Origin of the sequence: Actinoplanes sp. NPDC023801 (assembly GCF_040639655.1) — a bacterium.
GTDB lineage: Bacteria > Actinomycetota > Actinomycetes > Mycobacteriales > Micromonosporaceae > Actinoplanes.
Genome location: NZ_JBFAAI010000029.1, coordinates 1 through 111326 on the forward strand (window position 1 = coordinate 1; position 111326 = coordinate 111326).

Consider the following 111326-nt stretch of genomic DNA (forward strand, 5'->3'; position numbering starts at 1 on the left):
AACGTCAGCAGTGGCAAGTGCATCGACGTGCCGTCCGCGTCGGCGGTCTCGGGTCAGCGGTTGCAGCAGTACACCTGTGCCGGTTCGCAGACCAACCAGCTGTGGAAGGTCGCGGCGTCCGGCACCGACACGTTCCAGATCATCAACGTGGGTAACGGGCTGTGCATCTCCGACCAGGGCGCCTCGACGGCGAACGGCGCGGCGATCATCCAGGAGACCTGCACCGCCAACTCCAACAAGCAGTGGTCGTTCACCCCGGTCACCGCGAGCTCGGAGCGGACCTGGCCGTCCACCCCGGACGGTTTCGCCTCCACCGGCGGCGGCACCACGGGCGGCGCGGCCGGCACCACGGTCACCGTGACGAACCTGGCCGACCTGACGAAGTACGTCACCGCGACCGAGCCGTACGTCATCAAGGTGGGTGGTCCGATCACGATCACCCCGAAGGGCACCGAGCTCAAGGTCAAGTCGAACAAGACCATCGTGGGCGTCGGCACCAAGGGTGAGATCGTCGGCGGCGGCTTCTTCCTCGGCACCGGGGTGCGGAACGTCATCATCCGGAACCTGACCATCCGCGACACGCAGATGACCGACGACGACCCCGACGACAAGACCTACGACTACGACGGCATCCAGATGGACACCGCCGACCACATCTGGATCGACCACAACCGGATCACCCGGATGAACGACGGCATGATCGACAGCCGGAAGGACACCACGTACCTGACGGTGTCGTGGAACGTCCTGGAGACCGGCAACAAGGCGTTCGGCATCGGCTGGACCGAGAACGTGACCGCGCGCATGACGATCCACCACAACCTGATCAAGGGCACGAACCAGCGGAACCCCAGCACGGACAACGTCGCCTACGCGCACCTCTACAACAACCACCTGCAGAACATCACGTCGTACGGGAACCTGTCGCGCGGCGGCACGAAGATGGTTCTGGAGAACAGCTACTTCGACAACGTCGCGAACCCGTACTACAACGACACGTCGGCCGCCCAGCTCCGGCAGAGCGGCAGCATCGTCAAGAACTCGTCGGGCAAGCAGCAGACCAACGGCTCCGCCTTCGACCCGAAGAGCTTCTACCCGTACACGCTGGACGCGGCCGCCGACGTCCCCGCACTGCTGGCGAAGTACGCCGGCCCGCAGGCCGGCATCGGCATCTGACCGTCTTCGCGGCTGGCACTCACCGCTGTCTCGGTGCGTCCGAGGCAGCGGTGCTGCCCAGCCGGGGATAACCTTCTCCGGTGATGGGGAAGGGTGGCACGGCCCACCGCGTGTACAGCGTGGTGGTCTTCGTCGTTCTCGCCGCCCTCGACAACATCGCCATCGGCATCGTCCCGCCGCTCTACGGCAACATCGGCGCCGAACTCCGGGTCACCGAGGCGCACATCGCGCTGGCCACCACGATCATGTTCCTGATCAGTGCGGTGGCCGCGATCGGTTTCGCGTACCTGGGTGACCGCACCAACCGGAAGCCGGTCCTGGTGGCCGGCACGGTGATCTGGGTGATCGGCACCGCCTGGTCGGGACTGGCCGGCGGGTACGGCACGTTCCTCGCCGGGCAGGTGCTTGCGGCGTTCGGGCTCGGTGGTGTCGCGTCGGTCAGCTTCGCGGTGGTCAGCGACCTGATCTCCCCGCGGCGGCGCGGCCTGGTGATGAGCTTCTGGGGGCTGTCCCAGGGCGTCGGCACACTGGCCGGCACGCTGGCCGGGGGCATCCTGGGCCACGACGACTGGCGGCGGCCGTTCCTGGTCACCGCGGCGGCCGGCGTGCTCGCGACGGCGGCCTACCTGTTCACCTACGACGTGCCGCGCGGTGACAGCCAGCCGGAGCTGGCCGGGATCGACTACGACGAGCGGATCCACCACGAGGACCTGCCGGTCATCCTGAAACGGCGCACCAACGTGTGGCTGATCCTGCAGGGCGGCACCGCGCAGATCGCCTTCGGGTCACTGGTGTGGCTGCCGGTGCTGTTCCGTGCCCGTGCCGAGGATCAGGGCTACACCACCGGCACGGCGGTGCTGATCGGCAGCGTCTTCGCCACGATGTTCCAGCTCGGGGCGGCACTGTCGATCCTCGGCGGCCTCGCCGGGGACCGGCTGCAACGCCGCACCCCGCGCGGCCGGGCACTGGTGGCGTCGATCGGGGTGCTCTCGGCCGTACCGTTCTATGTGGCGTTGTTCTTCGTCCCGATGAAGATCACGGTGCCGGACGGCTCCGGGACCGGCGCGGTCATCAGGGGGGTCCTGGCCAACGTGGTGACCGAGCCGACCGTCGGGATCTGCCTGGTCGTGGCGGTGTTCGCGCTGATGCTGACGTCCGCCAACTCGCCGAACTGGTTCGCCATGATCGCCGACGTGAACCCGCCGCAGCATCGCGGCACCGTCTACAGCCTCGGCAATCTGGTCAACGGGGTGGGCCGGGCCGGCGGCAACGTGCTGGTGGCGGTCGCCTTCCGCGGACTGGCCGGCGCCTTCCCGCCCCCGTTGAACTATGCGGTCGGGCTGGCCGCCTTCCAGGTCTTCTTCATACCGACCGGAATCATGTACTGGCTGGCCAGCAGGACGGTGGCGGCGGACATGGCCGACACGCACGCCGCCCTGCTGGCGGTCGCCTCAGAACACCGCCCAGACCGTGACGTCGGTGGGAACCCGCCCGTCGGCGTCGAAGGGCTCGCTGCTCAGCAGGACCCGGGCACCGGGCGGTAACGTCACCGGCTCGGCGCCGAAGTTGGTCACCACCGTCACGTCGCCATTGCGGAACGCCAGTGCGCCCTCGTCGGTCGCCAGCCAGGTCAGCTCCCCGGAACCCAGCTCGTGCTCGCGCCGGGCGGCCAGCGCCGTCCGGTACAACTCCCAGGTCGAGCCGGGCACGTCGACCTGGCGGTCCAGTGCGTACTCGGACCAGATCGCCGGCTGGGGCAGCCAGCTCGCGTCGGTCGGCCCGAACCCGTAGGACGGCGCGTCGGCCTCCCACGGGATCGGCACCCGGCAGCCGTCGCGACCCCGCTCGGCGTGTCCGGACCGTTCCCAGGCCGGATCCTGCCGGTACTCGTCCGGCAGAGTGGTGTGCTCGGGCAGCCCCAGCTCCTCGCCCTGGTAGAGGTAGGCCGAACCGGGCAGGGCGAGCATCAGCAGCGTTGCCGCCCGGGCCCGCCGCAGGCCCAGGGCGGTGTCCGGCTGCGGGTCGCCGGCACCGATGCCCGGCTTACGGCCCTCACCGGGCGGGAAACCGAGCCGGGACGCGTGCCGGACCACGTCGTGGTTGGAAAGCACCCAGGTGGTGGTGGCACCGACCGCGTCGTTGGCGGCCAGTGACGAGTCGATGATCTCCCGCAGTTTCTCCGGCGACCAGGGCGCCTCCAGGTACGGGAAGTTGAACGCCTGGTGCATCTCGTCCGGCCGCACATAGCGGGCCAGCCGCTCCTCCGGCTGCACCCAGGCCTCGGCGACCAGGATCCGGCCGCCCGGGTACTCGTCCAGCACGGCCCGCCACTGCCGGTAGATCTCGTGCACACCCTCCTGGTCCCACATGGGCGGCGGCGGACCGACCGAATCGAGCCCGCCCAGGATCACCGACGGGGCCGTCCAGTCGGTCAGGTCGGCGTCCTTGATGAGGCCGTGCGCCACGTCCACCCGGAAACCGTCGACCCCGCGATCCAGCCAGAACCGCAGGATGTCGAGGAACTCGGCCCGGACATCGGGGTGGTCCCAGTTGAGGTCGGGCTGGGAGACGTCGAACAGGTGCAGGTACCACTGACCGTCCGGCAGCCGCTCCCAGGCGGAGCCGCCGAAGACGCTCTGCCACGAGTTGGGCGGCTCGTCACCGTCGCGGAAGATGTAGCGCTCCCGCTCGGGGCTGCCCGGCCCGGCCTCGATCGCGGCCCGGAACCACGCGTGCTCGCTCGACGTGTGGTTCGGCACCAGATCCACGATGACCTTCAGCCCGAGCTCGTGGGCCGTGGCGATCAGCTTGTCCGCGTCGCCGAGCGACCCGAACCGCGGGTCGACGCCCCGGTAGTCGGCGACGTCGTAGCCGGCGTCGTGCTGCGGGCTCGGATAGAACGGGGACAGCCAGACCGCGTCGACCCCGAGCCGTCGCAGTTGCGGCAGCCGCGCCGTGATGCCGGGCAGGTCGCCCATGCCGTCGCCGTCCGCGTCGGCGAACGATCGTGGGTAGATCTGGTAGATGACCGCGTCGCGCCACCAGGCGTCAGTAGGCATGGCCCCACGGTAGTTCGGCGAGCACGGTCATTCGTCGAGGATGGCGGCGAATCGCTCCTCGGCAAGGTCGAGCTGGTCCAGGATGTGCTCCTTGGCCTGCGTGGACAGCGGGGTGTCCGGCCGGCCGACCAGTTCCCGCAGTGTGGGCACCAGCGGCCGGTATTTGCGGGCCGAGCTGTACGCCTTGTCGAGCGTCGTGTGGATCACGCCGACCCCGTTGTCGGTGAAATCGGAGATCTTGATGATCCGGGCCCACGGATCGCGTTCCAGGTTCTCCGTGACGTGCATGCGGTACTGCTCGTGCTTGTCGCGGGCCGGGTCGTACTCCGGGTTCGTGACCGACCGGACCAGCTCGGCGGCCCGCGGGTTGAACCGGCGGGCCAGCTCGGCCACGGCCGCATCGGTCGCCGTCGTGTACGACGAGTCCGGCTCCACCCCGCCCAGCTCGGCCGGATGGTCCTCGACCGCGTCGTGCAGCAGCGCCGCCACGAGCACGTCGATGTCGCGTATCCCGTAGTAGCGGATGATCCGGATCGCGACCCGGAGCAGGTGGTTGATGTAGGGCTCGCGCACCCGGCGGTCGGCGGCGTGCAGATCGGAGGCGAGGTCGAGGGCTTCGACGAGCTGTTTGCGCTCGTCGGCGGGGAACGACTCCAGTTCGAGGGCGAACCGGTCACGCAGGCCGGCTTCCCCGTACACCTCGGTGATGGCGTGCAGTGGCATCGAGAGCAGCATCCTTGGCGCCATGTCGATCAGGTATACCGGATCCCGGGCGGGGATGGGCTTCGATCAGCTCCCCGATGTGGCCGGGGGTACGGCCTGCGCGGGTGGGGGTGACGGCCGGGGGGACGGACGTGGCCCGGGAGAGGGACGCCCCGCAGCGGCTCGTCCGGCGGCGACCGCCCGTGCGGCCGGGGTGAGCCGTATGGCGCCCATCGACGCCGGTTTCAGCGCCCAGGGCTGCGGGTTCTCGGCGTGCACGCCTCGTTTCGGGTTGCCGGCCCCGTCGGTGAACTCCTCCTCGGTCATCGCCTGCAGGGCGCTCAGCGCGACCGCGACGATGGTGGCCGTGGTGATCAGGATGATCGGTACGAGCATGGTGAGCGGCCGGATGCCACCCGCCGGCTCCACGTTCGGGTCGAGCTCGATCGACATGGCCGCCATGCCGGTGTAATGCATGCCGCAGACCGCGATCGCCATCACCGCGGCCGCGCCGGTCACCTTGACCCAGCCGCGCACCGAGATCGCGAACCACAGCGCGATCGTGCTGGCGGCGACCGCGATCAGGGCGGAGGCGACGACAAGCGTGGGGGAGTAGCGGATGGTCGCCGAGATCCGGATGCCCTCCATGCCGGTGTAGTGCATGGCGATGACACCGGTGCCGGTCAGCAGCCCGGCCGCCAGGGTCTTGCCGACGCTCCGGTCGCCGTGCCCGACGACCATCAGCCCGATGCCCACGGTCACCACGGCGAAGGCCAGGCTCAGCAGGGTGAGGGCCAGGTCGTACCGGACCGGGCTGACCGGGATGTCGAAACCGAGCATCGCGGAGAAGTGCATCAGCCAGATGCCGCCGCCACCGATGGCGAACGCGGCGATCGCCAGCCACCGGTTGCGCCGGCCGCGGTTGGGCGCGTCCCGTGCGCGGCCGGTACAGAGGAGTCCGAGAAAGGAGCCGAGGAAAGCCAGCAGGTACGCGGCTATCGGGTTATAGGCGCCGTACGTGAAGTGATGGACGTCAGCCACGCCGGGATTGAGTCAGATATCGGCGGCCGCGCATCGCACCTTGTGTGCGGCAGCGCACCAAAGAGGCGGACGAAAAGGAAGAACCGGAGTCACCGAGGCTGTGTCCGTATCGGACCTGGCCGCGGCGACCCCGGTTCGCGGTCGCTACTCGGGGGGAGAAGGGGGATCAGGTGAAGATGCTGACGCCGCCGGGACCCACCAGCAGGCCGACGACGATCAGCACAACACCCCAGAGGATCTGCCGCCGGAACAGGGCGAGTACACCGGCGACCACGAGGATTACGGCGAGAATCCAAAGCACAAGGTCCATGTCATCTCAGGTACCCGGACCCTCGAAATCGGAAACCTGGGCTCAGGCCGGCACGAGGTCCGCATCCACCGATTCGGAGAGCAACTGATACACGTTGTACGCCTGCTTGATGACCGGGTGTGCCACATTGCGCACGGGCACCCCACCGGGCGTACGGCCACGCTCCGACCCGTGGTGCGCGTGCCCGTGCAGCGCCAGCGCCGTCGGGGCCGAGTCGACCGCGTTGCCGAGCTGGTAGCAGCCGAGGAACGGGTAGATCTCCAGCGGCTCACCGACCAGGGTGTCCGGCACGGGGGAGTAGTGGGTGAGGGCCACCAGCGCATCGCACTCGACCGACCGCAGGGCCTCGCCCAGCCGTGCCGAGATGTCCTCGGTCACGCCGACGAACGTCTTCATCTCGCGTTCGCCGAAGTTGCTGGCACAGGCCCCGGCGAACCCGCCGCCGAACCCCTTGGCGCCGGCGATGCCGAGCCGGTGCCCGCGGATCTCCAGGACCGTCGTCGAGCACTCCAGCACGATGATGCCGGTGTCGGTGAGCACCTCGGCGACCTGTTGCTCCTGGTCGCTCTGGTGGTCGTGGTTGCCGAGCACCGCCACGACCGGCACTCCCAGCCCGCCGAACTCCTCGGCGAAGCACTTCGCCTCCTCGACGGTGCCGTGCCGGGTCAGGTCGCCGGCGACCAGCAGCGCGTCGGCCCGGCCGGGCAGCTGCTCGAGGGCGGGCCGGTAGCGGCCCACCACGTCCTTGTCGACGTGGACGTCACCCACGGCGGCGATCCGGATCATGAAATCTCCTCCACCTCGCTGGGGGCCTGAGCCCGCGTGATGCCGATGTCACAGGTGAGCTCGATCTCCGGAAAGTGCCCGGTGATCTGCCGGCAGATCTCGTCACGGCGCTGGGTGCTCTCCACCTCCCCGCTGAGAACGACCACGTTGTCCCGGCGGTGCACGGTGATGCCCTGCTCGGCGATCTTGTCGTGCTCGGTGAGCAGGCGCTGGATCTCCGCCTCGAGATCGATCTGTTTCGTCATCTCATCCCCCAACCTTGAGTTCCCGTTCGCCGGGGAAGGGCACGACGTCAAGCCGGTCCAGCAGCACCATGAACGCCTCGGCGTACGGCGAACTGGTGGTCTCCCGGCGGACCCGTTCCCAGTCGATCTGCTCCCGCAACGATCGGGCGACCGGCAGCCCGGTCGCGAAGTCGCAGTAATGCTGGCTGTAACTGAGCAGCTTGTGGACCATCAGCCGGGTCGCGGAGAGCACCGGCATGTAGATCGCCTCGACCGAGATCTGCTCGGTGTCCCGCAGCGTCTCCTCGTCGACCGGCGACTCGACCGGGCGGTAGATCAGATCCGCCATCCGGCCCTCGTCGTAGACCTTCACCAGCCAGTCCTCCGGCGGCTGCTCGGTCTCGAATCCGACCGCGGCGAGTTCCTGCAGGGCTCGATCCTTGTCCTGCTCGCGGATGAGGAAATCGACGTCATGATCGCTGGAGTAGCCGCCGCGGGCATAAACCGCGAAGCTTCCCCCCAGCGCAAAGGGGATGTCCGCGCTCTTCAGCGTCGAGGCGACCCGCTTCAAGGTGATGGCCAAGCCTTCGTCCACACGGTGTGGCATGCCGACCTCCTGTCCGGTGTCCGGTTCGTGAACGACTACCCGGAGTTGCGGCACCTTGAACCCCTGTGAACATTCTGGAGGACGGTCCCGGCCCTCCGGTGCGGAACAGAAGGTGCCGCAGGGGACTACCGTCACTTGGTATGGCTCTCCTCGCGCAGTCCGACCCGGCCCCCGCCCCCTCCGGCGGGCCCCGCCGGACGCCGCGCACCATCGCCCTCGTCGGCATCGACGGTTCTGGAAAGACCACCCAGGCACGGGTCGTCGCGGCCGAACTCGCGGCGACCGGGATCCGGGCGGTGTACCGGCAGAACGCCGGTGGACGGCACTGGTTCGGCCGGATGGCGACGCTGGTCGGCCGTACCGATGCCGAGGACCTGTTCGGCCGCCGGGGCGCCCTGATCGTCGAGTCGGTGCTCCGCTGGCTCGCGATCGCCCGGAACCTGGTGCGCCGCCTCGCCCACCGGGAGGCCGCGGTGATGGACCGGTATGCGGTCTGCCAGTACGCCAGCCTGCGCGCGCACGGCGCCCGGCCGTCGGCGGAGCGGTTCGCCCGCCTGGCCTACCGGTTGTTCCCGCGCCCGGACGTGACGTTCTTCCTCGCGGTCGACCCCGAGATCGCGCAGGAGCGGATCGAGCGCCGTGGTTACGACACCGAGACCATGGAGTACCTGCGCACCGCGGATGCCGCGTACCGCTCGCTGCCGGAGTACCCCACATTCGTGGTGATCGACGCCAACGGCACCCCGGAACAGGTGACCAAGGCGATCCTCGCCGAGATCGGTCAGGCCTGACCGTAAACCGGGATCTGGGCGCCGCTGGTCGGGGCCGAGGCGTCCGAGGCCAGGAAGAGCACCACCTCGGCGATCTCGGCCGGGCTCACCCAGCGCTCGTGGTCGGCGTCCGGCATGGCGGCCCGGTTCGCTCGCGTGTCGATCACACTGGGCAGCACCGTGTTGCAGCGCACGTTGCGTTTGCGGTACTCGACGTCGACCGCTGCGGCGAACGCCAGCACCGCCGCCTTGGCGGTGACGTATCCGGCCGCGCCCGGGAACGGGGCCACCGCGGCACGCGACGAGACACAGACCACCGAACCCCCACCCCCTTCGATCAGGTACGGCAGAGCCGCGGCCGTCGTCAGATAGGTGGGCCGCAGGTTGGCGGTGAGCATCGCCTCGAAGTCGTCGACCGGGGTGTCGGCGATCAGGCCGGCTCCCGCGTACCCGCCGACCAGGTTGACCACCGCCCGCAGCGGCGCTTGCGGATCGTCCGCGGCGGCACGGGCCGCTGCCCGTACGTCTGCCTCGACGGTCAGATCCGCGTCCACAGCGGTAGCGCCCGCGGGCAGGCGATCGGCCGTCCCGGGCCGCACCGGGGCGACCACGCGCCAGCCCGCGGCCAGGAACGCACTGATGGTCGCCGGGCCGAGTCCGCCGGTGCCGCCGGTCACCAGAGCCGTACGCGTCGAGATCATGGGAGCAGCTTGTCACACCGTCGTGGGTGTGCTTTTCCTCACTGCATCGCCGACCCCGGCCGCCACCTGGGAATGTCCGCCGCCCGCCGGACGTCACCCGTGTGGGCGAGTGAAGTGTGGGGCGGCGTGGCGCAGTGTGACCGATGGTCCCGTTCGGTCTCCGGACTTGCCGATCTTTCGCGGAGGCGTTTGTTTCAGGGTCCTCGAAGCCCGGCCGATGCTGCACATGAACCCCAGGAGCGCGAAACCCGTACTCCGGGGTGACGAGTATCGCGTAGCTCAGGGTGATGCCCGTCGCTGTGACGATGAGAGGCCGATGGTGTTATGAAGCGCGTAGAGGGTATCCGCTCGTCTGCACGACGATCGCGAAGATGCCGCATTCAGCTACCGCGCACTGGGCTCTCAGGTGACACCCAGGCATTCGTGACACTTTCGATCCACCAGCCGGAATCAGTGCGGCCAGCAATTTGTTGTGTAGATGTCAGCAACCGCAATGCACGAGCTGCGGACGTTACGGGAGAGGGCTGATGAACGCAGGTAATGCCCGTAACAGGGTTAGTGACGGCAATGAGGGGACCGTGGGCAACGTGGAGAAGAGCACCGTGATGCGTACCGATCAGGTCGCCGAAGAGCGCGACCTCGTCGGAGTCTACCTGCACGAGATCTCCCGGACGCCGTTGTTGGACGCCGCACGGGAGGTCGAGCTCTCGAAGGCAATCGAGGCGGGCCTCTACGCCGAGCACCTGCTCGAGACGGGCGAGGAACGCCGCGGCGTCAGCCGGGAAGAGCTGGAACGTCTGGTAACCGAGGGCCAGCGCGCGAAGGACCTGTTCATCCGGGCCAACCTTCGCCTGGTCGTTTCCATCGCACGCCGCTATGTGCGGTCGGGTATGCCGATGCTGGATCTGATCCAGGAAGGCAACACCGGCCTGGTCCGCGCGGTCGAGAAATTCGACTACGAGCGCGGTTACAAATTCTCCACCTACGCCACCTGGTGGGTGCGCCAGGCGATCAGCCGGGCCATCGCCCAGCAGGAGCGCACCGTCCGGCTCCCCGTCCACCTGGTCGAGGACGTCAACCGGATGCGCAACGTCACCCGGCAGCTCGTCCGCGAGCTCGGTGCCGACCCCGAGCCCGACCAGGTCGCGGCCGCGCTGGGCGTCACCGTCGAGCGGGTCAACGAGCTCACCCGGTGGGCTCAGGACACCGTCTCCCTCGACACCCCCGTCGGTGACGACGGCGACACCAACCTCGGCGACCTGGTCGCCGACAGCGACGCGCCGAGCCCCGAGGAGATCGTGCTCAACGCGCTGGAGCGGCAGCGCATCGAGGGCCTGCTCAACCACCTGGACGACCGGTCGGCCGGCATCATGCGGGCGCGGTACGGCCTGGAGGACGGCCGGGAGCACTCCCTGACCGAGGTGGCGTCGCGCTTCTCGCTGAGCCGGGAGCGGATCCGCCAGCTGGAGATCCAGGCACTCGGCCGGCTGCGTGAGCTGGCTCGGGCGGAAGGCCTGGCAGCCGCCTGACCAGCGGGCAACTGAAACGATCAAGGCCGGTGCCCCCTCCCGAGAGGGGGCACCGGCCTTTTCGTGTCTCCGGCCGACTCCGTCCGCCGGCCCGCAGTGCTGCGGGCCGGGCGGACCGCGACTACTTGACCCGCCCGTAGCCGTTCGGGGTCATGATGCTGATCGTGCGATGGAGCACGTCCCGGCCGGCCGACGGGGCGTCGATGATCTTGCCGCCGCCCACGTAGATCCCGACGTGCTGGTTGTTCCGGTAGAACACCAGGTCACCCGGTTGCAGATCGGACTTGCTGATCCGGGCGGTGGCCCGATACTGCGCGGCGGCATTGTGCGGCAGGGACTTGCCCGCCTTCGCCCAGGCCGCCGAGGTCAGACCCGAGCAGTCGTACGAGTTCGGGCCGGCGTCGCCGAAGCCGTACGGCTTGCCGATCTGGTTGAACGCGAACGTGACCGCAGCGCCGGCCGAACCGGGGATGTCCGGGATCTCGCCGGTGTAGGAGCCGGTGTCCTCGGTGGCGCTGCCGTAGGCGGCCTCGCGCATGTCGTACAGCTTCTCGAGGTCGCCCTCGATGCTCTTCTTCCGCTTCGCCAGCTCGCCGACCTGAGCGGTCTGCTTGTCCTGGGTCAGCTTCAGGGCCGCCTTGCGCTCGGCGAAGGTCGTGGTGGTCTCGGTGAACGACTTGATGTCCCGCTGGTTGGACTTGGCGATCTGGTCCAGCACCGCGAGGCGCTCCAGCATGGTTTCCGAGTCACCGCTCACCAGCACGGTCATCGCACCGGTCCGGCCCTGCATGTAGCTGGTCGTGGCGATGGTCTGCACCTTGGCCGTGGCGGTGGCGAGCGCGTCCTGGGCAGGCTTGAGCGAGGCCTCCAGCTTGGCGGCTTCGGCCTTGGTGCCCTTGAGGTCGAGGCGCAGCTTGTTGTACTGCTCGGTGACGTCCTCGAGCTTCTCCGAGGCCGCGTCGATCTTCTTCTTGAGCTCGCTCGCGGACGGGGCCGCGTGCGCGGCCGTCGCTCCCGACGTCGTGATCACGAACGCTGTCAGCGCGACCACGAGCGCCCGGAACCGGGTTCGGGGGTGTGGCACTGGTAAGGGGCCTTTCTTCCGCTTGGCCGCCCACCGGGCCGGCGGAAGCTGCAGAGCTGGAAGAGAGGCCCTGTCCGCGGGTTGTTCCGGTCCGGTTCGCGACGACCGGCGTCCCTGGGGGGTGGATGCCGGAGTGTCGCGCGTGATTCGGCGGCGTTGGCCGGCGCCACCGGAGGGTTTGTGGCTGCGGACCGGACCAACCGCATTAACCTATCGACGGAAGAAAAGAAATCAAGGCCTGGCCGAGTGATCTCTACCAATTGCCGGTCTTGCGAGAATAGTCCCGATAACGGGCTGTTATACGTTCGCCGCTGAGCGTGAATTCGACGCGGCAAACGCCACTATTCGCTCAGTGCCGGGGCGGGCCGCGGAACCCAGTGACGGGTCACGTGACGCTCGGCCCAGAACGACAGGAACGGCACCGTGCCGGCCAGCATGACCAGGATCATCCGCTTGAACGGCCACGGCACGCGCCGGGACAGGTCGAACGTCGCGACCAGGTACACCATGTACAGGAAGCCGTGGTAGAAGCCGACCGTCTCGACCAGGGTCGCGTCGTCGGCCGGGCCGTATTTGAGCACCATGCCGAGGGTCAGGGCGAGCAGAACCATGCCGACGATCCAGGCGATGATCCGATAACGGGTGAGGGCTCCCTGCACGGCGGGTGACTCCTTGATTCTCTGCTGCTTTATTTGACGATACGACGGGCGTAGTCGGACGGGCGTGCGCCGGGATTGGCGGCGAGCCAGGCCAGATAGTCGTTGTAGGCGTCCAGCTCCGGATCGGTCGCCGCGCCGGTGGCCGGCTGCACGGCGACCCGGACCGGCCGGCCCAGGGTGACCGGAGAATCGGGGCCGGCGGGAGCGGCCGGCGCGGGCTGCTCCGGTGCGGTCACCGGCTCACCGGCGGCCCGGCGGCGGGCCAGCTGGACCTCGCGCCACCAGATGAAGACGACGAAACCGCCGAAGACCGGCCACTGGAACATGTAGCCCCAGCTGATCGAGTTGCCGTCGGCGGCACGGCTGAACTGCCACCAGCCCAGGACGAGACAGCCCGCGGTCAGCACCAGCGCAAGGAGATGACGGGCCATCCACGCCGGAGTCCACAGCCCTTTCATGCCCCGAGCGTACCGGCGGGTTTGGTGGCGCCTGGCATGGGCAACCGTGCTGGCGAGCCAGTCCGACAGCTAACGGAGGCGCACCACGATGAACACGCGTACCGAGGAGGGGGCAGCGGTGAACTTCGACACCGGCATCGACCCCGCGGGCCTCACCGATGACGACCTCTTCCGGGAACTCGCCAGTCTCTACCGGACCCGGCTGCACACGCTGCGGCACGGCCCGGACGCCGCGCTGGAGAATCATTTCAAGCGGACCGCCGAGCTGGAGACCGAGTACATGGCGCGCTATCCGGGACGTGAGGTCGACCCCGAGCGGCTCACGCAGGCCTTCTGATGGCACTGCTCTCCAGGGTCGCGGAGGCGTACGCGCCGCACGAGCACCGGCCACTCGACGGTTACGTGGTCGCGATGGGTGCCTTCGGGGCGATGGCAGGTGCCCTGGCGGCGGCCGCGAAGCTCAGCGGCCGGCCGATTCCGGAGCGCCCGGCCGTGGCCGACGTGGTGCTGCTGTCGATCGCCACGCACAAGCTCAGCCGGCTCGTCGCCAAGGAGGCCGTGACGAGCCCGCTGCGTGCCCCGTTCACCCGGTACAACGAACCGGCCGGCGCGGCGGAGCTGAACGAGGAGGTCCGCGACGAGGGCAGCGCCGTGCGGCACAGCATCGGCGAGCTGCTCACCTGCCCGTTCTGCCTGGCGGTCTGGGTGTCCACCGCGCTCACCGGCGGACTGGTCCTGGTACCCCGGCTGACCCGCCTGGTCGCGACCGGCCTGACCGCCACGGCCGCCTCGGACTTCCTGCAGATGGCGTACTCGATCGCCAAGCGGAAGGCCGAAGGCTGACGGCGGTCAGGTCTCGAGGGTGCGGAGTGCCTCGGCGGCCTCGTCCTGGGCGTACTCGCCCTCGGGCAGCGCGTCGATGCGGGTCAGGGCCGCCGCCGGCAGGTCCGCGGCGATGGCCCGGCGGCGTAGGTCTCCGCTGGTCAGGCGCTCCTGCGCGTCGTAAACGGTGTCCAGGAAGCTGTCCAGTTCACGGATGTCGTCAGTCACGGCGAGGGGTCTACCCGTGGACTGCCGGACCAAACTCCGCCGGAGTGATTCAGGTCACAGAAGCTCATGGAATTAGGTGACCGCGCCGACGGTTGTGTACGGATGCCGGTGTGCCCAGTGTCCCCGGGCCTCACCCATCGCCTGCACGGAATACCGCTCGGCTGGAGCCGTGTTGAGCCACTCGCCGCGAGGCGACCTGCACACCGGCATTCGCGCCGCCTCTCGGGCAACCGAGGGGCGGCGCAATGGTTTCCCGGCCCGGGACGCGGGTACCGATCGGGTATGACCGACGACCGTACCGCGCGGCGTGCCGCCGACCTTCTCCCGGAGGAACGGGCCGTCGGCAGCGCCGATCCGGAGGCCCAGGCCGAAGCCATCCTCGCCGACTCCGACGAGCGGGAGGACGACCGCGGGGCCGCCCCGGACACGGTTCTTGAGCACCGCACATCCGACGAGACGGTTTAAAGCGGCAACACCCCCCGTTAGGGGCACCTCGTCGCGCGCGATTGCGGATAGACGTGGCAATATCCGTCGAGTGTCTGCCCCGAAACGTCGTGTCCCGGCCGCGCAGCGTGGCGCCCGGCTGGCCCGGCGCACCCCCAAGAACGGCACGCCTCCGCTCACCACGTCGCGTCGTCCCGGCAGTGGGAACGCGCGGCACTCGGCCGTACTCACGGCAGGTGGCCCGCACCCGGTCGAACTCGCCGGGCTGCTTCACGAACTCACCGTCCGGCTGCTGTCGGCGGATTCCCTCAACCAGGCTCTCGACCGGCTCGCCGCGCTGGTGACGGGTGCCCTGCCGGGCGTCGTGCGCTGCGCGGTCGTCCTGATCGGCGAGGGCGGTCCGCTCACCGCGGCCGGTTCCGGCACGACAGGCGAGAGCTTCGACCATCTGCAGTACGCCGGAAGCACCGGCCCGGGACTGGAGGCGGCCCGCACGCGCACCGTGGTGACCTCCGACGACCTGATGGACGACGAGCGCTGGCCGGAACTGCGGGACGCGGCCCGCGCCGGCGGCCTGCGGGCGGTCGCGGCGATCCCGATGGACGTACGGCGCACCGCGGTCGGCGCGGTCAGCATCTACCTCGACCGGGCCGGCGACGTGTGCCCCGAGGTGCTGGTGACGGTGATGGCGCTGGCCGGCCACGCCCAGGTCCTGCTCGGTGAACTCCATCGCAGGGAGGCCCTGACCGAGGGGGCCGAGGTGGACCGGGCAGCCGGCGTGATCATCGCCCAGCGCGGCTGCGGGGTGCAGGAGGCATACGCCATCCTGCACGAGAGCGCCCAGCGCCTGGGCCTGCCGCAGTCGACCGTGGCCGAGCGCCTGGTGGCCGCCGCCGCCCGGAACGCCGGATAGCCCCCGCCCGCACCGAGCCGATCGGACCGCCGACCCGTCGCTCACGCTCTTCCGCAGCGTGCGTGAGCGACGGGTCGCGGGTCAGCTCTGCTTCTCGACGGACTGGACCACCTCGAACTCCAGAAGGCTCGCGCCGCTGGCGACCGGCTTGGCCCGCTCGCCGGCGTGAGCCTCCTTGGCGCTGCCGTTGGCCCAGTTCTGGAAGTCCTCCTCGGTCTCCCACCGGGTGTACACGAAGTAGCGGGTGTCGCCGGCCACCGGGCGCAGCAACTCGAAGCCGAGGAACCCGGGCGAGTTCTCCACGGCGCCGTGCCGGGCCGCGAACCGCTTCTCGAGTTCGGGACCGGCGCCTTCGGGGACCTCAATCGCGTTGATCTTCACAACAGCCATGCGGTCACGCTACTGCGCGTCGCTGACAACTTTGCCCCCGGCGGGGCCGCCGGGTTCCGTGGCGTCCGTGCCTGTGGCCTCGGGACCGCCGGAATTCGCGGCCTTCTCCTGTGCGGCCTCCTCCTGGGCGGCCTCGGCCCGGGCCTGCTGGGCGGAGCGCTGGGAGAGCGGCAGTTCCGGCAGGAAGAAGACCACGATGAGGCCGAGGATCATCACGAAGAACGCGATCAGGTAGACCACGTGCACGCTGTCGGCGAAACCGACCTTGAACGGGTGCGAGAGCGGGCCGGCGAGTTTGTCGAGGAACGACGTGTCGCTGAGGCCGGCGCCGCTCATGGCGACCTTCACGCTCTCCGCCTGCGACGGGTCGGCGGCGATCGCCTGCTGGAACTCCGCGGTGGGCCGCGCCGCGGTGTACGCCTTCTCGATGTTGCCGGGAAGCACGTTGAACAGCACCGACAGGAAGACGGCGGTACCGAGGGTGCCGCCCATCGAGCGGAAGAACGTGACCGCCCCGGTGGCGGTGCCGATCTCCCGCGGCGACACGGCGTTCTGCACGGCGGTGATCATCGGTTGCATGTTGCTGCCGAGGCCGAGGCCCATCAGCACCATGACGAGCATGACCCGCCACAGCGGGGTGTCCGCGCCGACCAGGGAGAACAGGAAGAGCGCGACGACCATGAAGACGCTGCCGACGATCGGGAAGATCCGATAGCGGCCGGTACGGGAGATCAGCTGACCGGAGACGATCGAGCCGGCCATGATGCCGACCACGAACGGGATCATCTGCAGGCCGGCCTCGGTGGCCGAGGAGCCCTTCACGATCTGCAGGTACAGCGGGACGGTCATCAGGCCGCCGAACATCGCCATGCCCAGGATGGTGCTGGCGGTGACGCCGACCGCGACGGTGCGCTTGCCGAGCAGGGCGAGCGGCAGCAGTGCCTCGTCCTTGTAGGCGCGCTCGGCCAGGACGAAGCCGATCAGGCCGATGCCGCCGATCACGTAACAGGCGATCGAGCGGCCGGAGTCCCAGCCCCACTCACGGCCCTGCTCGGCGACGGTCAGCAGCGGCACGAGGGCGAGGACCAGGGTGACCGCGCCGGGCCAGTCGATGCGGTGGTCGACGCGATGATGCGGCAGGTGCAGGACGCGGGCGACGACGGCCATGGCGGCCAGGCCGATCGGCACGTTGATGTAGAACACCCAGCGCCAGCCGTCGGTGAAGAGCAGTTCGTCGGCGCCGGCGAAGAATCCGCCCATGATCGGGCCGAGGACGCTGGCGGTCCCGAAGACAGCCAGGAAGAAACCCTGGTACTTGGCGCGCTCACGGGGCGGGACGATGTCACCGATGATCGCCAGCGCGAGCGACATGAGCCCGCCGGCGCCGAGGCCCTGGATGGCCCGGAACGCGGCGAGCTGCCACATGCTGTCGGAGAGGCCGCAGAGGAACGATCCGACGATGAAAATGCCGATGGCCAGCAGGAAGAACGGGCGCCGGCCGTAGATGTCGGACAGCTTGCCGTACAGCGGAGTGGAGATCGTCGAGGTGATCAGGAACGCCGTGGTGGCCCAGGCCTGCAGGTCGAAGCCCTGCAGGTCGTCGGCGATGGTCCGGGTCGCCGTTGCCATGATCGTCTGATCTAGGGCGGCGAGGAACATGCCCATCATCAGGCCGCCGAGAATCGTCAGGATCTGGCGGTGGGTGAATTCCACCGGCGCGGTCGCCGATGGGGCGGGGTGGCTCACGCAGTCTCCCGTGGGGGTGATCCCGGGCCGGAGCGCAGATGCGCCTCGACCGCGTCGTTGAACTCTTCGAAAAGATCCGTGAAGGCGGCCACCCGGTCGGCGGGCCAGTCGGTGAGCACCCGGGTCAGCATGTCGACCCGGGCCTGACAGACCCGCTCGCAGGCGGCCACCCCGGCCTCGGTCACGGCGAGGCGTGACGCCCGGCCGTCGGCCGGGTCGGCCTCACGGCGGGCCAGACCGGCCTTGACCAGCTGGGCGGCCTGGCGGCTGACCGTCGACGGATCGGCCCCCTTGACCTCGGCAAGGTCGGTGACCCGCATCGGACCCATCGCGCGCAACGGTGGCAGCAGCATCAGCGCGGAGAGCTCGGCACCGAGGTCTCCGGTCTTGAGCATGCCCCGGAATCGCGCGCCCATCCGGACCAGCCGCGTGATCTCGTCGGCCAGGCGGGCGGATTCGTGTTCGTGCACGGGTGTGGTTCCTCCGGATCGAAATATGCGTGTAGCGTACATCTAGTTGCGCGATGAACGCATGCGCCATACACCCGTGACGAGAGTCTCGGTCTCCTCCAGGGCGGCCGGCACCGGCACGACGTACTCGGTGACCAGATCGAAGAGGCGCTCCGGAAAGAATCCGCGCCCCGGATCACCGACCAGCACCTGGGCACCTCGGTTCCGGGCGGCGCGCAGCAGGGCGACCATCTTCGGCGCCACGATGGGGCTGTAGAAGACGTCGCCGGCGAGCAGCACCTCCGGCGCGTCGACGTGGCCCGCCAGGGACAACCCGTTCGCACCGGCATTGCGGTGGGCCGCCTCGACCGCGGCCGGATCGATGTCGGTACAGGCCACGGCGGCGGCCCCGGCGTGGGCGGCGGCGATCGCGGCGACCCCGGACCCGGTTGCGACGTCCAGCACCCGGCGGCCGGCCACCTCGTGCGGATGATCCAGCAGGAAGCGGGCCAGCGCCTGACCGCCCGCCCAGGCGAACGCCCAGAACGGCGGCGGCCGGTCGCTGTGGAACTCGCCACCGGTCAGGTCGAAGAGCCCGACCGGCTGGGTGACGAGATACAGGGAGAGTTCCGGGGCCAGCGGCACCGGCGACAGGATGGTGGGCAGCACCCCGTCATCTTCCGGCAGCTACATGATCGGCTGCGGGGCGCTCGCCATGATCAGTTTTGCGCGGTACTCGGCGCGGGCCTCCGCCGCCCACGGCGCGTCCTCGTCCTCCAGCAGCGGGCGCGACGCCAGGAAGGCGGCGGCTGCAAGCGGCCGGGCGGCGCGGGCCGGCGTGCGCTCGGCGGCGATCGCGATCAGCTCGTCGAAGGTGGCGGTGTCCACGTGCGTCCGATCGGCGGCCAGGCGCACCCGGCCCCGGTGGGTCGCGATCACCGAGTCCCGCGGGCGGGCACCCGGCTCCAGGCGGTCACGCAGCATCGCCAGATCATCCTTGAGCGTGGCGGTGGAGACACCAAGCGTGTCGGCCAGCTCCACAAGCGACCACTCACCCCGCAGCGCGAGCAGGGCGAGCAGGTGACGTGGCCGGGCGCCGCCGAAGTCGTCCCCGGTCAGGCAGATGCCACGGGTACGGACCTCGAGACGGCCGAAGAGCTGGATGTCGTGCATGATCCAGAACTCTGCGGGCCGGGCCGTATCAGCGGCAAGCCCCAAAGCGAGGGGGTCGGGTTGACCGAAAGACGGGCCATCAGGTCCGCTCGGAGGCAACCGGCCGTCAGGCGTACCACTGGGAAGGCTGTTGGTAGGGAACGCAGTCCGTCGGGTAATCCTTAGACTGCGCGGAGCCCGCCGGGGGCACATCGAGGAAGGTGACGTATGGACAGCGGCGAGACGATCACTGTGCTCGTCGTCGACGGTCACCAGACCTTCGCCGAGCTTCTGGGACACGCCCTCGCAGGTCAGGCTGATCTGCAGTGGGTCGGGCACGCCCGTACCGGGGCGGAGGCGTTGCAGCTCGCCGCCGAACTGCGCCCCGACGTGATCGTGATGGATCCGGAACTGTCCGATGCCGACGGGATCGCGATCGCCGAGCTGATCCGGGTACGCCAGCCGAACTCACGTGTGGTGATCCTCACTGCCAGCGAGGACCAGACGCTCGTGCGGAGGGCGACCACCGCCGGGGCGGCCGGTTTTCTGTCCAAGAACGGTGCGCTCGGTGACGTCCTGAACGCGCTGCGCACCGCACACCGCGGCAGCATGACGGTCTCCACCGACATCCTCGCCCGGCTGCTGCGCAGCACCACCCCGGCGGTTGCCGGGCAGCGCGCCAACAGTCTCACCGCGGGCGGCCTCACCCAGCGCGAGGACGAGGTGTTGCAGCTGATGGCGGCCGGTCTCGACGCCCGCGCGGTGGCCCGGCGACTCGGTATCAGCGTGCACACCTGCCGCGGATATCAGAAGGCCGTGCTCGCCAAACTGGGTGCTCACAGTCAGCTCGAGGCCGTCGCGATCGCCACCCGGCGCGGACTCGTACGACCTGACCCGCGGTAAACCGTCCGGTCACTCATCCGGAAGAGCGGTTCCTTACGTACTTCCATCGGGGGACACACCGTGGGTGCGCTGCAGGGAGGAATCGTGGACCGTTCCGCTTCGGCCGGAGCCGAGCCGGGGGAGGAAAGCCCGGCCGGCCGGCTGCCGTTCCGGCGGCCATCGGCTCGGGAGGTCGCGGGCGAGGGGGACGACAAGCCGCTCGGATGGTTCGGGGACCCGAAACCGTCGGAGAGCGGGTCGATCTCCTCGCCGGCCGTCGCGCCGGGCTCGCCCGTCGTCGCATCCGGGAGTGGCGCGGATCCCGCGCCACCGGAGTTCGGGCCGGCCTCACCGGGCGGACCCGGGCGGGTCTCGTTCGGATTCAGTGACGGGCCGATCGGCGGCGTCCGGGCCGCCCGCGGTCGCGGTGCCGACGACACCGGCGCGATACGGCGGGTCTCCGCCGACGACACGGGCGGGATGCGTCGGGTGTCTGCCGATGACACGGGCGGGTTGCGGCGGATCTCTGCGGATGACACCGGTGGGATGCGCCGCGTCTCTGCGGACGACACCGGTGGGGTGCGCCGGACGGACACCGGGAACCTGCCGAGGGTGGGCCGGGAGGACAGTGCCGAGCTACCCCGGCGCTACCGGGGGGAAGCTCCCGACGACCTGCCGATCGTGCGTAAAGCGGGCAACGGCACCGAGGGGCCGTCCCGGCCGGCGGATGCCGACCCGTTCAGCGTCGGCATCGGTGCGATGCCGGCCGACGCGGCCGCGACCAGCTCCTGGCCTGAGCCGTTCGACGCGGCCTCGCCCGGCGCCTCTTCCTTCGACACGGGCTCGGCACGGTCCTCCTCCGGTTTCGAGGCGGTCTCTTCGCGGGCCCCGGCGGCCTTCGAGGCGGGCCCGGCGCGGGTCGGCGCCGGTGTGCCGAACACATCCATTTTCGAGGCGGGTTCGTCGCGAACCGGTGCGGGTGCCGGTGCGGGTGTGCCGGGCGGGCCTGTGGCGCCCTCCTGGCCCGACGACGGCGCGATGGCCACGGCCGGTGCGTCCACCGGATCCGCTGCAGATTGGGGCCGCCGCAACGAACCGGTCGTGTGGGCCGACACCCTGCCGCCGTCCGTCACGTCACCGACGGGCCCGCACGCTCCGGCGGGTCCGGCGGGTCCGGCGGGTCCGGCGGGTCTGGCGGGCCCGGCCGGACCGCCGCCGCGCCGGCAGTCCCGGCTCGTCACGGCCGGGATGGCGGTGCTCGGCGTGGTCGCTCTGGCGGTCGTCGCACTCACCGGGGTCGTCTACTACTCCGGCGACGACAACCAGATCACCGACGTGCTCGGCGGCGGGGACCAGCGGGTCGTCACCGGACCGCTCGAGGACCGGACGCTCGCGACGTTCGAGCTGCTGGCCGCCACCGACCGGGTCAACCTGCGGATCGCCGACCTCGGTGAGGACCTGTACCGGATCAGCTCACCCGAGGGCGCCGGGATCCGGCCCAGCGCCGAGGTACGCGAGGACCGGCTGCGCGTCGACGTCACCCGCGACGACGCCGGCACCGGCGGGGAGGTGGAGGTCGTGCTCGCCGCGAAGGTGCGGTGGACCATCCGCTTCTCCGGGTACTCGGCCGAACGGAACGTCGATCTGAGCCAGGGAAGCATCAAGGGGATCGAGATGGTCGGCGGCACCCGGCGGGCCGAGCTGACGCTGGCACAGGCGTCCGGGACCGTACCCATGAAGATCACCGGTGGGGTGGAGGAACTGATCCTGCGGGCGCCGAGCGGAAGCCCGGTGCGGATCAAGGTCGGCGGTGGCGCGGGAACGGTGACCGCCGGGTCGAAGACGCTGCGCGACGTCGCACCCGGCTCGACGCTGACGCCGAAGGACTGGACCACCGGCAACCGTTACGACGTGGACGCGGTTGCCCCGATCACTCTCCTGACGGTCGAGACCGCCTGACCCGAACAGGTCAGGCGGTCCCGGCTCCGCTCAGTTCAGGACGCGCAGGCGGACCGTCTGCTCCATGGCCCGCAGCTGGTCCAGCACCCCGTCGGGGTATCCGCGGGCGATGTCGGTGATCAGGTAGCCGTACTCCCCGCGGGTGCTCAGCATCTGGCCCTCGACGTTCACGTTGTGCTCGGCGAGGATCCGGTTGACCTGCGCCAGCACGCCGGGGGTGTTCTTGTGCATGTGCACGATGCGGTGCATGCCGGGCAGCTCGGGCAGCGTCACACCGGGCAGGTTCACGCTGAGCGAGGTGTTGCCCTCAGTCACGAACTTGGCGAGCTTGTTCGCCACGAATCCGCCGATGTCGGACTGTGCCTCCTCGGTCGAACCACCGATGTGCGGGGTGAGGATCACGTTCGGCAGGCCGCGCAGCTCGGACAGGAACTCGTCGCCGCGGCCCTTCGGCTCGGCCGGGAACACGTCGACGGCGGCACCGGCCAGGTGGCCGCTCCTCAGCGCGTCCCGCAGGGCCAGGTGGTCGACGACGATGCCGCGGGACAGGTTGAGGAACAGGCTGCCGGGACGCATCTTGGCGAACTGCTCGGCGCCGAAGAAACCGGCGTTGCCGGGCCGCCCGTCGACGTGCAGCGTCACGATGTCGCTGGACTCCAGCAGTTCGTCGAGGCTCGCGCAGCGGTGCGCGTTGCTCAGCGCCAGCTTGTCGGCGGTGTCGTAGAACGACACCGACATGCCCAGATTCTCGGCGAGGACCGACAGCTGGGTGCCGATGTTGCCGTAGCCGACGATGCCGAGGCGGCGGCCGCGGATCTCGTGCGCGCCGTCGGCCGACTTGTCCCACACACCGGCGTGCATCAGCGTGTTCTTCTCGGTGAGCCGGCGGGTCAGCGAGATGATCTCGGCGATCGCCAGCTCCACCACCGAGCGGGTGTTGGAGAAGGGGGCGTTGAACACGGCGACACCACCGGCCGACGCGGCCGCCAGGTCGATCTGGTCGGTGCCGATGCAGAAGGCACCGATGGCGACGAGCTTGTCGGCGGCCTCCAGGACCTTCGCCGTCACCTGGGTCTTGGAGCGGATACCGAGCAGGTTGACTCCGGAGATGCGCTCGATCAGCTCGACCTCGTCGAGAGCGTTGCGCAGGGACTCGACCTGGAAGCCGTCCTCCTCGAGGCGGGAAACCGCGTCGGGGTGGATGCTCTCCAGAAGCAGGACTCGCACCTTGGGCTGGTCGGTCATCATCTTCCGTTCCATGATTCGGTTGGGCACCCGGGCCGCCACGCCGAAGCCCAGTTCACGGGCGTCAAGCCTAGTCCCCCGGCGAACCCGGGCCCGGTGTGGTGTGCTCGAGGTCCCACCTACCGGTCGACCCCGTAACTGTTACGGGACGGCAGCGGGTGTGGTTCAGTGCTGTTTCGGTGCCTTCACCCGTCGAGGGCCGCGCGCAGCCACGGCAGCAGGGACTCACCCTGGAACCGCTGGAACGCCCGGACCGTCGGCAGGCCGGGCGGCGGTGGCAGCCGGGCCATGTGGTGGAAGTAGGCGGCGGCGCCGGACACGATCCCCACCGTGATCGCCGGGTCGATGCCGTCGAGCAGCGGGCCGGGGTCACCGCCGTGCACGATCACGTTGATCGCGAGCAGCACCGAGTCGAGCCAGTCCGGGCCGGTGCAGCCCCAGGGCCAGTCGACGAAGACGAACCGCCCGTCCGGGCGGATCAGGATGTTGTCGGCGCGCAGGTCGGCGTGCACGACGGTCCGCCCGGCCGAGAGCGCGGCGATGCCCCGGTCTGCGGTTTCCCGCAGCGCGTCCAGACGTCGTGCCGCCCAGGGGTCGAGGTCGCCCGGCGGAGCGCCGGCCAGGTCCCGCCAGCGGCCGAAGGCGGGAGCGAGCCGCTCGGCCGCCGCGGGCAGATCGGGGATCGGCGACGGCGTGAGCACGGTGGCGAGGTCGCGCAGCGCGGCGGCGGCTCCGCGGATCTCACCCTCCACCCAGGGCGTACGCGGATGCGCGCCGGCCACGTCCTCCAGGACCAGCACCACCCATTCGCCGTCGTCGAAGCCGCCCAGCACGCGGGGCACCGGCGCGGCCGGCGGCATGGCGGAGCTGATCCGCAGCTCGTTGCGGGCCATCGCGGCCGAGTCGGCGTTGAGGGCGGGGGTGACCGCTTTCACGAACGCCCGTCTGCCGCCGGCGGTGCGAACCCGGTCGGCGGTGCCCGGGGAGAAGCCGCCGGCCTGGGTCTCCGCCGCCACCACCGGGCCGCCGCCGACGATCCGCTCGATGTCGTCGCGGACCCGGCCGGGCAGGTCGGCCCAGCCGATCCGTACTCCGCTCGCTACCACCATGCCGGCGATAGTGGCAGGACCGGCCGCGGATCCCCAGCGAATTCGGGTCGCCTGTGGACGGCGGGCCGGGTTGTCACACCCCCGGGTGAGGATGCGGGCATGACGACGGAAGCATCGTCCGGCGGTGCCGGACACGACTGGCAGGCGGCCCTGCGTGAGCGGGTCGAGCGGGTGGCACGGCGTCGCGGGCAGCGCGACGGTCTGCGCCGCGACGCCGCACGCCGCCGGGCTCACGGACTGATCGACCGCAACGCCGCCCGGCTGGCCCGGGTACGCGCCACAGCGGTTACGGATGGTGGTACGGGGTAGTTCATGCCGGTTCGGCGGGAGCTCTGCTTCGGTATCGTCGGATATGCCGAGGCAGCGAGGTGAAGCCGATGGGATCGCTGGGGTGGGCCGTCCTGCTCTCCCTGTTCTCCGCCGCCGCCTACGCCGGCGCCGCGGTGGCTCAGGAACGGCTCGCCGGGCGCGGGCTTCGCGGCTGGTCCCGCTGGACGACGGCTCTGCTGCTCACCGGCACCGGCGCGGGCCTGCACGTGGTGGCGCTGAACTTCGGCACCGTCGCCGTGGTTCAGGCGCTCGGCACGCTCACCCTGCTGTTCGCGCTCCCCATCGAGGTGATGCGATACCGGACCCCGATCAGCCGGGCCTCCTGGCGTGACGCCGCGATGACCGTGGCCGGGCTGGCGCTGATCCTGTCGCTGTCGGTGAAGCCGGACACTCCGGCGCTGCTCACCGACTCGGCTGTCCGCGGTCTCGGACTGGTCACCGCCGGTGCGGTGTTCGCCTGCGCCGCGACCGGCTGGCGGGCCTCCCCACGGCGGCGGGCCGTGCTGCTGGCAGCCGCGTCCGGGACGGTGTTCGGCATCGCCTCGGTGCTGTCGAAGGCGGTGCTGGCCGCGTTCACCGTCGGCGGGCCGGGCGCGGTGCCGGTGACGGCGGCGACGCTGGTGGTGGCGTTCGCGGTCAGTGGCTACCTGCTCGGGCAGCTGTCGTACCGGGGTGCCGGGCTGGCCGCGCCGCTGGCCACGGTCAGCGTCACGAACCCGCTGGTGGCAGGGGTCGCAGGTATGGTCCTTTTTGGAGAGGGCATCCGCTTCGGGACGGTCGGCGCGGTACTGGCCGCCGGCGCGGCGCTGGTCATGGGATGGGGCGTGGTCGGGCTGGCCCGGCGCAGCGCCGAGTCGTCCACCGGTGTGCCGGCCGGCAGTAACCGCTGACCGGACGCCACGTAGAAGCGTGTCGATCGCCGTGAACTCGGCAACCTCCGTCCTCAGCGGCGGGGCGCCGCAACGTCCTGTCCGGACTCGGATCCCTGCTGCTCGGGTTCGGCGCCACCCTGCTCATCGGCGCCGCCGCCGGCCTCTACCCGGCGATCCGCGCCGCCCGCCTGGCCCCGGCCGAGGCACTGGCCGCGACCTGACCGGCCCGCCCGGCGCGGAAACCCGCGCGCCGGCTTGATCCGATCTGGGAGCGTTCCCGTATCGATCATCGAAGCGTTCGTGATCGATACGGGAAAGCAGCAGGCCAATGCATCGGAAAGTCGTCATCACCGCCGGGCTCGCCGCGGCCATGGTGGGAGCCGGAATCGGCATCGCCACCGCTGCCGAAGCCGCCGTGCCCACCGTCAACTGCCCGCAGGTCTACGTCACCGTCGCCGTTCCCGCCCAGGCCCAGGCGGAGGTCGACAACAACCTGAGGCAGATCGACCAGCAGATCAACGAGGCCAACAACCGTATCGCCGCCACGGCCGGCCAGGGCGGGCCCAACTTCATCCAGAACGCGATCCTCGGCCCGCTCAAGGACAAGCGGTTCGCCGCCATCAACCGGATCGAAACCGCGATCTCCCGTAACGCCGCCCGGCCGAACCTCAACGCCGAACGCCTCGCCACCTGCAGCCTCAACCAGAACGGCGGCCAGCCCGCCGTCACCACCACACCGCCGGCCGCTCAGCCCGGCAACAACCTCGGCATCCTCACCGACAGCTGCGACACCAGCCAGCTCGAGGCACACGACGGCTTCCAGCGCGGCAACCGATGCGTCTCGACCGAATTCGGCGAGGTCGGCTCGGCCGCCAGCAACCCGACCCTGCTCATCACCGGCGCGCCGCGCCAGGTCGACCGGAACCAGCCGTTCACCCTCCAGGTCAGCACCCGCAACCTGATCCGCGACCGGTTCCTGGCCGCCGGGCAGGGCGGCTACTACGTGGAGAGCAGCGTCCTGCAGAACGGCCTCGTCCGCGGTCACTTCCACACCGCCTGCCGGATCCTCGACAGCCAGCAGCAGGCACCCGCCCCCGAGCCGGTCCCCGGGTTCTTCGTCGCCACCGAGGACAGTCGTGGCGGGGCGCAACCCGACACCATCGCCATCCAGGTGCCGGGACTCGCACAGTCCGGGACCTTCCAGTGCTCGGCGTGGGCAGGCGACGGCTCCCACCGCATCCCGATGATGGAGCGCGCCAACCAGACGCCCGCCCTCGACTCCGTACGCGTCCGGGTCCGCTGACCGCTCTTCGGCGGCGATCCTGTGAGGTTCGGGTGAGACGTCTCACCCGAACCTCACCAGATCATTTGGTTTCGACGGGCCGGGTCAGCGACACCTGACCACCCATGCAGAGGCCCGGCTCCTTGCCCAGCTTCTCGGCGATCTGCAGGCATCGGGCCACCTGGTCGACACTCGCGTCGGTCCGGGTGATCTCCGCCCGGGTCTTCGCGTTCGACTTGTCGATCTCCAGGTTGCGGGCCTCGAGAATCTTCTGACCGTACGCCGCGATCGCCTGCGTCGTCGGCTCGTCGTAGCGCGGCGACTCGAACGCCACCGACTTCACCACGATCTCGTCACCCAGTTCGGTGTTGAGCGCGTTGACAAGCGTGTCCTTGTACGTCTTGTTCAAATCCGGGGCCGGCGCGTCCCCACTGGTCGGATCCACCGCACCCAGCGGATCGAACGACGCGAAGATCGATGTCATCGCACCGTTGATCTGCGGATTGACCCGCCGCTCCACGAACACCTCGAACCGCGACCGGTCACCGACCTCCCGGTAGGCGGCCCAGTTCTCCGGCGCCTTCTCCGCCTTCGCCGACCACTCGATCTGCACCGGGATGCACGCCCGCCGCTGAGCGGCGATGGTCACCCACACACACTGATCACCCAGATGGGCGTACGTCTGACCGGACGCGTCCCACTCGTCGATGCCCTGCCACGGCAACGTCCACTGCAAACCGGCGCCGGTCGTCCGGCCGGTCGGCTTGTTCCAACTGGTGACGATGCCCACGTTCCGGGTCGGCACCACGGTGATGCTCGCCGTCACGATCGACGCCACCGCCAGGAAACCGCTGATCGCGAACGTCACGAGTGCGTTGCGCCGGATCGCCGGATTCTTGCCGAGCCTCGCGGCCAGCAGCGCGGACAACGCCACGGCGAAAAGAAGAATGCCGAAGACGAACAACTGAATCAGAACTCCTGCTCAGGATGGGCCGCACGATGCGCGGCCAGGACCCGCTGTGCCCGATCACGCAGGTCGAGCGCGTCGGGAGTGTTGACCAGATCAGTGAGTACGGCGAGGGCGTCGTCGTAACGCCTCACCCGTAGTGCGTCGCGGGTCCGGGAGGTGCCGATGCCGAATCCGATCAGCACCCCGGCCACGAGTCCCAGCACCGCCACACCGAACACCAGAACGGCGATCATGCCAATGACGATAGAGCAGCAGCTCAAACCGCTCGGCGTTCGCGCCTGCTCAGGGCGGCAGTCCGCGGACTGAAGAGACACCGCCCACAGCCGGACGGTGGAGAGCCCGGCACGGGACCGGCGAACCGGCCCGTACCGGAAGAGCTGCTCCTTGCGGCGCGCCCGGCAGGATTCGAACCTGCGACCGACGGATTAGAAGTCCGTTGCTCTATCCGCTGAGCTACGAGCGCTGGCCTAGCCAGCACATACTAGGCGGTCGTGCCGGACTTGTCGTCCGCCTCGTCGGCGGTGACATGCTCGACCGCGGCCTCGGCCGCCTCCAGAGCGGTGGCTATGCCCGCTTGATCCTCCGGCGCTGGCGGGATCAACCGCTCCTGCGTACCGGGAGCCGGAAGAAAACCGTTCACCCAGCGTCCCAGTTCGCGGAACACCTCGGACCGGACCTCCTTGCCGGAGAGCGTCAGGTCGTGCATGCCTCCGTCGAAGCGGGCGATCGTCACCCGGTGGCCGAGCCGCGGCGCCCAGCGGACGATGTGCTCCACGTCGAGCACGGAGTCGCTCTGCCGTACGTCATCGTGCCAGGACCGCCCGCGGAAGGTCCGGGTCGAGCAGGCCACCAGCACCGGCACGTCGATCGCCAGGCCGGCACGCAGTTTGCGCTGGCCCCGGCGGATGGCCTCCAGCCAGCCCATCGTGACCGGGAAACCCAGGATCGGTTTCCAGGCCAGATCGTAATTCCACTCACCGTGATGGTCACTGTGCAGGCTCATGCCGTACAGGCCCAGAGAGGCCACAGGCATCTTCCGGTACGGCGTACGACCGTTCGCCGCGAGCACCGCGGACATCAGCGGCCGGCGAATCAGCCACGGCAGGTTGAAGTCGAAAAACGGGCTGTTCAGGAACAGTCCGTCGATAATTCCCCGGCCCTGACGCGTGTGTGCCCACAGGGACGTGATGAGGCCACCCGTCGAGTGCCCGGCCACCAGAAGCTGGTCGTGACCGTCATCCTCGCGGATGATCCGGGCCGCCTCGTCCAGTTCCGGGAAGTAGTCGGTCAGGCTGCGGGCGAAGTTCGGCGTCTGGTGCGGCAGCAGGCTCCGGCCGTACTTCCGCAGATCCAGAGCGTAGAAATCCCAGCCCCGTTCGACGAAGAAGTCGGCCATGTGGGTCTGGAAGAAGTAGTCCACGAAGCCGTGGACATGCAGCACAGCCCGTCCGGTGGGCGTCTCCGCCCGGCGGCGGACCAGCGTCGCCACGACGGGGCCCTCGTCATCAGTACCCAAATCGATGGTGTGCCGCTCGTACGGCCATCCGAGGACATCGGTCTCCACGCCCTCAGGTTACCCATGGGTACGGCCCGGCGCGCTATATCAGATCCACCACTGCCCGGCCCGCCGTCCACAATCCGCCGCCGTCCACAACCGGTAACCACAAGATCATCGCTGGTGACGCAATCTCGAACCCGTTCGCAGCACCGACCCCGCACAGGAGAAGAAGCCGTGTTCGAGACAAACCTCGCCGTCATCGGCAACGTGCTGACCGCCCCCGAATGGCGGCGCACCAGCACCGACAACACCCTCGTCGCCAACTTCCGCGTCGCCTCCACCTCGCGCCGCTTCGACCGGGAGACCGGCAACTGGGTCGACGGCCACAGCCTCCGCGTCCGAGTCACCGCCTGGCGCCGGCTCGCCGAGAACGTCGCCTCGTCCATCACCGTCGGCGACCCGATCGTCGTCTACGGCCGCATCTACACCCGCGACTGGGTCGACGACGACAACAACAACCGCGTCTCCTACGAGATGGAGGCCTACGCCATCGGCCACGACCTCAACCGCGGCCGCGCCCGCTTCTACCGCAGCAAGCCGGCCGCCAACAGCGTCATCGAAGGACCCGACACCGACGCCATGATCCGCGGCGAGGCAACCGTCGCCCTCGACGAGGAGGAGATCCCGGTCAGCCTCGGCGACGGCCTGCCCGAGCAGCTGCCCGACGACGACGGCCCCACCTTCCTCGAGGTCGTCGCCGGCATCGCCGACGAGACCGCGGAAGCCGGTGACGACCCCGACCCGGCCACATCCGTCTCCGCGCCGCCCGCCGAGACCCGCCGCGTCCGCCGTACCCCCCGCCGCGAACCCGTCGCGGCCTGAGACCTTCCCCAGCCGCCCCCGGCCGTCCAATCCCTGCGGACGGCCGGACCGGCGGCGCCCGGCGGCCCGGCCGGACCCGCCATCACGTCCCCACCCTCCGCCCGGGTGGAGCGACGAACCGGCCGGGCCGCCGTGGTCCCGCACCGGGCCCGCGCACGGCGGCCCACACGCGGTCCACGGATGTCCCACTGAAGAGGGACGAATGAAATGGCGACACAACGGGTATTCATCACGGTTTTGGTCGACATCCATGGATACTTCTGTCGGGATGGGCCGATCGTCCCGACGTATCCGACCGGCCGTCGGAGCGGCCCGGGTGGGCTTCCCGTATCACCACCCGGCAGACTGAACCCGTGCTGCTGAAGGACATCCGCGCCATCGTGACCGAGACGGTGGTGCTATCGCCGGAGGATCAGTCGGCCGAGGACACCAACACCATCTGGTTCAGCGCCCCACCCCATGAGCGCATGGGCCTGTCCGCGGACGAGGTCGTGACCGCGTTCGAGGAAAGCGCCGCCGGACTGCGCGACCAGGTCGCCGGAGCCGGCCACCAGGGCACCGCGACGTTCTACGTCTGGCACGACGCCATTGCCGGGCAGCTGCGCTGCTCGACCGGCACCTGCAAACCCAGCGACCTGCCGTTCACCACCGACTACCACGTCACCGGCGACCTGCGCGCCATCGTCGTCGAATTCCTCGAGGACCGCGCCCCCGGCGCGATCGTCTGGGGCCAACTCGAACCGGTGCCGTTCCCCGACGACAGCGACCAGGAATCCCCGACCCTCGCGGTCTGGGCATTCGACCTCACCCCCTTCGGCCGTTGACCGTGACACCACGCTGGGCCGCGGACGCGGCCGGCCTCATCGCCGGATATCTGCTCGACGCGGCGATCGGCGATCCACGGCGCCTGCACCCGGTCGCCGGCTACGGCACCGCCGCCGGCGCCCTCGAACGACGCGTCCACCGCCCCACCCGCACAGCCGGGACGGTCTTCACCACCATCGCCGTCGGCGTGCCCGTCCTGGCCGGGCTCGCCGCCGGCCGGGCCACCCGCGACCACCCGGTCGCCCGGTTCGCGGTCACCACCGCGGCCACCTGGACCGTGCTCGGCGGGCGCACCCTCCGCCACGAAGCCCGGACCATGGCCCGCCACCTCGACGCCGGTGACCTGCCGGCCGCACGGAATCGGCTCGGCCACCTGTGCGGGCGCGACCCGTCCGCGCTCGACGAGCCCGAACTGGCCCGGGCCACCGTCGAATCCGTCGCCGAGAACACCTCCGACGCGGTCGTCGCCCCACTGCTCTGGGGTGCCGTCCTCGGCCCGGCCGGGCTGCTCGGCTACCGGGCCGCCAACACGCTCGACGCCATGGTCGGGCACCGGTCGCCGCGGTACGCCCGATTCGGGACACCGTCGGCGCGCCTCGACGACCTGCTCAACCTTGCGCCGTCCCGGCTCACCGGGCTGCTCACCGCGGTCGTCGCCCCGATCGCCGGCGGGACACCCAAGGAGACGCTGCGGGTGTGGCGGCGCGACCGCGACGACCATCCGTCGCCGAACGCGGGGCAGTGCGAGTCGGCGATGGCGGGGGCGCTGGGTGTACGGCTCGGTGGGCGCAACGTCTATTTCGGACGTAGCGAGACACGTCCGTTCCTCGGCGACGGGCCACGGCCGGCGGCCGTGCACCTGCGGCGGGCGGCACGGGTGTCGGGGGCGGTGGGGGCGGTGGCTGTCGTGCTGGCGGCCGCTGTCGCCGGGGCCCGGGGAAAGATCACAGCCGGTGGAGGCGGCGGGGGCGGGGCGGGGCCCGAAGGGCCGGGCCGGGCCACCTTCCGTACCGCTCGATTCCGCCGACTCCGCGCATGACCGGCGGCCTTCTGATTGCCGGCACCACGTCGGACGCCGGCAAGAGCGTCCTGACCGCCGGCATCTGCCGCTGGCTGCACCGCCAGGGCGTACGCGTGGCCCCGTTCAAGGCCCAGAACATGTCCAACAACTCGGTGGTGGTGGTGACCGCCGACGGTCGCGGCGGCGAGATCGGCCGCGCCCAGGCGATGCAGGCAGCCGCCTGCGGAATCGCCCCCGATCTGCGGTTCAATCCGGTTCTGCTCAAGCCCGGCAGTGACCGCTCGAGCCAGGTGGTCCTGCTCGGCGAGGCCGTCGACACGGTCACGGCTGGTAACTATCGGACGTTGCGCCCACGGCTTGCCGAAACCGCTCACGCCGCCCTCGCGGATCTGCGAAACGACTTCGACGTGGTGATCTGTGAGGGTGCCGGCAGTCCCACCGAGATCAACTTGCGTGACGGCGACTTCGTGAACATGGGCCTAGCCCGCCGGTTCGGGTTGCCCACGGTGGTGGTCGGTGACATCGACCGGGGCGGGGTGTTCGCCGCGTTCTTCGGCACGCTGGCCCTGCTGGCACCGGAGGATCAGGCGCTCGTCTCCGCCTTCGTGATCAACAAGTTCCGGGGTGACCTGGGCATCCTTCGCCCCGGACTGGACATGATCACGGAGGCGACCGGACGTCCGGTGCACGGAGTCCTCCCGTTCCACCTCGATGTCTGGCTCGATGCGGAGGACTCTCTCGCGTACGGCCGGCTCCTGGGACGCCCGGGACCGCCTCGCGGGACCGAATGGCTGAGGGTCGCCGTGATCCGCCTCCCGCGGATCTCCAATGCCACCGACGCCGAGGCGCTGGCCGCCGAGCCGGGGGTGCGGGTGCGGCTGACCATCGAGCCGGCCGAGATCGCCGACGCGGATCTGGTGGTGATCCCCGGTTCCAAGGCCACGGTGAGTGATCTCGCGTGGCTGCGGGAGACCGGGCTGGCCGACGCGATCGAGGCGCACGCGGCGGCGGGCAAGCCGCTGCTGGGCATCTGCGGCGGTTTCCAGATGCTCGCCGGCAGCATTCACGACGAGGTGGAGAGCGGTCGCGGCACGGTGCCGGGACTGGGTCTGCTGCCGGTGGAGATCACCTTCGCGGCCCGCAAGACGCTTGCCGGATCGGCCGGGGCGGGCCTTGGCGAGCCGGTTCAGGGCTACGAGATCCATCATGGGTACGTCTCCGCGGGCACCCCCGAACCGCTGCTGCGCTACGACGACGGCCGGCCGGAGGGCGCCGTGGCCGGGAACGTCTACGGCACGCACTGGCACGGGGCGTTCGAATCGGACGCGTTCCGCCGCCGTTTCCTGACCGAGGCGGCCCGCCAGGCCGGACGGCACGGTTTCACGGCCGCCCCCGACACCCGTTACGCGGCGGTCCGCGAGCGCGCTCTCGACGTCCTCGGTGACCTCGTCGAGGAGCACCTGGACACCGCGGCGCTGTGGCGGCTGATCGAGCAGGGACCTCCGCCCGGATTGCCGTTCCTTCCGCCCGGCGCGCCTTAGGGACTCTTTCTCAGGGTCTTCTCCGGGGTGGCGCCGGGGGACACGCGTTGCATCGCGGGCGTACGTTGGGCCCGGAAGCGCGGCCCGGGCGCCGCGGCAGCGGCGAGAACGGGGTGAGACAGATGACGACCGAGGACGACAACCGGCCGGCGCGCCGTCGCGTGACCTTGACCGGCATCAGCTCACGGGCCTGGGAGCATCCGGCCGATCGTGGTGCGCTGTCCGCCTTGCGGGAGCTGCGCGGTTTCGACGACGTGGTGAAGACGTTCTTCGGCATGTGGAACGAGCGGGGTTTCCGGCTCATGTTCCTGGCCGGGGCGATCCGGGTCGACCACCGGCAGTACCCGCGGGTGTATCAGCGTTTCACCGAGGCGGCCAGCACGCTCGACGTGGCGGAGCTGCCCGAGCTGTACGTGACACAGAACCCGGTGATCAACGGGCAGGCGATCGGCCTGGACAAGCCGTTCATCGTGATCACCTCGGGTGCGGTCGAGAGACTCGACGACGACGAGTTGCGAGCTCTGCTCGGGCACGAGATCGGGCATGTCCGCAGCGGCCACGCCGTCTACAAGACGATCATGAAGATCCTGACCGGCTGGCTGGCGAACATCAGCTGGCTGCCGGTGGGTGTGTTCGCGCTCCGGGCGATCATCGCGGCGATGTACGAGTGGTGGCGCAAGGCGGAGCTGTCCGCGGACCGGGCCGGTCTGCTCGCCGGCCAGGACCCGGCGGCGTCGCTGCGGCTGCTGATGAAGCTGGCCGGCGGCGGTGACCTCTCGCAGATCGACACCGCGGCGTTCCTGGAGCAGGCCGCCGAGTACGAGGGTGGCGGCGATCTGCGCGACAGCCTCCACAAGATCGGCCTGACTGCCTGGAGCAGCCACCCGGTGCCGGTCGCCCGGGTCGCTGAGCTGCGCAAGTGGATCGACTCGGGGGAGTACGCCCGGATCGTCGGCGGTGAATACCCGCGCCGCGACTCGGACGGCGACGCCTCGGTCAGCGAGGACGTGAAGGCGGCGGCCAAGGCGTACCAGGAAGATTTCGCCAGCTCTCAGGACCCGCTGGTCGGTCTGGTGCGGCGCCTCGGCGGCGGTGCCGCTGACCTGGCCGGAACGGCCGCCGGCAAGGCGTACAACTGGGCCACCGACGCGGCTCGGCGTGGGCGCGGGGACAACGGCGGCAACCGCGGTGAGGGTACGCCGGACGCATGATCCACCGGTCGGGCCGGGTGGCTGTCACCGTCCCGGCCTACGATCGGCGGCATGAGCCTGAGTGAATCCGATCTGCGCGCCGCGATCCGGCGTGAGATGCCCGGTGTCCGTGCCGACCTGGAACGGCTGGTACGGATCCCGGGTGTCGCTTTCGAAGGTTTCGACCACTCGCAGGTCGAGCGGTCCGCCGAGGCGGTCGCCGAGTTGCTGCGGGGTTGCGGGCTTGACACCCAGATCGTCCGGCACGGTGGACAGCCTGCCGTGATCGGCCGTAAGGCGGCGCCGGCCGGCGCGCCGACCGTGCTGCTCTACGCGCATCACGACGTGCAGCCGGCCGGGGATCCGGCGTTGTGGACGAGTGACCCGTTCGAGCCGGTGGAACGTGACGGCCGCCTCTACGGCCGGGGCGCGGCCGATGACAAGGCGGGTGTGATGGCACACATCGCGGCGCTGCGTGCGTTCGGCGGCCAGCTGCCGGTCGGCGTGGTGGTCTTCGTCGAAGGCGAGGAGGAGTACGGCTCCGATTCCCTCGACACGATCATCCACGAGCATCTGGAGGAGCTGCGCTCCGACGTGATCGTGATCGCCGACTCCGGCAACTGGGACATCGGCCGGCCCGCGCTGACCACCTCTCTGCGCGGTCTGGTAAATCTCTTCGCCGAGGTCAAGGTGCTCAAGAGCGCGGTGCACAGCGGCATGTTCGGTGGTCCGGTGCCGGACGCGCTGATCACCCTGGTGCGGCTGCTGGCGACGCTGCACGACGAGGACGGCGAGGTGGCCGTGGCCGGGCTGGTCAGCCGTGAGGGCGCCAGTGTCGACTATCCGGCCGACCGGTTCCGGCACGAGTCGGGCATCCTCGACGGCGTCGAACTGATCGGCAAGGGCACGATCACCGACCGCATCTGGACCAAGCCTTCCGTATCGGTGCTCGGCATCGACGCGCCGCGCACCCTGGAGGCGGCGAACGCGTTGCAGCCCAGCGCCAAGGCCAAGATCAGTGTGCGGCTGGCGCCCGGCGAGGACCCGAAGTCGGCGTTCGAGGTGATCCGCGCCCACCTGGAGAAGCACGTCCCGTGGGGCGCCCAGCTGGAGGTCACGCTGGAGAGCGACGGCGCGCCCTGCGTGATCGACGCGACCGGCCCCGTCTACGACGCGGCCCGCGCCGCGTTCCGTTCCGCGTGGGACGGCACCGACCCGGTGGACATGGGTGTCGGCGGTTCGATTCCGTTCATCGCCACCTTCCAGGAGTTGTTCCCGGGCGCCGCGATCCTGGTGACCGGCGTCGAGGACCCCTACTCGGCGGCCCACGGCCCCGACGAGAGTCTGCACCTGGGCGAGTTCGAACGGGTCTGTGTCGCCGAGGCCCTGCTGCTCAAGAACGTCGCGGAGACACTGACGAAATAGAAACGGGGTGGCCCGATGGCTGAGCTGTCTTGCGAGGTGCTCGTGGTGGGCGCCGGCCCGACCGGGCTGATGCTCGCCAACTGGCTGACCAGACTCGGGGTGCGGGTGATCGTCGCGGACGGCAAGGACGGCCCGACGACCGAGTCCCGTGCGCTCGTCGTGCAGGCGCGCAGCCTGGAGATCTACGACCAGCTCGGCATCGGCGACCAGGTTCTGGAGGCCGCGCATCGGGCCGAGGCGCTGGCGCCCGGGTTCGGTGCGCGGGCCTTCGGCCGCATTCCGCTGGGCCGGCTCGGCGCTGGCGTCACGGCGTACCCGTACATAGAGGTGCTGGAGCAGAGCCGTAACGAGGAGATCCTCTACGACAACCTGCGGAAACTCGGCACCGACGTGCTGTGGGAATCACCGGTGACCGCGGTGGTGCAGACCGACGACGGCGTCGAGGCGAAAGTGGGCCACCACACCGTGCGGGCCCGGTTCTGTGTCGGCTGCGACGGCGCCAACTCGGTCGTCCGCAAGGCACGGCGGATCCCCTTCGAGGGCGTCACCAACCCCCACCGGTTCTTCGTGCTCGACGCGGCGGGGGTGCGTGGCCTGGTCCGCGACGCGGTCAACGTCCGCCCGGAGCGGACCGATTTCCTGCTCGGCTTCCCGATGCGCGGCGCGGACAACTGGCGGCTGATCGGCCTGGTCCGCGACACGAACGGCGACGGCGGCCTGGACGAGGAGGACGCCCGCGAACGGATGCGCCGCACCTACGGCGTCACCTACGACAGGTCACGCTGGTTCGCCACCTACCGGGTCCATCACCGGGTCGCCGCCGCTTTCCGGGACGGACCGTTCTTCCTGGCCGGCGACGCCGCGCACGTGCACTCGCCGGTCGGCGGACAGGGTATGAACACCGGCCTGCAGGACGCGCACAACCTGGCCTTCAAACTCACCGACGTGCTCCGGGGCACCCGCAAGGACGGCTGGCTCGACCGTTACGAGGCCGAGCGCCGCCCGGTGGCCCGCACACTCGTCGCCACCACCGACCGCCTCTTCGGGCTGATCACCTCGACCCGGTTGCCGGCCCGTGCCGTCCGCCGTCTGGTGATCCCGCTGCTGGCGCCGATCGCGGTGCGAATCCTGCCCGGCTCCTCCGGCGGTTCTCGCCTGTTCCAGTACATCTCCCAGATCCGCATCCATTACCGCCTCGATCCGGACGCTCCGGCGGATCAGCGGCGCGACCCGGTGATCGGCCGGCGCCTGCCCTGGACCGGCGACAACCATGCGGTGCTGCGCGCCGCCTGCTGGCAGATCCATGGGTACGGCGACGTGGTCGCGGCCGACGCCCCCGCTCTGGGCCTGCCGGTGCACATCTTCCCGCCCGCGCCCGCGACACCTCTGCGCCCCGGGCTGTTCTACCTGGTCAGGCCGGACGGATTCGTCGCCGCGCGGGCCGAGGCAGCCCAGGCGGAGACGCATTTCCGACATGCCCTGGCCCGGTGAATCCGGTGTCCACAGAGTGGATCAGCGGTGCCGGGGGCGATCAATCCTGTTAGGATTCGAACATGCGTTCGATTGCCTCGCCTGCACCGAACATGTCGGCCGCGCAGCCCATCACTGCTGCGCCGGCCCGTCGTGCGGCCCGGGTGACCCCCGCCGGCCCGCGTGACTCCCTCGACCGTCTCCGCACCCGCGATCGGATCGAGTCGATCGCGCGGCTTCGCGCCGCGGCCCGCGCTCTGGGAGACGTCGACGTCTCGGGCTGGGACGACGCCACCCTGACCGATCACCTGGACGATCTTTCCCGGGTGCTGTGCACGCTCGACGCCGAGCTGGCCCGGGTGGCCGACGCGGTCCGCGCCCGCGGCTTCCGCATCGCCGAGCCAAAGGCCGCATGACCCCAGCCAGCTCTTCCGTGCGGATGATTACGGGAACTGCCGTGCCGGACGAACGCCACGCGCTGCCAGACGCCACGCCACACCGTGCGGATGAAAGCCACGCCACACCGTGCGGATGAACGCCACGCCACACCGGACGCGCCATGCCGTGCCGGACGCGCGCCACCCCGTGCCGGATAAACGCCACGCCGTGCTGGGCGAGCGCCACGGGCCACCGGACGGCGTGATCGGCTGTCAGGATGGGGATCGTGCGGTTTCTTGACATTGCAGCCACCTCGGCCGCCGTCGCCGCGACCTCTGGCCGCAAGGCGAAGATCGGGCTACTGGCCGAGGCCCTGCGACGGCTCGACCCCGGTGAGATCGTCGCCGGGGCCGCCTTTCTGGCCGGTGAGCTGCGGCAACGACAGACCGGCGTCGGATATGCGGCACTGCGCGACCGGCCGGAGCCGGCAACCGAGCCCACCCTGACCGTCGCCGCGGTGGACACGGCGATCGCGGAGATCTCGGCCGTCGCCGGGACGGGTTCCCAGGCGCGACGAAAACAGCTCCTCGGCGCCCTGTTCAGCGCGGCCACCCTCGCCGAACAGCAGCTGCTCATCGGCCTTTTCAGCGGCGAACTCCGGCAGGGTGCCCAGGCCGGCCTGCTGGCTGAGGCAATCGCCTCAGCCGCCGAGATCCCGACCGCGAGCGTCCGGCGTGCCCTGCTGCTTTCCGGTGACTTGAAACTCGTCGCCGCGGCCGCCCTTACCGGAGGTGCTGCGGCGCTGGCCGAGATTCACCTGAGAGTCGGTACTCCGCTCAGCCCCATGCTGGCCAGCAGCGCTCCGGATGTCGCCGCCGCCATGCTGGCCACGGGCACGCCCGCGGCGGTCGACGCCAAGCTCGACGGCATCCGCATCCAGGTCCACCGCTCCGGCAACGACGTGGCCATCTTCACCCGCAGCCTTGATGACATCACCGCCCGCCTTCCCGAAGTCGTTGCCGAGGTGCTGGCCCTGCCACTGCGCGAGGCCATTCTCGATGGGGAGGCAATGCTGCTGGACGAGTCCGGCCGGCCCCGACCATTCCAGGAGACGTCCAGCCGCGCCGCCACGCGGGGCAGGTCAACCGCGTCCCGTTCCGGCGGCGCCTCGGCCGTGTCCGGGCCCGGCGGCAGTTCAGCGGCGTCCCGCTCCGGCGATGTCGCCGCCACGACTCCTTCCAGCGGCGCTTCAGCGGCTTCGCCTTCCCTCGGCGTCGCGGCCACGACCCGTTCCGGTAGCGGTTCAGCCGCTTCCCGTTCCGGTGGCGATGCGAACGGGCTCCGGCCGTACTTCTTCGATCTGCTGCACCTGGACGGGGCCGACCTCCTCGACGAACCCGGCCGGATTCGCTGGGCCGCCCTCGCCGACGCCGTGCCACCGGCCTCGATCGTCGACCGGGTGATCGCCGAAACCGAGGAACAGGCCGCTGCCGCGTTCGCTGCGGCGCTCGCGGGCGGGCAGGAGGGCGTGGTGATCAAATCGCCGGACGCGCCGTACGACGTGGGCCGACGTGGATCCGCCTGGGTGAAGGTGAAGCCACGGCACACCCTCGACCTGGTGGTCCTGGCCGTCGAACGTGGACACGGCCGCCGCCAGGGCTGGCTGTCCAACCTGCACCTCGGTGCTCGCGACCCGCGGACCGGTGGTTTCGTCATGCTCGGCAAGACGTTCAAAGGCCTCACCGACGAACTGCTCCGCTGGCAGACCGAGCGCTTCCGTGAACTGGCCGTCGCCGATGACGGCTGGGTCGTCACGGTACGCCCTGAACAGGTCGTCGAAATCGCCTTCGACGGCGTGCAGACCTCACCTCGCTACCCGGGCGGGGTCGCGCTGCGGTTCGCGCGAGTGCTGCGCTACCGCGACGACAAGCGGGCTTCCGAGGCCGACACCATCGATGCGGTCAAGGAGCTCGGCGCCGGCCGCCCGCCAAGCCCCGCCTGACGTCTCGCCACACGCGTGAAGACGGCCAGGGCCCGATACGCACGTTCACCGGCCGCCAGCCGCGAACGGCAGTGGCCCTGAGGCGGCTGGCCGCCGTGGAACGGCAGTAGCTCGAACGATCAGGCCATGCCGCGGCCCGCGACGGTGTGGTCCGGGTGGCGGGGCCTCAGAGAGCAGCGAGGCTGCGTACGTAGTTCACCTGCTGATTGATGGCCGTCACGTCATTCTCGTGGCGGACCGTGATCCGGGCCACGTATTGATGCTGCCCGCTCGTGACCGTCACGTTCACCGTCCCCTGGGCGACGGTTTCCTTGACCAGCAGGAGCAGCAGGCTCACACCTCCGGTGAAGCAGATCCCGCCGAAGGCCACGACTTTCGCCCAGGTGGGAGTGACGCGCTGGCTGAACCAGTGATCAGTGACCTGCCAGCGTGAACCGGCCAATGGCAGGTCGCCCACCGGTGTGTGCACCCGCACCGAGGTGATCTGCATCTCGGCGATCTCCACGATCACCGGTCCGGCCGACTCCGCTGAGACCGGGGGCTCGGATGCGGACGGGGGCGTGGGCACGCTCCACGGATCACCCGACGGGAAGGTCATGCCCGCGACATTAATCGGCGTCGCCCTCGGTCGCGACAGGACGCTCGGCACCCTCCGCACGTTCGACGATCACCGTGGCCGACGACACCGGCCGGGACGCCGCAGCCTCAGCGGCGCGCCGATCCGCCTCAGCGACCCGGTCCCGAGCGTCGGCGGCGGCCATCCGATCGCGAGCGTCGGCGGCGGCCACCCGATCGCGAGCGTCGGCGGCGGCCACCCGATCCCGAGTGTCAGCGGCAGCGACCCGGTCCGAGCCTGCCCGGCGGGCGTCGGCGGCGGCGACCCGGTCACGGGACCGTTCGGCGCGTGTGGCCGGGCGTGGACCACCGGCGCCGGAGGTCTCCAGGGCCTCGCGCCGGGCCTGCCAGCCGAACAGCACGTAGGTCATACCGGCGAAGAGCCACCACTGGACGGCGTAGCCACCGTTCTGCCAGGCATCCTCGTGCGGGATGGGAATCGGCACGAAGGCCGGATCGGCCGCCGGGGTCTGCTCGGTGAGGAGGATGTAAGCCCCGTACACAGGGAAAGGCAGTTGGGTGGCGAGCCGTGGCAGGTTGATCCGCCGGGTGTCCAGCCGGCCGTCCCTGCGCTCCACCGGAGCTGGTCGGCTTTCCGACAGGTGGACCTGTCCGACGACGGTGACCCGGCCGGTCGGCGCCGGTGGCACCTGCGGCGACTCGAGTGCGCCGCCCGGTGGTGCGGGCACCCAGCCGCGGTCGATCAGGACCGCCGTCCCGTCGTCCAGGACGAGCGGGGTGAGGATCTCGAAGCCGACCGAGCTGCCGACGGTCCGGCCGCGGGCCTGAATCTCGTTGGCCGGGTCGTATCGGCCACTGACGGTCACCTTTGTCCAGGCCACGGCCTCGCCGGGGTCCGGGCCGGGGGTGCCGGCGGCGGTCGGCGCGGTCAGCGTGGTGGTCAGCTCCACGGGCGCGGCGGCGTTCGCGGCGTCGACCCGTTCATTGATGTGTGTACGTTCCCGGTATCGGTCGAGCTGCCAGTTGCCGAGCATCACCATGACCACCGAGGCGACGACCGTGACCGCGGCGGCACCCAGCCAGCGAGAGGTCAGCAGGAACCGGAACACCCCCTGAGGCTACCTGGCCGAGCGGTGCCTCCTGCCGCAGCCAGGTAGTCTCCGACATCCGGCAGTCGATAGAACATGTGGCGGCCGCCTGCGGAAACCTCGGGGGAGACATTGATCACCGCCCAGCCTCGTCTGGTCGTGAGCGCGCCGTCGTCGGGCCACGGCAAGACGGCCATCGCCGTGGGACTGCTCGCCGCACTCAGCGGCCGGGGCATCCCCGCCGCCGGCTTCAAGGTCGGCCCGGATCACACCGACGCGGCATACCTGGGGCTCGCCGCCGGCCGCCCCGGCCGCAACCTGGACCCGCGACTGGTCGGGGCACAGCGTGTCGCGCCGCTGTTCGCGCACGGCGCCTCCGGTTCCCAGGTCGCCGTCATCGAGGGTGCGATGGGCCTGTTCGACAGCCTCACCGGCCAGCCGGAGATCGACGGCACCGCCTCCGTCGCGGCCGCCCTGCGTGCACCGGTGGTCCTCGTCGTCGACGTCGCCGCGATGGGCCACTCGCTGGCCGCACTGGTGCACGGCTTCCGGATGTTCGACGAGATGGTGCACCTCGGCGGCGTGATCCTTAACCGGGTCGCCTCCGACCGGCACGAACAGATGCTGCGCAGCGCCATGGACGACATCGGCATGCCGGTGCTCGGCGCGTTGCACCGCGGTGACCTGCCGAACGCGTTGCCGCCCCGGACCCACGGGCTCGTCCCGGTGGCACACCAGACCGTCGAGGCCGGCCGGGCGGTGCGCCGCCTGGGTGAGGCGGTCGCCGGTTCTCTGGACATGGAGCGGCTGATGGCGCTCGCCGCGTCCGCGCCGCCGATTCCGGGTCCGCTCTGGACCCCGGCGGAGGCGGCCGGGGACGTGCAGTTCGACCAGCGGCCGGTGATCGCCCTGGCCGGCGGCCAGGGCGCGCCCTACACCTACGTGGAAACCGCGGAATTGCTCACCGCCGCCGGCGCGGACGTCACGGTCGTCGATCCGCTGCGCGACGAGGCGTTGCCGCCCGGCACCCGCGCGCTGGTGGTCGGATCGGGGCTCCCTGAGGGGTACGCCGAAGAGCTCTCCGCCAACCGCCGGCTCTGCGCGGCCGTCGCCCAGTTCGCCCGGGACGGCTGGCCGGTGATCGCGGAGGGCATCGCCCTGCCGTGGCTGGGCCACGAACTGGACGGCCGCCCGATGTGCGGTGTGCTGGACGCCACCGCGACCACCAGCGAGCAGACCGTCGCCGGTTATCGGGAGGCGACCGCCCCCGGCACCTCGGTGCTGGCTCCGGCCGGCGCCCGGATCACCGGCTACAAGCAGCACCGCGCGGTCGTCAACCCGCGCGCCGGCGCCAACCCGGCCTGGACCTGGTCCGGCGGGAACCCGGAGGGTTTCGTCTGGCGTCAGGTGCACGCCTCCCAGCTCGGACTGCACTGGGCCGCCGCGCCGGAGATCGCGCGCCGCCTGGTCGCCGCCGCCCATGCCGGACCGCAGGGTGCTTCCGCCTCCGCGAACGGGATGACCGCGGGCCCGCCGCAGGGCCCGCCGCCGGGCATGCCGCAGGGACCCCCGATGGGTATGCCACCACTGCAGCCGGTCGGTATGCCGCCGATGCAGGGTGTGCCGGTGAGTTCGGGGATGCCGCCCGGCCCGGGTTCGCCGGCCATGCCGCCGCTGCAGCCGGTGGGCCCGCCCGCCGGCATGATGTCCGGCCAGGGCCCGATGTTCGGCCAGCCGATGCCCGGCGCCGGTGGCCCCGGGATGCCAGGGCCCGGCATACCCGGATCGAACGGTCAAGGCCCGGGTACCCCGGGTCACGGAATGCCGGGGCCAGGCCATGGCGGGCACCCCGGCCACGGTTACGGCCCCGGCGAGCAGCCGATGCCGGCCCAGGGCATGCCCCCCGGTCCCGGCCCCGTCCTCTCCGGTCAGGTGATCAACGGCCAGGTGATCAACAGTCAGTTGGTCGACGGCGGCCCCGCGCCGGCGTCCGGCCACGGCATGCCGCACTCGCCCGGCGGCTATGGCCAGCCGATGACCGGAGATCACGGCCCAGGTCACCCGATGCCCGGAAGTCCTGGCCCAGGTCACTTGATGCCCGGAAGTCCCGGCCCGGGTCACTTGATGCCCGGCAATCCCGGCCCGGGTCACTCGATGCCCGGGAATCCCGGGCAGGGCCACTCGATGCCCGCGAATTCTGGGCCGGGTCAATCGATGCCCGGAAGCTCTGGTCCCGGTCGTTCGATGTCCGGTGGGCCTGGTCCGGGTCGTTCGATGTCCGGTGGGCCTGGTCCGGGTCATTCGATGTCCGGTGGTCCGGGTTCGGGTCATTCGATGTCCGGTGGTCCCGGTCAGGGTCAGCCGATGCAGGGAGGTCCCGGTTCGGGTCAGCCGATGCCGGGCGGCGGCTCCGGTTCGGGTCAGCCGATGCCAGGCGGCGGCTCTGGTCCGGGGGTGCCGTCGAACTCCGGCCAGCACTCCGGCGACGGGCCGGGCAACGGCCCCGAGGGGCACACGGCGGACCTGTCCGTGCATTCCTGATCGGGTGCCGGCCGCCGGAAACGGCCCAGCGTGCGAAAGGTCGATTCGACGCCTGCGAAAGTGTCGTACCCCCCTCGTACCGTGAGGCGTACGACAACCGAAGGAGGGGATCGTGGCCGACCGCGTGCCGCTGGATTTCGACCCGCCGGTTCGTCAGATCCGAGCGTTGCTGCTCGGCGTCGATGACCGCGATCTCGCCGCGCCGACCCCATGTCCGGACTGGACGGTTGCGGCCCTGCTCGATCATCTGATGGGCCTGGCCGTCGCCTTCACCATGGCCGCCCGCAAACGTGCGGGCGCCGCCGGCACCGACGGCCCGCCACCGGTGCCGTCGGCCGAGCACCTGTCCCGGCAGTGGCGCAGCCGCCTGCCGGTGCTGCTGGCCGATCTGAGTATCGCCTGGAAGGAGCCGGCCGCCTGGACGGGTACGGCTCTGGCCGGCGGCGTCACCCTCCCGGCCACGGCGATGGGCGCCGTCGCGATGAACGAGTTGGTGATGCACGGGTGGGACCTGGCCCGTGCCACCGAGCAGGATTATGCGGCCGATCCCAGGGTGCTCGAGGTGCTCGTCGAGTTTCTCGAGCAGGGGCCTGGCGAGGGCACACCGGGATTGTTCGGCCCCCGGGTGCCGGTCGATGCGGAGGAGGACCTCCTGACCCGTGCTCTGGGGCTGGCCGGCCGCGACCCGGCCTGGCGACCACCCCGCCGCCGCCCGCTACCGTCCGGCGTCGCAGCCGGACGGTGACGCGGCAGGACGGCGTCGCGGCCGGACGATGCTGCGGCTGGACGGCGTCGCGGCTGGACGGTGCTGCCGCCTGACGGTGACGCGGCTGGACGGTGCTGCCGCCTGACGGTGCTGTGGCGGTAGCAGGGCGGGCGCTACCGGACGTACTTGTCGGAGGGCGGTTTGAAGTCCTCTTTCGGCTCACCCTTGAGCGCGTCCCGCAGCGTCTGCGCGACCGTGAACTTCGACATGGTGGAGCGGCCCACGCCCACCAGATTTTCCGGGTTGTCCGGGTCGGCGACGAAGGCGGCTGCCGCCAGCTGCGGGGTGTAACCGCTGAACCAGGCCGTCTTGTTGCCGTCGGTGGTGCCGCTCTTGCCGGCGACCGGCCGTCCGAGGATGCCGTGCACCATCTCCGACGTGCCCCAGCCGCAGCTGCCGCGGGCCGCGCCGTAACCGGTGACGCAGCGGGCCGCGTCGGTGGCGGCGCGGGCCACGTTCACCTTGACGGCTTGGTGGCAGCGCGGTTCGGCGATGAGGCGTCCCTCGTGGAGAGCGGGTGATCCGTCCGGGTTGCTGATGCTGAGGACGGGGAGCGGCTCGCAGTATCTGCCTTCGGCGGCGAGGGTGGCGAAGACGTTCGCCATCTCGACGGGGGTGGCGTCGCTGACGCCGAGGGTGAAGGCTCCCCAGCCGGAGGCGTGTTCCTTGGTGGCGAGCCGGCGGTCGATGTCGGTGCGCCAGCGCAGGCCGAGCCGTTCGGCCATCCGGACCGCCTTCTCCGCGCCGACCCGCTGTTCGAGCTGCACGAAGTACGTGTTCACCGACTTGCCGAAGCCGGACCACATGTTCTGGTTGCCGGTCATCGACTTGCCGGCGTTCTTCGGGCACCAGTAGATGCCGCACGTGGCGGGTCCGGGCGCGGTGATGTAACGGGTGACGATCCGGGCCGGCGAGTAGAAGCTGGTGGACAGGGGCAGGCCCTCCTCCAGGGCGGCCAGCAGCGTGAAGATCTTGAAGGTGGATCCGGCCTGGTACCCGGCCATGTCACCGCCGCCGAGGAGCGGGTTCACGGTGTTGGGGTAATTGCCTTTCTCGTCGTCCTTGCGGGGGTCGCTGTGCCGGCCGTTCTTCTCCTGGTCGAGGGAGTAACGCCGGTTGACGGCCATGCTGAGCAGCCGGCCGGTACCGGGCTGAACGACGACCTGCCCGTGGGCGATGGTGCTGCCGCGACGTTCCTTCGCGAGGATGTGCTTCATCGCGTACTTCTGGATCCTGGGGTCGATGGAGGTGACCACCTTGTAGCCGCCGCGGCGCAGGTTCTCCTCACGTTCCGCCGGCGTACGGCCGAAGGCGGGTTGTTCGCGCCACCAGCCCTTGAAGTAGTCGCAGAAGAAGCCCCAGTCGTTCTCCTCGGCCGGAACCGAGACGCAGTCGTTCGGCGGGGTGCTGAGCTTCAGTTTGATCTTCGACTTGACGGCGGAGGCGGCCTGTTCCGGGGTGATCGCGTCGATCTTCAGCATCTGGTCGATGACGTAGTTGCGGCGCGCCAGAGCCGCTTTCTGGTTCTTGGTGGCCGGGTCGTACGCGGACGGCGCCTTGACGAGCCCGGCGAGCAGCGCCGCCTCGGTGAGGCTGAGGGCACGCGGTGACTTGGAGAAGAAAACCTGGGAGGCGGCGAAGATGCCGTACGCGCGGTGGCCGTAGTAGGCGGCGTTGAGGTACCGCTCGAGGATCTCCTCCTTGCTGAGCCGCTGTTCGACCTCGATGGCGAGTCGCATCTCCCGCAGTTTGCGGGCGGCGGTCTGCTCGGTGGCCTCGAGCGCCTCCCGCGGGGTGCGGGCGCCGTCGCGCAGAGCCATCCGGACGTACTGCATGGTGAGCGTGGACGCGCCCTGGGAAACGCCGCCGGCTTTCTGGTTGGCGACGAAGGCCCTGGCCACGCCCTTGGCGTCGACGCCGTTGTGTTCGTAGAAACGGGAGTCCTCCGAGGCGACGATCGCCTTGATCAGGTACGGCGACATGTCGGCCAGGTCGACGTGTTTGCGGTGTTCCTCGTAGAACATCGTGAGCAGGGTCTTGCCGTCTGCGGCGTAGACGTAGGTGGTCTGGGCCGGGGGCCGCTCGCGAAGCTGTTCGGGCATGTTCTCCAGGGCTTCGGCGCCGGCTTTGACACCCATGCCGGCCAGGGCTGCGAAGGGATAGGAGAGTCCGGTGATGACCAGGCCCGCGATGAGCCCGGCACGGATCAGGAGGGCGACTCTTCCCGCTACGGTGAGGCGTCGACTCGTCACCCTCTGAAGGTATGACAAAACCCCTCATGTTCGGATGGAACGGCCGAAGTGAGGCGTGGACCATGGCGAGGAAAGACCGACATGAGGCCGAAGCCACGGACGGAACGGCCGGAGTGAGGCGCGGGTCATGGTCCGGCATGCTGGGCCCATGAGTTTCGACCTGGATCATCACGGCGACGCCGAGGTGGGTGCCGGCCTGATCGATCTTGCGGTCAACGTGCGGCACCAGGCGATGCCCGCCTGGCTGGCGGACCCGATCGCGGCATCGCTGACCTGTCTCTCGGCCTACCCGGACGAGCGGAACGCCACCGTGGCGGTCGCCGCCCGGCACCGCCGGGACCCGGGAGAGGTGCTGCTCACGGCCGGTGCCGCGCAGGCGTTCGTGCTGCTCGCGCAGGCGCTGCGAGGCGCCCGCCGCCCGGTCGTGGTGCACCCTCAGTTCACCGAGCCGGAGGCCGCGCTGCGCAACGCCGGGCACGAGCCGGAGCGGGTCCTCCTGCGGGAGGCGGACGGCTTCCGGCTCGACCCCGATCTGGTGCCGGAGGACGCCGATCTCGTCTTCGTCGGCAACCCCACGAACCCGACCTCGGTCCTGCACCCGGCTGCCGACGTGGCGAAGTTGGCCCGGCCGGGCCGGGTACTGGTCGTCGACGAGGCGTTCGCCGACACCACGTACCGGCCCGGTGTGCCGGGGGAGCCGGAGTCGCTGGCGGAGCGCCGTGACCTGCCCGGCTTCGTGGTGCTGCGCAGTCTCACCAAGACCTGGGGGCTGGCCGGTCTGCGCATCGGCTACGCGCTCGGCCCGGCCGATCTGCTGCGCCGGCTGGCCGCCGCGCGGCCGCTGTGGGCGGTCTCGACACCGGCGCTCGCGGCCGCGACCGCCTGCGCGTCACCGGCCGCGGTCGCCGCCGAACGGGAGATCGCGGCGGCGCTCGCGAGCGAGCGTGCCCATCTGGTGGAACAGCTGCGGCGAGTGCCGAGCGTCACGGTTCCCGGAGAGCCGGCGTCCGCATTCGTTCCGGTACGCCTCCCGGCCGCCGATCAGATACGCGTTGACCTGCGGAAACGTGGCTACGCGGTGCGTCGTGGCGACACCTTTCCCGGGCTGGGCAGCGATTGGCTGCGGATTGCGGTGCGCGACACTGCGACCACAGACCGATTCGTGCAGACTCTGAGCGAAGTGATCGAGGAGCGACCGTGACGCTGGAGACGACCCTGGCGGCCATCCTGCCCGCCGACGGCGAGGCGATGACCGCCGCGCGTGAGCTGCAGGCCCGCCTCACCAAGCCGGCCGGCTCGCTGGGTGTGCTGGAGGAGTTGTCGGTGCGCCTGGCCGGCCTGGCCGGGGTGTGCCCGCCGCCGCGGCCGGAGCCGGCCACGGTTGCGGTCTTCGCCGGCGACCACGGGGTGCACGCCCAGCGGGTGAGCCCGTGGCCGCAGGAGGTCACCGCGCAGATGGTGGCGAACTTCGTGGCCGGGGGCGCCGTGGTCAACGCGTTCGCCCGGCAGACCGGTGCGGACGTCATGGTCGTCGACGTCGGGGTGGCGATCCCGTTGCACGGCGGGCCGAACCTGCTGGACGCCAACGTGCGCCGTGGCACCCGGGACATGACGACCGGCCCGGCGCTGACGCGGGAGGAGGCGCTGGCCGCGGTGGAGGTCGGCGTCAAGGTCGCCGAGACACTCGTCGACCAGGGCGCCCGCATCCTGCTCACCGGTGACATGGGCATCGCGAACACCACCCCGGCGGCCGCGCTGATCGCCGCCTTCACGGGAGTGCCGGCCGACGTCGCCACCGGCCGGGGCACCGGCATCGACGACGAGACCCTGACCCACAAGATCGGTGTGGTGGCGGCGGCCCTCGAGCGGCACGCCCTTGACCCGGCCGATCCGCTGGGCGTGCTCGCCGCGGTGGGCGGGCTGGAGCACGCCGCCCTGACCGGATTCATCCTCGGTGCCGCGGCGCGCCGGACGCCGGTGATCGTCGACGGTGTGATCGCCGCCTCGGCCGCGGTCGCCGCCGCCGCGTTCGCCCCCGACTCGGTGGCCGCGATGGTCGCCGGGCACCGGTCAGCCGAGCCCGGCGCCTCCGTTGCACTCGCCCACCTCGGTCTTGACCCGCTGCTCGACCTCGGCATGCGCCTCGGCGAGGGCAGCGGTGCGGTGCTTGCCCTGCCCGTCGTGCAGGCCGCGGTCCGCGTGCTGCACGAGGTGGCGACGTTCGACTCGGCGGGAGTTTCGGAGAAGTGAGCATCTATCCGATGGGATTGCGCCTCGAGGGCCGTCGCGTGCTGGTGGTGGGCGGGGGCACCGTCGCCACCCGCCGGGTGCCGGCCCTGATCGGCGCCGGGGCTCTGGTCGAGATCGTGTCGCCCGAGCTCACCCCCACGCTGCGCGGGCACGTCGACGCCGGGCGGGCGGCGTGGACACCACGCCGTTTCGAACCCGCCGACGTCCTGGGTGCCTGGCTGGTCCATGTCGCTGTCGACGATCCCGAGGCGGCGGCCCAGGTCAGCTTCGCGGCAGAGCAGAATCGGATCTTCTGTGTACGCGCCGACGACCGCGACGCCGCCACCGCGTGGACCCCGGCCGTCACCCGGCACGGCCAGGTGACCGTGGCGGTGACCGACGGCGGCGACCGGCGCCGTGCGATGGCGGTCCGCGACATGGTGGCGAGCGTTCTGGAGTCGGCCCCGCCGGCCTCGCCCGAGTTCAAGGGCGTGGCCCTGGTCGGCGCGGGGCCCGGCGACCCGGAACTGATCACGGTGAAGGGCCGCCGTCTGCTGGCCGCCGCCGACGTGGTGGTCGCCGACCGGCTGGTCCCCGGCATGCTCCTGGGCGAGCTGCGTCCCGAGGTGGAGCTGATCGACGCCGCCAAGATCCCGTACGGCCCGCAGGCCGCCCAGGAGGAGATCAACCGCATCCTGGTGGACCGGGCATCGCAGGGGAAGTTCGTGGTCCGGTTCAAGGGCGGCGACAACTTCGTCTTCGGCCGGGGCGGCGAAGAGGCGCTGGCCTGCGCCCAGGCCGGGATCCCGGTGGTCGTGGTGCCCGGTGTGACCAGTTCGATCGCGGCGCCCGCGCTGGCCGGTATCCCGGTCACCCACCGGGGGGTGGCGCACGAGTTCACCGTGATCTCCGGGCACATCCCGCCGGACCACCCGGAGTCGCTGGTCGACTGGGCCGCGCTGGCCCGGCTCCGCGGCACGCTCGTGGTGATGATGGGTCTGAAGAACCTGCCGAGGATCGCTGAGCGGCTGCTCGCCGAGGGCCGTGCGGCGAGCACCCCGGCCGCCGTGGTGCAGGAGGGGTCGACGGCCCACCAGCGGTCGCTGATCAGCACTCTGGGGGCGATCGCCGAGGAGACCGCGGCCGCCGGCATCCGCCCGCCCGCGGTCGTGGTGATCGGCGAGGTGGTCACGGTGGGGCAGGAGTTCGTGCCCGCGCTGGGCTGAGCGCGCGTCACCAGTACCGCAGCGCGTCACCGGTACCGCAGCGCGTCACCGGTACGGCGGCGCGTCACCCGTACCGCAGAAGGAAAAGGACGCCGGGCCGAAAGCGGCCCGGCGCCCTGTCGCTGACCTCAGTCCTCGCCGACGCCGAGTTCGTCGAGGAAGGTGCGGGCCCACCGTGCGACGTCGTGGGTCCGCAGATGACGCTGCATGACGCGCATCCGCCGTTTCAGCTCCGGCTGTTCGGCGCCGACCGCGCGCAGCAGCGCGTCCTTCACCCCGTCCGGGTCGTGCGGGTTGCACAGGAACGCCTGGCGAAGCTCGGTGGCGGCGCCGGCGAACTCGCTGAGCACCAGTGCCCCGCCGGTGTCGCCCCGGCAGGCGATGTACTCCTTGGCGACCAGGTTCATGCCGTCGCGCAGCGGGGTCACCATCATCACGTCGGCCGCCACGTACAGCGCGGCCAGCTCGTTCTTCGGCATCGACTGGTGCAGGTAGTGCACGGCCGGCACCCCGACCCGCCCGAACTCGCCGTTGATCCGGCCGACCTCGCGTTCGACCTTGACCCGCAGTGTCTGGTAGTGCTCGACCCGCTCCCGGCTGGGCGTGGCGACCTGCACCATGACCGCCTCGCCGACGTTGAGCTTGCCGTCGGCGAGCAGCTCGCGGAACGCCTTGAGACGGAGCTCGATGCCCTTGGTGTAGTCGAGCCGGTCGACGCCGAGGACCACCGTCTTCGGGTCGCCGAGCTCGGCCCGGATCTGCTTGGCGCGGGCCTGCACCGCCGGATCGGCGGCGAGCCGTTCCATGTCGGCGGTGTCGATGCTGATCGGGAACGCGCCGGCCTTGACCTTGCGCCCGTCGACCTGGATGGACTGGCCCTCGTAGCGCAGGCCGAGCAGGTGCCGGGCCAGGCGGACGAAGTTCTGGGCGGCCAGCCGCTGCTGGAACCCGACCAGGTCGGCACCGAGCAGGCCGCGCAGGATCTCGGCCCGGAACGGCATCTGCATGAACAGCTCGATCGGCGGGAACGGGATGTGCAGGAAGAACCCGATCCGCAGGTCGGGCCGCATCTCCCGGAGCATGGACGGCACCAGCTGCAACTGATAGTCCTGCACCCAGACGGTGGCGCCCTCCGCGGCGACCTCTGCCGCGGCCTGGGCGAACCGGTGGTTGACGACGCGATAGGTCTCCCGCCAGCGTCGCTTGTAGACCGGCGTCTCGACCGCGTCGTGGTAGAGCGGCCAGATGGTCGCGTTGGACTGGCCCTCGTAGTAGCGCTCCAGTTCCTCATCGCTGAGGGGGACCGGATGGATGTGGATGCCCTCGAGGTCGAACGGCTCGGGCGCTTCGCCGGACCCGCCGGCCCATCCGATCCAGGTGCCGCGTTGCTGAATGAGGACCGGATGCAGGGCTGTCACCAGGCCGCCCGGACTGGGGCGCCACTGCTTCTCACCGTCCGGCCCGGTGACCTCGTCCACGGGCAGACGGTTGGCGACGACGACGAAGGAACTTCGTTGGGCCACGCTGAGTACACCTCCGGGTGGTTTCTGTTCCCAACGTGAGCCTACTGTGTGTAAGCTCCCGCTTTCTCACCGGCTCCGGTTCGCCGCTGCGACGCCACGGTGATGGACCGGCTCGGGGCGGGGTGCCATCCTGTGCCGGTGACCCCGCTCGATGATCATTCCCGGCAGCGACAGCCTTTGTTCTTTCCTGTGGTGATCGCCACGGCGCTGCTGACGATCATCGGCATGGTCGGCGGTTACCTGCTTTCCCGGCGTGACGGCGGCGGTCCCGGTACCGGTCCGGCGCCCACATATACCCTGCTCCCGGCCGGTCAAGCCTGCCTTGACCAAACCCGCGACATGGCCCAGCAGTTCGGTGCCGTCGGCGAGCTGCGCCAGGTGCTGCGGGTGCGCACCGAGAGCCGGACGGGCGCGTGGATCTGCCAGGACGAGGAGGGCCGGCTCTTCTACCACGCCAACAAGGGTGGCGCGGAGGCGGAGTGGGTGGAGAACAAGACCGCGCTGTTCCTGGCCGACGTGCAGCATGACGGCCGGGACGAGTACTGGGCGACGGCCTCCGACGGCACGGTCTTCCGGGTGAACAGGGACCGGCTGGTCGTCGAGCACACGGACGGCCGTGTCGAGGAACAGGAGGTGGTCCCGGAATGACTGCCCGGGGTTGCCGTTCGCCGCTGGTGGGGCAGGTGGAAAGATTGAGGTGCTAATCGGCACCGGCAATCCACGATCTCGGAGGTAGGGCACACCGTGGCCCAGTTCATCTACGTCCTGGAAAAGGCGCGCAAGGCGCACGGCGACAAGGTCGTGCTCGACAACGTCACGCTGAACTTCCTGCCAGGCGTCAAGATCGGTGTGGTCGGACCGAACGGCGCCGGTAAGTCCAGCCTGCTCAAGATCATGGCGGGGATCGACCAGGTCAGCAACGGCGACGCCCGGCTGATGCCCGGCTACACCGTCGGCATGCTGGCCCAGGAGCCGCCGCTCAACGAGTCGAAGACGGTCCTCGGCAACATCGAGGAGGCCGTCGCGGAGACCAAGGCCAAGCTCGAGCGGTTCAACAAGATCGCCGAAGAGATGGCGACCGACTACACCGACGAGCTGATGGAGGAGATGGGCAAGCTCCAGGAGGAGCTCGACCACTCCAACGCCTGGGACGTCGACGCGCAGCTCGAGCTCGCGATGGACGCGCTGCGCTGCCCGCCGCCGGACGCCGACGTCACCCAGCTCTCCGGTGGTGAGCGCCGCCGCGTCGCGCTCTGCAAGCTGCTGCTCGAGGCGCCCGACCTGCTGCTGCTCGACGAGCCCACCAACCACCTCGACGCCGAGAGCGTGAGCTGGCTGGAGCAGCACCTGTCGAAGTACGCCGGCACGGTCATCGCGATCACCCACGACCGGTACTTCCTGGACAACGTGGCGACCTGGATCCTCGAGCTGGACCGCGGCCGGGCGTACCCGTACGAGGGCAACTACTCGACGTACCTCGACAAGAAGGCCGCCCGCCTCGCGGTGCAGGGCCGCAAGGACCAGAAGCTGCAGAAGCGCCTCACCGAGGAGCTCGAGTGGGTGCGGTCCAACGCCAAGGCCCGGCAGACCAAGAGCAAGGCGCGTCTCGAGCGGTACGAGGAGATGGCCACCGAGGCGGAGAAGACCCGGAAACTGGACTTCGAGGAGATCCAGATCCCGCCGGGCCCGCGTCTGGGCAACACCGTCATCGAGTCGAAGAATCTGGTGAAGGGTTTCGACGACCGGGTCCTGATCAACGACCTGTCGTTCTCGCTGCCGCGCAACGGCATCGTCGGCATCATCGGCCCGAACGGCGTCGGCAAGACCACCCTGTTCAAGACCATCGTCGGTCTGGAGCAGGCGGACTCCGGCTCGGTGCGGGTCGGCGAGACCGTCAAGCTGTCCTACGTCGACCAGAGCCGGTCCGGCCTCGACCCCGCCAAGACGGTGTGGGAGGTCGTCTCCGACGGCCTCGACTACATGATGGTCGGCAAGGTCGAGATGCCGTCCCGCGCCTACGTGGCCGCGTTCGGCTTCAAGGGCCCGGACCAGCAGAAACCGACCAAGGTGCTGTCCGGTGGTGAGCGCAACCGGCTGAACCTCGCGATGACGCTGAAGATCGGCGGCAACGTGATCCTGCTCGACGAGCCGACCAACGACCTGGACGTGGAGACGCTCTCCAGCCTGGAGAACGCGCTGCTGGAGTTCCCCGGCTGTGCCGTGGTCATCTCCCACGACCGGATGTTCCTCGACCGCGTCACCACGCACATGCTGGCGTGGGAGGGCACTGACGAGGACCCGGACAAGTGGTTCTGGTTCGAGGGCAACTTCGAGGCGTACGAGAAGAACAAGATCGAGCGGCTCGGTGCCGACGCCGCCCGGCCGCACCGGGTGACGTACCGCAAGCTCACCCGAGACTGATTCGTGGCTGAGCGTTTCGTCTACGACGTGCCCGTGCGCTGGTCCGACATGGACGCGTACGGGCACGTCAACAACGCGCGCTTCCTCACCCTCTACGAGGAGGCGCGTGTGGCGATGTTCTTCGTCGGAGCCAAGGCGCACGGCCTCGGCTCCTTCGAGGAGGGCATCGTGATCGCCCGGCACGAGATCGACTACGTGCGGCCCATCGACTTCGGTGATCCGGTCCGCATCGAGATGTGGATCTCCGAGCTGCGGGCCGCGTCGTTCACCGTGTCGTACGAACTCTTCGACGACGGCGTTCTGGCCAGCCGGGCGAAGTCCGTCTGCGTGCCGTACCACCTGGTCCAGGGTCATCCACGCCGGCTGTCTGACGCCGAGCGGGACTTTCTCAAGCCGTACACCGAGGTGTCTTGATGAACGTAGACCGGTCATGAGTGAGCACGGCCTGCTCGGGGTTCCCGACGCAGGCGCGTTCCTGGCGCGACTCGCCCGGCTCGATCCGGCCGCGCCGGTGCGGCTCCGATCGTCCGGCGGCCGGACAGCGCTTTGGGCCCGGCTCCCGTGGGAGGTGCTTGTCACCCGTGAGGTGGCCGGTCCGGGGCCGGGTGACGCCACGGTGGTCGCGGCGGATCTGCTCGCCGTACTCGCGGCCGGTGGGACGGCGTTGCCGGAGCGGCGGGACACCCTGTGGCGCTGGCCGCTGCCGCCGCCCGCGAGCCGGGCCGTCGAGTCGATCGCCGGTGCCGAACTGGCTCAGCTCGCCGCCGCGGCCGCCGGGACGCTGCGGGAGATCGCGTCCGGCGGGATGTCCGGGCGTGCTGTCGGCCAGCGGGCGGTGCGCGACGCTCTTCTCGATCACGTGGCGCTGGTGGTCACTCCGGACGACGGCGAGCCGGTGCAGATCTCCCAGCGGCTCGTGCAGGCCGTCGCCCGAATGGGTTTCCTCGGCCCGAGGGGCGCGGAACCGGCTGAGGCGAGAGTTCGGGTGGCCGGCGGCTGGGTGGGAATTTCCGCACCATATGGAGTAGCTTGGCGACAGAGCGTTCATAAATTGACCGTTATGCCGATGGTGAGTCACCCGAAAGGGTGACCCCGGGTCGTTCTTCCGGTCCCGCCCTCCCGTTGGGGGGATGACCTTCAGGAGGCGTGCGGGTACCGTCGGCCCTCGGATCCACTGCAACGTCCGGCATGGGTCTGTTGGGGAGCGAGGTGCACACGATGCCGTGGTGGTCATGGCGTCCGGGATCGGCTGCGGGCAACCAGCAGTCGGATACCGGCGGCGAGGTTGCGGTGCAGAGCAGCGTTCGCGTCGGTGTCCCGGCCCAGCGCGAGCCGAGCCGCTCCGGGGTCTCGTCCGACCTGTCCACGAGTGGTTCGTCCGATGTGGTTCTTCCGGTGCAGCTGGCGCGCGTCGGCAAGGCGCTCGACAGGCTCGACATCCGGTTCCTCGCCGACGGCGGGGGCAGCCTGCTGGCCATGTGGGAACGGCACGCCGTGCTGTTCACCCTGGAAGGCCCGGAAGACGAGATCCTGGTCATGCGGGCCCGGCCACACGCGACGGTGCCGCCCGACTGGGCGGACCGCGCCTACCGCGTGGTCAACGAGTGGAACCACACGCGGCGCTTCTGCAAGGCCTACGTCGGTGACCCCACCGAGCGTGGCCAGCTCCCGATCTACGCCGAGCTGCAGGTGCCCCTCGCCGCGGGCGTCCACGACACCCTCCTGGTCGAACTCCTCGACTGCGGAGCGGCCGTGGCCACCTCGTTCGTCGACTGGCTGCACGACGAGGGCGCTTTGCTTTAATTGCTTCGCTTCGCACGGAACGCAACGGCCTGGCCCGCGATTCGCCGCCGGTGTGTTGGGACGCGATTTTCCGCCGCCCGCAAACCCCGCGGGCGTCGAAAAACCGAGTCCCAACACACCGGCGGCGAATCGCGGGCCAGGCCGTTGCGTTCCGTGCGAAGTAGGCAGGCCGGCTAACTGGGCAGGGGGAACATGCCCAGCCGGCCGTGGTATTCGCGGCCCAGCTGATCGGTGTCCGAGCCCACCAGCAGGCCGTTGCGGGTCACCAGGAAGGCGCGTACACCCACGCCACGCGACCGGGTCGGGTTCCACTCCAGGGCCTTGCCGGTGCTCGGGTTGACCGCGCCGATCCCGGGCCGCGACACCGCACCCGGGCCGGGGCCGTTCCCGTCGGTGCCGTACGGGTTGTCGAACCACCGCTGGTGCCCGCCCAGGTAGACGGCCGGTCCGGTGATCGCCACCGCGTACAGCGAGTCCCCGCCGGTCCGCTGCACCCACGTCGGGTTCTGCTGGCCCGCCGTCCGGGTCTCGAACCGCGTCGCCGAGTCGCACAGCTTCTGCGCCGACGACGCCCGCCCGGTCGCCGCCACCACGATGTAGGAGCCGTCCGGCGAGAACTTCACCTGCCGCAGGTACGTGTCGAAGCCCTTCATGCAGGTCGGCTTGAACGCGTCGGTGTACCAGCCGGTCAGCGCCGCACCCGGGCCGCCCACGTCGAAGAGCGCGATCTGCGTACGGTCGGCGGTCCCCGACCGCAGGAAGGCGCCGACCGCGATCAGCTTCCGCCCGTCCAGCGAGACGTCGAAGTGCTCCACCCGGGTGCGCTTGAGACCCGGACCGGCCAGCCGCGCGTCGAAGCCCTGGTCGACGATCCCGGTGTAGGCGTTGAGCCGGACCAGGCCGACCCGCTGCACCCCGTTGACCGCGGAGAACGTGCCGCCCGCGTACAGGTGGTCACCACGGCTCACGACGGCCCGCACGTCACCCCAGTTGACCCGGGCGCCGAACGAGGCGTACCGCCCGCCGTCGACAAGCGAGACCCGGGCCAGGCCGCGCTGCGCCGTACCGTTGACGCTCTTGAACGCCCCGCCCAGGTAGACCGAATGCTCCGGCCCGGTGGCCAGCGAGTAGACCGCGCCGTCCACCTCCGGGGCGAACGTCCGGATCGCACCGTCCCACAACCCGAACGCGAAGATGTTCTTGCGTGCGTAGACCTGCCGGCGGCTGCTGTCGGTGACCTTGGTGAACGCCCCGCCCACCACTACCGTGTCGCCGACCAGCGCGATCGACCACACGGTGCCGTCGAGCACGTGCGGTGTCCAGTCCACCGGATCGGCGGAGACGACCGTCGGGTGGTAGGTGTCGGCCGTCGCCGCCGGTGCGGCGGCTATTGCCGGAACGGCGACGGCCGCGACCGCGGCGGCTGCGAGCAGGCGACGGCGCATGACAGGGCTCCCCGGATCGTGATTGACAATCCGATCAACGAGCCAACCGCCGGACGCGTCACTGCCCGGTCGCGGGCTCCGTGGGATCCATCGTGTTCACCATGAAATAGGCCGCCCGCTCCAGATAGTCCCAGAGCTGGGTGCGGGCCGGCTCGGGCAGGCCGAGGGAGTCGACCGCCACCCGCATGTGGTGCAGCCAGGCATCCCGTGCCGCCGCGTCGACCTGGAACGGCGCGTGCCGCATCCGCAGCCGCGGATGACCGCGGCTGTCGGAGTACGTGGTGGGTCCGCCCCAGTACTGCATCAGGAAGAGCGCGAACCGGTCGGCAGCCGGCCCGAGATCCTCCTCGGGGTACATCGGCCGCAGCAGCGGGTCCTCCGCCACGCCCTCGTAGAACTTGTCCACGAGGCGCCGGAAGGTGGGCTCGCCGCCCACGGCGTCGAAGAAGGTGGGTGCGCTCACCGTTCCATCCTTCCACTCACGGCCGGACATCGATCAGGTCGCCCCGCCCTGCTGCGGACCGGCGGCCGGCGGCGCGGAGTTGTCCGGCCCGCCCAGCCACGCCGGCGGCACGGCACTGCGCGGCAGCCGGGAGGCGGCGATCCGCTCCGACATGCCGGTCGTCTCCAGCGCCTCGGTCAGCGCCCGGCGCAGATCACGCTGGATCGCGATCTGACTGTCGGCGGTCGTCTTGGCGATCGTCCGGATCACCGCGCCGTCCACGGTCAGCTGCTCCACGCCGACCACGTCCGGCGGCTCCAGGAACCCCGTCTCGTGGTCCGGGTCGTGCGCGACGGTCTCGGCGGCGGCCTTCAGCACCACGACCGCCTCCTCCGAACTCACGAAGCCGATCGGGATGTCGATCACGACCATGGCCCAGCCCTGGCTCTTGTTACCGACCCGGACGATCTCGCCGTTGCGGATGTACCACAGCACACCGCGCGCGTCGCGCACCGTGGTGATCCGCAGACCGACACTTTCCACCACGCCGGTGGCCTCACCCAGGTCGACGGTGTCGCCGACGCCGTACTGGTCCTCCAGCAGCATGAAAAGGCCGGCGATCAGGTCCTTGACCAGGCTCTGCGCACCGAAGCCGAGGGCCACGCCGACGATCCCGGCGCTGGCCAGCAGCGGGGCCAGGTTGAAGCCCAGTTCGCCCATCACCAGCAGGGCCGCCATGGTGAAGATCACCGCACTGACGAAGCTGCGCAGCACCGACGCGATCGCCTCGGCCCGCTGCCGCCGCCGCTCGGGGATGAAGGTCCCCTCCTCGGCGGTGACCGTCACCTTCTCCTTCAGCGGCTTCAGCAGTGCCGGCATCGAGGCCCGCGACGTGCTGGTGGCCAGCCGGGAGATCGCGCGGTGCAGAAGCCACCGGATCAGCAGCGCGATCAGGACGATCGCGGCTATCCGCAGCGGCTTGATCAGGACCACGTAGCTGCTGGAGGCGAACCACTGGTTCCCGGTCCACTCGTAGATCTGCGTGCACAGGGCGTCGTCCGTGCAGACCGGCGTCGTGAAGACGTCGACCGAGGCGGACGGACCGGGGGTGGGGCCGAAGACGAACACGGGAAGTCAAGGTACCGGGTTTCCCTGGGCTAAGACCTCAGACGTTTACCGAACGGCTACGGATTCTGCTCGCAATTTGGTTATTCATCAGGGACTATTGGCGCACGGGACTCGCTCAGCGAGTCCCACATCACACACGCATGGGCTATGGGAGCGGTTACAAGCAACTGACACCGGAAGGGTGATCGCGATGCCTGACATACGACCCACGGTTGGCTCTTCCGCGTTAGTCCTGAACGCTACCTACGAGCCGCTGTGCGTCGTATCGGTGCGTCGAGCCACCATTCTCGTCCTGACCGCCAAGGCGGAGTGCGTCTCCGACGGTGACGGCATCCTGCACAGCGCGCACCAGAATCTCCCGGTCCCGTCGGTGGTCCGTCTCACGCGGTATGTGAAGGTGCCGTACCGCACCCATGTCGGACTCTCCCGCCGCGCCATCTTCGCCCGTGACGGCGGCCGCTGCGCCTACTGCCGCGGTTCCGCCGAGACCATCGACCATGTCTTCCCCCGCAGCCGCGGTGGCCTGCACGCCTGGGACAACGTCGTGGCCGCCTGCGCGAAGTGCAATCACAGCAAGGGTGACAAGACCCCCGCCGAGCTGGGCTGGCGCCTGCACGCCGCCCCGGCCGCCCCGCGTGGCGTCGCGTGGCGAGTGCTCGGACACCGGACCCCCGACCCCCGCTGGCGGGACTGGCTCGACCTGCCCGACCCCGTCCTGACGGCGGCGGAGGCCGCCTGAGCGGCGCCCGGAACGGGCCTCAGCCCTTCCAGCGGCGCCCGGAACCGGCCTCAGCCCTTCCAGCGGCGCCCGGAACCGGCCTCAGCCCTTCCGCGCGGAGACGAGCGAGGCGAAGACGACGATGTTGTCCTCGTAGCCCTCCTCACCACCCAGCCAGCGGCCGCCACACGTCATGAGCCGCAGCGACGGGCGGCTGTAGTCGCCGTAGACGCGCCGCATCGGCAGGTCGTTCTTGTCGAACGTCTCCACCGAGTTGACCTCGAAGACGGCGACCGACCCGTCCGCGCGCCGGACCTTGATCTCCTGGCCCGGCCTCATCTCGTCGAGCTCGTGGAAGACCGACGGCCCGGTCCGGGTGTCCGCGTGCCCGACGATCAGCGCCGGCCCGAACTGCCCCGGTGTCGGCCCGCCCTCGAACCAGCCGGCCTCGTTGTGCCGTTTCAGCGGCGGCACGTCGACCGAACCGTCGTTGGCCAGCCCCACCTCGAGAACCGGCGCGGAAACCCGTAGCGCCGGGATCTCCAGCCGTTCCGGACGGCTCGGGTCCATCACCGGGAACGCCCGCGGCGGGGGCTCGTCCGCTCCCCGGAACAGGCTGCCGATGTCGAACCCGGTCGCGGCGCCGAGTCCCAGGCCGAACACGAACAGGCCGAGAAAGAACAGGACCAGCGCGGTTATCCCGACCATCCCGCCTTTGCGGCCGCGGACCGGCTGCGGTTTCGGGAACCGCCGGGGGAACGGGATCCGGAACGGGGAACGCCCGCGAATCTCCGGGGTCGGCGGCAGCGGCCCGGTGATCGCACCCGGTGGGGGAGCCACGATGACCTGGGCCGGCCGCTTGCGTGCGACGGCCGCCGGTACCCGGGCGCCCGGCGGTGGCTGTTTCCCGCTGGCCACGCCGGCCTCAGCCGACTCGCCGGCGCAGCGACACGGCACCGAGCGCCAGCCCAGCCAGCGCGATGACGAGGCCGCCGCCCATCAGCAGGGGTGCGGGCGAGTCGTCCGAGGTCCCGCCGAACCCGGTGGCCGGGCCACGGGACGGTTCCACGCGGGCGACCACGTGCAGGACGGCCGTGGCGGCTCCGCCGTCCGGGCAGGTCAGGGCGACCGGATAGTCACCCGTGTCGGTGTCGGCGGGGACCCGTACCGTCGCCGTGAGAAAGCCGAACTCGGGCGCGACGGTGACCGTGCCGATGGGCTCGCCCCGCACCGTGGCGGCCTTGAGGTTCTCGTCGCACGACGCGCGCAGCGCGATCTCGTCCCCCGCCCGCACCGTGCTGGGATTAAGTTCCACGAAGACGGCCGCGGCGGCCGCCGGTGAGCCGCCCGTCAGGGCGATCGTCAGGCCCGCGACGACGGCGGGGACGAACGTGCGCATGAGCTCCCCCTCCTGCCGTTCGCGACGGAAAGTACGCGGACGGCGCGTGAGGGTGATTTTCGCACCCCGGCACACATTCCGCGTAGATCCCGACGGCGTGAGACCCCGGTTCGAGACCCGACGGTCCGGGACGACACGCGCTCCGCTACGGTGATTGATGTTCGGAATAAGAGGATCACCGTGCGCCTGGGGGCGTTCCGTTGTCAGTAATCAGTACCGTTCTGGTCTTCGTGATCATTCCGGCCGCGATCATCGCCGCGATCGCGACTCTCGTGCTTGCCGGCTCCGACCGGTCCAAGCCGGACCGCCGCTACCGTCCGGGCCGGCCCTACGACTTCCCGGCCATGTGGTTCACCGCCACGCCGCAGCACGTGGCGCCGGCCGGCGACGCCTACACCTCCGGGCTGATCATCGAGGACAGCTCCGGCTCACCCGTCCGCCCCGGTCCTACAGGAGGCGCAAGTGACAGTTGGTGAGGTAACCCCGGTCGAACAGCCGGCCGACGGTCCGTTCTCGACCCGTCAGCTGCTTCGCCTGGACGAGGCGCTCCGTGTCGCCGATCAGGTGACCGGGCTCCACTTCAGCATCTACCTCGGCCCGCTCGAGGAGCCGGTGCGCGAGTCGGCGGAGAAACTGCACGCGCAGACCCGCAACCCGAAGCGCGCGGTGCTGATCGCGGTCTCACCGAACCAGCGCAAGCTGGAGATCATCACCGGCTCCGACGCCCGCAGGCGCATCTCCGACCGCGACGCCAAGCTGGCCGGCCTGTCGATGGCCGCCTCGTTCGGCGGTGGCGACCTGGCCGGTGGCCTGCTGATCGGTATCGACCAGCTGGCCTCGCACGCCGGCCGGTCCTGAGCGCCTCGCAACCCGGCTGAACTGAGCTGGGTCGGCCGGGCCTCAACCGGGCCGGGGTTGGCAGCCGGTCCGGGAGTGTCAGCGCCAGGTCGCCGGATCCACCCGCACCGGGTACGGGCTGTCCATTCTCGCCTGCTCCTCGGCAGCCACGTCCTGGACCGGGCGGTAACCCGCCCCGTCCAGGGTGAACGCCCGCAGGACCGGTCCGGCTTCCAGCCGCCAATACGCCGGGATGCCCGCCGACGCGTAGACGGCCGGTTTGAGCAGCCGGTCGTATCGCCGGGTCTCGTCGGACTCGACCTCCACGACCAGGGCGACGTCGGCCGGGTCCACCCAGATGGCGCCGGACGAGTGCGGCCGCAGCACGGTCACGTCCGGGACGAGGTTGCTGTCCTCGAACGCGATGCCGAGGCGGGCGCACACCCACCAGCCGGGCGGCGCGGCCGACCGCAGGGTGGCGACGATCGACTCGACGAGCGAGTCGTGCCGCGCTGTCGCGGGCGGCGTGACATGCAGGCTGCCGTCGAGGATCTCGTACCGATGACCGTCCTGCGGGAACAGGTGCAGGTCAGGTTGGGTCCATCGCCCCTCGGGCGCGTTCCACCGTACCGGGGAACCCTGGCTCAGCATCGTCACAGGCCACCTCCATCACCGCGGAGTGCCAGCGTACTCACACACAGTTGTTTCCTGTGGGTTATCGGCCGGTAAGTTGTGGCATGTGAAAGGCCCGTCCCACTTTCGAGGGACGGGCCGTAATCACATTCGGTCAGGACGCGGCCTTGTCCTTGGCTCGCGCCTTGAGCGCCCGCAGCACGCCGTCCCGGCCCTCGGCCACCAGCCGGCGCAGCGACGCCGGGTGCCCGTCCCGGGCCAGCCAGGCGTCGGTGAGCGCCACCGTCTCCTCGCTGATCTGGTACGCCGGGTAGGCCAGGGTCGCGAACTCCTGAGCCGGTTCGCTGTCCGAGCGCGCCCAGACGTCCGCCGCCACCTCGAAGAACTTCTCCGCGTACGGCGCGGTCAGGGCCACCTGACGGGTGCTCTGGAAGCCCTGCAGCAGCGACCGGTTGAGCCAGTTCGGCGGGGCCTGCGGACCGGTCAGCTCGGCCCACACGCGAGCCTTGTTCTCCGCTGTCGGCAGCAGCGCCCGGGCGATCGCCGCCTCCCGCTCACCACTGGCCGTCCGGTCGCAGGCCAGCTCGTCGTCGATCTCGGACTCGGCGGCCGCCCCCAGAGCGGACAGCGCCTGCAGAAGCGACCAGCGCAGCTCGGTGTCGACCACCAGACCGGCCGGCTTCTCCTGCCCGGACAGCCAGCCGCGCAGCACCGCGGCCTGCTCCGGCGTCCGCGCCGCGGTGATGAACGCCCGCGCCCAGGTCAGCTGCCAGCCGCTGCCCGGCTCGGCCACGGCCAGCTGCCGCTGCGCCAGATCGGCGAGCAGCCCCCAGCCGGTCGGCGCCCACGCCGGGTCGGCGAAGCTGGTCAACGCCATCCCGGCCTGCCGGAGCGTGGCCGTGGTGAGGTTGATGTCGCTCTCGGCGGGCAGACCCGCCACGACCAGGGCCACGTAGTCGCGGGCCGGCAGCTCGGCGTCGCGCAGCATGTCCCACGCCGCCGCCCAGGACAGCGCCCGCGGCAGCGCCGAGTCGAAACCGGCGATGTGCCGCACCAGGGTGGCCATCGACCGCTCGTCCAGCCGCAGCTTCGCGTAGGTGAGGTCCTCGTCGTTGACCAGGAGCAGGTCCGGCGCCTTCACCCCGGTCAGGGCGTCGACGGCGGTGCGCTCACCGGCCACGTCGGCCTCGATCAGCTCGCGCCGGACCAGCCGGTCACCGTCGAGGTCGTACAGGCCGATGCCGACCCGGTGGGTACGCAGGGTCGGGTACCCCGAAGGGGCCTCCTGCTGCACGACGACGCTGGTGTAGTTGCCGTCGCCGTCCACCTCCACGATCGGGCGCAGCGTGTTCACCTGAGCCGTCTCGAGCCACTGCGCGGCGAACTTGCGCAGTTCCCGGCCGGACGCGGTCTCCAGTTCGGTCAGCAGGTCGTCGAAGGTGGCGTTGCTCCACGCGTACTTGCCGAAGTAGGCCCGCAGACCGGTCAGGAACGGGTCCAGGCCGACGTAGGCGACCAGCTGCTTGATCACGCTGGCGCCCTTGGCGTACGTGATGCCGTCGAAGTTGACCTCGACCGCCTCCAGGTCCGGCATCTCGCAGTAGACCGGGTGGGTGGAGGAGAGCTGGTCCTGGCGGTAACCCCAGGCCTTGCGGATGGACAGGAACGTCGACCAGGCGTCGGAGAACCGGGTCGCCTCGGTGTTGCACCAGTGGCTCGCCCACTCGGCGAACGACTCGTTCAGCCACAGGTCGTTCCACCAGCGCATGGTCACCAGGTCGCCGAACCACATGTGCGCGAGCTCGTGCAGGATGGTGTTGGCGCGCTGCTCGTACTCGTAGTCGGTGACCTGCGAGCGGAAGATGTAATGCGACTCGGCGTGGGTGACGCAGCCGAAGTTCTCCATCGCGCCGGCGTTGAAGTCCGGCACCCACAGCTGGTCGTACTTGGGCAGCGGGTACCGGACGCCGAACTTCTCGTGGAAGAAGTCGAAGCCCTGCTTGGTGATCAGGAACAGGTCGTCGGCGTCCAGGTAGCGGGCCATCGAGGCGCGGCAGAAGACGCCCAGCTCGATGCCGTCGTGCGAGTCGCGGACCTCGTGGTACGGCCCGGCGCAGATCGCCGTGATGTAGGTGCTCATCAGCGGCGAGGTGGCGAAGTGCACCGTCTTGGCGCCGAACGCGGCCGCCTCCTCGGACTCCACCGGCATGTTCGAGACGACCTTCCAGTGCCCCGGCGCCGTCACGTGCCACGTGTAGACGCTCTTGAGGTCGGGCTGGTCGAAACACGCGTAGGCGCGCTGCGCGTCTGCCGTCTCGAACTGGCTGTAGAGGTAGACCTCCTTGTCGACCGGGTCGAGGCTGCGCTGCAGCCCCTGGCCGCTCGCCGAGTAACCGAAGTCGCCGTCGACGACCAGGGTGTTCTCGGCGGCGAGACCGGCAAGCGGGAGACCGTTCTCGGGTGACCAACCGCTGAGGTCCAGCGCTTCGCCGTTCAGCGTCGCGGAGTGGATCTTCGCGGCGGCCGCCTCGATGAACGTCGCCGCGCCCGGCTCGGCGCACCGGAAGTTGATCACTGCGGTGGACCGGAACGTCTCGGAGCCGGGATTGCCGTGCCCGTCGGTCAGGTCGAGGGTGATGTCGTACCCCGTCACCTCGAGCAATCGACCACGCTCCGCAGCCTCGACCTGGGTCAGGTTGTGAACACCGGCCACGTGCACTCTCCTTCGAGCTGATAGCTGATTGCTTTTCCCGAAGCCTATGCGGCGACGGCGACGTAACTCACCCCGACTGTGCCCGTACGAAGGAGGAAGATCGAAGGATGACTGAACGTGCCACCGTCGACATGTGGTTCGACCCGCTCTGCCCGTGGGCCTGGATGACCTCCCGCTGGTTGCTGGAAGTGGAGAAGGTCCGCCCGCTGGACGTCCGTTTCAACGTCATGAGCCTCTCGGTGCTCAACGAGGGCCGCGACGAACTGCCCGACATCTACAAGGAGATGATGGCCAAGGGCTGGGGTCCGGTCCGGGTCTGCATCGCCGCCGCCGAGGCCGCCGGTCCCGCGGTTCTGCGGGACCTCTACACCGCGCTGGGCACCCGTATCCATCTGCGGAAGTACGAGATCGACGACCCGAAGCTGTACACCGAGGCGCTCGCCGAGGCCGGTCTCGACGAGAGCCTGGCCGAGGCGGCGCACACCGACGCCCGCGACGAGGCGCTGCGGGAGAGCCACAACGCCGGCATGAAGCCGGTCGGCACCGACGTCGGCACCCCGGTCATCCACGCGCCGGGCCCGAACCCGGGCGAGACCGTCGCCTTCTTCGGCCCGGTGGTCACTCCGGCACCGAAGGGTGAGGCGGCCGGCAAGCTGTGGGACGGCGTGGTCCTCGTCGCCGGCACCCCCGGCTTCTACGAGCTCAAGCGCAGTCGCGACCTGGGCCCGATCTTCGACTGAGAAAAACCGTTGCCATTCGGTGGCGGTCGCCGGGAAACGCGATCCCGGGGCGAAGATCCGTCGTTGGATGAGGTGATGTACACCTCATCCAACGCGGAGGCGGTAATGCCCCACAGTGAATCGGCCGGGTCGAGTATCAGCGTTCAGCGCGGAGTGTGGGCCGATTTGTCCCCTGATGTGGCCTCTATGCTCGCCCCTCCGGTGACCGTCACGGCAAGCGCGATCCAACGAGCGATGAACTCACCGGCTACGGCACAGTTGAGCAGGTCACCGGTGGCGATGCCGGTTGGTAAGCATCGGCGGCACTCCGGGTAAGTTGCCTGCCATGACGGTCGTGCACCCGATCAAACTGGCCTGGATCACCAACGGAGGTACCGGGGCCCAGAATTACGACGAGTTCGCCGACGACGCCGAAATCACCGACATCATCAAGGCCAACCCGCACAGCGCGCTGGCCGTCGAGATGCCGCACCTCGCGCCCGAGTCCCTCGGGAAGTCCTTCCTCGAGTCGCTGCCGGACGCCGTAGTCCGCCTGCAGCGGGATCAGGCCGAGGAGAAGTACCGGCAAGCCGAGCACGTCGTGGTGCTCTACCGCATCACCGCAACGGGCGAGGCGCCCGCCTACGGCCTGTGGAGCACGGTCGAGACCGGCCAGATCTCCACCAGCGCCGACGAGCCCGGCCTGGTCATCCGCAACGAGGACGTCTTCATCAGCAAGGTCCGCGAGCGGGTCGCGCTGGCCGAGGCGGTCGGCGCGCTGCTCTCCCCGGTCCTGCTCCTGCAGACCGGCCGCGGCGAGGAGCTGCACGCCGCGCTGGCCGAGGCGATCGACGCGGCCGGTGAGCCGGCCGCCACCGACGTGGACGCCGCCGGTCGTACCCACGCGATCTGGCCCGTCGGTCCCGGTGAGCTCCAGGAGCGGCTGCTGGCCCTGGCCGGCGGCGGCGAGCTGGTGGTCGCCGACGGCAACCATCGCAGCCTGGCCGCACAGACCGGCGGCCTCGAGCGGTTCCTGGCCGTCGTCACCACCCCGGCGTCGGTCTTCATCCAGCCCTACAACCGCCTGGTCAGCGAGCTGCCGGCGTCGATCGACGAACTTCTGGAACGACTCCGCAAGGCCGGTGCCACGGTCACCGAGCTGCCGCGCGCCGCGCAACTCCCGGCCAAGGGCACCATCGAGGTGTACGCCTCCGGCCGGACCTTCGCGATCACGCTGCCGTCCGACCCCGCCGGCACCTCGGTGGAGAACCTGGACCACGCCCTGGTCGAGCGGGTCCTGCTGCGTGACTCGCTCGGTCTCGACCCGGGCGACAAGCGGATCTCGTACATCGGTGGCGACTACCCGGTCGAGTGGCTGCGCGGCGAGGTCGACGCGGGCCGTGCCGAGCTGGCGATCCTCATCGCCCCGGTGACCGTCGACGACTTCGTCGAGGTGAACCTGGAACGGCTCAAGCTGCCCCGCAAGAGCACCTGGTTCACTCCGAAGGCCCGAGGCGGCCTGGTCGTGGCCGACATCCGCTGATGTTGCACCCGCAGGTGACAGCCGCCGCCCAGTTGCGGCGGCGGCTCTCGCCGGAGGAACTGGCGGCCGACCCCTATCAGAGGCTGCTCGCGGTCCGGGCCGCGATGGAGGACGCGAACGAGGCCGAGACCGGTCCCGCTCTGCCGCTGCCGGTGGTCGCCGACTTCGACGCCGACGGTGTGCCGTGCCGCCTCTACGCCACCCGGGCCAACGCGCCGGTGCTGGTCTACCTGCACGGCGGCGGCTGGTGTTACGGCAGCATCGAGACGGTGGACCGGTTCTGCCGCCGCGTCGCGGACCGGTCCGGCTGTGCCGTGGTCTCGGCCGGCTACCGGCTGGCTCCCGAGCACGTCTTCCCGGCCGCCCTGGAGGACGCCGAGACGGTCCTGCGTCACCTGCGCAAGTCCGGTGAAGACCTGGGCCTGGACGTGTCCCGGCTGGCGATCGGCGGAGACAGCGCGGGCGGCCAGCTCGCCACCGTCACCGCCCGCCGGCAGCGCGACGCGGCCACCCCGCTCGACTTCCAGGTGCTGATCTACCCCGCCCTCGACCCGCTCACCTCCGCCGAGTCGTACGACGAGGTGGGGGAGTACGGCCTCGACCGCGCCTCGATGAGGCTGGCCTGGGAGACGTTCGTCCCCGATCCGATGTTGCGGCTCACCCCGGACGTGGCGCCCCTCGCGGCCGCCGACCTGTCCGGCATGCCGCCCACCCTGGTGATCACCGCGGAGTACGACGCGCTGCGCGACGAGGGCGCCGACTACGCCGACGCACTGGTCGCCGCAGGTGTGCCTGTCGTGCACACGCGATACATGGGCGTGAACCACGGTTTCGCCCGCAAACTGGCCACGATCGACGCCGCACGGGCCGCGGCTGATCAGGTGGCGTCCGCCCTGCGTTCGGCCCTCACCTTCTGAAAGACTTCGTCTCATGCGTCTCTACCTGGGTTCCGACCACGCCGGCTTCGAGCTGAAGAACCACCTCGTGAACCACCTGGCCAAGCAGGGGCACGACGTGGTGGACGTCGGACCGCACGTCTACGACGCCGAGGACGACTATCCGGCGTTCTGTTTCCACACCGGTGTCAAGGTGGTCGCCGATCCGGGCTCGCTGGGCATCGTGATCGGCGGCTCCGGCAACGGCGAGCAGATCGCCGCGAACAAGGTCCCCGGCGTCCGCTCGGCCCTCGTCTGGAAGACCGAGATCGCCGAACTGGCCCGCCAGCACAACGACAGCAACGTGATCGCCATCGGCGCCCGGCAGCACACCCTGGACGAGGCCACCGCTTTCGTCGAGGCGTTCATCGCGACGTCGTTCTCCGGCGACGCCCGGCATGCCCGGCGGATCACCCAGCTCGCCGACTACGAGGTCGCCCGTGAGCTGCCCGAGCTGCCCGAGCCGAGCGCCGGCGCCTGACCCCCGAAGCCACCACCGCCCACCCCACCGGCTCCGCCGGCCGGCCAGGCACCCTGATCCCCTGACGAGCCGTCGCCCGGCCCGCACCGCTGTCTCAGGCTCGGGGAGCCAGCGGTGCGGGCCGGCCGGATCGCTTTCAGCGGCGCGGGAGTTCCTCGCGGGGCAGCCAGTTACGCCGCACGATCGTCAGATCGCGGTCGGCCTCGGCCAGGTCGTCGTCGGACGGCCGGGACGCGTCCCGCGCCCGCAGCGCCGCGCCCACGCTTACCTGCGATGAACCTGAGCCGACCAGGCCACGCAACCCGCGTTCGGACTCCCGGTCGTCGGACCCCGGCGCACCGGGTCGTTTCGGCATGCCACCGCGAGGGGGCCGCCCGGGCGAGCGTTCAGCTGCCGGCGCCCCATCCGGGTCGGAGGTCACCACAGCCTGCACTCCGGAGACGGCCGGTGGTCCGGGAGCGTGCAGCGGCCCGGAAGCGGGTGGCGCGGGGACCGGCGGCCCAGGAGCGGGCGGCGCGGGGACCGGTGGCCCGGGAACGGGTGGCGTGGAAGGGGGTCCCGCTGGGATCGGTGGCCCAGAACCGGGTGGGGTGGGGATCGGTGGCCCGGGAACGGGGGGCCTGGGAACCGGTGGGGTAGGGACCGGAACCGGTGGAGGCCCGGGAACAGGCGGCGAGGATGGCGGCGGGCCGGGCACGGGAGTGACACCCGGCGCTGCTGCGGAAACCGGGGCTGCGGAAGCTGGGGCAGTCGAAGCCGGGATGTCGGCGGCTGGGGCGTCGGAGGGCGGCGACGACGGGGGACGTACGCGGCGGCGTCGGCGTTCGGGCTGGCCCATGCTGCCGACGGTACCGCCGCGGTGGTCAACTCAGTACACCTCGTTCGGACTCGGCAGCCGGTGCCAGCGGAACCCGATCGTCGGATCGTTGGCGGTGAGCTGCCGGACCCGGCCCGCGGCGGCGAGCGCGGCCAGCGAAGTGCCACCCAGGTAGGCGGCGCCCAGGTCGGTCACCGAGCAGGTCAGGTCGGCCGGGTCGGTGGTTGCCGTGCAGGTCGCGCCGCCGGGGCCGCCGGTGAGCCGCCAGCGCCCGGTGTTCTGCTCGAGGTTCGGGTCGGTGACCTCGATGACCACGTCGACGTCGGTGGCGTAGCGGCGGGCGGCCAGAGCGGCGGGTACGTCGATCAGGCGGACCCACAGGGCGTCGCCGAGCGCGGCACCGAGCCGGCGCGGCTCGTCGACCAGGTGGAGCAGTGGTTCCTCCACGGAACCCAGACGTACGGTCACGCTGCGGGACAGGTCGATGCCGAGCAGGAACCGCCAGAGCGCCTGGTAGGTCTCCGGGTCGGCGGCGACCACTTCACGGACCTGTACCTCGGCGTTCGGCCCGTGGTTGTTCCACCCGTCCTTGACTCGCCAGAGGGCGTAACCGGTGGGGCCGCCGGGCGTCTCGTGCACGACCGCGTAACGCTTGGTGCCGCCGCCCCGGTGCGATTCGGGGTCTCCCAGCACGAATTTCCACCACGGGTCGTTCCGGCTGGACCAGCCGATCCGCTCGGCACGTAGTTGTTCGTACACCTTGGTCATCTCGGGCAGCAGCTCCGTCGGTTCGGCCATCCGCAGCTTCCCGGACGGTTGCTCGGGCGGAGCGGGGAGACGAACCTCACGGTTCATGATGTTGAAGAAGAGGCGGGACGCGGCCGCGCCGTACCCATAACGGGGGTAGATCGAGGTTTCGCTGGCCCAGAGGACGGCCACCGATTCACGCCCGGCCGCCGCGATCTCCCGCAGCTGGCGGTGCATCATCCGGTTCAGCAGGCCGCGCCGGCGATGGGTGGGCAGCACCCCGACGCCGGAGACGTGCGCTGCCGGAATCACCGCACCGGGCACGCTCAGTTCTCGTGTGAAGGCTTGGATATGGCCCACCACCAGCCCGGCGTCCTCGGTGACCAGTGATCGGTCCACCTCGTAGACGCCCGCCTCCATCTCCTTGAGCAGCCCGGAGATGTCCTCGTGGAAGACGGTGCCGAGCAGACGGCAGATCGCCGGGAAGTCCTCGGCGTTGCTGGGGCGGAGTACTATCTCTTCCTTCATAGCCTGTGTGTAACGGACTGATGTGCCGCGCGGCGAATGATTTGTTGGCTCGCTACGCTCGACTTGTCGGCGGTCGTTGACAGCACGAGCCGGGTCACCGACCGCAAGAGCCGGTCACCGATCGCAGGACGAGAGGGGAACGATGCCGGAGCAACCGCAGTGGTCCGAGCGGACGCTCGACATGCCACCGCAGGACCCGTGGGCCGATCAGCCGACCCGGCAGACGAGCCCGGAGAGCGCCGCCCCCAAGCCGGTGCCGACCTCGCCGGCTCCTGCCCCGGCACCTGACCTGTCGCCGTTCAGCCAGGGGCGTGCCCGGGTCACCCAGCGCACCGAGCAGTTCCAGGCGGAGCACGAGCCGACCGGCACCGGCTGGCCCGGCGATCACCATCAGCAGCAGCAGCGCAGCCTCGGCTGGCACATGCGGCGGCTGCGGCGCGGCGGTGAGTGGAGCAGTGCAGCGGGCCTGTTCGCCTTCGTCTGCTGGGGCATCTGGGCGCTGTCGTCCGGCGCCGATCTGACCAGTCCGCTGATCCTGTTCGTGGTGGAGCTGATCGTCGCGGCGGGCGTGTTCGCGCTGTCGCGCCTGGTCGGCCGTCTCGTGATCGAGCAGCGGATGGGCCGGCCACGGCACACCGCCCGGGGTGCGCACATGGTGGCCGGCCTGTTCCTCGTCGGTGTCGGCCTCGCCCACCTGCGCCAGACCGGCTGGGTCATGGACGCGGTGAACTGGGTCGTCGGGTTGTTCGCCTAGCTGATCGGCTTGCCACCGGTGATCCCGAGGACCTCACCGGTGGTGTAGGTGGAGTCCTGGCTCGCGAAGTACACGTATGCGGCGGCCAGCTCGGCGGGCTGCCCGGCGCGGCCCAGCGGGGTGTCTCCGCCGAACGACTTCACCTTCTCCTCGGGCATGGTGGCCGGGATCAGCGGCGTCCAGATCGGACCGGGCGCGACCGCGTTGACCCGGACGCCCTTCTCGGCCAGGTCCTCGGCGAGCGCCTTGGTGAAGGCCACGATGCCGCCCTTGGTGGTGGCGTAGTCGAGCAGCGGGCTCGACGACTGGTAGGCCTGAATCGACGCGGTGTTGAGGATCGCCGACCCGGCCGGCATGTGCGGCACCGCGGCCCGGCAGAGCCAGAACATCGCGTACAGGTTGGTCTTCATGACCCGGTCGAACTGCTCGTCGGTGATGTCGGTGATCCCGCCGGGCTGGGCCATCTGGTACGCGGCGTTGTTGACCAGGATGTCGATACCGCCGAGTTCGGTCCGGGCCTTCTCGATGATCGCCCGGCAGTGCGCCTCGTCCCGGATGTCGCCGGGCACCTTGACCGCCTTGCGGCCGGCCTTCTCGATCCACTGCGCGGTGTCGTCGGCGTCCGACTCCTCCTCGGGCAGGTAGGAGATCAGCACGTCGGCGCCCTCCCGCGCGAACGCGATCGCCACGGCCCGGCCGATCCCCGAGTCGCCTCCGGTGATCACCGCCTTGCGGCCGGTCAGTTTCCCACTGCCCCGGTAGCTCTCCTCGCCGTGGTCCGGCCGGTCCGGCATGTCCGACGTCAGGCCGGGTGGCTGCGGGTCGCCGCCGTCCAGTTCGGGCTTCGGGTACAGGTCGCTCGGGTTCACGTCATCGCCTCCAGTTCGCCGGGATCGGATTTCCACCGCTTTCCCGCCTGACGTGCGAATAACCGGATTCCGGGTATCCGGCGCGCCATGGGGGATCTTCGAGTGAGCGTCGTGGTCATCACCTGGCAGCGGCGCGAGGAGGCGCTGGCCTGCGTCGGCCGGCTGTGCGAACTGCCGGAACGGCCACATGTCGTGCTGGTCGACAACGGTTCCACCGACGGTACGGCGGACGCGGTCCGGGCGCGGTTCCCGGACGTCGAGGTGGTCGCCCTCCGCGAGAACCTCGGGGCGGTCGGCCGCAATGTGGGCGTACGCCGTACGAGCACCCCGTACGTGGCCTTCTGCGACGACGACACCTGGTGGACGCCCGGCGACCTGGCCCGTGCCGCCGACGCGCTCGACGCCCATCCGGAGCTGGCTCTGGTCAACGCCCGGATCGTGGTCGAGCCGTCCGGAGTCGAGGACCCGATCGTCGCGGAGCTGCGCGAGTCTCCGGTGCCGGGCCCCGACTGGCTGCCGGGCCCGGCATTGGGCAGTTTCCTGGCCGGCGCGTCGGTGGTGCGCCGGGAGGCGTTCGAGGCGGCCGGCGGTTTCAACGAGCGACTGTGGCTCGGCGGTGAGGAGGAGCTGCTGGCCACCGACCTGATCGCGGCGGGCTGGGAGCTGTGCTACCTGGAGGAGCTGACCGTGCACCACCGGGCGTCGAAGGTGCGTGACAGCACCTACCGACGGCGGGTCGGGCTGCGGAACACGCTCTGGTTCACCTGGCTGCGCCGTCCGCTGGGCCCGGCCGTACGCCGCACGATGTTCCTGGCCAGGACCGTTCCGCGGGACCGCACCTCGCTGCTGGGTGCGGTCGACGCGGTCCGCGGGCTGGGCTGGCTGCTCGCCGACCGCCGGCCCCGCCCAGCCGTGGTGGAGGCCCGTCTGAGCCGGCTGGACGAGGCGCAGCGGCGGTCCACTGCCCGGCGTTACGTGGGCTGAGCGGCTCGCTCAGGCGCCGGCCATGACCTTGCCGGTCTCGAGCAGCGACTTGAGGTCGCTGAGCACCCACGCCCAGCCGCCCCCGCCCTCGGCGCCGGCCTCCTCGTTGCCGCGGATCATCGCGGCGGTGGCCGGGGCCCCCGGCGTGTCGTGGGTGACGGTGACCCGCTGGACGCCGGCGCCGGCTTCCTCGATCTCCCACGTGAGCGTGGTGAACGGCTCCGAGCCGGTGGTCGGGTCCATGAGCATCCGCCAGGTCTGCACGAGCCGCCGCGGCGGCTCCGCCTCCAGCACCTCACCGTCCAGGATGATCTCGGGCATGTCGAACCCGTTGGCGGCCGCGTAGTCCTTCATCCCCTGGTTGGCCGTCGAGTAGAACCGGCCGCCCTTCTTCAGCTCGAAGAACTGGGGTGCGGCGTAGGCATACCTCTGGTTCCACTCGGGGTCGGTGATCGCCTGCCACACCTTGTCGGCCGGCGCCTTGATCCAGATGCGGAAGACCTGGGTGTCGCTCATGACTCTTCCTCCAGCGTTCGCTTGAGATCGATCAGTGCGGTGATGTGCTGCTCGGTGAACTTGTCGATCCACCGGTCGTGGATCTGCCGGATCGGCACCCGGTTGAGGTAATGCAATTTCTCCCGGCCGGACCGGCGCACGACGACGAGACCCGCCTCCTCCAGCACCCGCAGGTGCTTGGCGACCCCGAACCGGGTCATCTCCAGCTCCGACTCCAGCTCGGTGAGCGTGCGGCCCTCTCGTGCGAAGAGCAGATCGAGCAGGAATCGGCGACTCGGGTCGGCCAGTGCCTTGAAGACCCGATCGTCGTCGAACACTCGATCGTCGTCTGTCATGACTCCAAGTTATGTGACCATTTGGTCACCTGTCAACCGCGGATCTCGCGGCGGCATGCGATCCCCGGCGGCTACGCTCGCCGCTGTCGTCCGCCCGGCGCGGGAGAACGCCTTCCACACCGCCGTCGATCTTCCGCCCGGCCGCCGCGAGCCTTAGGCTCACCGCCCGTGTGGCCATTCAAGAAGCGGCAGGAAGCCGCCCCCGACGCTCCCGAATTCTGCAGCTACCTGGGTGACCCGGAAGCGGAACGCCTCGAGGCGGCGCTGCTGAAGAAGGACTGGGAGACGTCCCGCGCGATCCTCACCGCAGCCGCTCCCGAGGAACGCTCCTACTACGTGGGCATCGCCGCCGACACCGCCGGCGTCGAGGAATGGATCAACGGCCCGATCCGCGACGAACCCGGCTCGACGCTGCCGCTGCTGATCCGCGGCGCCCGCCTCGTCTACTGGGCGTGGGAGGCCCGCGGCGAAGGCGGCTCCAGCACGGTCAGCGAGAACGCCTGGAAGGTCTGGTTCCAGCGCCTGCGGCAGGCCGAGGACTGTTTGGACGAGGTGGTCGAACGGAACCCGGCCGACGCCGAGGCCTGGGAATACCTGATCACCCTGGGCCGGGCCCGCCAGCTTCCGACGGAGGAACGCTGGCGGCGCTTCAACCGGCTGATCGAGGCTGACCCCACCCACTACTACGGCCACACGCAGATGCTCGAGGGCCTGATGCGCAAGTGGAGCGGCAGCGCCGAGGAGATGTTCGACTTCGCCCGCACCCGCGCCGCGGCCTGCCCCGGCACTCACATCCCGGTGCTGGTGGCCCTCGCCCACATCGAGCACGGCCGCGGCAACGGCGGCACCGACCTGCATCAGTACCTGCAGCAGGACGACGTGGTCGACGACATCTGGAACGCGTCTCAGCTGTCCGCCTTCCACGACGACTACAAGGAAACCCTGCTGACGCCGTACGTGTGGAACAACTTCGCCTTCACGCTGGGCCTGGGCGGCCAGTACAACGCGGCCGGCAGCCTGTTCGACGTGATGGGCGAGGACTGGATCACCCGCTCACCCTGGAACACCACGACCAACTACCTGAAGGTCCGCGATCACGTGCAGTCCAACCGCGACGACCAGGACTGAGAATCTCCCGTGCCGGGGACAGCGCAACCGCCTCGCCGACCGGCGGCGACCCGATACGCATGGCGGCTGCCCGGCGTCCGGATTCCCGAAGATCAGTGGGCGACCACCGCCGGAGCTGTCATGTGCGGTCACCTGTCCGGCGCAGGAGTTTCGAGCCCCTCCCGGCCGCCTTGGCCGCCCATCCGGCGGACCGGGTTCCGATACGCCGCAGTGGTGGAGGGACCGTCACCACGGACGACGAGGTGTGCCGGTATTTACCGCGATACCGGGAACCGGGCCGTCGATCACGCGGGAGGAGCCGCCTGGAAACGAGCAGTCCCGCACCCACAGCCACGGCCAGAAGGGCGATGAGTACCGGCGTTCTGGTCAGCGGCGATGCCGGCTCGCTGCGCCCGGCACCCGGCAGGGCTTGAGTGGTGGCGGACGGCCCGCTTGCGGCGGCTGCCGGTGCGGATGCCGGGGGCAGTGCCGAGAAATCGACGATGCCGCTGCTCTCCAGCAGAGTCATATGCGTCATCACGAACTGATTCGCGCGCTGCGCGAGTTTGCGAACCGTGTCGTTGCGCGTGCCGGCCCGGACCGATGCGATAGCCGGGAAGATCTTGCCGTGCGCCGCACGCAATCGGTCGATGTAGATCTGATCGAAGACGGTTCCCCGCGCCTGGCGCATCTCGTCGAGCCAGCCCTGCTGGTCATTGTTGGGTTGGTCCGGCAGGGTGACGCCGAGTTTTCCGGCCGCATCGACGACCAGCTTGTCGAGCGCGCCGTGCTGGACGGCGATATCGCGTCCGATGGATTGAATCCGCTGACTCGCCGACTTCTGCTGCGCCAGCTGCCCGGCGGGTATCTCCCACAGCCCGGCGAGGCGGACCTTCGTCAGAAAGTCTCGGTCCGCATCCGAGAGTTCGCCCTCGCCGCGGTCGGACAACAATCCACTGGGAGGGTCCGGCACGCCCGGCTCGGCCTGCGCAGCCTGCGGGCTGAGCAGGATCATCGCGACGGCGGTCATCACTCCGTACGTCAACTGCCGATGCCATCCAGGCGCTCGATGAACGGCGAACAAAGTCACTCTCCTCAACAGTGAACACTCAGCGATCTTGGCGGCTGGAAGTACGCAACGAAGCGAGTTGTAGATCAAATGATCCTGTCGCCCGATCGGCCCGGAAAGGCCAGGAGGGACATATTGCAGAATGGGAGCCCTCCCATTTTGAGTTAAGAAGGGTTACGATCTGGATGCATGGCGAACGCCAATCTGGCGAACCGTGCATCCGTGGCGAAACTCCGCATCGATCGATTCCGTTCCACGGATACGGCAAAACGCATCCGGCCGTTGTTGATTCGAGATACATCGACGTTGACGACGTATTGCCCCCTGTGCAGAATCAAGGGCCATCGTTTCCCCGTCCGTGAGAGGCCGAAATTGTTCGAGGAAGCTCCCGTGACATCCGCCGACGATTCGCCGTCGAACACCGGCCTGCGCATCGGCCGATGGGTGCCCGATCCGGCGGACATGACCTCTCGTCACGGCGTTCGCCGCCATCCCGGCCACCTGGCCTCGGTGCGGCATGACCCCGCCGAGCAGGCGCCGGCACCGGAACGGGCGCCGGGGCCTTCTCCTAGGTCGCGCCGCCTGCCCCGGCGCCGGCGCCGGCTCCTCGCGATGGGGCTGGCCGGCGTGGTGTCCGCCGGATCGGTCGCGTCCCTGCTGCGGCCCGCCCCCGAACCGGCTGAGCTCAACGCCGACTCCTCAGCCGTCGGTGTCACGGACCCGGGCCGGCCGGAACCGGATTCCACCGCGCCGGTCAGTTTCATGCCCGCGCCCCCGTCGAGCAGCGCCGCGCTTCCCTCGTACCCGCCGTCCAGGAAGTTGCCGTCCACGCCCCGCCCCACGGCCTCGAGTGCCCACCCGACCATGACCACCCCGCCGGCCAGGGTCACCGTTCTGTCGGCACACCGTGAGAAGGATCTGCGCTCCATCCAGACCCAGAAGTCGACCGAGATCGATTTCGTCAACCGCCGGGACGAGTCAGTGGTCATCTACTGGCTGGACTACCACGGGACCCGGGAGCGCTACGTCGTCCTCGAGAGCGGTGACACCCGTGAGCAGCCGACCTTCGTGGGCCACCCCTGGGTGGTCACCACCCTGAGGGGCCACGGCCTGGGGGTCTTCCTGCCCGCCACCCGGCCGGCTCAGGCCACGATCACCTGATCGCCGGCGCTCCCGGCAGGCGGGTCACGACCGGCACCCCTCGCGGCATGACACCCCTTTCCGTACCGCGATTGACTGGTGGATTTAGGTGGATTTCCGTGGGTACTCCCGGCTGAATGGGGCCGCAATCCGCCCGCAGTGGGCCGACGGTGCGCGGCGCACGGCAAAGGAGGATCCATGGAACTGACCGCGACGACGACCATTCGTAAACCCGCGTCGGAGGTGTACGCGTTCTGGCGCGACCTGGAGAACCTTCCGACGTTCATGGCGCATCTCGAACAGGTCCGCACCACCGGCGAACGGACGAGTCACTGGACCGCCGACGCCCCGTTCGGCAAGGACGTCGGGTGGGACGCGGAGATCATCGAGGAGTCGCCCGGCGAGAAGATCGCGTGGCGCTCGACCGGCGACGCCGATGTGCCGAACGCCGGTACAGTCCGCTTCGTGCAGGCCCCCGACGTGGTGAGCACCGAGGTGCACGTCGTGCTGACGTACGACATCCCGGGCGGCACGATCGGCAAGGCGGTCGCCAAGTACTTCGGCGAGGAACCGCACCAGCAGCTCGACGACGACCTGCGCCGGCTCAAGCAGGTCCTGGAGACCGGTGAGGTGGTCCGGTCCGACGGCGCCCCGTGGGGCAAACGGGCGCGCAAGGAGTTCCCGCAGCGCCCGGCGCAGCCGCTGTCGGATGCCGAACTCGCGAAGGGAGCGGACGCATGAGGGCGAGCACCTGGGCGGGCCGCAACTCCGTCAAGGTCCGCGACGTGCCGGACCCCAAGATCCTCAACCACCGCGACGCCATCGTACGGATCACCTCCACCGCCATCTGCGGCTCGGACCTGCACCTGGTCAACGGGTACGTGCCGACGATGCAGGACGGCGACGTCATGGGTCACGAGTTCATGGGTGAGGTGATCGAGGTCGGCTCGGGCGTCGGCCCGAACAGGTTGCGCGTCGGGGACCGGGTCGTCGTGCCGTTCCCGATCGCCTGCGGCGCGTGCGCGGCCTGCGCCGCCGAGCTCTACTCCTGCTGCGAGAACAGCAACCCCAACGCCGGGATCGCGGAAAAGATGTTCGGTCACCCGGTCGCCGGGATCTTCGGCTACTCGCATCTGACCGGCGGTTTCGCGGGTGGCCAGGCAGAGTACGCGCGGGTGCCGTTCGCCGACGTCGGCCCGCTGAGGATCGAGTCCGATCTGACCGACGAGCAGGTGCTGTTCCTGTCCGACATCCTGCCGACCGGCTACATGGGCGCCGAGATGTGCGACATCCAGCCCAGCGACGTGGTGGCGGTCTGGGGCGCGGGCCCGGTCGGCCAGTTCGCCATGGACAGCGCCCGGGTGCTCGGCGCCGCGAAGGTCATCGCCATCGACAAGGAGCCCTACCGGCTGGAGATGGCCGAACGAGCGGGCCACATCCCGGTCAACTTCGACGAGGTCGACGTACGGTCGCGGCTGCTGGAACTGACCGGCGGGCGCGGACCGGACAAGTGCATCGACGCGGTCGGCCTGGAGGCCACCCACGGCAGCGCGCACATCTCCGCGTACGACCACATCAAGCAGGCCGTACGGTCGCAGACCGATCGGCCGCACGCGCTGCGCCAGGCGATCATGTCGTGCCGCAGCGGCGGCGTGGTGTCGGTCATCGGCGTGTACGGCGGCCTGCTGGACAAGTTCCCGGCCGGCGCGTGGATGAACCGGTCGCTGACCCTGCGCACCGGTCAGTGCCACGTCCAGCGATACATGAAACCGCTGCTGGAGCGCATCGAGCGCGGCGAGATCGACCCGACCCGGATCATCACCCACACCCTGCCGCTCGACCAGGCGGAACACGGCTTCGACATCTTCAAGAACAAGCGGGACAACTGCGAGAAGGTCGTCCTCAAACCATGAGGGACAACCGCGGTCGTACGGTCGTGCCGGCGGCCATGAACCCGGCACACCGGTACTGAATGCCCGGCCGGATCGTCGCGACCGGCTCGATCCTCGTCCGATACATCGGATCAGCCGGCCGGGACGGCTCGCCGGTCATCCCGCTCCAGGCCGGAGGCAGCCGATACCACGGCATGGTCGTCCGAAGGCGCCGGGAGCGACTGATCCGGGCCCAGCCGGTGCAGCAACGTGCGAGCCACCGCGTGGACCACATCGGGGTCGTGGGACAACACGAAGTCGACCGCCCGATCGTCGCGCTGACGCGCACACAGGGTCACGGTGACATGCGGGTCCACGATCGCCAGGGCCGTTTCCGAGCCGTCCGCGCTGTCATCGGCCGTCGTGCGTATCGGCGTCGGATCCGGCACGCCGAGAGGCGGCCCGGAGAGGCCCACCAGTGCCGCTGTCGAAGCCGGGGCCGCCAGTCGCGGTAGCCAGCCGCGTCCCACAGCCGGATCCGGATACGCACCCAGCACCAGGCCGTACGGGCCGGCGAACGCGAGCTGCCGCAGGACATACTCGGTGAGCCCGTCGATGAGGTGCCGGTCTCCGGTACGCGCATGCTGCCGAGCCGAGACCAGAGTGAACGGGCTGACCCCGGGCTGATGCAACTCCGGCCGGGGTGCCCGCAACCGGGCCGCCGGGTGCACCGGCCAGTGCCGGAGGACAGACAGCGGCCCGGGCCGTGCGAACAACCACCCCTGCCCCCAGCAGGCACCGAGCGCGCGTGCCACCAGCAGATCCTGCTCCGTCTCGATGCCTTCGGCCACCACCGCCGCACCGGTCCGCTCGGCGAACCCGCTGACCAGTGCGGTGGTCTCGACGGTGTGCGCGGAGTACGGCTCGCGGAGCAGGTGCATGTCGAGCTTGACGACCTCCGGCTCCATCAGCGGCAGGAAGGCCAGCGACAGCCGGTCCGCACCGACGTCGTCGAGCGCCAGCGCCCCGCCGGTGCGGTGGGCCCGGGCAGCGACTTCCAGCAGCGCCGACGGATGAGCGGCCAAGGCCCGCTCGGTGAACTCCAGCACGTACCGGTAAGTGGAGATCGAGGCGATCCGGGACCGCAGCTCGTCGCTGAGTGGGTGATCCGCCCCGGCCGGCTCCTTGTTGATGAACACCAGCGGCGGCACCACCGTGCCGGGCGCCTGGGCGATCTCGTGCGCCCGGGCGGCACACAACTGGTCCAGCTCCGCCACCATGCCGGCCCGCGCCGCGGCCTCGAACAGTTGGTCCGGGAACTCCACCGGCGACCCCGCCGGACCGCGCGCGAGTGCCTCCACCCCCACCAGTTGCCGTGTGGCGAGATGAACGATCGGCTGGAACAACGGCTGGACGGCACGCTCGGCCAGCACCCGCGAGATCAGCGCGGCGGGCTCGTTCGGGGCGCCCCAGGTCTGCCTGCTGCTCTGCGTCACGACCAGCCCCGCCTCCAAGATGAATGCCGCGCAGTTACCGATCGGCCGGCACCCGGATCAACTGAGAAGTCCCCACCCGATCGGATCCGTCCTGACGACTTCGCCCATGCTGCGCTCTTCGCCGAGGGGGCGCAGCAAATTTCCGCAAACCGGACGCCGCCGAACCGGATACGCAGCGCTGCCCGTGATCGTCGCGGCATCGGTCAACCTCATCGGCATCGTGTTCTGTTCCAGGCGAGCGAACGTCCGCAGGGAGTAGCCGGGCTCAGTTGCCGGTTGATTCATCTGTTGGTGGGCCGGCGGTTACGAGTCGTCGGACGTGCGGCCACAGATCGTCGAGCGATCCCACGCCGCCGGCGAGTTTCGCCAGCAGCACGGCACCCTCGATCTGCGCGACCACGGCCCGCGCGGTGGCCCGGTCGGCGTATCCGGGCGCGATACTGCCGTCTCGCACACCATCGGCCAGTGCGGCGTGGACGAGTTCGGCTTGTTCGGCGAAGGCGGCGGTGAGGCGCTGCTGAACGGCGGCCTCCTGGTTGCTCAATTCGATCGCCAGGTTGCCCAGCAGGCATCCGTCGACCCGGCCGGTCTCCTGCCATCCCTGCCGTTGTGTCTCGACGAGCCAGGCGATGAGGCGCTGGAGGCGTTCCAAGGCCGGTTCAGGTCCGGTGAGCAGCTCGCGCCACCCTGTCCGCTGCGCCTGCCAGTGGGTGTCGATCACCTCGATGGTCAGTGCCTGCTTGGACTCGAAGAAGTGGTAGAAGCTGCCCTTGCGGACATCGGCGCGCACGCAGATCTCGGCCACCCCGACGGCGGCGTAGCCACGAGTGTGCAGCAGCTCACAGGCGCTGTCGCGCAGCCGGTCACGGGCGGTACTGGTTCGACCCATGGGACGAGTATACGAGCGGTCAACTATCTTTTAGTTGACCGGTCGTCTACCTTCTCTTCATCACCTCTTGGAAGGAGGACGACATGTCCATCAGTGTCGTCATCGCGTACCACAGCGGCTACGGCCATACCGCGCGTCAAGCTCGGGCCGTCGCCTCCGGCGCGGCGTCGGTTCCCGGTGTCACCGCCGCCCTGCACGACATCTCCGCACTGGACGATGCGCTGTGGCAGGCGCTCACCGACGCCGAGGCGATCATCTTCGGCACCCCCACCTACATGGGCAGCCAGTCCGCCGTGTTCCAGGCCTTCGCCGAGGCCACCGGGCCGGTCTGGGCGCGGCAGGGTTGGCGCGACAAGATCGCTGCAGGGTTCACCACGTCCGCCGGTGTCAACGGCGACAAACTGAACACCCTGTCGTCGCTGGCGGTGTTCGCCGCCCAGCACGGCATGCACTGGGTCTCGCTCGGGCTGGCGCCCGGGTGGCTCTATTCCACCGCCGGTGATGTGGAGGATCTCAATCGCCTGGGCGGGTTCCTCGGCGCAATGGCGCAGGCGCCCTCCGACGCCGGCCCGGATGACGCGCCGGGGACGGCCGACCTGCGCACTGCCGAGCACCTCGGCCGCAGGGTCGCCCGGGTCGCGGTCGAACTGCGCCATGGCCGACTGGTCGGTGCGGCATGAGCGCCCGGCTGACCGAACTGCTGGGAATCGATGTTCCGATCATCCAGGGCCCGTTCGGCGGTGGCTTGTCGAGCGTCGCACTCGTCGCCGCGGTCAGCGGAGCCGGCGGCCTCGGCTCGTTCGGCGCGCACCATCTGGACCCCGATGCGATCACGGCGCTCGTTGCCGACCTCAAGTCGGCGGTGCCCCGGGACCGGCCGTTCAACGTGAACCTGTGGGTGCCGCACCCGCATGAGGCAGGCCTGCGCCCGGCACCCGCGGACTTCGAACGGCTCCGGCCGCTCTACGAGCGCCTCGGCGTGTCGACGCCGGCCTCGTACACACCGCCGCCGGTCTTCGGCGATCAGATGGACGCTCTGCTGGCAGCACAGCCTCCGGTGATCAGTTTCGTCATGGGCACGCCACCCGCCGACGTGGTGACCGAGGCCCGCCGCCGAGGCATCGTGACAATCGGCACCGCCACCACCGTCGACGAGGCAGTGGCGGTGGAAGCCGCGGGACTCGACGTCGTGGTCGCCTCCGGCAGCGACGCCGGCGGGCATCGGGGCGCCTTCCTGCGGCCGGTCGCCGAGTCGCTGGTGGGAACGTTCTCGCTCGTTCCGCAGGTCGTCGACGCCGTCCGCATCCCTGTCGTCGCGGCCGGTGGGATCGCCGACCGTCGCGGTGTGACGGCGGCGCTCGCGCTCGGTGCCGCGGGCGTACAGATCGGAACCGGCTTCCTCGCAACGACACAATCGGGGGCGAGCCCGATCCACAAGGCTGCGCTCACTGGTCCCGACGCCCGGATCACCGTGCTCACGCGGCTGTTCTCCGGCCGCCACGCGCGAGCGATCATCAACCCGCTGATCCGGGAACTCGCGGCGGAAGAGGCAAACGTGCCCGAGTACCCGGTGCACAACGCGCTGATGCAGCCCCTGCGTCGAGCCGCCGCCGCCCGCGACGACTCGCGATATGTCAACCTCTGGGCCGGACAGTCAGCTTCGCTGTCACGGTCGGTCACCGCGCAGGACTACCTGGCCACGCTGGTGGCCGACGACAGCAACCGGTCCGAGAGCATCTGACGGCGTATCGGTGGGCGGAGGATCGCGACCTTCGCCCACCTGGCGCCAGTTGCACGACCGCAGGACGGCCATTCCTTTTTCTCGGAACAGGCGCGTTCCATCCCAGGCAACGCTCGGTCGAAGTAGGGAGTGCGCGTCCACTCACATGCAGCGATCCGCGCGTACTGACGTCCTCCTACGTCACTGTTCGTAGAGAACGGGTGTAGTGGCCGTCCTTCCGCTTCCCTTTGCTCCTCTGTCAAGGAGCAGGTATCGGCTGGTCGATGCTGGCGTGTAGGGCTTGGTAGATGACGTCGGACAAGCGTCGTTTGAGGATGCGCAGTGCTTCCATACCGCCGTCGCCGCCGGCTTTGCGGCGGGCGATGAGCTCTTGAGCTGGTGGGTGGCAGCGCGCCTGGGTGATCGCGATGCGGTGCAGGGCCGCGTTGAGCTGGCGGTTGCCGGTGCGGCTGAGCCGGTGCCGGGCGCGATTCGACGACCAGACCGGCAAGGGTGCGGTGCCGTTGTGCCGAGCGTAGGCCGCCGCGGACTTGAACCGGCCGATGGCGGCGGTCTCTCCCACGATCTTCGCGGCGGTCAAGGCGGCGCAGCCGGGGATCTCGAGCAGCGCTGGCGCCAGGCTTGTGGCCAGGGCGGTGATTTCTTTGCCGAGGGCGTTGATCTCGGTGGTGAGTCGTCGGCACTGCTCGGCGACGGCCAGGGCGATGCGGGCGACGGTGCCGGTGCGTCCGGCCAGCTGGCCGGCGATAGTGGTGAGGGCGCGCAGGCTGGTCAGCGACCGCGGGCGGGGATCCCACTGTGGGTCGAGCTCATGCAGGTGCCAGCGCCAGCCGGTTGACCGCACGGGTGCGTTCGGCAACTTGGTCATCGCGGCGATCGGTGAGCAGCCGCACGTCGCGTTCCGGACCGTCGAGGTGCGCGGTGGGCAGATCCGGCTCGCGCAGCGCCGCCCGTGCCACGGCCAAAGCGTCGATCGGGTCGGACTTGCCATAGGTGCGGGCGCCGTCACGGGCGTGGGCCATCAGCTTGGGCGGCACCCGCATGATGCGTTCGCCGGCGGCGAGCAGGTCGCGTTATAGGTGACGGGTCATGGCGCGGCAGTCCTCAACGGCCCAGACCCGTTCGTTGTCATGCTGGCTGGCCCAGTGCAGCAAGGCGAGGTGGTCTTTGCTCGTGGTCCCGCAGGTGCGAGTGGCGATCTGCCGGCCGTTGGCGTCCACCGCGACGGCGGTGTGGCTGCGCTTGTGCGCGTCGATACCGATGACGAGCATGGGAGATGTCTCCTTCCGAGCCGAGGGGACTCGGGCCGGTCGGTAGGCACCCACCAGTCGAGCGCGGACACGCTCCTCTCAAGCCATACCGGCCGGTCCTTCACGTCCGGCAGGCCGCATAAAAGGAATCAGCCACGGCAGTCAGCGAGGCGCCGTGCGGCACTTCGCGGAGCAGTACCGAGCGTCCTTGCGGTGCAGTAACGGCATGGAGCGACCACCGTGCTCGCGTCGGCGGATCATGGAGGCGTGGATCAGGAGGATTTCGATCGACTGTGCCGGCGGGTGTACAGCGAGGTGCGCGCCGGAGCGCCGGAATACCCGGACATGTTCGACCTGGCTACCGCGGTGCTGGAGGTCAAGCCGTCGGACCGCGACGCCGCCGAACTGGCGGCGCTGAGTGTCGACGGCGTGGCGGCGAACTGGCCGCGGATGATGGAACTCGCCGACGCCGTGTTGGCCACCGCCTGCTTCGAGCTGGGCCTGTCGGAGGAACCGGCGTGGATGGCCGGCCTCGACGATGCCATGCGGCTGGTCAACCGCGACCTCTCCGCGACCGGCCTGCCCGGATGCCGTCTCCGGTTCATGGACTTCGATCCTAATCTCGACGAGAACCGCTTCGTGGAGACCTGGGGCGGCGAATTCGGCACGGGTTCGGGGGTGCCCTCGAGTGCCGGGGCCGACCCGGTATCGGCGCTGGTGGCGGTCGCCGATGACGCGCAGGACGCGGTGACACACACGATCTGGGCGGTCTGGCCGGTGTGCCCCGCGCACCGGCTTGGCGCCCACGCCCGCCGGTACCGCGAGGCCGCCGTCTGGTGGTGCTCCGGCGACGGCGGCCATGTCGCGGCGGCCGTCGGTCATCTCCCGCCGGGCGCCTCCCGAGTCTGATCACCGTACCTGGGCGGGGCGAGAAGGTGACGGGGGCCGCTACGCCTCCCGCCTGACACTGGTGGAAGTGGAATGTTGCTGATTCGGAAGGGGAACGCGGCCAGCATCCTGCGCTGCGTACGACTGCGTCTACGTCACGTCCCGTTCTGCCGGAGCCCGGGCGTGTGATTCCCCTGGGCCGCCCGACCCTTGAAGCCTCATGGGCGACAGCTGGATCACCGCACTCTGGCAGTCGGACGGGCCCGCCGGCAGTTACTGACAGCAGCGGGAGCCTTACTCCGATGATCTTGGCGGATATACAAGTTACTTGTATATTCGGTCGCCATGCGATCACCTTCGCGCCCCCCGCTCCGGGAGCCCTCATACTTCGTGCTGGCCGCACTTCTCGACGGCCGGCTCCATGGGTACGCCGTCGTCAAGCGCGTACAGGAGTTGTCCGACGGACGCGTCAAACTTGCCGCCGGCTCGCTGTACTCAGTGATCGACAGGTTGCTCGGCGAAGGTCTTCTCGTCGCAGACGGCGAGGAGATCGTCAACGGCCGGGCCCGGCGCTACTACCGCCTGACCGACGACGGGCACGCGGTGCTCGCCGAGGAAGCGGATCGGCTCGCCACGGCGGCTCGCGTGGTGCACGACAGGCTGTCGCATCCCACCTCGGCGCGGCCGACTCCCGGCCGACGATCTACTTGGAGGACCTTGCCGGCATGAGCCACGACATCCTGGAACGCCGTTATCGGGCACTGCTGCGGGCCTACCCCGCCGACTATCGCCAAGAACGCGCGGATGAGCTGCTGGAAATCCTGATCAGCGAAGCCCCGGCCACCCGCCGATGGCCGGATCCGCGGCAGGCCGTCGCACTGGTACGCGCTGGCCTGCGAGTGCGTTCCGGCAGCGCGGCACGGCGCCCGACGGCCGTCCTGTTCTGGCAGGGCCTGCACCTGGCAGCCATGGCGGTGCTCGCCCTGGGCGCCGTGATCGGGCTGGACGACACCATCGAGCGCTTCGAGTTCGGCGGACTCGACGATCCGCTTGACGTACTGCTGGACGACGGCGCGAACCTGATCATGACCGCTGCGGCCCTGGCCACTCTGGCCCTGGGCCGCCAGCGTCTGGCCGCCGTCCTGGTCGTCGCCGCGATCGCGGTACCGACCGCGGCCTCGCAAAACCTGTTCGCCAACAGCATGCCGCAGTGGTGGGCACCGGTCGTGGCCGCGCCTCTGGTGCTCGCCGGCCTGCGTCGCCCCGCCGACGTCCCCGCGGTCGAACGCGGCAACGGTGTCCTGGCCACACTGGGCGTGGTGGCGCTGCACCTGGTGCCGGTGGATCGGCTGTCCATCGTCGACCCGGTGCAGCAGGGCCTCGTCGCGATCGTCACCGTCGGGGCGTTCGCCGCCTTCCTCTGGGTGGCGACGGCTGACCAGCGTCTGCTGCTCGCGGCGGCACCCACCTTCGCCCTGGGCTGGCTGCACCAAGTCATGGTGTACCCGGAATCGGCGATGTCGCTCTATCGGGCCGAGGCGCTGCCGTCGATGATCGTCGCCGTGGCCATGGTGCTCGGTGCGTTGGCGATGACCCGCCGGCGCCAGGCACGGGCTTGACCGCACCACGCCTCGCGACGCCGGCTGACCGCCGTCCCCGAGAGTCACCCGTCTGAGCCGGCCTGATCCGGCGTCGAGAATGGCCTCCTGCCGCATACGGTGGGAGGCCATCGTCATGCCGTGGCCATGACCCCACCGCCAACGCCACGGCCCATACCGGTCACGCTGCACCCCTCATAGGGGCGCCGACGGCCGACCCTACCTCGTCACATCGAACCCAGGTGCGCGGATCTGCCGCGATCCGCTCCAAGGCATCGGGCTGTTGCGCAGTCTTCTGTCACCTGGGTGGCAGAAGGCGTCGAAGGGCAGGGGATACGGCGTCACCGTGACGGCACCGGGCCGGGTTCGACGCCCGAGTTTGCCGGGAAGCGCTCACTCAATCATGGCGTGGCCGCTGCCTCGATCGTCGCTCATGAAGATCACCAGCGCGTTCCGGTGTTACCGGCGACCGGCTGTGGGCTTCCGTTCCTGTTCGATGCTGTAGTGCAGCGCGGTCCCCGCGGCGGTAATCCACATCGCGGTGACGGCGAAGCTGCGTTCGAAGTTGACGCTGGTCTGCGGATCGGCTGGCGAGGTCAGCGTTGATGCAACTGTGAACAGCGTGGATGTGACGGTGGTCAGGAACAGCACGACCAGCCCGATCTGAGCCCAGCGCGGCAGTACAACGAGCGCGCCCCAGAACCGGTCCCATTCCACCCGCCTTCCGCCGAGGAGGAAGAGCGCGGATCCGAACGTCAGAAGGGCAGGGATGAACGGTAGCCAGAAGAAGGCGCGGGCATCCGGCGCACCCGGAACATACAAGGCAGTCACCACGGCCGCGTTCAACACCAGAGCGCACACCGGCAAGAGCATCGCTTTACGCACGCCAGCACAGTACGGCCACCGCCTCTACCACGGTGATCGCTCCAACGTGATCTTCGCCCACACCGGACGTGACCGCCCCCGCCGCCGACATGACGCCGGCGAATGGGCCGACACCGACGCCCGTCTGTGACCGACCGGCCCTGGTCTACTCTTGTTCGACGCGGTTGCGGCCGCCTTCCTTGGCTCGGTACAGGGCTTGGTCGGCGCGCGTGAGCAGATCGTCCACGGCGCTGTCCCCGGGACGCAGGTGGGTCAGGCCGATGCTGATGGTCACCGGGACAGGGCCGTCGCGGGTCGGCACCGGCTCGACGGCGACCGCCTGCCGGAGCTGCTCCGCGAGTGCGGGCCCGTCGAGATCCGGGCCGGTCAGGATCGCCGCGAACTCCTCGCCGCCGTAACGGCCCACGACATCACCGGCACGCAGGCACCCGCTCATGCGCTTCGCCACCTCGCGGATGACGTCGTCGCCGACGCCATGGCCGTACGTGTCGTTGATGTTCTTGAACTTGTCGATGTCGAGCATGGCGGCGGCCAGCGGCTGACCGTCGCGCGTCGCGTCGTTCACCAGCGCGCCCGCCAGGGCGTAGAAGTGGCGGCGGTTGTTCACGCGGGTCAGTTCGTCGGTGGTCGCCAGCTGCTGCACACGGGTGAAGAGAGCCGCGTTGGCGTAGGCGCTCATGCCCTGGCTGGCGAGCGCGGCGGCCACCTCACGACGGGTGTCGTCGAAGCGGTCGTCACCGAGCAGGACCACGCCGACCAGCCCGTCGCGGGACAGCAGTGGTACAGCCAGACCAGAGGTGACGTCACCGAGCAGCTCCCTGCAGAGCGGGGTGTCGCCGGAGAGCAGGAACGGCTCAGTGGCGGTGAACGCCGCATACTCGTCCGGTTCCAGCCGGCGCCCGTGCGGGTTCACGGCATCGGTCCCGGCCGCGGCCGCGACGGTCAGCGTGGTGCCGTCCGCGGTGAGCAGGCAGCCGCTGACCGCGTCGAGCTTGTTGTGGAGGGTGGCGAACAGCCGGTGCAGCACCTGGGGCGGGTCGAGGACCGCGCTCAGCTCGGCGAGACTGGCGCGTAGCGTCTCGGCGAGTTGCTGCTGCTGCTGGGCGGCGCGCACGGCGACGTCGAGCTGTGCCGCGCGGGCGGTCTCCAGGGATACCGCGACGTGGCTGGTGATGGCGGTGAGCACCTCGATGTCGTCCTCGGTGAAGATGCCCCGGGCCATCCGGCTGTCGAGGTAGACCACTCCGCTGAGGCGGCCCTTGAGCTGCAGGGGGGCGACCATGATGCTGCGCAGCCCGTGCGCGACCACACTGTGCGAGCCGAGGGCGAGACCCTGCTCGGTGCCGGTGATCACCAGCGCCTCGCCGTTCTCGACCACCCGGCGTACGAGTGTGCTGCCGTATCCGGTGGTGGTGTCGGCCTCTGTGCCGTCAGCGTTGCGGCCGACGAAGAAGGACGGTGCGCCGGTCTCGTCGAGCAGGAACATCAGGGCGCGTTCGGCGCCGAGGATGCGCAGCGTCTCGTCGAGCGCCACCCGGGCCAGCTGTTCCGGGTCCAGAACGGTCGCGGCGGCGGCGCTGACCTGCTGCAGGGCCTCGAATCGGCGGTTACGCGCCACACTCGTCCGCCGGTCGACGTGAGTGTGGCGCTGCACCGACCGGGCCTCGTCGACGCCGAACTCGATCTTGATCTGCCGGCGCCGATGTTCCCATCCGTACGTGGCGGCGAGCATGTGAGCGAAGCGGGCCTGTCGCTCGGCCTCGCCGGACAGACCCATCTGGCGCAGGGCGCGAGCGCGGATCCGGGCGACCTCGAACGTCAGGATCGGCGCGTCCAGCGACCGGGCTCGACGTTCCACCCGGTCGGCGAGGGCGAGTGCCTTACGGTTGTCGCCGCACTGCTGCCACAGCGCCGCCTTGGCCACCCGATATGCCGCCTTGAGCAGCGGCGTGCCGGTGACCTGCGCCAGCTCACGCAGGGCCTTCTTCGCGGCCGCGACGCGTGCCGGACGTTCCTCGTCGGTCGACATGCGCAGCTGCGCCATCCGGCCGTGCATCTTGTACACGTAGAACCACTTGTGCTGCGGCATCAGATCGCGGTTGCTCAGGCCGAGGCCTTCGAACTCGGCGATGGCCTCCTCCAGGGGAGCGCCGAACTCGCCTTGCTCGACCACCGCGCACGCTGCCGCGGTGGCGATGCTTGCCCGTTGCACGGGTGAGCCCACACCGGGCGGGAAGGATTCCCGCAACGCGGCGAGCGCGGTAGCGGCTTCGGCGGGCCGGCCCTGCTGGGCCGGAACCATGACGCTGAGCATGCTGAACGGTGTGCCGTACGCCTGGCGGGGATCAGGCAGGTGCCGCATGCCCCGCGCGTACTGCTCGGACGCCTCGGGTGTGTGCCCGCGGAAGATCAGCCGTAGCCCGGTGGAGGCGAAGCCGGTGATCAGCTGGGCCGGGAGGAACCAGCGGGCGTGCCGGACGATCGCGCGCTCCCAGGCACTGCCGTCGTCGAAACCGCCGAACAGCAGCGCGCACCCCTGGAACCATTCGACGTAGGCGATCAGTTCAGGATCGTTCAGTGCCGCCGCCGTACGGGTGGCCCGGCGCAGCGAGCGCTCGGCCACGCCACGCAGCTTCACCACGGCCGCCACGTAACCGATCAGGGCATACACCCGGGCGTACTGGGCGCTGGGCCCGAGCCGGTTGACGGCGTACAGCGCCCGCAGCGCGAAGATCAGCGCCTCGCGCAGCCGGAGACCGATGGCGGCGGCATAACCACCCGCGTCCAGCACGGCGGCCAGGGTGGCCAGCTCCTCACGCCGGTCGCCCCGGGCGGTGCCGTACCCGAGCCGGGTACGGCGCACGAGCCCGCCCATCGCGGCGATCGCCAGGGTGGAGGCGAGCCGGGGCACCTTGCCGGCGGGCAGGGGGTGGCCGAGGTCGGCGAGCGCCGCGGTGGCCGCACGCACCGCGTGGTCGTCCGCCCAGTTGGTGTGGTGCAGCTCGACCAGGGTGGAGCCGAGTTCCGCTCGTCTCCGCGAGTCCTGCTCCACCGCCAGCGCGCGCTCCAGGGCGTCCTGCGCGTCGGCATAACGGCCGGCCCGCAGGTACGCCACGGCCAGCGGATGGAGGATGTCCGACGGTCGGCCGACGTCGTTGCGGCTGGCGTGCTCGAGATAATCGATGGCACCGGCCGCGGAGTGCTCGGCCAGGGCCTGCATGCCGGCGGCCCGGGCCGCCCGGTAGTGGACCTCCGGCGCCACCTCCTCGCCGCCCGACCGGTAGTGGCGGGCCACGGCATAGACGTGGTCGTCGTCGCGCAGCTGTGCGGGCAACTCTTCGAGAGCCGCCCCGAGCGCGGCATGCAGCCGGCACTCGTCCTGCTCCGGCAGTTCACCCAGCAGCGCCTGACGAAGTGCGGCGTGCACGAAGCCGTACCGGCCCCCGTCCCGCAATTCGAGGACGCGATGACCGACCGCCGCGGTCAGCGCGTCGAGCACCCGGTCGACAGGCAGACCGCACGCGCCGGCGACGACCTCGTGCCGGAACTGGCTTCCGGTCACCGCACCTGCCTGGACCACCCACCGGACCTCGCCGGTGAGCATCCCCAGCCGCGACACGATGAGCGCCTCGGCATCAGCGGCGGCCGGCAGGGCATCGACACCCACGGTGTCGAGGTACCACTCCCCCCACAGGGGGACGAGCAGGCCCGCATCGACCAGCTGCAACAAGTACGCGACAACCGCCAGCGGAGGTCCACCGGTACGGGCGGCGACGTGCTCCAGCAAGCCGGCCGGCACCGTGGCGCCGGGCAGGCGGGAGGCCACCAGCTCGGCGACCGCATCGGCAGCGAGAGGTTCGCACCGCACCTCGGTGTCGAGCTTCGCGCCCAGCTCGGTGACCGGCCCGTCCGCGCCGTCCAGCTCGGTGAGCAGCACCAGCAGCGGAGTCTGGGCCAGCATGGGCCCCAGCAGGTTCAGCACTCGCCGGCTGCCGGCATCGAGCCACTGCGCGTCGTCGAGGCACAGCAACAGACCGCCGCAGGAGCGAGCGAGCCGGCTCAGGAACACCGCCACCGCGGAGAACATCAGTTCGTCGCGGCCCTCGGTTCCACCACCGGTGTCGCCCAGCAGTTCTGCCAGCCGCGGCGACACACCGGCGAGCAGGCCCGCCCCGGCCTCGACCGCCGCCTCCCGTACCCATTCCAGGTGCACGTCGTGCTCGTCGTCGGGCATCGCGGCGATGGCGTCCAGATGATCGTCGACAGCCGCGCGCAGCGCCGCCATCGGCAGCACCTCGTCCTGCACACAGCGGCCCCGCAGAACCGCGGCCCCGATGACGCGTGTGCACATCTCGGCGGCCAGCCGGCTGCGGCCCGTACCGGCGGCGCCGCGGATGACAGCACCACCGCCGACACCACGCCCGGCACGCTCCCACCGGCCCATGAGCGTCGCCAGCTCGGGCTCACGCCCGCACAACGGCCACATGCCGGCCGTCGCGTCGTCGGCGACCGGCAGCGTCTCCGAACCGGGACAACGGCGCAGGTCGGTGAGGAGAGCGCCGGGACTCTGATAACGGTCGTCCGGGTCCTTGGCCAGCAGCCGCTCGACCACCTCGGCCAGCACAGGGTCGGCGTCCGGCCGCAACGACCGTACCGACGGCACCGGAGCCACAGCGTGCAACCGCAACAGCTCGCCCACGTCCGCGGCATCGAACGGCGGCTGCCCGGTCAGGCACTCGAACAACACGACGCCCAGCGAGTACAGGTCCGATCGGCCGTCCACCGGCCGCTTCAACATGCCCGATTGCTCCGGCGCGGTGTAGACGAACGTTCCTACCGCTTCGTCGGTATCGTCGGGCGCCCGGCCCAGCAGGGCCAGCCCGAAGTCGATCAGCTTGGCCGACCCCTGTGACCCCATCATGATGTTCTGCGGTTTGACATCACGGTGCACCAGGCCGGTGCGATGCGCCGCCCCCAATGCCCGCGCCAGCACGGCCGCGAGCTCGACCACCCGCCACTGCGGCAGCGGACCGTTGACAAGAAGCTCAGCCAGGGATCCGCCGTCGATGAATTCGGTGACCAGAGCAGGTGTGCCCTCGTACCGGCCCGCGGCCATGGTGGTCACCACACCGGGGTCGTTGACGCACGCCAGCAGCGCGGCCTCCCGGCAGAACGCCAGCAGCGTCTGCGGGTCGTCCCCGGCCTCACCGCGAGGACGTTTGAGGGCGTACCACTGGCCGCCTCGACGTGCGCGGTGCACCGTCGTAGCCGCACCACGACCCAGCTCCGCCTCAATCTCGAGCCCGGTCAGCTCCGCTGCCTGGCGGCCGGTCTCCGAACCGCGTGTGTCGACGCTCATCAATCTGGTGCCCCGTCTCTCAATCCCTGCTTGACCAGATCGGTGGGGGTAGCCGAAAACTGAACCATTCCACGCACACGCCGGCCGGCGTCACCACCGCCGATGGCATCAACAGCTGCTGAAACGATCGTCGACGACGACCGCCGTCTCGGTCTGACCGGTGCTGGCTCGACCACCAACGCCTCGCGGAGCTCGTGGCACCCGTTCGGACGCGGGAGCCGATACCGGCCCAGCCGCTCGGGGTGAAACCGTCGCCACCAAGCTCGCCGCTTCCCCCCGTGGGCTGGGGTCCCGTGTCACGTCCGGCCGGTTACCGACGAGCAGGAGCACGTGGCCCTCGCTGGTCGGGGTTTTCTACACCCTCGGCGACCGTGGCCAGGCCCATGGGGTGGGCCAGCTGCACGATGCCTTCGGCCAGGGCCGCGCTGGCGGCAGAGGTTGCGACGTCATCGACGAACGATTACCGGCGTCGGTAAGCCAGGGATGAGTAGCCGGCGCCGAAGTCGTCGACTGCCAGGCGCACGCCGGGCTTCTTGAACCCGCCTAGCTGCTCCAACGTTGCAGGGGCATCCTCCACCAGTACGGACTCGGTCAGTTCGAGCACGAGCTGGTTGCTTTCGAGACCACTGTCGCGCAACACGTAGGCGACGTCGTCGGGCAGCGCCGACATGGCAGCCGACGGTCGCTCGCTGTCGTTGCCGTCGGTGAACGGCTTGGCCATGCTCGTAATCACCCGGCGAGCGAATGCGGTCACTCGGGCAAGGTGGCCCGCGCCGTGCAGGAGTACCGCAAACTCGTCGCCACCGCAGCGCGCCACGGTGTCAGTCTCCCGCACGAGGTTACGCAAACGCGCGCCCGCGCCGATGAGGATTGCGTCCCCCATAGCGTGACCTGCGGCGTCGTTCACGGCCCGGAACCGGTGCAGGTCGATCAGCGGCACCGCGAGGCGCGCAGTGCTAGGTGGACCAAGATCGTCCGAAGAATCTAAAGTTCCTCGTTCTAGCAACCTTCAAGACGTTGGCGACAAGGGGGTGCCACTTCCACAATAGAAGGTACGTGGTTGAGTTGGCGGGGGGTCACAAGCCCACTTCATGTCTTGACCACACCAAGGGTGAGAAATCATGCGTACCACCATCACAACCGCTCTGACGGCGCTGGTCGTCACCGCCGGCCTGGCTGCGGCCTCGGCACCCGCCGCTGCCGCGCCGGCCGAGCCGCGCGGCGGCTACGTCGCCACCATCGAGATTCTGGGCGGCCCGCCCGGGGGGCCCGAAGGCGCCCCCAATGAGCAGTTCCGCGTTCAGCTGATCGAACGCCAGGACATTCAGGACGCGTTCGTCGTTCTGCGCAGTGACGACTCCAGCTACGGCAAGCACATCAACGGCATGATCGTGCGGACCCCGTCGCGGTACAACCCCGGCTACAACTGGCATCTTGACCCGCGTGACGTCGCCTTCCATGAGCGGAGCTGGGAGACGTGCGACGGCCAGCCCTCCTTCTTGGAGGCGGACTGGTGGAACTCCGAGCGGTTCTGCCCCTGGTTCGGCAAGGTCGTGAAAATGGAGCGCGTGCGCCGCTGACCCGACGCTGAGCGCACGGCACTCCGGTGGGCCGAACTCCAAGGAGGTTCGGCTCACCGTCGTGCTTCCACTGCCCTTTCGCTCCGGCCGGGCGGCGTGCCTCGACTGACGGCGCTCACCTCAAAGCTTTGACTCCAGAATCAACCAATGGACGACCGTCGTGCCGTCCATCAGACCCGGCACTCCCAGGAAGCGCTGTAGAAGTTGACGAAACGGGCGATGGTCGCGGTGCCGAACGTCGACTCCCGGCAGACATCGTCCACGTCGATGTCGGTATAGATGTCTCCGCCCGGGTTCCAAGTGACGCAGCGGTAGTCGTAGGACGTGGGGCCGATCAAGCGCGAGGTGCTGTGGCCCTTGCTCGTGCAGTACCGCTCGAAGTCCGGCGCGTTGGTGCCCCGCTGCACCTCCCAGCAGGTGACCGACCGCGGGTCGTAGAAGTTGGCGATCCGGTCGACAGCGATCCGGTCGACGGCATTCTCGGTGCCGTACGTCCACCGGCAGGCGGCGTCCAAGCCGAGACCTTCCCGGCGGCTGCCGGATACGCAGTACCAGTCATAGGCAGTGGAGCCGGTCAGGGCGGTGTCGGCGTACCCGACCGAACGGCAGTAGGCGCCGAGATCGAGGCCACCGAGTTCCCGCGGCGGCGGCCACGAGGCGCTTGCCGGGGCGGCCACGATGATGATGCCGCCGATCGCAGTGAGCAGAGCTAGCAAGAACTTGCTGAACGAGCGCATGTGTCTCCCACAACATGTGACCTGGAACTCTTCCGTGGAGAGTGGCAGCCATAGATTAAAGCGATCTGCAAGTCTCTGCAAAGCCTGCAAAATTCGGAACATCTCGTGATTGAATTTGCAATGACTCGGCTGAGGTGAGGTCGGCCTGGCGCAGGTGCGATCGCGGTGGCTGCGGATCGCCGACATCGCCGCCGGCGCTGAGCCGGCGTGGCGATGGTGGAGTGTTCGCGGAGGAATATCGGCGATCAAAACGGAAAGGCATCTGGGATACGGCACTGGAGCCCGGACAAGGTGAGCTATGGGGGCCCTGGGCCGCTGTACCTGGACGACCCGCAGTCCCGCGCCCGCTGCGACGCCCAGGACCGGGCCCTGGCGCAGTACTACCGCGACGCCTTCACCGCCTACGCCCAACAGCGCCTGAACTGATCAACTCCTCTGCCGGATGAGGGCGGCGCTGGCGTGCGGGGCTGCAATACCCGCACACCGATGCCCGGGCACCCGGCCAGGGTGCGCCCCGGCGGGCGGTTGATCAGGATCTTTATGGTGGGGCGGTGACAGCCACGAGAATGCTCGCCGTCGCCCTCGCCGCCGTACTGGGTGTGGGCGGCTGCGCGAAAGCCGGCACCAGCCCCGCCGAGACCGCACCGGCCGGTGACGCCAAGGAGGCGCTGCTGAAGTCGGCGGACGCGCTCAAGACGGGCAGTTACTCGTTCAGCCGGACCGGGGCGTACCTGCTCCAGGATCTGCAGCGCGGTGAGGTCCACCTGCCGGACGGGGTGCTGCTGCAGCACGAGCAGCGCGCGGTGATGCGTGTCGGCGACGCTGTCTACCTGCGGTACTTCCTGTACGGCAACGCGGAGCTGCGCGACCAGTACATGACGTTGTACAAGCGGCACGGCGCAACGGCGGCCCAGCTCAAGGACTTCGAGAAGATGAACGCGCTGTTGGACGGCAAGCGGTGGGTGCGCGCCGACGAGAAGAAGCTGACGGCGGCGGCGGCGATCGACGAGCAGAGCGGCCTGGACGCCATGACGCCGCTGCCGAAGGCCGGGGAACACGACCTGCCGAAGGTGGGCGCGCTGCTCACGGCGGTGACGACGGTGGCGCGGTCCGGCGACACGATCACCGGGACGCTCGACGCCACCAAGGTCGACCCGGACGCGAACCTGCTGTTCAGCGACCCCACATACTTATACGGCCCGGCGGCGAGGACCATGTCGTACCAGGCGGTGCTGGACGGGCAGGGGCGGCTCACCGAGTTCACCGTGACGATGCCGAGCCAGCTGGCGTCCGAGCCCGCCGAGGGCCACGATCCGGAGCCGCCACTGGTCATCAAGATCTCGGGGTACGGCGATACGGCCGCTCCCACCGCTCCGAAGGACGCGCCGGAGCTGCCGCAGTCCGCTTACGAGGTGCTGTCCCGCGACATCGACTGAGCTGATCGACCAGGGCTAGGTTGGTTCGCCTCGGCGGCGTCAGCCGCCAGCGCGTATACCAGCTCACCTCGAGAGCGGAATTCCCGGCGCCGGCCGCTGAAAGGTGTGGTTCGCCGACGACGTACCCAAGCTCATAGCGTCGGCAGTTCCACAACCTTGCAAGCGGAACGTTCCAGTTTTGGAAGCGGAACGGACCAGCCAGTCGACGATGCGGTGCTATTCCTGTCCGTTCGAGAGATCCGCCCGCCATCCTGTCCGCTCGAGAGATCCGTCCGCCGCTACGGTCGTCGGCTTCGCCGTCGCTCTGAGGTCTGGGCGGCCTATTGGCTCCATCGCATGACAAGCAAGAGCCGGATCTGACGAGCCGAAACAAGGGGTAACGGCGTGCTGGTCAGGGCACTGGGCGGAGGGCCAGCCCGACGATTGCACTGAACCGGGCACGGAGCCGTTCGGTGTCGATCAGCTCGCGGCCGTGGGTGAGTTCGTCGACGACGAGGCCATCGACAAGTGCCATCAGCATGCTGCCGTGCTCGAGGTCACCGAAGACGGCGGTCGCCAGGGCTTGGAGGTCGGCAACGATCGCCGTGGTGGTTGCCGTGGTCAGTTCGCGGGTCTGCGGGTCGAGCATTAGGAGCATTCTGGCCCGGCTGCGGGCTCGGGCGGGGCCGAGCCAGTGGGTGAGCATCCGGGTGCCGTCTTCGACCAGGGTGGCGGCGTCGAAGTCGGTGGCTATGCGGCCGGCGAGCGCCACGTCGAGGTCGGCCCGGTCAAGTTCGGCGATCCGCTGCAAGACGGCAGCTAGTAACGCCTGGCGGGTGGGGTAGTGGTAGCTGCAGGTGCCGGCGGGTAGGCCGGCTGCGGTGTCGGCGGCGCGGTGGGTGAGCGCCCGCAGGCCCTTTTCGCCGACGATGCCGATTGCGGCGTCGGTCAGGGACTGTTTGCGATCGAGGTCACGGGCACTCATGTGGCCAGATGCTACACCTGTAGTGTCTACTACATCCGTAGCAACTGCTACAGATGTAGCGTCGCCAGAGTCAACGGAGCCCTGCCATGCAGCCAACCCTCGTGTACCGCATCGGAGCCTGGTCGTGGATCATCTGCGGGACGGGCCATAACATCTTGGACATCGCGATGCGGCTGTCCCCGACAGTCGGCGAGGACCGCGTTGACGCCGTGCTCCGGGACCAGGTCTTCGACCTCGGCGGGATCTCGCGGACCAGCTACGACGTGATGCAGGGCATCAGCCTGGCGATGGGGGTGGCGATCGTGACGGTCGGGGTGCTGCTGCTGTACATCGGGCGGCTCGCGCCGACTGCGGGGCGGGCCCGACCCGCGGTCCTGATCGGCCTGGTCGCGTCCCTGGTGATGCTCGGGCTGGCGGGGGCGCTGCTGCCGTCGCCGCCGATCGTGCTGTTCGCGGTGGCCAGTGTGGCCTTCGGGATCGCGTTGATGCGCGGGGGCCGCGCAGCCGCAACCGGCTGAGCCGGGACCGTATCAATGCGAACGGTCACGGTACCTCCGGCCCCGAGGTTGGTCCAGAGGAAGCCGGCCGCAATGATCGCCGCCAGTGAAGATTCCGCTGTTGTTGAACACCGGGTTATCGGTGGAGGCTCGCCCTGCGTCGCCGAGGGCTGCTGCGAGTGCAAATGGCGACTGCGCAGTGCCGGAACCACAGCCGACCTGGCGCTCCATGTCAGCTCCAGCCGATCGCCTCGTCCACCCTGGTCAGCACGTCCTGCTGGCCCACCCCGCGCAGCAGGCACACGGCGGTGGTGCGGATCTGGCCGACGATCATGGTGACCGGTGAGGCCGGTTCGGACTCCAGCAGTTTCGCGGCTATCCGGACGGCCTCCAGCGCATCGGCGTCGGCTTGCCCGGCGTGCCGGTCCGGGTCTTCACCGGTCAGGTCGGTGGCCAGGCTGTCGCCAGCGGACCGTACCGCCCCGGCCAGCGCCCGCAGCGCCCGGCCCAGTTCGTCCGGGGCACAGCTGCGTAGCCGGGTCAGGGTGGTGGCGTGCCGGGCGAGCACGCTGACGTTGCCGACCACATGGTCCAGCTGGTGGGTGGTGGCCTCCACGTTGCGCACCTGCTGCAGGCGGCGTCGGCTGCGGATGTGCAGCCGGAGCGTCTCGCCGGCGGCCAGGGCCGCGCCGTGGAGGCGTTCCACCGCCTCGTCCAGCCGAGTGGCCCGGTCCAGCACCGCCTCGGCGGCCGTCTCGTCGCACTCGCGGAGCGCGTGCCCCAGGTCGTCGAGCAGGTCGGCCAGGTCGGCGTAGGTTTGCCGGGCCGCGGCGATCAGCGGGGCCAGCGGCTTGCGGGCGGAGGCGAGCTGGCTGGCCACGAGTGCCACCGCTCCGCCGATCAGCGCGTCAACGAAGCGGTAGGGGATCAGGTTGCCCTGCGGCGCGGCCACCACGACCAGGTAGAGCGCGGAGATCGCGGCCTGCACGACGAGGGTGCTGCTCGCCCCGGCCGCGATCATCGGGCCGATGGTGAGCAGCAGCACCACGAAGAGGCTCATTGCGCCGGTGCCCAGGGCCTGCACCACGAGTTCGGCGACGAGCACGCCAGCGGCCACGCCCAGCACGATCTCGGTGGTCTGGCGTAGCCGACGGCCCCGCAACTCGCCCAGCACGATGAGCGCGGCCGACGGCGCGAATAGCGGATCAGGGTGTCCGATCAGGTCAGCCGCGATGATCCAGGCGACCGTCGCGGCGGCCGCGGCGCCCAAAGCGGGATGCGCGGCCCGCCGTAACCGGCCGACCGCTGATCGCAAGTCCTTGATCGGAAACACGGGCAACCGATCTACCCACCGCGGTCACCACGTCAAACCGTCCGCGGTCGTTGACCGTTTCCAACGTGATGTCGGCATCAGAACGGGGCGAGTCGGTGCGGGTGTGGGATCCCAATACCGGGCACCCAGCTGGCCGAGCTGACCGGTCACGCCTGCATCGCGCTCAGGTCGGCCGCCGTGACGACCTGGTGCACCCGAGTAGGTGGCAGACCCGCCGCCGCTGCGGTCTCCCGGACCGAGACTCCCAGGCTTCCGCGTAGTTTCTTCCAGCTTTGCCGTTGGTTTTTCGCTGACTACTACGCGGAGGCCATCTGCGGGCATGACTACGTGCTGGCGGGATCGGGCGTGGGCGCATTCCGCCGGAGAAGAGTCGACATGCCGAAGACCAACCCTTGCCATGCACACCGTTCTCGGTCGGCGGCGTTCCGATCGCGGTCGGCGTGCCCGTTTGGACGGCGAGCACGATCGGGTGGGACGTGACGCCAGCGTCCAGGTCGGCGACGTCGACTAGGGCGTCTATGCCCGGGCGCCGCGGAGCGCGGTCAGTTCCGGATCGCGGCCAGCCGCTTCGCCCCGGCCTGGGCGACCTTGCGGAGTTCCGCTACACCCTCGGCGTCGGACACGTCGAACATGTTGCGGACGTAGACCGCGCACACGTCACCGGAGGCCACCCAGATCTCGGCGATGCCCAGCTCGCTTCCCCCGGTCCGCAAAGTGCCTGCCGCTGCGTCCCCGATCGGCGGCAGTGACAACGCCGAGAACGTACGGGTGGTGCCATTGTTGTCCTTGGTGTCCGGGCAGGTCCGGCCGTTCTCCTCCTGCATCGCGACGATGGCCCGGGCCAGTCCGGGGCCGGTCGCGCCGATCTCCTCGACGATGTTGGGCGTGCCGTAGGCCCCTCGGGCGTAGCTGCGGAAGATCGCCGGTACCGGGCCACCGCTGCCGGGCACCTCCCGGCCGGTGCACGTGGTCCCACCACCGTTGAAGGAGAAGTCGTCCGGATCGGTCTCGTGCGTGCCCTCGAGTGACACGACGTATCCCGCCGGCAGGTCGGCCGGGTGGAGCAGGCCGGTCCGCAGGTCCTCGACGGTGAGCGCCGTGGCGGTCCGCAGCTTCTGCACGGACGCTTTGACGAGATCGAGGAAGCGCGCACGATGCCGCGGGTGGCTGCGCATGTCGGTGTAGACGGCCGTCACCCCGCCGGTGGCGACGACGGCGTGGTGGTAGCGGCTCCACTCGCCGAACGGATCTTGGAACATCTCGTCCACCCCGGCCGCCCGGACGCCCAGGTCCGGCAGGGCGAGCCGGCTGTGCTTCTTGGTGGTCAGATCGCCCTCCACGACCGGGCATCGGGTGGTGACCGTCGCGGCTGCCTCGACCAGCTGATTTGCCTTGCGCGTCCCGGTGGCGACGATCTCGGCGGCGAAGATCGTGCCGTCGGGGTGCTTGAAGGCCCGGTACACCCGCGGCGTCGGCGCGCTGCGATCCAGCACCGCTTCGCGGCACCAGCCCGAGGCGGGCACCTCGGTGGTGTCGGCTGTCTCGTCCTGGCCGAACGCGGTGTAACCGGCCGGCATGTCCGCGAGGGTGAGCAGGCCCTTGCTCATCTGCTCGGCGGTCGGGAGGTTACCGGCGGAGGCCGGCGAGCCGGTCCGGGACATGGCCGCATCGACGCGGGCAGCCGCCGGCCCCGTTCCGATCACGCTGCTGAGCAGGGCCACTGCGATACCGGCCGCCGCGAGGGCTCGTCTCATCAGCTGAACGTAACCACGAGCCGATCCCGATTTCCGCATGTTGCCGACATCGGCGCGGACCGGGGCGCCGGTGCCTGCCAGCGGACACGCCCGGCTCACAGTCAGGTGTATGCCTTGCGGGTTGGCTCGCGGCTCGTCTGCTCGTTCAACCAGTTCGGCGGGGGTAGCCACACCGGGCCGGGGGCGCTGACATCTTCTGTCCGCCGTTGGTCACCGTGAGCGTGGTGACGGTCCGGCGTGGGGCGAGCCTGTGACCTATGGTTTGTACTGGGCGTGGTCGAAGAATCCGAGAAGCGGCGCCAACGCCTTGTCAGGCCACCGTTCCCACAGCCTCAACCGCTCACCCTGCAGCCGCTGAGGTGCTGTAACAGCTCTGGCAGCACGATGGCTCGGGCGCGGGGAACCGCAGCGTCGTGAGCGTCAGTATCCGGAGGCGGGCTTGGTGGGAATGTGGACGCTGAAGGTGGTGCCGGGGCGGTTGTGGTCGGCCAGGGTGATGGTGCCGCCGTGGCGTTCGATGATGGCGCGGGCGATGACCAGGCCGAGGCCGGTGCCGGGAATGCGCCGGTCCAGCGCGGTGGAGGCGCGGTAGAAGCGGCGGAACAGGGGCAGCGGTCCGGGCGGAGGAGGTCCCGCGCAACGTCGCTGCCCTCGCCGCAGTGCCGAGGGTGCGACGCCGACGCGTCAAGCCATGGACGCCGGCTCAGTTGGGCGCGTGGCTCGACGCCATCGCGGAGGAGCGGCTGTATGCCCTATATCACCTGGGAACTTTCGCCGGGTTGCGTCGAGGCGAGCTGTGTGGGCTGAGGTGGGATGATCTCGACCTCGACGCAGGCCGTGTGGTCGTGGGATGGCAGATCACGACCATCAGCTACCGCAAGGCGAGGAAGGCCGAGAAGGAAGGCCGCAAGATCAGGTACCGAGTCCGGGTCAAGACGGCCGAAGAGAAGACCTGCCTGTTGATCTCGATCCAGAAACGATCTCGGTCTTGCGCAAGTGGCATCGCGAGCAGGCGAAGGAGCGGTTGGCGCTGGGGCGGGCCTACCGCAACGACGAGAACCTCGTGTTCACCCGGGCCGATGGCCTACCTCTCGATCCGATCCAGGTTTACAGGGTCTTCAAACGCCTGGTCGAGAGGGATGGGCTCCCGGATGTTCCCCTGCATAGCCTGCGACATGAGGCAGCCTCGCTACAGATAGAGGCGAGCGTCGACATCGCGGTGGTGTCCAAGCACCTCCGCCATTCCAAGATCAGCTTGACGAGCGACACCTACGGTCATCTGATCGGGACAGTCGGCAAGGCGGCTGCGGAAGCCGCCGCCGCTGTGGTTCCCGACGACGGGCCGGGCAGGGGAGGCAAGATCCCTACACTTGCCCTACCAAATCCGCCATCTTATCGATGCCAGCCGATGGTTTAACTGGTTGATCAAGCTGTGACCAGCCTGAACAGGTGGAGCGGGCGACGAGAATCGAACTCGCGTAATCAGTTTGGAAGACTGAGGCTCTACCATTGAGCTACGCCCGCATGACCCCCGATCACCTCGGGGCTCGTGTACAGCTTACTGAATCAACTCCCGTCCGCGCGAACCGGATTCCCCAGCAGGTGACTCCAGCGCACACGCAGGCAAGCGGACCGCATACACTGGCCGACGCCACGGGGTGTGGCGCAGCTTGGTAGCGCACTCGCTTTGGGAGCGAGGGGCCGTGGGTTCAAATCCCGCCACCCCGACTGACACCAACATCCGCAGCAACAAGGAGTACGCCTGTGAAGAGCACCGTCGAGACTCTGAGCCCGACCCGGGTGAAGCTCGCCATCGAGGTGCCGTTCGAGGAGCTCAAGCCGAGCCTGCAGAAGGCGTACCGGGAGATCGGCGCGCAGGTCCAGGTGCCGGGCTTCCGCAAGGGCAAGGTTCCGGCGGCGGTGATCGACCAGCGAGTCGGCCGTGGCGCCGTGCTGAACGAGGCCGTCCAGGAGGCGATCCCGCAGCAGATCCTCGCCGCGGTCCAGGAGCACGACGTCAAGACCCTCGGCCGTCCGGAGGTCGAGATCACCGAGTTCGCCGACAACGCGCCGCTGAAGTTCACGGCCGAGGTCGACGTCCGCCCGGAGATCACTGTCCCGGACCTCGAGGGGATCAGCGTCGAGGTTCCAGCGGTCGAGATCGGCGACAGCGAGATCGAGGAGCAGATCAACGGCCTGCGTGAGCGCTTCGCCACCCTGAAGACCGTCGAGCGCGCCGCTGCGGAGGGTGACTACGTCCAGCTCGACCTGAACGCCACCGTCGACGGTGAGGACGTGCCGGGTGGCTCGGCCACCAACATCTCCCACGAGGTCGGCAGCAAGCAGCTGCTCCCCGGCCTCGACGAGGTGCTCGTCGGCCTGTCCGCCGGTGAGGAGGCCACCTTCACCACCCAGCTCGTGGGCGGCGACTTCGCCGGTCGTGACGCCGAGGTGAAGGTCGTCGTGAAGACGGTCAAGGACAAGCAGCTGCCGGAGATCGACGACGAGTTCGCCCAGCTGGCGAGTGAGTTCGACACCCTGGAGGAGCTGCGCGAGGACCTGCGCACCCGCGTCACCAAGGTGAAGAAGGTCGAGCAGATCTATGCGGCCCGCGACGAGGCGCTCAAGCAGCTCGTCGAGGCGGCGAACATCCCGGCGCCGGAGGGTGTCGTCAAGGACGAGGTCGAGGGCCGTAAGCAGGCCATGACCGACCAGCTCGAGCGGATCGGCGCGACTCTGGCCGACTACCTCGCCTCCGAGGAGAAGACCGAGGAGCAGATCGACCAGGAGCTGACCGAGGCCGCTCAGGAGGGCGTCCGCATTCAGCTGCTGCTCGACACGATCGCCGACGCCGAGGACGTCCAGGTCACCGACGACGAGTTCGGTCACGAGATCGTGCACCGTGCCCAGCGTGCCCAGATGCAGCCGCAGCAGTACTACGACCAGCTTGTCCGGTCGGGTGCCGCGGCCGCCGTCTTCGGCGACGTGCGCCGGGGCAAGGCGCTGGCCTCCGTCATGGAGCGGGTCACGATGAAGGACACCGAGGGCAACGTCCTCTCGCTCGACGACCTGCGGACCGAGGACGACCACGCGGGCCACAACCACTGATTTTCAGGTCTGCCTGACCCGGCCACCGCGCACCGCTTACGGTGCGCGGTGGCCGGTGTGTTTGTGGGGTACGGCCACGCGATGCGCTGTCAGCGAACAGCTGCCCGAGCGGGAAGCTGATGCGCATCCGACCAGTTAGGTTGGTCGTACGACGGACAACCTGCCGGCCGGATCACGGCCGACACAGCAAGCTGTGAAGGGCTGCCATGACCGATCTCCACATCCCCACCGGGCCCGTGTCACGGCGCGGCGGTGACACCCTGAGTGGCAACCTCGACGACTCGGTCTTCAACCGCCTGCTGCGCGAGCGAATCATCTTCCTCGGCAGCGAGGTGACCGACGCGAGCGCCAACCGCATCTGCGCGCAGCTGCTGCTGCTCTCCGCCGAGGACCCGGAAGCCGACATCCACCTGTGGATCAACTCGCCGGGTGGCTCTGTCTATTCGGGTATGGCCATCTACGACACGATGCAGTTCATCGACAACGACGTGCAGACCGTCGCGATGGGCATGGCGGCCTCGATGGGGCAGTTCCTGCTCTGCGCCGGGACGCCCGGCAAGCGGTTCGCCCTGCCGCACGCCCGGATCATGATGCATCAGCCGTCCGGTGGCATGGGTGGTACCGCCGCCGACATCGCCATCCAGGCGGAGCAGATGCTCTACACCAAGCGCATGTTCCAGGAGCGGATCGCGTTCCACACGGGTCAGACCCAGGAGCAGATCGCCGCCGACTTCGACCGGGACCGCTGGTTCACGGCCGAGGAGGCCAAGGACTATGGCTTCATCGACAAGGTGATCACCGGGGCCACGCAGGTCCCGGACGGTGCCGGAACGCTGAACTGAGGAGCTGAACCATGACCGACCTTTCCATGCCTCCCGGGTTCGCTCCGGTGCACAACCGCTACGTGCTGCCCTCGTTCTCCGAGCGCACCTCGTGGGGAATCAAGGAGTCCAACCCGTACAACAAGATGTTCGAGGACCGGATCATCTTCCTCGGCGTCCAGGTGGACGACGCGTCGGCCAACGACGTGATGGCCCAGTTGCTGACGCTGGAGAGCACCGACCCGGACCGCGACATCCTGATGTACATCAACTCGCCCGGCGGCTCCTTCACCGCGATGACGGCGATCTACGACACCATGCAGTACGTGCGCCCCGACATCAGCACGGTCTGCCTCGGTCAGGCGGCCAGTGCCGCCGCGGTGCTGCTCGCCGGTGGCACCCCCGGTAAGCGGATGGCGCTCCCGCACTCGCGGATCATCATCCACCAGCCGGCTACCGAGGGTGGTTACGGCCAGGGTTCGGACATCGAGATCCAGGCCCGCGAGATCATGCGGATGCGGACCCAGCTGGAGGAGCTGATTTCGCACCACTCCTCGAGGCCGATCGAGCAGGTTCGCAAGGACATCGACCGCGACAAGATCATGACGGCGGACGAGGCCAAGGAGTACGGCCTGGTCGACGTCGTGCTGGCGACCCGTAAGAAGAGCCTGCAGACGGCGGGCGTCTGACCCTGAGCCTGGGTGTCAGGGGGCCGGCCGGTGAGCGCTAGACTGGCCGACCCCTGACACGCCCGTTTTGGGGGGTCGGAGAACAGCCCCTTTGCGGGTAACGTCGAGCCTGCAGCCTCAGTTACGCGGGTCGGCGGACGATAGATGGCAACGAGGCAATCCGTCCTCGCGCAAGGTTCGGTCGGCAGCCGGCCAATGAATGCAGGGAGAACGTAGGTGGCACGGATCGGTGACGGTGGCGACCTACTCAAGTGCTCCTTCTGTGGGAAGTCGCAGAAACAGGTCAAGAAGCTCATCGCAGGCCCTGGGGTCTACATCTGCGACGAGTGCATCGACCTCTGCAACGAGATCATCGAAGAAGAGCTGGCCGAGACCGGCGAGGTGAAGTGGGAAGAACTTCCCAAGCCGATGGAGATCTGCCAATTCCTGGACAACTACGTCGTTGGTCAGGAGCAGGCGAAGAGGGCCCTCTCCGTCGCGGTCTACAACCACTACAAGCGGATCCAGGCCGAGTCGAACGGTGCTCCAGGCGCCGGCAGTGACGTCGAGGTGGCCAAGTCCAACATCATGCTCATCGGTCCCACCGGTTGCGGTAAGACGCACCTGGCGCAGACCTTGGCCCGCATGCTGAACGTCCCGTTCGCGATCGCGGACGCCACCGCCCTCACGGAGGCCGGTTACGTCGGCGAGGATGTCGAGAACATCCTGCTCAAGCTCATCCAGGCGGCTGACTACGACGTCAAGCGCGCCGAGCAGGGCATCATCTACATCGACGAGGTCGACAAGATCGCCCGCAAGAGCGAGAACCCGTCGATCACCAGAGACGTCTCCGGCGAAGGCGTCCAGCAGGCATTGCTCAAGATCCTTGAGGGTACGGTCGCGAACGTCCCGCCGCAGGGGGGTCGCAAGCACCCGCACCAGGAGTTCATCCAGATCGACACGACGAACGTGCTGTTCATCGTGGGCGGCGCCTTCGCGGGTCTGGACCGGATCATCGAGCAGCGGGTCGGACAGAGCGGGGTGGGCTTCGGCGCCCGCCTCCGGTCGATCTCCGAGCGGAACACCGACGACATCTTCAGCAAGGTGATGCCGGAGGACATGCTCAAGTTCGGCCTGATCCCTGAGTTCATCGGCCGGCTCCCGGTCATCACGACCGTCCGTAACCTCGACCGTGACGCTCTCATCAAGATCCTCACCGAGCCACGGAACGCGTATGTGAAGCAGTACCAGCGTCTCTTCGAGCTCGACGGCGTCGAGCTGGAATTCGACGAGGGTGCGTTGGAGGCCATCGCCGATCAGGCCATGCTGCGGGGTACCGGTGCTCGAGGACTGCGCGCGATCATGGAGGAAGTCCTCCAGAACGTGATGTTCGAGGTGCCCAGCAACCCCGATGCCGCCCGTGTCTTGATCACCCGCGAGGTCGTCGTGGAAAACGTGATCCCGACGATCGTGCCGCGCGAGTTCGTCGGCCGGCGCCGCCGTCCGGATCGCGAGGAGAAGTCGGCCTGACCGGCTCCCTGCTTCGTCACACTGCCGCTGCCCGCACGGGTGAGCGGCAGTGCTGTTTCCGGCCGACGTGACGGTCTGGGGGCCGCGGCGGTCCCGGATGGCGCCGGGTGGCCGTACGCTCGATCCATGCGTGTCGCCGTCTGCCAGCTGAACTCACGGGAAGACCGTGCCCACAATCTCTCCGTGGCTCGTGGGTTGCTCGAACGCGCCGCCGCCGGCGGCGCGACGTTCGCGGTCCTGCCGGAGTACGTGGATTTCCTCGGACGTTCCGCCGACGCCCCGAAACCGGAGCCGGTCGACGGCGAGTTCGCGGAATTCTTCGCGTCGGCAGCCCGGGACCTCGGTATCTGGGTGCACGCCGGCTCTTTCCACGAGACCGGCCCGGACGCCGCCCGCACCTACAACACCTCGCTGGTCTTCGCGCCGGACGGCGAGCGGGCCGCCGTTTACCGCAAGATCCATCTGTACGACGTGGAGATCGCCGGCCGCGTCTCCTACCAGGAGTCCCGCACCGTGGCGCCCGGAGACGGCACCGTCGTGGCCGAGGTCGACGGCGTACCCACCGGTCTCAGCATCTGCTACGACCTGCGGTTCCCCGAGCTGTACCGGCGGCTGGCAATCGCCGGCGCCAAGATTCTGGTGGTGCCCGCGGCCTTCATGCTGCACACCGGCCGGGATCACTGGGAGGTCCTGCTGCGCGCGCGGGCGATCGAGAACCAGTGCTACGTGCTCGCGGCCGGGCAGATCGGCGACCACGAGCCGGGGCGGACCTGCTTCGGCCGCAGCATGATCGTCGACCCATGGGGCACGGTCGTAGCCCAGGCACCCGACACGACCGGGGTCACCTTTGCCGACCTGGACCTCAACCGCCTCGACACGATCCGCACCGAGGTGCCCAGTCTCGCCAACCGTCGCCTCTGACTCCGCGGTACTACTCCGCACAGTGGTCCGCAAAATGTCGCCGGCTCGTCAGCGGGTTCCCGATTCTCTGGTCTCGCTGTGGAAACCCTCGCGACGCGAACCTGGCGGCCTGCTCCGCGGTGGGAACCTTCGCCTCGTCAGACCTGGCAGCCTCCTTCGTAAAGGGAGTTTCCGCCTGGTCGGACCTGGCGGTCTACTTCACTGCGGTGTCCGCGACCTTCGCTTGGTCAGGCCTGGAGTCAGCCCTACTCCGCTGTCGGACGAGCGAGAGCGGCACTTTGGCAGGTCACCGAACGGCGCGCTCACTGTGGGCCGGCGACGGCGTGCGCCTCGCCAGGGGTCTGGCAACCCTGGACCGAGCCGCCGTCCAGGTGCTCGCCGGAGCGGGCTACCGCAGTGGGCGACTTCGGTCAGCTACGGCGAGTCCCCCCCTGCTCACTGATGTGCCGGGCTGGCCGCAGGGGAAGGTGGCTGTCGGCGTTCTCCGGCCTCGGGAGTGTTCTGTTCCGGGCATAGAACATTCCAGCCGATGCCCACCCAGTATTGCGGCCTCGCTGGGAGGGCTACTGCTGACGAGCCCGTCGCTGGATCCGGACGAGGTATCCTTCAGCGCAGCCTCCCGGAACGCAGTCCACGGAGCCTTGAATCGATGACCTTGGCGACTGGGCCGACGCTTGTCACCTGGCCGAAACGGTCTGCTGGCAGCAGGACCGCATGCCTATGAGCGAGATGTATCCGGCGTCACAAACTCTCCATGATGTAGCTGATCGCCGTCAGTACAAGGACCGCACCACCGGCCAGCAAGAGAGCGCCGCCCATCCTCGAAGGGCCGCGCATTAGCAGCTTTCGCGCCGACACCACCACCGTGACCAGCACAAGTATCCCGATCACCCACTGCCAGAGCGGGACGAGCAGGCCTAGGACCGCGTCGGCCGCCAGCGTTGGGGGAGTGGCCATGACCCCACTCTGTCACGGGTTGCCGCCGTGATGTGGGTGCTCATCGCGCCCGGCGGGCATGAGTGTCGATTTGCGATCAGCGGCATGGGTCGCGTAACTTTCTCTCTGCCCGCGGGAAACCGGTACGGAGCGGCACGAAAGTGACCTTCCGGAAGGCGCCACGGGGGTGGTCGAGATCGAGCTATGCTTGAACTCGACACCGGGTGGTGCAACGAAAGATCCAAGAAATTGGGTTTGCGGTTGCGAAGCCGGCCGGGTAGAGTGGCAAAGCCAGCAGGGAGCCGGGCAGTTAGATCGCGAAGCGATCGTAGGCCGGTCTGCTAAGGCCACTTCCCGCATCGCGGGGAACACTTGGGCGTTGCTGACAGAGGGTCAACTCTGGATGGCGAAAACGACCGGGTACTTTTTAGCGGTTGCCTCGAAGGCAAGCCCGGATGGGCTTGTGTTTCGATGTGCGGTTGTTCTTTGAGAACTCAACAGGGTGCTTGATAAGCCAGTGCCAATTATGGCAATACCCCGGCTCATCTCTTTTTGGGTGGGTTGTGGATTCCTTTGGCAACATTCATGTTGCCGGGACGCTTTTCCAAAGATTTTGTTGGAGAGTTTGATCCTGGCTCAGGACGAACGC

General features: G+C 69.7%; 111 protein-coding genes, 3 tRNA genes and 2 pseudogenes. 62 read left to right on the forward strand and 54 right to left on the reverse strand.

Features of this window, described 5'->3' with window-relative positions; genetic code table 11:
- Both AB0G04_RS35200 and AB0G04_RS35205 read left to right on the forward strand, forming a co-directional pair.
- The coding region (locus tag AB0G04_RS35200) for an RICIN domain-containing protein (protein WP_360991975.1) at positions 1 to 1176 on the forward strand (1176 nt) is incomplete at its 5' end.
- A gap of 83 nt (positions 1177 to 1259) precedes the next feature.
- Positions 1260 to 2720 (forward strand): MFS transporter, encoded by a 1461-nt coding sequence (locus AB0G04_RS35205; protein ID WP_360992230.1) that lies wholly within the window; start codon positions 1260 to 1262, stop codon positions 2718 to 2720.
- Here the strand turns inward: AB0G04_RS35205 and AB0G04_RS35210 are convergent.
- The 7 genes from AB0G04_RS35210 to AB0G04_RS35240 all read right to left on the reverse strand — a co-directional run bounded on the left by AB0G04_RS35210 (position 2628) and on the right by AB0G04_RS35240 (position 7905).
- Positions 2628 to 4235: a glycoside hydrolase family 13 protein gene (locus AB0G04_RS35210; RefSeq protein ID WP_360991977.1), complete on the reverse strand. Its 1608-nt coding sequence runs from the start codon at positions 4233 to 4235 to the stop codon at positions 2628 to 2630. The genes AB0G04_RS35205 and AB0G04_RS35210 overlap by 93 nt on opposite strands.
- A gap of 27 nt (positions 4236 to 4262) precedes the next feature.
- Positions 4263 to 4982, reverse strand: a complete 720-nt coding sequence (locus AB0G04_RS35215; RefSeq protein WP_360991980.1) for an HD domain-containing protein — start codon at positions 4980 to 4982, stop codon at positions 4263 to 4265.
- Positions 4983 to 5024: 42 nt separating this feature from the next.
- The gene (locus AB0G04_RS35220; protein ID WP_360991982.1) at positions 5025 to 5978 is read right to left on the reverse strand and encodes an MHYT domain-containing protein; all 954 of its coding nucleotides are present in this window, start codon (positions 5976 to 5978) and stop codon (positions 5025 to 5027) included.
- 166 nt (positions 5979 to 6144) lie between these two features.
- A complete protein-coding gene (locus AB0G04_RS35225; protein ID WP_360991984.1) occupies positions 6145 to 6288 on the reverse strand; it encodes a GPGG-motif small membrane protein in 144 nt (47 codons plus the stop codon).
- 42 nt (positions 6289 to 6330) lie between these two features.
- Positions 6331 to 7074, reverse strand: coding sequence for a metallophosphoesterase (locus AB0G04_RS35230; RefSeq protein WP_360991987.1), 744 nt, complete (start codon positions 7072 to 7074; stop codon positions 6331 to 6333).
- Positions 7071 to 7319: a hypothetical protein gene (locus AB0G04_RS35235; protein ID WP_360991989.1), complete on the reverse strand. Its 249-nt coding sequence runs from the start codon at positions 7317 to 7319 to the stop codon at positions 7071 to 7073. The genes AB0G04_RS35230 and AB0G04_RS35235 overlap by 4 nt, the downstream gene beginning before the upstream one ends.
- Position 7320: 1 nt before the next feature.
- Positions 7321 to 7905: a nucleotidyltransferase gene (locus AB0G04_RS35240; protein WP_360991992.1), complete on the reverse strand. Its 585-nt coding sequence runs from the start codon at positions 7903 to 7905 to the stop codon at positions 7321 to 7323.
- Between the two features lie 140 nt (positions 7906 to 8045).
- Here AB0G04_RS35240 and AB0G04_RS35245 point away from each other — a divergent pair, with 140 nt between their 5' ends.
- Complete coding sequence (locus AB0G04_RS35245; protein ID WP_360991995.1) at positions 8046 to 8696, forward strand: dTMP kinase; 651 nt, start codon at positions 8046 to 8048, stop codon at positions 8694 to 8696.
- Here the strand turns inward: AB0G04_RS35245 and AB0G04_RS35250 are convergent.
- Positions 8687 to 9373 (reverse strand): SDR family NAD(P)-dependent oxidoreductase, encoded by a 687-nt coding sequence (locus AB0G04_RS35250; RefSeq protein WP_360992232.1) that lies wholly within the window; start codon positions 9371 to 9373, stop codon positions 8687 to 8689. The genes AB0G04_RS35245 and AB0G04_RS35250 overlap by 10 nt on opposite strands.
- A gap of 146 nt (positions 9374 to 9519) precedes the next feature.
- Between AB0G04_RS35250 and AB0G04_RS35255 the strand changes: the two genes are divergently transcribed.
- Both AB0G04_RS35255 and AB0G04_RS35260 read left to right on the forward strand, forming a co-directional pair.
- Entirely contained in the window at positions 9520 to 9606 is an 87-nt protein-coding gene (locus AB0G04_RS35255) for a (Fe-S)-binding protein (protein ID WP_360992235.1), read from the forward strand.
- Between the two features lie 297 nt (positions 9607 to 9903).
- On the forward strand, positions 9904 to 10905 hold the full coding sequence (locus AB0G04_RS35260) for a sigma-70 family RNA polymerase sigma factor (RefSeq protein WP_360991998.1): 1002 nt from the start codon (positions 9904 to 9906) through the stop codon (positions 10903 to 10905).
- A gap of 121 nt (positions 10906 to 11026) precedes the next feature.
- On the opposite strand, the gene AB0G04_RS35265 is transcribed toward AB0G04_RS35260, so the two are convergent.
- The 3 genes from AB0G04_RS35265 to AB0G04_RS35275 form a co-directional block, all read right to left on the reverse strand.
- Positions 11027 to 11989, reverse strand: a complete 963-nt coding sequence (locus AB0G04_RS35265) for an NlpC/P60 family protein (RefSeq protein WP_360992000.1) — start codon at positions 11987 to 11989, stop codon at positions 11027 to 11029.
- A gap of 341 nt (positions 11990 to 12330) precedes the next feature.
- Complete coding sequence (locus AB0G04_RS35270) at positions 12331 to 12648, reverse strand: DUF3817 domain-containing protein (RefSeq protein ID WP_360992003.1); 318 nt, start codon at positions 12646 to 12648, stop codon at positions 12331 to 12333.
- A gap of 29 nt (positions 12649 to 12677) precedes the next feature.
- Entirely contained in the window at positions 12678 to 13106 is a 429-nt protein-coding gene (locus AB0G04_RS35275) for a hypothetical protein (protein WP_360992005.1), read from the reverse strand.
- Between the two features lie 88 nt (positions 13107 to 13194).
- Between AB0G04_RS35275 and AB0G04_RS35280 the strand changes: the two genes are divergently transcribed.
- Both AB0G04_RS35280 and AB0G04_RS35285 read left to right on the forward strand, forming a co-directional pair.
- Positions 13195 to 13443, forward strand: a complete 249-nt coding sequence (locus tag AB0G04_RS35280; RefSeq protein ID WP_360992008.1) for a DUF6158 family protein — start codon at positions 13195 to 13197, stop codon at positions 13441 to 13443.
- On the forward strand, positions 13443 to 13949 hold the full coding sequence (locus AB0G04_RS35285) for a DUF1360 domain-containing protein (RefSeq protein ID WP_360992010.1): 507 nt from the start codon (positions 13443 to 13445) through the stop codon (positions 13947 to 13949). The genes AB0G04_RS35280 and AB0G04_RS35285 overlap by 1 nt, the downstream gene beginning before the upstream one ends.
- A gap of 6 nt (positions 13950 to 13955) precedes the next feature.
- Here AB0G04_RS35285 and AB0G04_RS35290 read toward each other — a convergent pair whose 3' ends face one another.
- On the reverse strand, positions 13956 to 14156 hold the full coding sequence (locus AB0G04_RS35290; protein WP_360992013.1) for a hypothetical protein: 201 nt from the start codon (positions 14154 to 14156) through the stop codon (positions 13956 to 13958).
- Between the two features lie 282 nt (positions 14157 to 14438).
- On the opposite strand from AB0G04_RS35290, the gene AB0G04_RS35295 reads away from it, so the two are divergent.
- Both AB0G04_RS35295 and AB0G04_RS35300 read left to right on the forward strand, forming a co-directional pair.
- Positions 14439 to 14621 (forward strand): hypothetical protein, encoded by a 183-nt coding sequence (locus AB0G04_RS35295; RefSeq protein ID WP_360992015.1) that lies wholly within the window; start codon positions 14439 to 14441, stop codon positions 14619 to 14621.
- 70 nt (positions 14622 to 14691) lie between these two features.
- The gene (locus AB0G04_RS35300; RefSeq protein WP_360992018.1) at positions 14692 to 15513 is read left to right on the forward strand and encodes a GAF and ANTAR domain-containing protein; all 822 of its coding nucleotides are present in this window, start codon (positions 14692 to 14694) and stop codon (positions 15511 to 15513) included.
- Between the two features lie 81 nt (positions 15514 to 15594).
- Here the strand turns inward: AB0G04_RS35300 and AB0G04_RS35305 are convergent, their stop codons facing one another.
- The 5 genes from AB0G04_RS35305 to AB0G04_RS35325 are packed head-to-tail and all read right to left on the reverse strand — an operon-like array spanning position 15595 to position 19271.
- Entirely contained in the window at positions 15595 to 15903 is a 309-nt protein-coding gene (locus tag AB0G04_RS35305) for an antibiotic biosynthesis monooxygenase (RefSeq protein WP_360992021.1), read from the reverse strand.
- 9 nt (positions 15904 to 15912) lie between these two features.
- A complete protein-coding gene (locus tag AB0G04_RS35310) occupies positions 15913 to 17649 on the reverse strand; it encodes an MDR family MFS transporter (protein ID WP_360992023.1) in 1737 nt (578 codons plus the stop codon).
- Positions 17646 to 18119, reverse strand: a complete 474-nt coding sequence (locus AB0G04_RS35315; protein WP_360992026.1) for a MarR family transcriptional regulator — start codon at positions 18117 to 18119, stop codon at positions 17646 to 17648. Before AB0G04_RS35315 ends, AB0G04_RS35310 begins: the two co-directional genes overlap by 4 nt.
- Positions 18120 to 18161: 42 nt before the next feature.
- The gene (locus AB0G04_RS35320; RefSeq protein ID WP_360992029.1) at positions 18162 to 18767 is read right to left on the reverse strand and encodes a 50S ribosomal protein L11 methyltransferase; all 606 of its coding nucleotides are present in this window, start codon (positions 18765 to 18767) and stop codon (positions 18162 to 18164) included.
- An 18-nt stretch (positions 18768 to 18785) separates the two neighbouring features.
- Complete coding sequence (locus AB0G04_RS35325; RefSeq protein ID WP_360992031.1) at positions 18786 to 19271, reverse strand: HTH domain-containing protein; 486 nt, start codon at positions 19269 to 19271, stop codon at positions 18786 to 18788.
- 207 nt (positions 19272 to 19478) lie between these two features.
- Between AB0G04_RS35325 and AB0G04_RS35330 the strand changes: the two genes are divergently transcribed.
- Both AB0G04_RS35330 and AB0G04_RS35335 read left to right on the forward strand, forming a co-directional pair.
- Positions 19479 to 20153: a response regulator transcription factor gene (locus AB0G04_RS35330; RefSeq protein ID WP_360992034.1), complete on the forward strand. Its 675-nt coding sequence runs from the start codon at positions 19479 to 19481 to the stop codon at positions 20151 to 20153.
- Positions 20154 to 20237: 84 nt separating this feature from the next.
- A complete protein-coding gene (locus tag AB0G04_RS35335; RefSeq protein WP_360992037.1) occupies positions 20238 to 22091 on the forward strand; it encodes a hypothetical protein in 1854 nt (617 codons plus the stop codon).
- Positions 22092 to 22121: 30 nt separating this feature from the next.
- On the opposite strand, the gene serA is transcribed toward AB0G04_RS35335, so the two are convergent.
- Complete coding sequence (gene serA / locus AB0G04_RS35340; RefSeq protein ID WP_360992039.1) at positions 22122 to 23351, reverse strand: phosphoglycerate dehydrogenase; 1230 nt, start codon at positions 23349 to 23351, stop codon at positions 22122 to 22124.
- A gap of 170 nt (positions 23352 to 23521) precedes the next feature.
- Positions 23522 to 24445: an aminoglycoside phosphotransferase family protein gene (locus AB0G04_RS35345; RefSeq protein ID WP_360992042.1), complete on the reverse strand. Its 924-nt coding sequence runs from the start codon at positions 24443 to 24445 to the stop codon at positions 23522 to 23524.
- Between the two features lie 99 nt (positions 24446 to 24544).
- On the opposite strand from AB0G04_RS35345, the gene AB0G04_RS35350 reads away from it, so the two are divergent.
- From AB0G04_RS35350 to AB0G04_RS35360, 3 genes are all read left to right on the forward strand, one after another.
- Positions 24545 to 24754 (forward strand): hypothetical protein, encoded by a 210-nt coding sequence (locus AB0G04_RS35350; RefSeq protein ID WP_360992045.1) that lies wholly within the window; start codon positions 24545 to 24547, stop codon positions 24752 to 24754.
- Between the two features lie 68 nt (positions 24755 to 24822).
- Positions 24823 to 25665 (forward strand): DMT family transporter, encoded by an 843-nt coding sequence (locus AB0G04_RS35355; protein ID WP_360992049.1) that lies wholly within the window; start codon positions 24823 to 24825, stop codon positions 25663 to 25665.
- 310 nt (positions 25666 to 25975) lie between these two features.
- Positions 25976 to 26950 carry a hypothetical protein gene (locus tag AB0G04_RS35360; protein WP_360992051.1) on the forward strand — a complete coding sequence of 325 codons (975 nt, stop codon included), beginning with the start codon at positions 25976 to 25978 and terminating at the stop codon, positions 26948 to 26950.
- A gap of 61 nt (positions 26951 to 27011) precedes the next feature.
- Here AB0G04_RS35360 and AB0G04_RS35365 read toward each other — a convergent pair whose 3' ends face one another.
- From AB0G04_RS35365 to AB0G04_RS35380, 4 genes are all read right to left on the reverse strand, one after another.
- On the reverse strand, positions 27012 to 27893 hold the full coding sequence (locus tag AB0G04_RS35365) for a stomatin (RefSeq protein WP_360992053.1): 882 nt from the start codon (positions 27891 to 27893) through the stop codon (positions 27012 to 27014).
- Between the two features lie 5 nt (positions 27894 to 27898).
- Entirely contained in the window at positions 27899 to 28132 is a 234-nt protein-coding gene (locus AB0G04_RS35370) for a hypothetical protein (RefSeq protein ID WP_360992055.1), read from the reverse strand.
- Between the two features lie 157 nt (positions 28133 to 28289).
- A tRNA-Arg gene (locus AB0G04_RS35375) sits at positions 28290 to 28362 on the reverse strand.
- Positions 28363 to 28380: 18 nt separating this feature from the next.
- Positions 28381 to 29463 carry an alpha/beta hydrolase gene (locus AB0G04_RS35380; protein WP_360992058.1) on the reverse strand — a complete coding sequence of 361 codons (1083 nt, stop codon included), beginning with the start codon at positions 29461 to 29463 and terminating at the stop codon, positions 28381 to 28383.
- A gap of 168 nt (positions 29464 to 29631) precedes the next feature.
- On the opposite strand from AB0G04_RS35380, the gene AB0G04_RS35385 reads away from it, so the two are divergent.
- From AB0G04_RS35385 to AB0G04_RS35425, 9 genes are all read left to right on the forward strand, one after another.
- On the forward strand, positions 29632 to 30279 hold the full coding sequence (locus AB0G04_RS35385; protein WP_360992061.1) for a single-stranded DNA-binding protein: 648 nt from the start codon (positions 29632 to 29634) through the stop codon (positions 30277 to 30279).
- 353 nt (positions 30280 to 30632) lie between these two features.
- Entirely contained in the window at positions 30633 to 31103 is a 471-nt protein-coding gene (locus tag AB0G04_RS35390; protein ID WP_360992064.1) for a hypothetical protein, read from the forward strand.
- A complete protein-coding gene (locus AB0G04_RS35395) occupies positions 31100 to 32143 on the forward strand; it encodes a cobalamin biosynthesis protein (protein WP_360992066.1) in 1044 nt (347 codons plus the stop codon). The genes AB0G04_RS35390 and AB0G04_RS35395 overlap by 4 nt, the downstream gene beginning before the upstream one ends.
- Positions 32140 to 33666, forward strand: coding sequence for a cobyric acid synthase (locus AB0G04_RS35400; protein ID WP_360992069.1), 1527 nt, complete (start codon positions 32140 to 32142; stop codon positions 33664 to 33666). Before AB0G04_RS35395 ends, AB0G04_RS35400 begins: the two co-directional genes overlap by 4 nt.
- A gap of 122 nt (positions 33667 to 33788) precedes the next feature.
- Complete coding sequence (locus AB0G04_RS35405; RefSeq protein ID WP_360992071.1) at positions 33789 to 34877, forward strand: M48 family metallopeptidase; 1089 nt, start codon at positions 33789 to 33791, stop codon at positions 34875 to 34877.
- A gap of 57 nt (positions 34878 to 34934) precedes the next feature.
- Positions 34935 to 36281, forward strand: coding sequence for a dipeptidase (locus AB0G04_RS35410; protein ID WP_360992238.1), 1347 nt, complete (start codon positions 34935 to 34937; stop codon positions 36279 to 36281).
- Between the two features lie 15 nt (positions 36282 to 36296).
- Positions 36297 to 37772, forward strand: coding sequence for an FAD-dependent monooxygenase (locus AB0G04_RS35415; RefSeq protein ID WP_360992074.1), 1476 nt, complete (start codon positions 36297 to 36299; stop codon positions 37770 to 37772).
- 206 nt (positions 37773 to 37978) lie between these two features.
- Complete coding sequence (locus AB0G04_RS35420; RefSeq protein WP_360992240.1) at positions 37979 to 38167, forward strand: hypothetical protein; 189 nt, start codon at positions 37979 to 37981, stop codon at positions 38165 to 38167.
- 239 nt (positions 38168 to 38406) lie between these two features.
- The gene (locus tag AB0G04_RS35425; RefSeq protein WP_360992076.1) at positions 38407 to 40131 is read left to right on the forward strand and encodes an ATP-dependent DNA ligase; all 1725 of its coding nucleotides are present in this window, start codon (positions 38407 to 38409) and stop codon (positions 40129 to 40131) included.
- Positions 40132 to 40297: 166 nt separating this feature from the next.
- Here AB0G04_RS35425 and AB0G04_RS35430 read toward each other — a convergent pair whose 3' ends face one another.
- Together AB0G04_RS35430 and AB0G04_RS35435 are read right to left on the reverse strand one after the other, a co-directional pair.
- Positions 40298 to 40729, reverse strand: coding sequence for a hypothetical protein (locus AB0G04_RS35430; RefSeq protein ID WP_360992079.1), 432 nt, complete (start codon positions 40727 to 40729; stop codon positions 40298 to 40300).
- A 331-nt stretch (positions 40730 to 41060) separates the two neighbouring features.
- Positions 41061 to 41816 (reverse strand): annotated as a pseudogene (locus tag AB0G04_RS35435) (SURF1 family protein); the annotation flags it as partial.
- A 138-nt stretch (positions 41817 to 41954) separates the two neighbouring features.
- Here AB0G04_RS35435 and AB0G04_RS35440 point away from each other — a divergent pair.
- Both AB0G04_RS35440 and AB0G04_RS35445 read left to right on the forward strand, forming a co-directional pair.
- The gene (locus AB0G04_RS35440; RefSeq protein WP_360992081.1) at positions 41955 to 44336 is read left to right on the forward strand and encodes a cobyrinate a,c-diamide synthase; all 2382 of its coding nucleotides are present in this window, start codon (positions 41955 to 41957) and stop codon (positions 44334 to 44336) included.
- Between the two features lie 112 nt (positions 44337 to 44448).
- The gene (locus AB0G04_RS35445) at positions 44449 to 45081 is read left to right on the forward strand and encodes a TIGR03086 family metal-binding protein (RefSeq protein WP_360992083.1); all 633 of its coding nucleotides are present in this window, start codon (positions 44449 to 44451) and stop codon (positions 45079 to 45081) included.
- A 134-nt stretch (positions 45082 to 45215) separates the two neighbouring features.
- Here AB0G04_RS35445 and AB0G04_RS35450 read toward each other — a convergent pair whose 3' ends face one another.
- Entirely contained in the window at positions 45216 to 47354 is a 2139-nt protein-coding gene (locus AB0G04_RS35450) for a transglycosylase domain-containing protein (protein WP_360992085.1), read from the reverse strand.
- Positions 47355 to 47481: 127 nt separating this feature from the next.
- Between AB0G04_RS35450 and cobC the strand changes: the two genes are divergently transcribed.
- The 3 genes from cobC to cobA are packed head-to-tail and all read left to right on the forward strand — an operon-like array spanning position 47482 to position 50809.
- Positions 47482 to 48555 (forward strand): Rv2231c family pyridoxal phosphate-dependent protein CobC, encoded by a 1074-nt coding sequence (gene cobC, locus AB0G04_RS35455; protein ID WP_360992088.1) that lies wholly within the window; start codon positions 47482 to 47484, stop codon positions 48553 to 48555.
- Positions 48552 to 49604, forward strand: a complete 1053-nt coding sequence (gene cobT, locus AB0G04_RS35460) for a nicotinate-nucleotide--dimethylbenzimidazole phosphoribosyltransferase (RefSeq protein WP_360992090.1) — start codon at positions 48552 to 48554, stop codon at positions 49602 to 49604. The genes cobC and cobT overlap by 4 nt, the downstream gene beginning before the upstream one ends.
- An 11-nt stretch (positions 49605 to 49615) precedes the next feature.
- On the forward strand, positions 49616 to 50809 hold the full coding sequence (gene cobA / locus AB0G04_RS35465; protein ID WP_360992093.1) for a uroporphyrinogen-III C-methyltransferase: 1194 nt from the start codon (positions 49616 to 49618) through the stop codon (positions 50807 to 50809).
- A gap of 128 nt (positions 50810 to 50937) precedes the next feature.
- Here the strand turns inward: cobA and AB0G04_RS35470 are convergent, their stop codons facing one another.
- Positions 50938 to 52332: a trehalose-6-phosphate synthase gene (locus AB0G04_RS35470; protein WP_360992094.1), complete on the reverse strand. Its 1395-nt coding sequence runs from the start codon at positions 52330 to 52332 to the stop codon at positions 50938 to 50940.
- Between the two features lie 138 nt (positions 52333 to 52470).
- Here AB0G04_RS35470 and AB0G04_RS35475 point away from each other — a divergent pair, with 138 nt between their 5' ends.
- The 5 genes from AB0G04_RS35475 (at position 52471) to AB0G04_RS35495 (ending at position 56556) form a co-directional block, all read left to right on the forward strand.
- Positions 52471 to 52980 (forward strand): hypothetical protein, encoded by a 510-nt coding sequence (locus AB0G04_RS35475; RefSeq protein ID WP_360992095.1) that lies wholly within the window; start codon positions 52471 to 52473, stop codon positions 52978 to 52980.
- A gap of 96 nt (positions 52981 to 53076) precedes the next feature.
- Complete coding sequence (gene ettA / locus AB0G04_RS35480) at positions 53077 to 54753, forward strand: energy-dependent translational throttle protein EttA (RefSeq protein ID WP_360992096.1); 1677 nt, start codon at positions 53077 to 53079, stop codon at positions 54751 to 54753.
- 3 nt (positions 54754 to 54756) lie between these two features.
- Positions 54757 to 55167, forward strand: coding sequence for a thioesterase family protein (locus tag AB0G04_RS35485; protein ID WP_360992099.1), 411 nt, complete (start codon positions 54757 to 54759; stop codon positions 55165 to 55167).
- Positions 55168 to 55183: 16 nt separating this feature from the next.
- Positions 55184 to 55843 (forward strand): hypothetical protein, encoded by a 660-nt coding sequence (locus tag AB0G04_RS35490; RefSeq protein WP_360992101.1) that lies wholly within the window; start codon positions 55184 to 55186, stop codon positions 55841 to 55843.
- Between the two features lie 128 nt (positions 55844 to 55971).
- Positions 55972 to 56556 carry a YbjN domain-containing protein gene (locus AB0G04_RS35495; RefSeq protein ID WP_360992103.1) on the forward strand — a complete coding sequence of 195 codons (585 nt, stop codon included), beginning with the start codon at positions 55972 to 55974 and terminating at the stop codon, positions 56554 to 56556.
- Between the two features lie 173 nt (positions 56557 to 56729).
- On the opposite strand, the gene AB0G04_RS35500 is transcribed toward AB0G04_RS35495, so the two are convergent.
- Genes AB0G04_RS35500 through AB0G04_RS35510 form a run of 3 tightly spaced genes read right to left on the reverse strand, consistent with a single transcriptional unit; the run spans position 56730 to position 59493 of the window.
- On the reverse strand, positions 56730 to 58001 hold the full coding sequence (locus AB0G04_RS35500) for a PKD domain containing protein (RefSeq protein ID WP_360992105.1): 1272 nt from the start codon (positions 57999 to 58001) through the stop codon (positions 56730 to 56732).
- Between the two features lie 58 nt (positions 58002 to 58059).
- Positions 58060 to 58494, reverse strand: a complete 435-nt coding sequence (locus AB0G04_RS35505) for a globin (RefSeq protein ID WP_360992107.1) — start codon at positions 58492 to 58494, stop codon at positions 58060 to 58062.
- 3 nt (positions 58495 to 58497) lie between these two features.
- On the reverse strand, positions 58498 to 59493 hold the full coding sequence (locus tag AB0G04_RS35510; protein WP_360992243.1) for a mechanosensitive ion channel family protein: 996 nt from the start codon (positions 59491 to 59493) through the stop codon (positions 58498 to 58500).
- A 268-nt stretch (positions 59494 to 59761) separates the two neighbouring features.
- On the opposite strand from AB0G04_RS35510, the gene AB0G04_RS35515 reads away from it, so the two are divergent.
- Positions 59762 to 60310: an HNH endonuclease gene (locus tag AB0G04_RS35515; RefSeq protein WP_360992110.1), complete on the forward strand. Its 549-nt coding sequence runs from the start codon at positions 59762 to 59764 to the stop codon at positions 60308 to 60310.
- Between the two features lie 81 nt (positions 60311 to 60391).
- Here the strand turns inward: AB0G04_RS35515 and AB0G04_RS35520 are convergent, their stop codons facing one another.
- A complete protein-coding gene (locus AB0G04_RS35520; protein WP_360992112.1) occupies positions 60392 to 61207 on the reverse strand; it encodes a class F sortase in 816 nt (271 codons plus the stop codon).
- 7 nt (positions 61208 to 61214) lie between these two features.
- Positions 61215 to 61688: a hypothetical protein gene (locus tag AB0G04_RS35525; protein ID WP_360992114.1), complete on the reverse strand. Its 474-nt coding sequence runs from the start codon at positions 61686 to 61688 to the stop codon at positions 61215 to 61217.
- A gap of 230 nt (positions 61689 to 61918) precedes the next feature.
- Here AB0G04_RS35525 and AB0G04_RS35530 point away from each other — a divergent pair, with 230 nt between their 5' ends.
- Positions 61919 to 62164, forward strand: a complete 246-nt coding sequence (locus AB0G04_RS35530; protein WP_360992116.1) for a hypothetical protein — start codon at positions 61919 to 61921, stop codon at positions 62162 to 62164.
- Entirely contained in the window at positions 62151 to 62546 is a 396-nt protein-coding gene (locus tag AB0G04_RS35535) for a DUF5130 family protein (RefSeq protein WP_360992118.1), read from the forward strand. Before AB0G04_RS35530 ends, AB0G04_RS35535 begins: the two co-directional genes overlap by 14 nt.
- A 78-nt stretch (positions 62547 to 62624) precedes the next feature.
- Here the strand turns inward: AB0G04_RS35535 and AB0G04_RS35540 are convergent, their stop codons facing one another.
- Together AB0G04_RS35540 and pepN are read right to left on the reverse strand one after the other, a co-directional pair.
- Complete coding sequence (locus tag AB0G04_RS35540; RefSeq protein ID WP_360992246.1) at positions 62625 to 63176, reverse strand: Uma2 family endonuclease; 552 nt, start codon at positions 63174 to 63176, stop codon at positions 62625 to 62627.
- 136 nt (positions 63177 to 63312) lie between these two features.
- Positions 63313 to 65871 (reverse strand): aminopeptidase N, encoded by a 2559-nt coding sequence (gene pepN / locus AB0G04_RS35545; protein WP_360992121.1) that lies wholly within the window; start codon positions 65869 to 65871, stop codon positions 63313 to 63315.
- A 107-nt stretch (positions 65872 to 65978) separates the two neighbouring features.
- Between pepN and AB0G04_RS35550 the strand changes: the two genes are divergently transcribed.
- The 4 genes from AB0G04_RS35550 (at position 65979) to AB0G04_RS35565 (ending at position 69549) form a co-directional block, all read left to right on the forward strand.
- On the forward strand, positions 65979 to 66611 hold the full coding sequence (locus tag AB0G04_RS35550) for a disulfide bond formation protein DsbA (protein WP_360992124.1): 633 nt from the start codon (positions 65979 to 65981) through the stop codon (positions 66609 to 66611).
- A 325-nt stretch (positions 66612 to 66936) separates the two neighbouring features.
- Positions 66937 to 68133: a DUF1015 family protein gene (locus tag AB0G04_RS35555; protein WP_360992127.1), complete on the forward strand. Its 1197-nt coding sequence runs from the start codon at positions 66937 to 66939 to the stop codon at positions 68131 to 68133.
- Positions 68133 to 69050 (forward strand): alpha/beta hydrolase, encoded by a 918-nt coding sequence (locus AB0G04_RS35560; protein WP_360992129.1) that lies wholly within the window; start codon positions 68133 to 68135, stop codon positions 69048 to 69050. Before AB0G04_RS35555 ends, AB0G04_RS35560 begins: the two co-directional genes overlap by 1 nt.
- Positions 69051 to 69063: 13 nt before the next feature.
- On the forward strand, positions 69064 to 69549 hold the full coding sequence (locus AB0G04_RS35565; RefSeq protein ID WP_360992132.1) for a ribose-5-phosphate isomerase: 486 nt from the start codon (positions 69064 to 69066) through the stop codon (positions 69547 to 69549).
- A gap of 136 nt (positions 69550 to 69685) precedes the next feature.
- Here AB0G04_RS35565 and AB0G04_RS35570 read toward each other — a convergent pair whose 3' ends face one another.
- Positions 69686 to 69904 carry a hypothetical protein gene (locus AB0G04_RS35570; protein WP_360992134.1) on the reverse strand — a complete coding sequence of 73 codons (219 nt, stop codon included), beginning with the start codon at positions 69902 to 69904 and terminating at the stop codon, positions 69686 to 69688.
- Positions 69905 to 70417: 513 nt separating this feature from the next.
- Positions 70418 to 71641, reverse strand: a complete 1224-nt coding sequence (locus tag AB0G04_RS35575) for a GNAT family N-acetyltransferase (RefSeq protein ID WP_360992136.1) — start codon at positions 71639 to 71641, stop codon at positions 70418 to 70420.
- 142 nt (positions 71642 to 71783) lie between these two features.
- On the opposite strand from AB0G04_RS35575, the gene AB0G04_RS35580 reads away from it, so the two are divergent.
- The gene (locus AB0G04_RS35580) at positions 71784 to 72395 is read left to right on the forward strand and encodes a DNA-directed RNA polymerase II (protein WP_360992138.1); all 612 of its coding nucleotides are present in this window, start codon (positions 71784 to 71786) and stop codon (positions 72393 to 72395) included.
- Here the strand turns inward: AB0G04_RS35580 and AB0G04_RS35585 are convergent.
- On the reverse strand, positions 72392 to 73189 hold the full coding sequence (locus AB0G04_RS35585; protein WP_360992249.1) for an SDR family oxidoreductase: 798 nt from the start codon (positions 73187 to 73189) through the stop codon (positions 72392 to 72394). The genes AB0G04_RS35580 and AB0G04_RS35585 overlap by 4 nt on opposite strands.
- 177 nt (positions 73190 to 73366) lie before the next feature.
- On the opposite strand from AB0G04_RS35585, the gene AB0G04_RS35590 reads away from it, so the two are divergent.
- On the forward strand, positions 73367 to 74248 hold the full coding sequence (locus AB0G04_RS35590; protein WP_360992140.1) for a glycosyltransferase: 882 nt from the start codon (positions 73367 to 73369) through the stop codon (positions 74246 to 74248).
- Positions 74249 to 74257: 9 nt separating this feature from the next.
- Here the strand turns inward: AB0G04_RS35590 and AB0G04_RS35595 are convergent, their stop codons facing one another.
- Positions 74258 to 74764, reverse strand: a complete 507-nt coding sequence (locus AB0G04_RS35595) for an SRPBCC domain-containing protein (RefSeq protein ID WP_360992143.1) — start codon at positions 74762 to 74764, stop codon at positions 74258 to 74260.
- Positions 74761 to 75099 carry a metalloregulator ArsR/SmtB family transcription factor gene (locus tag AB0G04_RS35600; protein WP_360992146.1) on the reverse strand — a complete coding sequence of 113 codons (339 nt, stop codon included), beginning with the start codon at positions 75097 to 75099 and terminating at the stop codon, positions 74761 to 74763. Before AB0G04_RS35600 ends, AB0G04_RS35595 begins: the two co-directional genes overlap by 4 nt.
- A gap of 168 nt (positions 75100 to 75267) precedes the next feature.
- Here AB0G04_RS35600 and AB0G04_RS35605 point away from each other — a divergent pair, with 168 nt between their 5' ends.
- Positions 75268 to 76227, forward strand: a complete 960-nt coding sequence (locus tag AB0G04_RS35605) for a hypothetical protein (protein ID WP_360992149.1) — start codon at positions 75268 to 75270, stop codon at positions 76225 to 76227.
- Between the two features lie 118 nt (positions 76228 to 76345).
- Here the strand turns inward: AB0G04_RS35605 and AB0G04_RS35610 are convergent, their stop codons facing one another.
- A complete protein-coding gene (locus tag AB0G04_RS35610) occupies positions 76346 to 77236 on the reverse strand; it encodes a DUF4142 domain-containing protein (protein ID WP_360992151.1) in 891 nt (296 codons plus the stop codon).
- Between the two features lie 429 nt (positions 77237 to 77665).
- Between AB0G04_RS35610 and AB0G04_RS35615 the strand changes: the two genes are divergently transcribed.
- From AB0G04_RS35615 to AB0G04_RS35625, 3 genes are all read left to right on the forward strand, one after another.
- Complete coding sequence (locus tag AB0G04_RS35615) at positions 77666 to 78436, forward strand: hypothetical protein (RefSeq protein WP_360992154.1); 771 nt, start codon at positions 77666 to 77668, stop codon at positions 78434 to 78436.
- Between the two features lie 177 nt (positions 78437 to 78613).
- Positions 78614 to 79156, forward strand: coding sequence for an SRPBCC family protein (locus AB0G04_RS35620; protein WP_360992157.1), 543 nt, complete (start codon positions 78614 to 78616; stop codon positions 79154 to 79156).
- The gene (locus tag AB0G04_RS35625; protein WP_360992159.1) at positions 79153 to 80328 is read left to right on the forward strand and encodes a zinc-dependent alcohol dehydrogenase; all 1176 of its coding nucleotides are present in this window, start codon (positions 79153 to 79155) and stop codon (positions 80326 to 80328) included. Before AB0G04_RS35620 ends, AB0G04_RS35625 begins: the two co-directional genes overlap by 4 nt.
- 110 nt (positions 80329 to 80438) lie before the next feature.
- On the opposite strand, the gene AB0G04_RS35630 is transcribed toward AB0G04_RS35625, so the two are convergent.
- Both AB0G04_RS35630 and AB0G04_RS35635 read right to left on the reverse strand, forming a co-directional pair.
- On the reverse strand, positions 80439 to 81782 hold the full coding sequence (locus AB0G04_RS35630; RefSeq protein WP_360992161.1) for an EAL domain-containing protein: 1344 nt from the start codon (positions 81780 to 81782) through the stop codon (positions 80439 to 80441).
- Between the two features lie 265 nt (positions 81783 to 82047).
- Positions 82048 to 82671: a TetR/AcrR family transcriptional regulator gene (locus AB0G04_RS35635; protein ID WP_360992164.1), complete on the reverse strand. Its 624-nt coding sequence runs from the start codon at positions 82669 to 82671 to the stop codon at positions 82048 to 82050.
- Between the two features lie 83 nt (positions 82672 to 82754).
- On the opposite strand from AB0G04_RS35635, the gene AB0G04_RS35640 reads away from it, so the two are divergent.
- A complete protein-coding gene (locus tag AB0G04_RS35640; RefSeq protein ID WP_360992166.1) occupies positions 82755 to 83351 on the forward strand; it encodes a flavodoxin family protein in 597 nt (198 codons plus the stop codon).
- Entirely contained in the window at positions 83348 to 84412 is a 1065-nt protein-coding gene (locus AB0G04_RS35645; protein WP_360992169.1) for a DUF561 domain-containing protein, read from the forward strand. Before AB0G04_RS35640 ends, AB0G04_RS35645 begins: the two co-directional genes overlap by 4 nt.
- 238 nt (positions 84413 to 84650) lie before the next feature.
- On the opposite strand, the gene AB0G04_RS35650 is transcribed toward AB0G04_RS35645, so the two are convergent.
- Together AB0G04_RS35650 and AB0G04_RS35655 are read right to left on the reverse strand one after the other, a co-directional pair.
- Positions 84651 to 85280, reverse strand: coding sequence for an IS110 family transposase (locus tag AB0G04_RS35650; protein WP_360992171.1), 630 nt, complete (start codon positions 85278 to 85280; stop codon positions 84651 to 84653).
- Positions 85222 to 85683: pseudogene (locus AB0G04_RS35655) on the reverse strand (transposase). Before AB0G04_RS35655 ends, AB0G04_RS35650 begins: the two are co-directional and overlap by 59 nt.
- Positions 85684 to 85929: 246 nt before the next feature.
- Here AB0G04_RS35655 and AB0G04_RS35660 point away from each other — a divergent pair.
- The 3 genes from AB0G04_RS35660 (at position 85930) to AB0G04_RS35670 (ending at position 88169) form a co-directional block, all read left to right on the forward strand.
- Positions 85930 to 86571, forward strand: coding sequence for a hypothetical protein (locus AB0G04_RS35660; protein ID WP_360992174.1), 642 nt, complete (start codon positions 85930 to 85932; stop codon positions 86569 to 86571).
- Positions 86572 to 86895: 324 nt separating this feature from the next.
- Entirely contained in the window at positions 86896 to 87279 is a 384-nt protein-coding gene (locus AB0G04_RS35665; RefSeq protein WP_360992177.1) for a helix-turn-helix transcriptional regulator, read from the forward strand.
- Positions 87276 to 88169, forward strand: coding sequence for a hypothetical protein (locus AB0G04_RS35670; RefSeq protein ID WP_360992179.1), 894 nt, complete (start codon positions 87276 to 87278; stop codon positions 88167 to 88169). The genes AB0G04_RS35665 and AB0G04_RS35670 overlap by 4 nt, the downstream gene beginning before the upstream one ends.
- 438 nt (positions 88170 to 88607) lie before the next feature.
- On the opposite strand, the gene AB0G04_RS35675 is transcribed toward AB0G04_RS35670, so the two are convergent.
- The 3 genes from AB0G04_RS35675 to AB0G04_RS35685 all read right to left on the reverse strand — a co-directional run bounded on the left by AB0G04_RS35675 (position 88608) and on the right by AB0G04_RS35685 (position 95398).
- Positions 88608 to 89033 carry a hypothetical protein gene (locus AB0G04_RS35675; RefSeq protein WP_360992182.1) on the reverse strand — a complete coding sequence of 142 codons (426 nt, stop codon included), beginning with the start codon at positions 89031 to 89033 and terminating at the stop codon, positions 88608 to 88610.
- Positions 89034 to 89178: 145 nt separating this feature from the next.
- Complete coding sequence (locus tag AB0G04_RS35680; RefSeq protein WP_360992185.1) at positions 89179 to 94392, reverse strand: diguanylate cyclase; 5214 nt, start codon at positions 94390 to 94392, stop codon at positions 89179 to 89181.
- 460 nt (positions 94393 to 94852) lie between these two features.
- The gene (locus AB0G04_RS35685) at positions 94853 to 95398 is read right to left on the reverse strand and encodes a diguanylate cyclase (protein WP_360992188.1); all 546 of its coding nucleotides are present in this window, start codon (positions 95396 to 95398) and stop codon (positions 94853 to 94855) included.
- Positions 95399 to 95513: 115 nt separating this feature from the next.
- On the opposite strand from AB0G04_RS35685, the gene AB0G04_RS35690 reads away from it, so the two are divergent.
- Positions 95514 to 95972 (forward strand): hypothetical protein, encoded by a 459-nt coding sequence (locus tag AB0G04_RS35690; protein ID WP_360992191.1) that lies wholly within the window; start codon positions 95514 to 95516, stop codon positions 95970 to 95972.
- A 170-nt stretch (positions 95973 to 96142) separates the two neighbouring features.
- Here AB0G04_RS35690 and AB0G04_RS35695 read toward each other — a convergent pair whose 3' ends face one another.
- Positions 96143 to 96709 (reverse strand): hypothetical protein, encoded by a 567-nt coding sequence (locus AB0G04_RS35695; protein WP_360992194.1) that lies wholly within the window; start codon positions 96707 to 96709, stop codon positions 96143 to 96145.
- Between the two features lie 291 nt (positions 96710 to 97000).
- Here AB0G04_RS35695 and AB0G04_RS35700 point away from each other — a divergent pair, with 291 nt between their 5' ends.
- Together AB0G04_RS35700 and AB0G04_RS35705 are read left to right on the forward strand one after the other, a co-directional pair.
- Positions 97001 to 97135: a hypothetical protein gene (locus AB0G04_RS35700; protein WP_360992197.1), complete on the forward strand. Its 135-nt coding sequence runs from the start codon at positions 97001 to 97003 to the stop codon at positions 97133 to 97135.
- A 125-nt stretch (positions 97136 to 97260) separates the two neighbouring features.
- Positions 97261 to 98145: a hypothetical protein gene (locus AB0G04_RS35705; protein ID WP_360992200.1), complete on the forward strand. Its 885-nt coding sequence runs from the start codon at positions 97261 to 97263 to the stop codon at positions 98143 to 98145.
- 391 nt (positions 98146 to 98536) lie between these two features.
- On the opposite strand, the gene AB0G04_RS35710 is transcribed toward AB0G04_RS35705, so the two are convergent.
- Positions 98537 to 99109, reverse strand: a complete 573-nt coding sequence (locus AB0G04_RS35710; RefSeq protein WP_360992202.1) for a hypothetical protein — start codon at positions 99107 to 99109, stop codon at positions 98537 to 98539.
- Between the two features lie 86 nt (positions 99110 to 99195).
- Between AB0G04_RS35710 and AB0G04_RS35715 the strand changes: the two genes are divergently transcribed.
- Positions 99196 to 99627, forward strand: a complete 432-nt coding sequence (locus AB0G04_RS35715; RefSeq protein ID WP_360992205.1) for a hypothetical protein — start codon at positions 99196 to 99198, stop codon at positions 99625 to 99627.
- Positions 99628 to 99838: 211 nt separating this feature from the next.
- On the opposite strand, the gene AB0G04_RS35720 is transcribed toward AB0G04_RS35715, so the two are convergent.
- From AB0G04_RS35720 to AB0G04_RS35730, 3 genes are all read right to left on the reverse strand, one after another.
- Positions 99839 to 100921 carry an FUSC family protein gene (locus AB0G04_RS35720; RefSeq protein ID WP_360992208.1) on the reverse strand — a complete coding sequence of 361 codons (1083 nt, stop codon included), beginning with the start codon at positions 100919 to 100921 and terminating at the stop codon, positions 99839 to 99841.
- Between the two features lie 560 nt (positions 100922 to 101481).
- Positions 101482 to 102693, reverse strand: a complete 1212-nt coding sequence (locus tag AB0G04_RS35725) for a hypothetical protein (RefSeq protein WP_360992211.1) — start codon at positions 102691 to 102693, stop codon at positions 101482 to 101484.
- Between the two features lie 420 nt (positions 102694 to 103113).
- Positions 103114 to 103353 carry an ATP-binding protein gene (locus AB0G04_RS35730; protein WP_360992252.1) on the reverse strand — a complete coding sequence of 80 codons (240 nt, stop codon included), beginning with the start codon at positions 103351 to 103353 and terminating at the stop codon, positions 103114 to 103116.
- Between the two features lie 190 nt (positions 103354 to 103543).
- Between AB0G04_RS35730 and AB0G04_RS35735 the strand changes: the two genes are divergently transcribed.
- The gene (locus tag AB0G04_RS35735) at positions 103544 to 104110 is read left to right on the forward strand and encodes a tyrosine-type recombinase/integrase (RefSeq protein ID WP_360992213.1); all 567 of its coding nucleotides are present in this window, start codon (positions 103544 to 103546) and stop codon (positions 104108 to 104110) included.
- A 33-nt stretch (positions 104111 to 104143) separates the two neighbouring features.
- Here the strand turns inward: AB0G04_RS35735 and AB0G04_RS35740 are convergent.
- A tRNA-Gly gene (locus AB0G04_RS35740) sits at positions 104144 to 104217 on the reverse strand.
- A gap of 130 nt (positions 104218 to 104347) precedes the next feature.
- On the opposite strand from AB0G04_RS35740, the gene AB0G04_RS35745 reads away from it, so the two are divergent.
- From AB0G04_RS35745 to AB0G04_RS35770, 6 genes are all read left to right on the forward strand, one after another.
- Positions 104348 to 104421: transfer RNA gene (locus AB0G04_RS35745), tRNA-Pro, on the forward strand.
- 36 nt (positions 104422 to 104457) lie between these two features.
- A complete protein-coding gene (tig, locus tag AB0G04_RS35750; protein ID WP_360992216.1) occupies positions 104458 to 105801 on the forward strand; it encodes a trigger factor in 1344 nt (447 codons plus the stop codon).
- Between the two features lie 206 nt (positions 105802 to 106007).
- On the forward strand, positions 106008 to 106643 hold the full coding sequence (locus AB0G04_RS35755; RefSeq protein WP_043528011.1) for an ATP-dependent Clp protease proteolytic subunit: 636 nt from the start codon (positions 106008 to 106010) through the stop codon (positions 106641 to 106643).
- Between the two features lie 11 nt (positions 106644 to 106654).
- The gene (locus AB0G04_RS35760) at positions 106655 to 107311 is read left to right on the forward strand and encodes an ATP-dependent Clp protease proteolytic subunit (protein WP_360992219.1); all 657 of its coding nucleotides are present in this window, start codon (positions 106655 to 106657) and stop codon (positions 107309 to 107311) included.
- A 216-nt stretch (positions 107312 to 107527) separates the two neighbouring features.
- Positions 107528 to 108820 carry an ATP-dependent Clp protease ATP-binding subunit ClpX gene (gene clpX, locus AB0G04_RS35765; RefSeq protein WP_360992221.1) on the forward strand — a complete coding sequence of 431 codons (1293 nt, stop codon included), beginning with the start codon at positions 107528 to 107530 and terminating at the stop codon, positions 108818 to 108820.
- 126 nt (positions 108821 to 108946) lie between these two features.
- On the forward strand, positions 108947 to 109741 hold the full coding sequence (locus AB0G04_RS35770) for a carbon-nitrogen hydrolase family protein (protein WP_360992224.1): 795 nt from the start codon (positions 108947 to 108949) through the stop codon (positions 109739 to 109741).
- A 741-nt stretch (positions 109742 to 110482) separates the two neighbouring features.
- On the opposite strand, the gene AB0G04_RS35775 is transcribed toward AB0G04_RS35770, so the two are convergent.
- Positions 110483 to 110698, reverse strand: coding sequence for a hypothetical protein (locus tag AB0G04_RS35775; protein ID WP_360992227.1), 216 nt, complete (start codon positions 110696 to 110698; stop codon positions 110483 to 110485).
- Positions 110699 to 111326: the final 628 nt, after the last annotated feature.

What these genes read in the sequence shown, in the direction of transcription:
- AB0G04_RS35205 (WP_360992230.1), top strand. Translation starts at nt 1,260, where the DNA reads ATGGGGAAGGGTGGCACGGCCCACCGCGTGTACAGCGTGGTGGTCTTC.
- AB0G04_RS35210 (WP_360991977.1), bottom strand. Translation starts at nt 4,235, where the DNA reads ATGCCTACTGACGCCTGGTGGCGCGACGCGGTCATCTACCAGATCTAC.
- AB0G04_RS35215 (WP_360991980.1), bottom strand. Translation starts at nt 4,982, where the DNA reads ATGGCGCCAAGGATGCTGCTCTCGATGCCACTGCACGCCATCACCGAG.
- AB0G04_RS35225 (WP_360991984.1), bottom strand. Translation starts at nt 6,288, where the DNA reads ATGGACCTTGTGCTTTGGATTCTCGCCGTAATCCTCGTGGTCGCCGGT.
- AB0G04_RS35230 (WP_360991987.1), bottom strand. Translation starts at nt 7,074, where the DNA reads ATGATCCGGATCGCCGCCGTGGGTGACGTCCACGTCGACAAGGACGTG.
- AB0G04_RS35235 (WP_360991989.1), bottom strand. Translation starts at nt 7,319, where the DNA reads ATGACGAAACAGATCGATCTCGAGGCGGAGATCCAGCGCCTGCTCACC.
- AB0G04_RS35240 (WP_360991992.1), bottom strand. Translation starts at nt 7,905, where the DNA reads ATGCCACACCGTGTGGACGAAGGCTTGGCCATCACCTTGAAGCGGGTC.
- AB0G04_RS35245 (WP_360991995.1), top strand. Translation starts at nt 8,046, where the DNA reads ATGGCTCTCCTCGCGCAGTCCGACCCGGCCCCCGCCCCCTCCGGCGGG.
- AB0G04_RS35255 (WP_360992235.1), top strand. Translation starts at nt 9,520, where the DNA reads ATGGTCCCGTTCGGTCTCCGGACTTGCCGATCTTTCGCGGAGGCGTTT.
- AB0G04_RS35260 (WP_360991998.1), top strand. Translation starts at nt 9,904, where the DNA reads ATGAACGCAGGTAATGCCCGTAACAGGGTTAGTGACGGCAATGAGGGG.
- AB0G04_RS35275 (WP_360992005.1), bottom strand. Translation starts at nt 13,106, where the DNA reads ATGAAAGGGCTGTGGACTCCGGCGTGGATGGCCCGTCATCTCCTTGCG.
- AB0G04_RS35280 (WP_360992008.1), top strand. Translation starts at nt 13,195, where the DNA reads ATGAACACGCGTACCGAGGAGGGGGCAGCGGTGAACTTCGACACCGGC.
- AB0G04_RS35285 (WP_360992010.1), top strand. Translation starts at nt 13,443, where the DNA reads ATGGCACTGCTCTCCAGGGTCGCGGAGGCGTACGCGCCGCACGAGCAC.
- AB0G04_RS35295 (WP_360992015.1), top strand. Translation starts at nt 14,439, where the DNA reads ATGACCGACGACCGTACCGCGCGGCGTGCCGCCGACCTTCTCCCGGAG.
- AB0G04_RS35305 (WP_360992021.1), bottom strand. Translation starts at nt 15,903, where the DNA reads ATGGCTGTTGTGAAGATCAACGCGATTGAGGTCCCCGAAGGCGCCGGT.
- AB0G04_RS35325 (WP_360992031.1), bottom strand. Translation starts at nt 19,271, where the DNA reads ATGCACGACATCCAGCTCTTCGGCCGTCTCGAGGTCCGTACCCGTGGC.
- AB0G04_RS35330 (WP_360992034.1), top strand. Translation starts at nt 19,479, where the DNA reads ATGGACAGCGGCGAGACGATCACTGTGCTCGTCGTCGACGGTCACCAG.
- serA (WP_360992039.1), bottom strand. Translation starts at nt 23,351, where the DNA reads ATGGAACGGAAGATGATGACCGACCAGCCCAAGGTGCGAGTCCTGCTT.
- AB0G04_RS35345 (WP_360992042.1), bottom strand. Translation starts at nt 24,445, where the DNA reads ATGGTGGTAGCGAGCGGAGTACGGATCGGCTGGGCCGACCTGCCCGGC.
- AB0G04_RS35350 (WP_360992045.1), top strand. Translation starts at nt 24,545, where the DNA reads ATGACGACGGAAGCATCGTCCGGCGGTGCCGGACACGACTGGCAGGCG.
- AB0G04_RS35355 (WP_360992049.1), top strand. Translation starts at nt 24,823, where the DNA reads ATGGGATCGCTGGGGTGGGCCGTCCTGCTCTCCCTGTTCTCCGCCGCC.
- AB0G04_RS35360 (WP_360992051.1), top strand. Translation starts at nt 25,976, where the DNA reads ATGCATCGGAAAGTCGTCATCACCGCCGGGCTCGCCGCGGCCATGGTG.
- AB0G04_RS35370 (WP_360992055.1), bottom strand. Translation starts at nt 28,132, where the DNA reads ATGATCGCCGTTCTGGTGTTCGGTGTGGCGGTGCTGGGACTCGTGGCC.
- AB0G04_RS35400 (WP_360992069.1), top strand. Translation starts at nt 32,140, where the DNA reads ATGACCGGCGGCCTTCTGATTGCCGGCACCACGTCGGACGCCGGCAAG.
- AB0G04_RS35405 (WP_360992071.1), top strand. Translation starts at nt 33,789, where the DNA reads ATGACGACCGAGGACGACAACCGGCCGGCGCGCCGTCGCGTGACCTTG.
- AB0G04_RS35415 (WP_360992074.1), top strand. Translation starts at nt 36,297, where the DNA reads ATGGCTGAGCTGTCTTGCGAGGTGCTCGTGGTGGGCGCCGGCCCGACC.
- AB0G04_RS35425 (WP_360992076.1), top strand. Translation starts at nt 38,407, where the DNA reads ATGGGGATCGTGCGGTTTCTTGACATTGCAGCCACCTCGGCCGCCGTC.
- AB0G04_RS35430 (WP_360992079.1), bottom strand. Translation starts at nt 40,729, where the DNA reads ATGACCTTCCCGTCGGGTGATCCGTGGAGCGTGCCCACGCCCCCGTCC.
- cobC (WP_360992088.1), top strand. Translation starts at nt 47,482, where the DNA reads ATGGTCCGGCATGCTGGGCCCATGAGTTTCGACCTGGATCATCACGGC.
- cobA (WP_360992093.1), top strand. Translation starts at nt 49,616, where the DNA reads ATGGGATTGCGCCTCGAGGGCCGTCGCGTGCTGGTGGTGGGCGGGGGC.
- AB0G04_RS35490 (WP_360992101.1), top strand. Translation starts at nt 55,184, where the DNA reads ATGAGTGAGCACGGCCTGCTCGGGGTTCCCGACGCAGGCGCGTTCCTG.
- AB0G04_RS35495 (WP_360992103.1), top strand. Translation starts at nt 55,972, where the DNA reads ATGCCGTGGTGGTCATGGCGTCCGGGATCGGCTGCGGGCAACCAGCAG.
- AB0G04_RS35500 (WP_360992105.1), bottom strand. Translation starts at nt 58,001, where the DNA reads ATGCGCCGTCGCCTGCTCGCAGCCGCCGCGGTCGCGGCCGTCGCCGTT.
- AB0G04_RS35505 (WP_360992107.1), bottom strand. Translation starts at nt 58,494, where the DNA reads ATGTCCGGCCGTGAGTGGAAGGATGGAACGGTGAGCGCACCCACCTTC.
- AB0G04_RS35515 (WP_360992110.1), top strand. Translation starts at nt 59,762, where the DNA reads ATGCCTGACATACGACCCACGGTTGGCTCTTCCGCGTTAGTCCTGAAC.
- AB0G04_RS35525 (WP_360992114.1), bottom strand. Translation starts at nt 61,688, where the DNA reads ATGCGCACGTTCGTCCCCGCCGTCGTCGCGGGCCTGACGATCGCCCTG.
- AB0G04_RS35540 (WP_360992246.1), bottom strand. Translation starts at nt 63,176, where the DNA reads ATGCTGAGCCAGGGTTCCCCGGTACGGTGGAACGCGCCCGAGGGGCGA.
- AB0G04_RS35550 (WP_360992124.1), top strand. Translation starts at nt 65,979, where the DNA reads ATGACTGAACGTGCCACCGTCGACATGTGGTTCGACCCGCTCTGCCCG.
- AB0G04_RS35555 (WP_360992127.1), top strand. Translation starts at nt 66,937, where the DNA reads ATGACGGTCGTGCACCCGATCAAACTGGCCTGGATCACCAACGGAGGT.
- AB0G04_RS35560 (WP_360992129.1), top strand. Translation starts at nt 68,133, where the DNA reads ATGTTGCACCCGCAGGTGACAGCCGCCGCCCAGTTGCGGCGGCGGCTC.
- AB0G04_RS35565 (WP_360992132.1), top strand. Translation starts at nt 69,064, where the DNA reads ATGCGTCTCTACCTGGGTTCCGACCACGCCGGCTTCGAGCTGAAGAAC.
- AB0G04_RS35570 (WP_360992134.1), bottom strand. Translation starts at nt 69,904, where the DNA reads ATGCCGAAACGACCCGGTGCGCCGGGGTCCGACGACCGGGAGTCCGAA.
- AB0G04_RS35575 (WP_360992136.1), bottom strand. Translation starts at nt 71,641, where the DNA reads ATGAAGGAAGAGATAGTACTCCGCCCCAGCAACGCCGAGGACTTCCCG.
- AB0G04_RS35580 (WP_360992138.1), top strand. Translation starts at nt 71,784, where the DNA reads ATGCCGGAGCAACCGCAGTGGTCCGAGCGGACGCTCGACATGCCACCG.
- AB0G04_RS35585 (WP_360992249.1), bottom strand. Translation starts at nt 73,189, where the DNA reads ATGCCGGACCGGCCGGACCACGGCGAGGAGAGCTACCGGGGCAGTGGG.
- AB0G04_RS35595 (WP_360992143.1), bottom strand. Translation starts at nt 74,764, where the DNA reads ATGAGCGACACCCAGGTCTTCCGCATCTGGATCAAGGCGCCGGCCGAC.
- AB0G04_RS35600 (WP_360992146.1), bottom strand. Translation starts at nt 75,099, where the DNA reads ATGACAGACGACGATCGAGTGTTCGACGACGATCGGGTCTTCAAGGCA.
- AB0G04_RS35610 (WP_360992151.1), bottom strand. Translation starts at nt 77,236, where the DNA reads ATGACCGCCGTCGCGATGATCCTGCTCAGCCCGCAGGCTGCGCAGGCC.
- AB0G04_RS35620 (WP_360992157.1), top strand. Translation starts at nt 78,614, where the DNA reads ATGGAACTGACCGCGACGACGACCATTCGTAAACCCGCGTCGGAGGTG.
- AB0G04_RS35625 (WP_360992159.1), top strand. Translation starts at nt 79,153, where the DNA reads ATGAGGGCGAGCACCTGGGCGGGCCGCAACTCCGTCAAGGTCCGCGAC.
- AB0G04_RS35635 (WP_360992164.1), bottom strand. Translation starts at nt 82,671, where the DNA reads ATGGGTCGAACCAGTACCGCCCGTGACCGGCTGCGCGACAGCGCCTGT.
- AB0G04_RS35640 (WP_360992166.1), top strand. Translation starts at nt 82,755, where the DNA reads ATGTCCATCAGTGTCGTCATCGCGTACCACAGCGGCTACGGCCATACC.
- AB0G04_RS35645 (WP_360992169.1), top strand. Translation starts at nt 83,348, where the DNA reads ATGAGCGCCCGGCTGACCGAACTGCTGGGAATCGATGTTCCGATCATC.
- AB0G04_RS35650 (WP_360992171.1), bottom strand. Translation starts at nt 85,280, where the DNA reads ATGACCAAGTTGCCGAACGCACCCGTGCGGTCAACCGGCTGGCGCTGG.
- AB0G04_RS35665 (WP_360992177.1), top strand. Translation starts at nt 86,896, where the DNA reads ATGCGATCACCTTCGCGCCCCCCGCTCCGGGAGCCCTCATACTTCGTG.
- AB0G04_RS35670 (WP_360992179.1), top strand. Translation starts at nt 87,276, where the DNA reads ATGAGCCACGACATCCTGGAACGCCGTTATCGGGCACTGCTGCGGGCC.
- AB0G04_RS35680 (WP_360992185.1), bottom strand. Translation starts at nt 94,392, where the DNA reads ATGAGCGTCGACACACGCGGTTCGGAGACCGGCCGCCAGGCAGCGGAG.
- AB0G04_RS35690 (WP_360992191.1), top strand. Translation starts at nt 95,514, where the DNA reads ATGCGTACCACCATCACAACCGCTCTGACGGCGCTGGTCGTCACCGCC.
- AB0G04_RS35695 (WP_360992194.1), bottom strand. Translation starts at nt 96,709, where the DNA reads ATGCGCTCGTTCAGCAAGTTCTTGCTAGCTCTGCTCACTGCGATCGGC.
- AB0G04_RS35710 (WP_360992202.1), bottom strand. Translation starts at nt 99,109, where the DNA reads ATGAGTGCCCGTGACCTCGATCGCAAACAGTCCCTGACCGACGCCGCA.
- AB0G04_RS35715 (WP_360992205.1), top strand. Translation starts at nt 99,196, where the DNA reads ATGCAGCCAACCCTCGTGTACCGCATCGGAGCCTGGTCGTGGATCATC.
- AB0G04_RS35725 (WP_360992211.1), bottom strand. Translation starts at nt 102,693, where the DNA reads ATGAGACGAGCCCTCGCGGCGGCCGGTATCGCAGTGGCCCTGCTCAGC.
- AB0G04_RS35735 (WP_360992213.1), top strand. Translation starts at nt 103,544, where the DNA reads ATGGCAGATCACGACCATCAGCTACCGCAAGGCGAGGAAGGCCGAGAA.
- AB0G04_RS35755 (WP_043528011.1), top strand. Translation starts at nt 106,008, where the DNA reads ATGACCGATCTCCACATCCCCACCGGGCCCGTGTCACGGCGCGGCGGT.
- AB0G04_RS35760 (WP_360992219.1), top strand. Translation starts at nt 106,655, where the DNA reads ATGACCGACCTTTCCATGCCTCCCGGGTTCGCTCCGGTGCACAACCGC.
- AB0G04_RS35770 (WP_360992224.1), top strand. Translation starts at nt 108,947, where the DNA reads ATGCGTGTCGCCGTCTGCCAGCTGAACTCACGGGAAGACCGTGCCCAC.
- AB0G04_RS35775 (WP_360992227.1), bottom strand. Translation starts at nt 110,698, where the DNA reads ATGGCCACTCCCCCAACGCTGGCGGCCGACGCGGTCCTAGGCCTGCTC.